We start from the raw sequence: 86,657 nt of genomic DNA, 5'->3' as shown, positions 1-86,657 counted from the left end.
TTAAAGCAAGACTTATCAATTCCAAATCCTTCAATTTTGGTGTTCGTCTTTGGTAGGGCAATAAATTTTCATTTGATATTTTTCGTAAAACTTCCAAAATTCTTTCGTAATTTGAACCTAAGTTGTTCATTGTAAATGGTTTTGTAGTTAATTCAATTTACTGATTTTAAATCAAATGAACAACTTTTCTCTTCTTTAATTCATAATGCACAACGGGTAATATGATTTAAAAACCCAAAATAAACATCCGCACCAAACCGCCTCAGCTGACAAAAAAACATAGTATTAAATACATCTATTCTTAAACAGCAGAAGTGAAATATCATAAAAACAACTTTCCTATATCAAAGCTTATTTGAATTAGTATTTGGAGAAAACAGATCATATTAAAACTACCTGTAAGTTTTAGACAGGTATAAATAAAAAAGCAGACAAAACTTACGTTTTTGTCTGCTTTTTTTATATTCTATTTTGTGGCTTTATTCTCTGTAATGCTCCAAAAAGTCAACCAACGTACGGATTCCGGTTCCCGTTCCTCCGTTGCCTTTATAGTCCCTTGGAGCGTCCATCCATGCCGGACCGGCAATATCTATATGCACATAAGGAGCTTTGGCAAAGTGTTCTAAAAATTTACCAGCAGTAATGGTTCCGGCAAAGCGTCCGCCAATGTTTTTCATATCTGCCACACTGGATTTCAGCAAGTCTTTATAATCATCCCAAAACGGCAGCTGTGCTAAACGCTCGTGTACTTTATATCCCGAAACAACAAGTTCTTTAATAACTTCTTCGCTATTTCCCATAATGCAAGAGGCAATATCTCCTGCCGCTACCAAAGCTGCTCCCGTTAAGGTAGCTGCATCAATAATAACCTCAGGTTCATATTGATTGGCATACGCAATGGCATCTGCCAGAATCATACGTCCTTCTGCATCTGTATTGAGCACCTCAACCGTTGTTCCGTCATACATCGTAATAATATCTCCCGGGGTATAAGCATCCCCGCCCGGACGGTTGTCCGTTGCCGGAATCAAACCGATAATATGCACGTTTATCTGATTAAGTGCCGCCGCATAAATCGTTCCTGCCATACAAGCAGCACCGCCCATATCGCTTTTCATCGCATCCATCGAGCCTTGTGTCGGTTTTAAGCTCAATCCTCCGGTATCGTAAACGACTCCTTTTCCTACCAGCACAACCGGTTTTTTATTGATCGGGTTTTGGGGTTTATATTCCATAATGGTAAAAGTAGGCTGCTCTACAGAACCTCTGTTTACAGCCAGTAGTCCTCCCATTTTTAAATCTTCAATTTCTTTGCGTTCCAATACTTTAACAGAAAAGCCTGCCTCTTTGCCTAATTTTTCTATTTCACGAGCCAGCCGGGTAGCATTTAAAAAATTAACCGGCTCGTTAACCATCGTTCGCGCCCAGTAAACCGCTTTGATCGTATGGTTTAAATCCCCGATTTGTTTTGCTGTAAAATCTCCTTTAATAGCAATAGCTTCCAAAGCATATTTCATGTCTTCGGCTTCTTTAAAGTATTTTAAAAACTGATAGTTAGACAACATTATTCCTTCTGCCAGTGCCAGTGTAGCTTCTCCATCTCCTATAACCGTTAAATTATCAGCTTGCCTATCCAGCTGTTTGCGAATATTAAATCCTGCCAAGCGCATTTTTTCCAAGTCTGTATTTTCTTTTACAAAAAAGAAAAACTGATGGGCTGTCTTTACAAAATCTTCTTTCTTTTTACCCTCTTTAAACGAAATGACAAACTCGTTTAAAAACGCAGGTACTTCCGTACTGTGATTATTTTCTTCGCTTAAAACAAAAACTACATTGCTGCTTGCCTGAACGGCATCTATTAATTTTATCATACTTATCCTTTTAACAAAGCACAAAGATACAATTTTTAGATTCAACTAAAAAAAGCAGCTATTTTTCAAAAACAATGAGCAGCCACCAAATAATCGGAACGCTTTCGACCCAAAACAGCGTATAAAATTTAGTTCGTGAAGGCGAAGCGCAGCAGATAAAAAACAACGTTAATAAAACAATAACTAAATTGTTCCAGACCTGAATGGGTTGAAAGCCATCTTTAAAGAATTCAATAACGTAAAAGGGAAGCAACAGCACGGACAGCAACCATTTGGTTTTTACGATTCCCAAAGTCTGCGGAATTGTTTTCAGGTTGTCGTCATCGTATTGCAAATCGACAATCTCAAAAATGCCGATCAGCACAAAAACCAGTATAAAGCGCTGGAAAAACTTGACGCCTATATCCCAATTCAATGCCATATCAGCATTGACAACCGGAACCAACAGCGTAACTGTTGCCCAGCAAAAACATACAATATACACTTTGATGCCTGCCCAATTGCGCAAATTGGGAATTTTGCGGTGAATGGGAACCGCATATAAAACCGATAAAATCAACAAACCAAAAGTCACTAACTGTGCTTTTAAATTAAGCATCAAAAAGCTAATAATCCCAATACCCAATGCCAAAAAGCTGACCGTACAGATCCATTTCAACCTCAACGAGAGATTTTTTCGCTGGTGGTAGACGAGTGCTGCATATTTGATAAAATTATACGAAAACAGCGTTCCGGTAAATGCCATTGCTGAAACAACAGCATCAAAGGGCAGCTGACAAAAATAAAAAGTCATCTGAACCAACGCAAAAACGGCAAACGAAACGTGAATGCTTCCGTTCAGGTAAAAATCGACTACTTTGTTTTTTAACAAATCCATAGTTTTTTACAGAGATCTTTTCACAAGGATTAAATAGTTCTCAAAATTAGCAGTAATAAACGAAAAATATCAGAATATTAATTATTTTTGTAGGCTTAAACACAACAACTTTTTATTTATTGTTCGTAATGAAAACAAATGCATTTGCCTTAAGGCACGTTGGTCCGAGACCGGAAGATTTGGCTCATATGTTTAAAACAATCAAAGTGGACAACATTGATCAGCTGATAGACGAAACTTTTCCGGGGACTATCCGCTTAAAAAACGATTTAAATCTTGCTCCTGCTATGACTGAATATGAGTATTTAACTCATATCCAGACGCTGGGAAATAAAAATAAAATATTCCGCACATTTATCGGATTAGGATATCACGAAGCGGTTTGCCCTGCTCCAATCATCCGCAACGTATTTGAAAATCCGGGATGGTATACTGCCTACACGCCTTATCAGGCAGAAATTGCTCAAGGGCGTTTAGAAGCTTTGCTTAACTTCCAGACTACTGTTATTGAACTTACGGGAATGGAAATTGCCAATGCTTCCTTACTGGACGAAGGTACTGCTGCGGCAGAAGCCATGATTTTACTGTTTGACGTAAGAACAAGAGATCAAAAAAAGAGCAATACGGTTAAGTTTTTTGTTTCAGAAGAAATTTTACCTCAAACACTTTCTGTGTTGGAAACCCGTGCTGTTCCTTTCGGAATTGAATTAGTTGTTGGAGATCATCAGCAATTTGATTTTTCAGAAGAGTACTTCGGGGCTATTTTACAATATCCGGGCAAATACGGACAAGTGTACGATTACGCCGATTTTATTCATACGGCAAAATCAAAAGACATTAAAGTAGCTGTAGCTGCTGATATTTTATCTTTAGTTTCCTTAACTTCTCCAGGAGAAATGGGAGCTGATGTTGTTGTGGGTACTACACAGCGCTTTGGTATTCCGTTAGGTTTTGGAGGTCCTCACGCAGGATTTTTTGCTACCAAGGAAGAATACAAACGCAGTATGCCGGGACGTATCATAGGCGTTTCAAAAGATGCGGACGGCAACAGAGCTTTGCGCATGGCTTTGCAAACGCGCGAACAACACATTAAACGCGAAAAAGCAACGTCCAATATCTGTACGGCACAGGTTTTACTGGCAGTAATGGCAAGTTTTTACGCGGTATATCACGGTCCTGACGGCTTGAGATTTATTGCTAATCAGGTGCATGCTAAAGCCAATACTCTGGCAGAAAGTTTAGCAAAATTGGGAGTAGAGCAAATTAACTCTGCTTACTTTGATACCATTACGGTAAAAGCAGATGCCGCTAAAGTCAAACCAATTGCAGAAGCTAAGTTGGTAAACTTTTATTACGTTGATGCCAATACTATTTCTATTGCGTTAAACGAAACAGCAGAATTAAAAGACATCAATACAATTGTGGCAATTTTTGCAGAAGCTTTAGGCAAAGATGCTTTTGAAGTAACTGCTCTTAACGAAAGTACAATTAGCTATCCTGCAAAATTGCAGCGTACATCTAAATTTTTAGAACACGATGTTTTTAACAGCTATCATTCCGAAACAGAGCTGATGCGTTACATCAAACGTTTGGAAAGAAAAGATTTAGCTTTAAATCACTCTATGATTTCTTTGGGTTCTTGTACCATGAAGTTAAATGCTGCGGCTGAAATGCTTCCATTGAGCAACCCGCAGTGGAATAATATTCACCCGTTTGTTCCTGCTGATCAGGCACAGGGCTATCTGGAAATGCTGACTGATTTAGAGCACAAGTTAAATATTATTACAGGCTTTGCCGGTACAACATTACAGCCTAACTCGGGAGCGCAAGGAGAGTATGCGGGTTTGCTTGCAATCCGCGCTTATCACCACTCCAAAGGGGATTACCAGAGAGATATAGCGCTTATTCCTGCTTCTGCACACGGAACAAATCCTGCTTCTGCTGCTATGGCGGGCATGAAAGTAGTAGTGACTAAAACAACACCTGAAGGAAATATAGATGTTGAAGATTTAAGAGCTAAAGCAGAATTACATAAAGACAACCTTTCTTGTTTGATGGTTACTTATCCGTCCACTCACGGTGTGTATGAATCTGCTATTATGGAAATTACAAAAATAATTCACGATAACGGCGGACAGGTTTATATGGATGGTGCTAATATGAACGCACAGGTTGGATTTACTAATCCGGCAGCTATTGGAGCTGACGTTTGCCACTTAAACCTTCACAAAACATTTGCCATCCCTCACGGTGGCGGCGGACCGGGTGTGGGACCTATTTGTGTTGCAGAACACCTGGTTCAGTTTTTACCTTCTAACCCGCTGGTAAAAGTGGGCGGAGAAAATGCTATTACCTCTATTTCGTCTGCTCCTTATGGTTCGGCATTGGTTTGTCTGATTTCTTACGGATATATTGCTATGCTGGGAACAGAAGGCCTAAAAAATGTTACGCAATCTGCTATCCTCAACGCCAATTATATGAAAGCAAGATTAGAGGAGCACTACGCTATTCTTTATACCGGAGAAAACGGACGTGCAGCTCACGAAATGATCGTTGACGTTCGCGAATTTAAAGAAAAAGGAATTGAAGTAACGGATATTGCCAAGCGCTTAATCGACTATGGATTTCACGCACCAACCGTATCTTTTCCGGTTGCTGGAACACTGATGATTGAGCCGACTGAAAGTGAAAGTCTGCAAGAACTTGATCGTTTTTGTGATGCCATGATTTCTATCCGTCAGGAAATAGAAAATGCTTCTGCCGACAATCCGGTAAACGAACTTAAAAATGCTCCGCATACACTGGCACAATTAACAGCTGATAACTGGGATTTACCGTATTCCAGACAAAAAGCTGCATACCCGCTGGATTATGTTGCTGAAAACAAATTCTGGGCATCTGTACGTCGTGTAGATGACGCATACGGAGACAGAAACCTGGTTTGCTCTTGTGCACCTATCGAAGCTTATATAGAGAGTTAAAAATCTCTGTTTATTATAAAAAAAAGAGTGATTTTGTAAATCACTCTTTTTTTATTTTTTTGTATTGCCGGAATTCTCTCTCTTTTTGCTTCGTCCAAGCAGAAAAAAAAGAACCAATGCGATACTTAACAGAATGTAACAAACTGTACTGATATATTTCCATCTAAAAAAATCAAACAAATCTAATATCAACACAAAAGTTGTTACTGCTATCACTCCTTTGAGTATATTGCTTAACTTTTTGTTTGGAAACTCCATTGGCTTTAATCAATTGCATTTATCAGATAAATATATCAAAATATATGCCTAAAAATAAAAATAGAAGCTTAAAAAAAGGCAACACCTCAACAAACCTTTAAAAAGAATATCTTATGCCAAACTGAAGCAATCCTGTATAACCGATTCCAACTTCTGCAAATCCTTTAAAAGCTTTTCCGTATTCTACTCCAAACGGGATTACAATAAATGCTGTTTTGGTTTCTGTTGTTGTTTTTTCAATTTGATAATCTTCATCTTTCATTTTTTCTTTTCCTTTGACTATATTAAGTCCGACACCTGCTGAAGAGTACATATTCCATCTTGTTTTCCTGTTCCAATACCAGTCAACTCGCGGAATAAACGATATATGGGTATATTTTGTATTTCCTACATACTCCTTTGTACTCGCTCTGTATTGCTTTTCATTTTCGATTAATATTGCCACATCCATACCTATTTTTACTTTAGGATTAATCGCATACTTTCCATTTAGCACAAGTGTACCTGTAGAGCTGGTTTCTGTATAAGTGTTATAGCCAAGCACAGTGAACAGTGTACCAAAGGCATCACCAAAACCGCTTCCTATCTCAGGGACACTTAAAACTCCTCCTCCCAACGACACGTCCCATTTGATTTCTTTTTCCTGTGCTCTTATTGGAACACATATGATTAATAACATAACTAAAACGAGCTTTTTCATATTTATCCATTTACTGTTATAGCTAATATATTAATTTTTTCAGATAATTTTAATTAAGTACATTTACACTAAATTGTTTATTGTTAAACTCTATTTATGAAAAAAACACTTTTAATTATCGGTGGAATCTTAATTTTAGCAATCGTCTATCTTATGAATTTTGGAATTCAAATTGGCGATAATATCCGGATAGGCAAACAAAACGACTTTCATGAAGTCAAGCAAAAGTACGATTTAAACGGGTCCAAATTCAATACTGAGTACTTGGAAAACGACCAATTAGTTTTTGTGAATTTATGGGCTACATGGTGTAAACCCTGCATTGAAGAAATGCCGCTTTTAAACACCGTTAAACAAAAATACGCTTCCAAAAATATTCAATTCGTATCTTTGTCCATTGATACGGATTCTGTCAAACTTGTTCGTTTTTTAGAATCAAAAAAGTTTGAATTCCAAGACATTACTCTTGATAATTTGGAATACAAAACGGCTATTCTGAACTTTTTAGACAACAAACAGGCAGATTATAAAATTAATTCCTATGTGGTTCCTACAAGCTATTTAATTAAAGGCAAAAAAATAATCAGGACTTTTAAAGGCGGATTTGAAAACGAGAGTGATTTAACAAGCGTAATCGACGCCGTCCTATAACGCTGTTTTTAGATGTATCACAACGCAATAATCCGCTGAATTCCGATTTCTTTTAAAAAGGTCTCGTCATGTGAAACCACTAATAAGGTTCCTTTATATCCATTGATAGCTTTGGCAAGTATTTCCAGACTTTGGATATCGAGATTATTTGTTGGTTCGTCTAATATGATGAGATCCGGCGATTGAGCAGAAAGAGTCAAACAACACAGTGACAAACGCATTCGTTCTCCTCCGCTTAACTTTAGACACTTTTTATCCCACTCTTCTTTGCCGAACAGAAACCTGTTTAAATTCATTTTTACTTCATGTTCCTGTAAAGCCGAGGTATTAAAGTACTGAGCCTGTTCATAAACAGACCAGTTATTGTCAAGTAAGGAATAATCCTGATCAATATAAACCGATTTATTTTCTGCCGTAAAAACTTTTCCTTCCTGTGGTATAAGATGGCCCAGAATTATATTAATCAATGTTGTTTTGCCCGAACCATTTTTTCCTTGTACAGCTACTCGCTCTCCGCTTACCAGCTGAAAACTAAGCGGCTTTTTCCACAAGTATTTTTTGCTTTTGAAACTAATGTTGGTTTCAGTGGCAGTAAACAATATCTTTCCGGTGTGCAAGCGGGAATTATCAAATCCAAACTTCATAACATCCGTATCAAATTGTTCCGAACGAAGCGCGCGAAGTTCCTTTGCTATATGGTCCGTTTTCTCGGCATGAACACTTTTAATTTTTGAAGCGCTCATTTCTGCACTGTTTTTCCACGTGTTGGCAACAATTTTCGGCAGTCCTGCTTTTCCCAAGCTCTTTTTTGCCCTGTTATCCTGTTTTTGTTTGCGCTCCAGAGCTTCTCTCTCTTTTGACTGGGCTTTTTTTAAAGCTTTTTCTTTACTTTGAATATCCTGCATCAAAGCATTACTTTCTATTTGCTTTTGCCTGCAATAAAAATCATAATTCCCCCCATATACAGTAATCCCCAACGGATGCAGTTCGCAAACAGCATTTAACCCATTGAGCAATTTTCTATCATGGCTTACAACGATTAAAGTGGATTTTGTATGCCGGATAAAATCATAAAGGAGTGCTCTTCCCTGAACATCCAGATGATTGCTCGGTTCGTCTAAAAGGACCAAATCGGGCTGATGAATTAAAATGCCGGCTAAAAATACTTTTATTTTTTGTCCTCCGCTCAGCGTTTTTATCTTTTGCGATAAATCTATATCCTGCAACTGCCAGTATTGCAAAGCTTCAAAACAACGCTCTTCAATAGTCCAGTCATCATTAAGTTTGGCGTAGTTTTCTTCAGAAAGCGAACCCTGTAAAATCTGATGCAAAGCAAAAAGTTTTTCATCTATCCGAAGTGCCTGCGCCACAGACAAATGGTTATATTGTCCATAAATTTGGGGAATATAATAAGGTACAGCGTGGGTTTGTAAAATTCCGCCTGAAGATTGCAGTTCTCCGGCAATAAGTTTTAATAAGGTTGATTTTCCAACGCCATTATTGCCTATCAATGCTATTTTATCGCCCGCATTGACAGTAATATCAATATTTTTAAATAGTAGATCCTTGTTGGGATGAGTGTAAGATACATTTTGAACAGTAAGCATAACTTCTTTCTTTTTAAAATATAAACAAATAGCTTAACTCTTGCCGAGTCTCACTTCTTTTATAGTCTGAAAGAAATTATTTTTTACATTTCACTTCCTTTTTTTGATAAGTATGCTACAAATATATTACTTTTTCTTCAATAATTTATTCACTGCCGTCCGCACAAAAGGAATCCAGCCTGTTTTAAGTACCCAAATGACATTAAGCACGAGTATTAATCCAACTTTTACTATCAGGACTGATAAGGAATTTTCGGCATAAGGAATTTTTAATACAAGCAGCAGAACAAAAATCATAACCGCCAGTATTTTTAAGAAAGTAAAATCAAAAGGCAGTAATCTCATTTTGTAGTAAATATACAGGGTTTTGGCAATATTAAACAACGTTAAGGAAAACAAAGATGCCACTGCTACACCAAAAATCCCCAAATCGGTTTGAGTGAGCAAAATATAATTGAGCAGCACATTCAGTACCATTAAACTTAATATCGATACGAGATTAAATTTATAGTATTTGGAATATGAAATAATCTCACTGTTAAAGCTGGTTGACATATTGATTACCACATTTATTCCCAAAAGGTAAATAACGGGAAGTGAAGGCGCCAGCTTGTCAAATGTTGGCAAAAGCTGAAAAAAAGGTTCTATTCCCACCGCTACACAGGAAAACAGCAACATGCCGACAAAAAACAGATTTTTAGCAACTTCTTTATACTTTTCATTTAATGTTTTGAGCTGTGCACTTTTTATGAGATCAGAAATTACCGGAGCATACAGAGCAAATACACCCGTTGCCGGAATAGCCAAAGTAGAAGCAAGCGTAACGCCAATATTATAGGTTCCGTTAGCCTCAAAAGAAATAAAATGAGGAATCATTAAAGAGTCCACCCGAAAAGCGAAAAACGAGCCAAAACTGCCGGCAAACGCATAGAGACTATAGGTGTAGTACTTCTTTTTAGAGACTTCTGCAAACAAATCCTTATAGTTACCGTAAATAGAAAAAGGATAGTTTTTATAAATATAGCTGCCGATTACAGCGGCAATCACGTAATAAGCAAATATGTAATACCAAACTGCTTTATCTACTGCTGTATTTTGATATATCACCAACAAAAAAACAGCAGGCAACATCAATTTGGGAATTATCTTTTCAAAAAAAGTGGGAAAAGATATTTTGTGCAGATTAGTTGCTTGTCTTCTGAACAACTCAATATATGCCAAGGCTATTGCCAGCGGAAAAGACATCCATATATATTTTATCTGACTACTTGCATAAAAAAAATTGAGTAACAGCAACCCCATTAACACCCAAAAAGCTAACTTCACCAGAGAAATAAGACTAAAACTAAAAAGTTTTTTTTGAAGCCGAACAGTTAGCTGAGGATAAAAATTAATCAAGGCATGGGTACTTCCCAATACAATAATCGGATACAAAATTTGAGCACAGGCATCGACAAACCTTACAATTCCCAACAATTCCTTCTCTTGCGGATAAATCAAAACAGTCGAAATTACGCCAATCAGGACACCGAGGTAATTGATAACCGTAAAAAGGAAAGCTTGTTTGCTGGAAATACTTTTATTCATTGACCAAAACCATTAACCAAATACAAATATACTTGCTAATAAATAGTTAACTACATTTTTTTCTATTTTTGTCTTGTAAAAAGTATTGAAACTCTTTTTTAGCAAACAAAAAGTCCAAATCGATCTTGTACAATGAAATACGTTGTTGTTATCCCCGCTTATAACGAAGAAGCTTATATTGAAAAAACACTTACCAGTCTGGCATCTCAAACCAAACTTCCCGAAGAAGTAATTGTAGTCAATGATAATTCAACGGATTGTACAGAACAAATAGTTCAAAAGTTTGCAAGTAACCACAACTGGATTAAAGTTATAATCAAACAATCTGAAAACATTCATTTGCCCGGCAGCAAAGTAATAGAGGCTTTTAATTTTGGGTTTCAACAGATTTCTCCTGATTTGGAGTATGACCTCATCGTTAAACTGGACGCCGATTTAATTTTACCCGATAATTATTTTGAAGCTATAATAGCTGTTTTTATACAAGATCCGCAAGCAGGGATGGCAGGAGGCTTTGCTTATATCGAAAAAAACGGCAGATGGATTCTGGAAAATCTGACAGATAAGGATCATATCCGCGGAGCTTTCAAAGCCTATCGGAAAGTGTGTTTTGAACAAATCGGAGGTTTGCGATCTGCTATGGGATGGGACACAGCAGACGAACTTTTATGCCGATACTATAACTGGAAAGTTGTTACTATAGAAGATTTAAAAGTAAAGCACCTCAAACCTACCGGAGCTATTTATGACCAAAAAGCCAGATATAAACAGGGTGAAGCCTTTTACAGGCTGCATTATGGCTTTGTTATTACCTTAATAGCTGCTTTAAAACTCGCCTTTAAAAAAAAGAAGCCATTGCTTTGCATGGATTATTTAACCGGCTTTTTTAAAGCTAAAAAAGAAAGAAAACCTTTTTTAGTGAATAAAGAACAAGGACGCTACATCCGACATTACAGATGGAAAAAAATAATTTCCAAGCTGACTTAAGCGATTTTTTAACCTCATAAACTTAAAAACTCATTTGTTATTGGTAATTTAGCCAATATTTAATTCTTTATGATAAAATCAAGTTTAATACACATTGGCAGATACTTTCTTATGCTAAAAGAAGTTTTTAGCAGAATGACCAAGTGGAAAATAATGAAGCAGCTGATATTTAAAGAAATCGATGATTTAATTATTGGCTCCTTGGGAATTGTTTGCTTTTTATCATTTTTTGTGGGTGGTGTTGTAGCCATACAGACCGCACTTAACCTAACCAATCCCTTAATTCCGAAATACCTTATCGGATTTGCTACCAGACAATCTGTAATTCTGGAGTTTTCGCCTACCTTTATTTCTATCATTATGGCTGGTAAAATGGGGTCATTTATTACTTCCAGCATTGGAACAATGCGGGTAACGGAACAGATTGATGCGTTGGAGGTAATGGGTATCAACTCCTTAAACTATCTCGTTTTTCCCAAATTAATAGCGGTTTCGCTATATCCGTTTGTTATCGGAATCAGTATGTTTTTGGGTATTCTTGGCGGATGGTTTGGCGGAGTAATGGGTAATTTTGTAACTTCAGAACAGTTTATAGTCGGGCTGCAAGATACTTTTATTCCTTTTCACGTCGTATATGCCTTTATCAAAACAGCTATTTTCGGATTTTTGTTAGCTTCAATTCCTGCTTATTTTGGCTATTACATGAAAGGCGGAGCATTGGAAGTAGGAAAAGCAAGTACCACGGCTTTTGTTTGGACAAGTGTTGCTATCATTGTCAGCAATTATATATTAACCTCACTGCTATTAAGTAAATAAGTTATGATTGAAGTACAGGATATAGTTAAATCGTTTGATGGCACGCAAGTTTTAAAAGGCATCAGCACCGTTTTTGAAACGGGAAAAACCAACTTGATTATCGGGCAAAGCGGTTCGGGAAAAACGGTTTTTTTAAAGACGCTTTTAGGAATTCACAGACACGATAGCGGACGGATTTTGTTTGACGGAAGGGTATACTCTTCTTTGAGCAAGACGGAAAAAAGAGATTTACGTACCGAAATCGGCATGGTTTTTCAAGGTAGTGCTTTGTTTGACTCTATGACCGTAGAAGAAAATATAGCTTTTCCCCTGCGTATGTTTACCAATAAAAGCAATAAGGAAATTATGCTTCGGGTAAACGAAGTAATTGATCGCGTAAAACTCATTGACGCCAATAAAAAGAAACCCGCAGAAATATCGGGAGGAATGCAGAAACGAGTTGCTATTGCCAGAGCTATTGTCAATAATCCCAAATATTTGTTTTGCGATGAGCCAAACTCCGGCTTAGATCCTAAAACAGCTATTGTAATTGATAATCTGATTCAGGAAATCACACATGAATATGGTATTACAACCATTATTAACACGCACGACATGAACTCTGTTTTAGAAATAGGCGAACATATTATCTTTTTAAAAAACGGCGTGTTAGCCTGGTCAGGAAATCACAAAGAAATTATCCACACCGATAATGAAGATGTAGTAGACTTTGTATATTCATCTGATTTATTCAACATGGTTAGAGATGCCATCCGACATATGGACAAGAAAAAAACTAAAAAAGAACTTAAAAACAGAGAACAAGAATAATTAAAAAACTACCTTAATCAGGTAGTTTTTTGGTTTTAAGTATCATGTCTTCTACGCTTTTGCTTATTTTCTTAATATCCTGTTCTTTGCGTTTGGGATAAATAAGCAGCACATCTTCTCTGTCCACAATAATATAATCATTTAACCCGTCCACAACAACTGTTTTATTGCAATCATCGGTACGAATGATATTATTAGTTGCATTTTCTAAAAATACTTTTGCGTTTACAACAGCATTATCCAAATTATCTTTTGGCAGTTTTTCATATAATGCCCCCCAGGTTCCCAAATCATTCCAATCAAAAGTTGCAGGTAAAACATACACATTACCCGCTTTTTCCATGACAGCATAATCAATTGAAATATTTTCTGCCTTGTGATAATTTGCTTCGATAAAACTTGTTTCTTTTTCTGTATTCAACACGCTATATCCTCGTTCAAACAACTCCATCATTTCCGGTTGAAATTGCGAAAAAGCATCTAAAATTGTATTTACACTCCAAACAAATATTCCTGAATTCCACAAAAAATGACGACTCAGAATAAACTTTCGTGCAGTAACGTAATCCGGTTTTTCTCTAAACTGAACTACTTTTTTAATCGGTCTGGAATCTAATTTATTAAATTCTATATAGCCGTAGCCCGTGTTAGGAAAAGTAGGCAAAATCCCTAAAGTCATTAAAATACTGTCGTGCTCACACACATCAAAAGTACGCAGCAAATTAGCGACAAACTGTAATTCATCTTCTATCCAATGATCACTCGGAGCAACTACCATCACTGCATCGGGATTCATTTTTTTTATTTTTAAAGCAGCATACAAAATACACGGTGCTGTGTTGCGCATTGCAGGTTCCAAAATAATATTTTTCTCGTCTACAGACGGCAATTGTTCTACTACAATCTCTTTGTAATTCTGATGCGTTAAAATCAAAATATTTTCTTTGGGAATCAATTGAGACAGCCGCTTAAACGTTTTTTGAATTAACGTTTCTCCCGACCCCAACATATCGTGAAACTGTTTTGGAAACTCAGGCGTACTCACAGGCCAAAAACGAGACCCTACTCCGCCTGCCATTACAACAGCATAATAATTAGAATTCATATTTATTTATTTTTAAAAATATAATGTGTCAGCATTTCCACTTCAGCATTGGCTTTAAAGGTATAAATCCTGCCGGTTTCCACTTCTAAACACTCAAATCTTTTTACTCTTAGCGGTCCTCTTTTAAAAGTTTTTCCGTTATAGGTACGAAAATGGCTTCCTAAAGGAATCTCATATACAAAGCATACCTTACTATCTTTATCCTGTTCGTCGTATCGCTTCATTGCAATAGACAATCGCTCGTCCGTATCACTGCTTGCCGATGGATTTCGAAAATGATTTGCCAATAAAGGCAATAGCTGATTAGGAAAAATTTCCGATCTCAGAAAGGGAACCATTAACAGCTGAAATGTTCTTTTCCATTCTGTTCCGTGTGGCTTGATTTGTCCTCCATATTTTTGAAAAGCTACCAAATGCGCAATTTCGTGAATTAGCGTCATCAAAAAACGATATGGATTAAGGTTAGCATTTACCGTAATAACGTGTTTTCCATAAAGGTCTTTTTTATAATCTCCATGGCGGGTTACTCTTTCGTTCACGATTTTAAGGTGTACCTGATAATGCTTTATCAATTCAAAAACAGGTTCTAACGCATATTCGGGCAAATAAGGCTTTAATTTTTCGATCAAATCTGCATTTTTTAAGGAGTAGTGCTTGATGCCTGCAATACCTTTCCGTTAAAATATTTATTTCCATTTAAAGCAAAATCACCTATAAATTCTGCCATTTCCTCCGGTGTTATGGGTGCCTGATATCCCGGGAATGCTTCTTCCAACATTTCGGTTTGAACCGCTCCCAACGCAACCACGTTAAAAGAAATCCCGGCTTCTTTGTATTCTTCTGCAAGCAATTCGCTCAGGATGGTAACCGCGCCTTTACTTGAACTGTAGGCTGCTAAACCACCAAACTTCATGCTTCCTTGTACACCTCCCATACTACTGATTGTAATAACATGGCTATTTGTTCTCATAAAGGGTATACACAATTGAATTAAACGAGCTACACCAAAAACATTTACCTGATATACGTAATTGAAGTCTTTTTGTGTAATTTCCTCAAACGGCTTGTTTACAATCGCCCCGGCATTATTAATTAAGATATCTATTTGGTTCCATTGTTCTTTTACAAAACCGGTTATGTTCTGTAAATCCTGTTCTTTTGTAATATCGGCAGATAAACAGGTTATATTAGGGTGCTTTTGTAGCCCTTCCGCCGTTTTCCGGGATATTGCTAAAACCTGATTTCCCTGATCTGCTAAAAACTTAGCTGTTTCTAAACCAATCCCCCTACTGGTACCGGTTATAATTATATTTTTTTTCATTCTTATTTGATGCTTAACTCTTTCGTCGGTAAATTAACTAATTTACCTATAATGGGTATTAATTCATTTGTCAAATTTGTCATAAAACTGAGGTCAACCTTTTCAGCTTCGTCCTTAACGTGATGATAATATTCAAAATTTTGATAATCAAAAGAACTTATTGTATGGGAAGGGACTCTGAATATACGATAAAAAGGATAATTGTCTGAGCGTTTAAACAATTGATATTTATCAGAGTCTTCCCAGTTTCCGATTACATTTTTTACCGATAAATCCGTTATTTTATCTCCTATATTAGATAAATCATATCCTGTTAAGTAAGCCATGTATTCTCTTTTCATAGGAACACCCAACATTTCAAAGTTTAGCATTGCTACAAGATCTACCTCGTCAATTTTTAATTTTTTTGCTAAATGTTCTGATCCCAATAAGCCTTTTTCTTCACCTGTAAAAAAGACAATTAAAACTGTACGTTTATTTTTGTTTTGTAATTTAATATTTCTTGCCAATTCCAATAAAACGGCACTTCCGGATGCATTGTCATTCGCTCCGTTTGCAATGGTGTCTCCATCCACCGCCGGTCGGATTCCAATGTGGTCATAATGCGCACCCAGCACAATTACCTCTTTTTTTAAGTCATCAGCCGTACCCGGAATTACACCTACTATATTCCAGCTGTTTTTAATATTTTCGAGTGTATCGTTGTAGGATTTATAATAAGGTTTAATTGCGTAATCTTTCAATTTATTGCTTAAAAACTCTGCTGCCTGCCTGTTGCCCTCAGTTCCGGTAGCTCTGCCTTGTAAATTGTCAGAAGACAGGTAATTTATTGTTTGAGAAATATTCTCAATACTGGCTTTTGGTTTTTCTGTTTCTGCATTTTTGCAGACAGAAGAACAACTTAAAACTGCCAACGCAAACCAAACAAAAATTATTCTCATTACTCTGACTTTTAATCAAAAATACAAAAATATGAGCTTTGGTATTAATTTATTTCCTTCAATTATTCCCTCCATGATTTTAATAAAAAAAGCCCGTTTTTACTAAACGGGCTTTGATTGTATATTTTAAGGTTATGCTAACATGGCAACCGGATTTTCAATATAGCTTCTCAGCGTCTGCAAAAATTGAGCTCCTGTTGCTCCATCTACAGTTCTGTGGTCGCAAGCCAAAGTAACGGTCATTGTATTGCCTACTACAATTTGTCCGTTTTTGACAACCGGCTTTTCTTCAATTGCACCTACCGATAAAATCGCAGAGTTAGGCTGATTGATAATTGAAGTAAACGACTGGATTCCAAACATTCCTAAATTTGAAACGGTAAAAGTACTCCCTTCCATTTCTGCCGGCGTAAGCTTTTTGGATTTCGCTTTCCCCGCCAACTCTTTTACTTTTTCTCCGATCTGAGTGAGGGACATCTGATCTGTAAACGGCAATACCGGAACCACCAATCCTTCGTCTACGGCTACAGCTACTCCGACATTGATGTGATGATTGTAAATTGTTACCTCATCTTTCCACTGTGTATTTACCTGCGGATGTTTACGCAATGCCATAGCACAGGCTTTCACAACCATATCGTTAAACGACACTTTTGTATCGGGCAAATTATTAATTGTTTTACGAGACGCTATAGCATTTCCCATATCAATCTCAATCGTGAGATAATAATGTGGAGCTGTAAATTTAGATTCTGCTAAACGACGTGCAATTGTTTTACGCATTTGAGAGTTTTTCACCTCTTCAACACTTATTTCTCCTGCAGGAATAAATGGTTTAACGCTAACAGTTGTTTCGGAAGACGAGGTTGCCTGAGTACCTGTAGGTTTTGATGCTGGAACAAAATTCTCAATATCTCGTTTGATTATTCTTCCGTTTTCTCCTGTTCCTTTAACTTCAGCGATATTAATACCTTTTTCTTCTGCTATTTTCTTTGCTAAGGGCGAAACAAAAACTCTTCCTGAAGATGTAGTAGTAACAACGGTCTCTTCAGAAGACTTTTGGTCAGGGGTTTTTGATTGTGACTTAGTTTCAGTCGCAACAGTATCTTCTTTGGCAGTTTCTGTTTTTACTCCTTTTTTAATATTGTCGATTATTCCCGTAACATCTGTACCCTCTGGTCCTAAAATTGCCAAGACGCTGTCAACCGGAGCCGATTCCCCTTCTTGTACACCTATATACAACAATGTTCCTGCTTCAAAAGCTTCAAACTCCATCGTTGCTTTATCCGTCTCTATTTCTGCAAGAATATCACCTTCTGAAACTTTATCTCCTACTTTTTTTATCCAAGCGGCAACAGTTCCATCCGTCATTGTATCGCTTAAGCGCGGCATGGTTACTACCTTTACTCCTTCCGGAATTGCAGCAGGTTTTGATGAAGACTCTTTTTCTTCTTCAACAGATTGTTCTTTTTCCTGCTTTTCTTCTTCTTTTTTAGGTTCAGCCGATTGCGATTTTCCATCGATCAAAGCTGAAATATCTTCTCCTTCTTCTCCAATGATAGCAAGTAATGAGTCTACCGGAGCTGCTTCTCCTTCTTTCAATCCTATATATAACAATGTACCTGAATAAAATGATTCAAATTCCATTGTTGCTTTATCAGTTTCAATTTCTGCAAGGATGTCTCCTTCTGAAATTTTATCTCCTACTTTTTTTAACCAAGCTGCAACAACACCTTCAGTCATTGTGTCGCTTAAGCGTGGCATTGTAATTACTTCTGCCATATTGTTTTATTATAATCTATGAGGTAAAAAAGGATAATTGTCCTGTTCGTAAACTACGTCGTACATTACATTAATTTCCGGGAACGGAGATTCTTCTGCAAATTTCTCACATTCTGAAACTAAACTCTTAACTCTTGCATCAATTTCTTCAATCTCGGTATCCGTTGCGTAGCCTTTTTCTTTGATTACATCTAATACCTGAGTTATCGGATCTATTTTTCTGTATTCTTCTACTTCTTCTTTTGTTCTATAGTGCTGAGCATCTGACATAGAGTGCCCTCTGTATCGATACGTTTTCATTTCCAGAAGCGTTGGTCCGTCTCCACGGCGAGCTCTTTCAATAGCTTCATACATTGCTTCTGCTACTTTTACCGGATTCATTCCATCTACCGGACCACAAGGCATTTCATATCCCAATCCTAATTTCCAGATATCTGTATGGTTAGCCGTACGCTCAACAGAAGTTCCCATCGCATACCCATTGTTTTCAATGATAAAAACCACTGGTAATTTCCAGTTCATCGCCATGTTAAATGTTTCGTGCAACGATCCCTGACGAGCTGCTCCGTCTCCGAAATAACACATGGTTACTGCTTTTCTGTCAAAGTATTTATCTGCAAAGGCTAATCCTGCTCCTAAAGGTATTTGTCCTCCAACAATACCGTGTCCGCCATAAAAATTATGCTCTTTAGAAAAAATATGCATAGATCCTCCCAGTCCTTGAGAAGTTCCTGTTGCTTTCCCTAACAATTCTGCCATCACTTTTTTAGGATCAACTCCTAAACCAATAGGCTGAACATGGTTTCTGTATGCTGTTATCATTTTGTCTTTAGACAAATCCATTGCATGTAAAGCACCTGCTAAAACAGCTTCCTGCCCATTGTATAAATGGAGAAAACCTCTTACTTTTTGTTGGATATATAGAGCAGCCAGTTTGTCTTCAAACTTTCTCCAAAACAACATATCCTCATACCATTTCAGATAAACTTCTTTTGTAACTTCTTTCATACGACTTTACTTTTCATGAGCGGGATTTCCGCTTAAAATACAGTATTTCTAAATGTACCACAAAATGTGGAATAGCAAAAGTAGTACATCTACTTTAGATTGGAAAATTTATTTGAAGTATTTTGGGTTTCAATAACAGATGTTGTTCCATTTAACTTTGATGCGTATTTGAACCATATTTTTCACTGAGATACTCAATCGTTGTGTTTACCATTTCTTTAAGCACTTCCAAATCAATATCTGAAAGTTTTTTTACATAAATACAAGCTTTTCCCATTTTGAATTTACCTAGATTCTGCAACATTTTTTCTTGTCCTTCAGCTCCGGCATATACATACAAGGAAATAGCAGTCTTGCGAGGCGAAAACCCGATGAGCGGCCAATCTCCTTCTTGTCTGCTTCTGTCGGATTTATAGTGATAACTGCCGAACCCGATAATAGAAGCTCCCCACATTTTGGGTTTATAGCCTGTAAAGTCTTCCAGAAGTTTTAATAACTCCAGACTGTCTTTTTGCTTTTGTTCTGTATTTGCAAATGAACAAATAAACTCATAGACGTCTGCATCTGTAAGCTTTGTTTTTAATTCTGACATAATTGAATGGTTGTTATTTAAATTGTATCAACTACTAATTTAAAAGAAAAAATACAATACAATAAAATAATTTGTATTATAAAAAAGCCCAACACTTCTGTTGGGCTTTATATAAATTATTTTTAAACTTAAGCTTCTCCTTTAGGTCCAAAATTGATAGAGGATAAATTATGAGGGACTTCTCCTTCTTTAATTACTCCATTTGCCGCTTCAAAACGCTGAATATTTTCACTTAAAGCATTGAGAAGCCTTTTCGCATGCTGCGGAGTCAAAATAATTCTTGACTTCACTTTTGCCTTTGGAACTCCCGGCATAATATTGACAAAATCCACTACAAATTCTGTATTAGAATGGTTGATAATTGCCAGATTAGAATATGTCCCTTCTGCGGTTACTTCATCCAATTCAATATTGAAGTGTTTTTGGTCTTCTGCCATAATTAAAAGTTTAGTTCATTTTCGTTACTTACAAATTGCTCTTCTTCTGTCGACCCTACAAGGATGCTTTCGTATTCTCTCATTCCCGTACCTGCCGGAATTCTGTGTCCTACGATAACATTTTCTTTCAAGCCCAAAAGTCCGTCAACTTTACCTGCAACAGCAGCTTCGTTTAATACTTTTGTTGTTTCCTGGAAGGAAGCTGCAGAAATAAATGATTTTGTTTGCAATGAAGCTCTTGTAATTCCTTGAAGAACCGGTGTTCCTGTAGCAGGCATAACTTCGCGTGCTACTACCAGATTTTTATCTTCGCGTCTCAACAATGAATTTTCATCGCGCAACTCTCTCATCGATACTATTTGTCCTTCTTTCAAGTTTTCTGAATCTCCTGCGTGTTCAACAACTTTCATTCCAAACAATCTGTCATTTTCGTAAATGAAATCGCTTGCGTGTACCAATTGATCCTCTAAGAATAAAGTATCTCCCGGATCTTGAATTTGTACTTTTCGCATCATCTGGCGAATAACTACCTCAAAGTGTTTGTCATTGATTTTTACCCCTTGTAAACGGTATACTTCCTGAATTTCGTTTACCAGATATTGTTGTACAGCAGAAGGTCCCTGAATTCTTAAAATATCTTCCGGAGTGATAGCTCCATCTGACAAAGGCATTCCCGCTTTCACAAAGTCATTTTCCTGAACCAAAATCTGATTAGATAGTTTTACCAGATATTTTCTGATATCGCCTGTTTTTGATTCAATCACGATTTCTCTGTTACCGCGTTTAATTTTACCAAAAGAAACTACTCCGTCTATTTCAGAAACTACAGCCGGATTAGATGGATTACGAGCTTCTAACAACTCTGTAATACGAGGTAAACCTCCTGTAATATCCCCTGCTTTTGACGTATGACGAGGAATCTTAACTAATACTTTACCAGCCTTAATTTTCTCTCCGTCATTAACCATCAAGTGAGAACCAACCGGCAAGTTGTATGAACGAATCAATTCTCCGTCTTTACCATAAATAAGTAAAGTAGGAATTAATTTTTTATTTCTTGATTCAGTAATTACTTTCTCTTGGAAACCTGTCTGCTCGTCGATCTCAACCATGAACGTTTGTCCTTGTTCGATATCTTCGTAAGCAACTTTTCCTGTAAATTCAGATACAATAACACCATTATACGGATCCCATTTACAGATTGTGGTTCCCTCTTCAACTACATCCCCGTCTTTTACGTAAATAGTAGAACCATAAGGAATGTTATTGGTTGTCAATAAAATACCTGTATTCGGATCGTGCAATTTAGCTTCTGTTGAACGGGAAATAACAATATCAACAGCTTTTCCTTCGTTATCTTCTCCTTTTACAGTTTTTAAATCTTCTATTTCTAAACGCCCTTTAAATTTGGCGCTAATCGTTGAAATTTCCGAAATATTACCTGCGGTACCTCCTACGTGGAACGTTCTCAAAGTCAACTGTGTTCCGGGCTCTCCAATGGATTGAGCAGCAACAACACCCACAGCTTCTCCCTTTTGAACCATACCTGCAGTTGCTAAATTACGACCGTAACACTTAGCACAAATACCTGCTTTTGCTTCACAAGTTAACGGAGAACGCACTTCGATTACTTCAATAGGAGCTGCGTTAATTGCTTTGGCAGTTGATTCTAAAATTACTTCACCTGACTTAACAATCACTTCTGAATTTAATGGATTGATTACATCATTTAATGCAACACGTCCTAAAACTCTTTCTCCTAATGTTTCTATAACTTCTTCGTTCTTTTTAAGAGGTTTTACTTCTATTCCTCTCAGCGTACCACAGTCTACTTCATTAACGATTACGTCTTGAGCAACATCGTGAAGTCGACGAGTTAAATACCCTGCATCTGCTGTTTTTAATGCGGTATCGGCAAGACCTTTACGTGCACCGTGTGTAGAAATGAAGTACTCTAAAATTGAAAGTCCTTCTTTAAAGTTAGAAAGAATCGGGTTTTCGATAATTTCGCCACCACCTGCAGTTGATTTTTTAGGTTTAGCCATCAAACCGCGCATACCTGTTAACTGACGAATCTGTTCTTTAGATCCCCTTGCTCCGGAATCTAGCATCATATATACGGAGTTGAACCCTTGCTTATCTTCGCGGATATTCTTCATTGCCAATTCTGTCAACATTGCATTGGTAGAAGTCCAAACGTCGATTACCTGATTGTAACGCTCATTGTTTGTGATTAATCCCATGTTGTAGTTCATCGTAATGTGATCTACCTGTTGGTTAGCATCATCAATCAAATCCTGTTTGCGCTCAGGAATAATAATATCCCCTAAACTGAACGACAACCCTCCACGGAACGCATAACCGTATCCCATGTTTTTAATATCATCCAAGAAAGCTGCTGTTGTAGGAACATCAGTAATAGCTAAAATACGACCAATAATATCTCTTAGCGATTTCTTAGTCAATACTTCGTTGATGAATCCTGCAACTTCCGGAACAACTTCATTAAACAAAATTCTTCCTGCAGTTGTTTCTATGATCTGATAAGTCAGCTCACCGTTTTGATTGTAATCTTTTGTTCTAACTTTAACTCCTGCATTCAGATCAAGTTTCCCTTCATTTAAAGCAATGTGAACCTCTTCTACTGAGTAAAAAGTTAACCCTTCTCCTTTTACAGGTTCTTCCGGTGTTGATTTACGCAACTTCGTCATGTAATACAATCCAAGAACCATATCCTGAGACGGAACGGTAATAGGAGCACCGTTAGCAGGGTTTAAGATATTGTGAGAAGCCAGCATCAATAACTGAGCTTCCAAAATTGCTTCTGGTCCAAGTGGCAAGTGAACTGCCATCTGGTCACCATCGAAATCCGCGTTAAATGCCGTACACACTAATGGGTGTAACTGAATTGCTTTACCTTCGATCAATTTTGGTTGAAAAGCCTGAATACCTAAACGGTGAAGTGTAGGAGCACGGTTTAAAAGAACCGGGTGTCCTTTAATCACATTTTCTAAGATATCCCAAACTACAGGCTCTTTTTTGTCTATAATTTTCTTAGCAGATTTTACTGTTTTTACAATACCTCTTTCTATCAGCTTACGGATAACAAATGGTTTATAAAGCTCAGCTGCCATATCTTTTGGCAATCCACATTCGTATAATTTTAATTCTGGTCCGACAACAATTACTGAACGAGCTGAATAATCAACACGTTTCCCCAATAAGTTTTGACGGAAGCGTCCTTGTTTTCCTTTTAATGAATCTGAAAGAGATTTCAACGGGCGATTAGATTCCGTTTTAACTGCAGATGCTTTTCTTGTGTTGTCAAACAAAGAGTCAACAGCTTCTTGAAGCATACGTTTTTCGTTACGCAAAATTACCTCAGGAGCTTTGATTTCCATCAAGCGTTTCAGACGGTTATTTCTGATAATTACTCGACGGTATAAATCGTTCAAATCCGACGTAGCAAAACGACCTCCGTCCAATGGTACTAACGGGCGCAATTCAGGTGGAATAACCGGAATTACTTTCAAAATCATCCATTCAGGTCTGTTTTCGCGGTTTTGATTTGACTCACGGAAAGCTTCTACAACCTGAAGGCGTTTTAAGGCTTCTGTTTTTCTTTGCTTAGATGTTTCGTTATTGGCAGCGTGACGAAGAGTATATGATAACTCGTCTAAATCTGTAGTTGCCAATAGATCCATAATACATTCAGCCCCCATTTTGGCGATGAATTTATTTGGATCTGTATCGTCTAAAAACTGATTTTCCATCGGAAGAGAATCCAAAATATTCAAGTATTCTTCTTCTGTCAGGAAGTCTAAACGGTTCAAAGGTTCTCCTTCTGCATTTTTAGCATTTCCGGCTTGGATTACTACGTAACGCTCATAATAGATAATCATGTCTAATTTCTTAGACGGAAGACCTAAAATATATCCTATTTTATTAGGTAAGGAACGGAAATACCAGATGTGAGCAATAGGCACAACTAAATTGATATGCCCTACTCTGTCTCTACGTACTTTTTTCTCCGTAACCTCTACTCCACAGCGGTCACAAACAATCCCTTTGTACCGGATTCTTTTATACTTACCACAAGCACACTCATAATCTTTTACTGGACCAAAAATACGCTCACAGAAAAGACCATCACGTTCTGGTTTATGAGTACGATAGTTAATTGTTTCTGGTTTTAAAACTTCTCCTCTTGATTCAGCAAGAATCGCTTCTGGTGAAGCCAAACCTATTGAGATTTTATTAAACCTTTTTACGGTATTTTTCTCTTTATTTTTATTCATGGTAAACTTACTTGTTAAAGTGTATGATATAAGAGTAAACAGCAGATATTCTCCTGTTTACTCTATAATCTTAGTTTAATCTTCTAATCTGATATCTAATCCAAGACCTTTTAGTTCATGCATCAATACGTTGAATGATTCTGGAAGTCCCGGTTCTGGCATAGTTTCTCCTTTCACGATAGCTTCGTAAGTTTTCGCTCTACCAATAACGTCATCCGATTTCACTGTTAAAATTTCACGCAATGTACTTGAAGCACCGTATGCTTCCAATGCCCAAACCTCCATTTCTCCAAAGCGCTGACCTCCAAACTGAGCTTTACCTCCTAATGGTTGCTGCGTGATTAAAGAATATGGTCCGATTGAACGCGCGTGCATTTTATCATCTACCATGTGTCCTAATTTCAACATGTAGATAACTCCAACAGTAGCTCTTTGGTGGAATCTTTCTCCTGTTCCTCCATCGTACAAATAAGTGTGCCCGAATCTTGGAATACCCGCTTCATCAGTATATTGATTGATTTCCTCTAAATCAGCACCGTCAAAAATAGGAGTCGCAAACTTTTTGTCTAGTTTTTGTCCTGCCCATCCCAATACTGTTTCGTAGATCTGACCAATGTTCATACGTGAAGGTACCCCTAACGGATTCAACACAATATCAACTGGTGTTCCGTCTTCTAAGAAAGGCATGTCTTCGTCTCTTACAATACGAGCTACAATACCTTTGTTTCCGTGACGTCCTGCCATCTTATCTCCTACACGCAGTTTACGTTTTTTAGCAATGTAAACTTTTGCAAGCTTTAAGATTCCTGACGGAAGCTCGTCTCCAACTGTAATCATAAATTTCTCACGACGCAACACTCCTTGCAAGTCGTTTAGCTTAATCTTATAATTGTGGATTAAGTCGGTAATCATTCCGTTTGTTTCCTCGTCTGTAGTCCATTGTCCTTTGGTCAAATGAGCAAAGTCTTCTACTGCATAAAGCATTTTTTGAGTGAACTTTTTACCTTTTGGCAAAATTTCTTCACCTAAATCATTCAGTACACCTTGTGAAGTTTTACCATTAACGATATAGAATAATTTCTCTACCAGACGTTCTTTCAACTCGTTGAATTTCACCTCAAACTGAGTTTCTAACAATGCTAATTCTTCTTTGTCTTTAGAACGCTTACGCTTGTCTTTTACTGCTCTTGCGAACAATTTTTTATCCAGCACAACGCCTCTTAACGACGGTGAAGCTTTTAATGAAGCATCTTTAACATCTCCTGCTTTATCTCCAAAAATAGCACGTAAAAGTTTCTCTTCCGGAGTAGGATCAGACTCTCCTTTCGGAGTAATTTTACCAATCAGAATATCTCCTGGTTTTACGTCTGCTCCGATTCGGATCATACCGTTTTCATCTAAATCTTTGGTAGCTTCCTCACTTACATTCGGGATATCGTTAGTCAACTCTTCGTTTCCTAATTTCGTATCTCTTACTTCCAGTGTGTAGTCATCAATATGAATAGATGTAAAGATATCTTCGCGTACTACTTTTTCTGAAATTACGATAGCATCCTCAAAATTGTATCCTTTCCACGGCATAAAAGCTACTTTCAGGTTACGTCCAAGTGCCAACTCTCCATTTTGCGTAGCATATCCTTCACACAATACTTGTCCTCTTATTACTCTATCTCCTTTACGAACAATAGGCTTTAGGTTGATACAAGTACTTTGGTTTGTTTTTCTAAATTTAATCAAGCTATACGTCTTCTCATCCGTGTCAAAACTAACCAATCTTTCAACATCGGTTCGATCATATTTAATGATGATCTTTTGTGCATCAACATATTCTACTACTCCATCTCCTTCTGCATTAATTAATACGCGAGAATCTGAAGCTACCTGTCTTTCAAGTCCTGTTCCTACAATCGGAGATTCAGGTCTCAATAGTGGTACGGCCTGACGCATCATGTTTGATCCCATCAACGCACGGTTAGCATCATCGTGTTCCAAGAAAGGAATTAATGAAGCTGAAATAGATGCAATCTGATTTGGAGCCACGTCCGTATAGTGAACATCTTTTGGTTCTACTACCGGGAAATCCCCATCTTCTTTTACAACAACGCGCTCTTCTGTAATATTGCCGTCTTTATCAATCGGGATATTTGCTTGTGCAACCAACATTCCTTCTTCTTCTTCGGCACTTAAATAAACCGGAGCATTTACGATGTCTACTTTACCATCCACAACCGGGCGATAAGGCGTTTCAATGAATCCCATAGAATTCACTTTAGCATAAACAGCCAAAGAGGAAATCAAACCGATGTTTGGTCCTTCCGGTGTTTCAATAGGACATAAACGTCCATAATGCGTATAGTGAACGTCACGTACCTCAAAACCTGCTCTTTCTCTGGACAGCCCTCCTGGTCCTAATGCTGATAAACGGCGTTTGTGTGTTATCTCTGCCAATGGATTGGTTTGATCCATAAACTGAGATAGCTGATTTGTTCCAAAAAATGAATTAATTACTGACGATAACGTTTTAGCGTTAATCAAATCGATCGGCGTAAACACTTCGTTGTCACGTACATTCATACGCTCCCGAATAGTTCTTGCCATACGTGCCAAACCAACGCCAAACTGAGCTGATAACTGCTCACCTACTGTTTTTACACGACGGTTAGACAAGTGGTCAATATCATCAATCTCTGCTTTTGAGTTAATTAATTCAATCAAGTATTTAACAATAGTAATAATATCTTCTTTTGTCAATACCTGTTTGTCAATCGGGGTATCAAGATTAAGTTTTTTGTTCATTCTGTATCGACCCACTTCACCTAGATTGTAACGTTGGTCGGAGAAGAACAATTTGTCAATAATACCACGTGCAGTTTCCTCATCAGGCGGTTCTGCATTACGCAACTGACGATAGATGTGTTCTACAGCCTCTTTTTCAGAGTTTGTAGGATCTTTCTGTAATGTATTATGTATGATGGCATAGTCTGCCTGATTATTGTCCTCTTTATGTAGAAGAATCGTTTTGACGTTGGCATCGATGATTTCTTCGATATTATCTTTATCTAGGACTGTATCACGGTCTAAGATAATTTCATTTCTCTCAATCGACACAACTTCTCCCGTATCTTCATCTACGAAGTCTTCGTGCCACGTGTTAAGCACACGAGCGGCCAATCTTCGCCCTATATATTTTTTTAATCCTGTCTTTGATACTTTTACCTCTTCTGCCAGGTCGAAAATCTCTAGGATATCCTTGTCTCTTTCGAATCCTATGGCGCGGAATAAGGTTGTAACAGGTAACTTTTTCTTTCTATCGATATAGGCGTACATCACGCTGTTGATATCGGTAGCAAACTCAATCCATGATCCTTTAAAAGGAATTACCCTTGCCGAATATAACTTAGTTCCATTAGCATGGAAAGACTGTCCAAAGAATACACCAGGTGAACGATGTAACTGTGACACGACAACCCGCTCTGCTCCGTTGATTACAAAGGTACCGCTAGGGGTCATATACGGTATAGTTCCTAAATAGACATCTTGAACGATAGTTTCAAAATCTTCGTGTTCAGGGTCTGTACAGTACAGTTTCAAGCGTGCTTTTAACGGAACGCTATACGTTAATCCTCTGTCAATACACTCTTCTATAGAGTAACGAGGAGGGTCAACAAAGTAATCAAGGAATTCCAATACAAATTGATTTCTCGTATCTGTTATTGGGAAGTTTTCCATGAAGGTGTTATACAACCCTTCTTTACCTCTTTCATCTGACTTTGTTTCTAGTTGAAAAAAGTCTTTAAACGACTTAACCTGTATATCCAAAAAGTCCGGATAAGCAGGTATGTTTTTGGTTGAGGCAAAATTTAGTCTTTCAGTCTGATTTGCGATCATCAATGGACAAAAAATTTTGATTATGAATTTTTAAATATTTGCATACAAAAACTATTTATACGCAAAATGGTTTAGGTCTTTGGGAGCTTCTCCCAAGACCTAAACCTAGAATATTATTGAAAAAAAGCTTATTTAAGCTCAACAACAGCTCCTGCTTCTTCCAATGCTTTTTTAAGACCTTCAGCCTCATCTTTAGAAACACCTTCTTTAATGTTAGATGGAGCTCCGTCAACGATATCTTTAGATTCTTTAAGTCCAAGTCCTGTCAATTCTTTAACAGCTTTAACTACAGCTAATTTAGAAGCTCCTGCTTCTTTCAATACTACAGTGAACTCAGTTTGCTCTTCAGCTGCTGCTCCAGCATCTCCACCGCCTGCAACTACAACTGCTGCTGCTGCTGGTTCAATTCCGTATTCTTCTTTTAATATAGTTGCTAATTCGTTAACTTCTTTTACTGTTAAGCCAACCAATTGTTCTGCGAATTGTTTCAAATCTGCCATTTTTCTATCTTTTAATGATTTGTAAAAATATAATTTATTAATGTGCGTTCTTTATGGAACAAACCAAAAAGACTATTCTTCGTCTTTAAATTGGTTTTTAAGAGCCGAAATAACTCTTTGAGCTGGTGATTGAAGCAATCCGATGATTTCTCCAATAACCTCTTCTTTAGATTTAATAGCTACTAATGAATCTAACAGATTATCTCCGATATAGATTTCTTCGTTGATATAAGCTCCTTTAAATAGAGGTTTATCTGATTTCTTTCTAAATTCTTTGATAACTTTTGCTGGTCCGTTAGCTACTTCAGCAATAAATATTGCGCTATTTCCTTTTAAAACAGAAGGTAGCTCTTCGTAATTTTTATCAGAAGCTTCCATTGCTTTAGCAAGCAATGTATTTTTTACCACTTCTAACTTGATTCCTGCTTTATTGCAAGCCTTTCTCAAGTTTGATGTAACCTCTGCATTCAGTCCTGAAATATCAGCGATATAGAAGATATTTGAATCAGCTAATTTAGCCTTTAAGTCTTCAATCGCTACCGCTTTTTGTTCTCTAGTCATACTTAAAATTTTTTATTTACCAATTATACTGCTTTAGGGTCTAAAGCAATAGCAGGGCTCATAGTACTAGATATATGAATAGATTTGATATAAGTACCTTTAGCTGCAGTTGGTTTTAATTTGATTAAGGTTTGGATTAATTCAGATGCGTTCTCAGCAATTTTATCGGCATCAAAAGACGCTTTGCCAATAGCTGCATGAACAATACCTGTTTTATCAACTTTAAAATCGATTTTACCAGCTTTCACTTCTTGAACTGCTTTCGCTACATCCATAGTAACTGTACCTGTTTTAGGATTCGGCATCAAACCTCTTGGTCCTAATATACGTCCCAATGGTCCTAATTTACCCATAACAGCCGGCATAGTGATGATTACATCAACATCTGTCCAGCCATCTTTAATTTTTTGCAGGTAATCATCCAATCCAACATGATCCGCTCCGGCTGCTTTAGCTTCCGCTTCTTTATCCGGAGTAACCAATGCCAATACTCTTACGTCTTTTCCTGTTCCGTGCGGTAAAGTAACTACTCCACGCACCATTTGATTTGCTTTACGAGGATCAACACCCAAACGTACAGCAATATCTACAGATTCGTCAAATTTTGCAGAAGCAACTTCTTTTACTAATCCAGATGCATCTTTTAAAGAATACAATCTGTTTTTTTCAATTTTAGCAGCAGCTTCTTTTTGCTTTTTTGTTAATTTCGCCATTTCTTCTTTCTTTTACAATTAAAAAGGAGCTGTCCCCGTTACTGAAATTCCCATAGATCTTGCAGTTCCAGCAACCATTGTCATGGCTGACTCAACAGTAAATGCATTCAAATCAGGCATTTTGTCTTCTGCAATAGCACGCACTTGTTCCCAAGTTACGCTTGCTACTTTTTTTCTATTAGGCTCACCAGATCCAGATTTCACTTTCGCGGCCTCTAATAATTGAACAGCAGCAGGTGGCGTTTTAACAACAAAATCAAACGATTTGTCTTTGTACACAGTAATTTGTACTGGTAGAATTTTGCCTGGTTTATCTTGTGTTCTGGCATTAAACTGCTTACAGAACTCCATGATATTAACTCCAGCAGCCCCCAAAGCAGGTCCAACCGGTGGCGAAGGATTCGCAGCACCTCCCTTAACTTGTAGTTTAACTACTTTACTAATTTCTTTTGCCATTTTTAAAAAAATTTAGCACATCTCAATGGAAGCGAAGATGTGATATGTATGTAACATTATAATTTTTCAACTTGTGTAAAACTGAGTTCTAACGGCGTTTTTCTTCCAAAAATCTTAACCATTACCTCAAGTTTTCTCTTTTCTTCATTGATATTCTCAATAGTTGCATCAAAACCGTTAAAAGGTCCGTCAACAACCTTAACCGCTTCTCCTATTTCAAAAGGAATCATTCCTGAATCTGCTTTCACTGCCAACTCATCTACTTTACCAAGCATTCTGTTCACTTCAGATTCTCTTAACGGAACTGGATCGCCACCTCTTGTTTCTCCCAAAAAACCAATCACTCCTGTTATTGACTTTATTGCGTGAGGCACTTCTCCTGTCAAATTAGCCTCAATCATCACATAGCCCGGAAAATAAACCCGTTCTGTAGTTTTCTTTTTTCCGTCCTTTGTAATAGTTACTACTTTTTCAGTAGGAACTAACACTTGCGACAAATAGTCCGATAAACCTAAACGAGAAATTTCCGTTTCGATATAGCTCTTAACTTTATTTTCCTGTCCACTTACCGCACGAACCACATACCATTTTTTGACATTTGTATCAGCCATAACTTTTTTACTTTCTTATGATCTTATCCAACTATACACTTTACCTAAAACTTCACCAAATAATGAATCTACTCCCCAAGTAGCCAAAGCCAACACTATTGAAAATATAGATACGACAATAGTATATCTCTGCACCTCTGACCAAGGAGACCAGGAAACATTTGATTTAAGTTCTGTAAAAGCCTCTGATATGTAATTAAAAACTTTTGCCATGATTGTTTATTTATTTTGCACGGGTGGAGGGATTCGAACCCCCATCAACGGTTTTGGAGACCGCTATTCTACCCTTGAACTACACCCGTTTGTTAAAAAAGTCAGCAGCAAAACCGCTGACCTTCTAATTTATTTATAAATCTTAAAATTAATCTAAGATTTCAGTAACTTGTCCTGCACCTACAGTTCTACCTCCTTCACGGATAGCAAAACGAAGTCCTACAGACAATGCGATTGGGCTCAACAACTCAACAGTAATTGTTAAGTTATCCCCAGGCATTACCATCTCTACTCCTTCTGGTAAAGAAATTGTTCCTGTTACGTCAGTTGTACGCACGTAAAACTGCGGACGATAGTTATTGTGGAATGGAGTGTGACGTCCACCTTCTTCTTTTTTCAAGATATAAACTTCAGCTTTGAATTTAGCGTGTGGTTTAACAGATCCTGGCTTACAGATAACCATACCACGACGGATATCAGTTTTATCAATACCTCTCAACAATAAACCTACGTTATCTCCAGCTTCTCCACGGTCAAGGATTTTACGGAACATCTCAACCCCTGTAATTGTAGAAGTCAATTTATCAGCTCCCATACCAATGATTTCAACAGCATCTCCCGTATTAGCAACTCCAGTTTCGATACGTCCTGTAGCAACAGTTCCACGTCCTGTAATTGTAAATACATCTTCTACCGGCATCAAGAATGGTTTTTCGTTATCACGTACCGGCTCTTCAATCCAGTTATCAACTTCTTCCATCAATTGCAACAATGCATCAACCCATTTTTGCTCTCCGTTCAAAGCTCCTAAAGCAGAACCTTTAACAACTGGTCCGTTATCTCCGTCATAGTCATAGAAAGACAACAAGTCTCTTACTTCCATTTCTACTAACTCTAACAACTCCTCATCATCAACCAAGTCAACTTTATTCAAGAAAACAACAATTCTTGGAATACCAACCTGACGTCCTAACAAGATGTGCTCACGAGTTTGCGGCATTGGTCCATCAGTAGCAGCAACTACCAAGATAGCACCATCCATCTGAGCAGCACCAGTAACCATGTTTTTCACGTAATCCGCGTGACCTGGACAGTCAACGTGCGCATAGTGACGGTTAGCAGTTTGATACTCTACGTGAGAAGTATTAATTGTAATACCACGCTCTTTCTCTTCCGGAGCATTATCAATTGAATCAAATGAACGAGCTTGTGAGAATCCTGCATCAGCTAAAACTTTAGTAATAGCAGCAGTAGTAGTAGTTTTACCGTGGTCAACGTGTCCGATAGTACCGATGTTTAAGTGCGGTTTCGAACGATCAAAAGTTTCCTTTGCCATGATTTAATAATTTAATCTTAGTTATATAATTAGTGTTCAAATATAATAAAAAAACCTGAGCCAGCGACGGGATTTGAACCCGTGACCTCTTCCTTACCAAGGAAGCACTCTACCCCTGAGCTACGCCGGCTTATGTAATTTATTGTGGGGAGAGCAGGATTCGAACCTGCGAAGGTTTCCCAACGGATTTACAGTCCGTCCTCGTTGGCCGCTTGAGTATCTCCCCTCAAACTACGTTTGATTAACTTTTCTTTGAGCCGATAGAGGGACTCGAACCCACGACCTGCTGATTACAAATCAGCTGCTCTAGCCAGCTGAGCTACATCGGCAATTTACTCAATAGAAAAAGTCCGCTATTTCTAACGGACTGCAAATGTATATATTTTATTGATTAAAAAAAATATTTTATTCTTTTTTTTCATTAATGCGCTTTCACTTTCTCTTTGTGTTTCACAACTAAACGCTCTAGCGCATCGCCACCCACGTCCACACCTTCTTCAAATGTTTTACAAGTTTTTTTAACAATCAATTCATCTCCCGGCACCAATAGTTTCATTTCTGTACTCTTATTTTCTTTTTCATTTGTATTTTCAAGTTTTAAAAACACATCTACAGAAATTACTTTATCATAATACTTTCCTACTTTAGCCAAACGATCGTTTATAAAATCCACCAATTTTCGATCTACATTAAAATTTACGGCTTGAATGTTTACTTTCATAACTAACGATTTTAAAGGGTTAACTTCACTTCTTCATTCGAGGATGCGCTTTTTGGTATACTTTTTTAAGCTCTTTTAAATTAATTTGAGCATAAACCTGTGTAGAAGCCAAGCTGGCGTGCCCCATCAACTCTTTGATAGAATTGATATCCGCTCCATTTTCCAACAAATGGGTAGCAAATGAATGACGCAACATATGCGGGCTTTTCTTTTCCTTTGTTGTTGCATCACTAAAGTAATTATTTATTACTCGATAAACAAAATTTTCATCAACTTTATTCGCTTTATTATTTACTAAAAGATTTGTAGCTTTATACGTTGAATTAAAATATTCTTTTTTGATGATAAGATATTTTTTAATCTTATCTTCAAGCTCCTGAATCAAAGGCATAAGTCTTTCCTTACCCCCTTTTCCTCTTATTTTAATTACTTTCAAACCAAAATCCACATCGCTTTCTTTTATACCACACAATTCTGACCTCCGAAGCCCTAACCCGTACAACATTTCAACAATAAGCAAATCCCGATAAGATTCAAAACTCCCTTCCTTTTCCAGCAACTCTCTAACTTTATCTATCTCTTTAACTGAAAACGGAATCTGTATTTTTTTCTCCGTCTTTAATGACCGATGCATTTGAAGTGGACTCACCTCTATTTTTTTTATCTTTTGAAGAAAGGTATAATAGGTTTTCAGTGCGCTTATTTTTCTGTTGATAGAACGATTTATCATTCCTTCTTCCGACAGGCTGACAATCCACGCCCTTATCTCATCATACTGCACTTCAGATGGCTCAATCTGATATTGATTTAAAAAAAAATAAAAAGAGGAGATGTCATCCTTATAAGCACGCAGGGTATGGGCAGAATATTTTTTTTCCTTTTCCAGATACTCCAAAAACTTTTGTAAATCTTCTGTCATAATTATATACAAAAAAACCGTTGTAACAAAGTTAACACTTTAATTACAACGGTTATTTTTTTTATTCAAAACCTCTTAGATTTCAACTGAATCTTTCAAGTATTGAATGTATGCAGCTTTTTGCATTTTATCTCTTTTTGTCACAGACGGTTTTGTAAAATACTGACGAGATCTAAGCTGACGCAAAGTTCCTGTTCTGTCAAATTTTCTTTTATAGCGTTTTAACGCTCTATCTATATTTTCCCCGTCTTTAATCGGAATGATCAACATGTTTTCATACACCTCCTCTCATTAGTGGGTGCAAATGTAAAAATTAATTTTAAAATAAAAGTATTTTTGAGATTTTTTTTAAACAAAACGCTTATTACATAAACAAATTCAACAATCACATTTAAATCAACTATCCCAAGAAATTTATCCTCTATTCAACGAATATCGCAAATTTCAGAAAACAGGATAAACATAAAAGTAAAATCAGGGCTGTCAATTAATTTTTTTAGAGGTTAAAACCTTTTTCATAAACGCACCAAAAAGCAGTCCACCTCCCAATGAAATAATCAAAAAAATCAATCCCTTTATAGAAGTAACCTCCTCAATCGTTAGATTATTTGCTAACAGAGTATTAGATATGTACATTAAAATTCCGAAAAGCAATCCGCCCATAATCCAATTGTGTTTTTTTTGAATTTCAAACCCAGGTTTTTCTTCCTGATAATTTTCAAATCGTTTAGCCTGCTTTTTAAGCCAGTTTTGTTTTAATCGGTTTTTAAACGGATACCACAAGGGCGAAGTAACAGCTAAAATAACAAAAGAAGTAGCGTTAATTAAACAAGGAATAATCTGTCTGCAATTGTAACAGTATAAACCAAACCAATTTTGAAACCCTCGGTTTCCTCCCCATGTTTTATAATCGTGAAGCATTTTACAATGCGGACAAGGAACAAAATTGCGCTCAATAAAAGGCTTATCTGTATTTTTTTCTACTAAACCAATCTTTGCTATACGCATTCCCAGCACCAACTCATTAAATGCTAACCCCGGATTAATAATATAATGAAGGTAGATCCAGTTTTTCCACGTATAAACTTTGTATTTGTTTTTATCGTATTCCATCGTCAATCTCCTTTAGGGTTAAATATTTTTTTCGTGCCATTGTCAAATAGTACAACATAAAGATAAATGGAGGCAAAAGCAAAATTGCCATATAATAAAAATCCATTGTCCTTGCCAAAACAAAGTGTAATACCGCAATGATAAGCACTAAGTAAACTGAGTTTAGCAATTTGTTTAATTGGCTTCTTTGAGCAAAACTTTCAATTTTAAAATGCTTTACTTCTGCACTATCAACATTAGACAAGACTTCAGGACTGCTACACCAATCAATTTTAGCTTTTAGTATGCGTTGTCCTTCTTTCACTGTAAATTCTTTTGTTTCGCCATCTCCAATAACTCCAATCTGCTTTCCATCTACTAAAAGCTGAATACTTCTCATTTTATTGTTATACTCGCTTGATCGTTGGATTTTAATCTTTGCCATAAAGTTCTATTCTTTTCACAGCAAATATAGGAGATGACAAAAATTAAAAATAGTATAATTGGGACACCTTTGTTATTCACTCAAAAAATACCAGTATAAATCTTCGTTACCGATTTGCGTAATTTTAGGGAGTAATGTTTTTGGTGTTTCGCTTGTGATACTTTTAAAGTGTTTTATAAAATGGGATTGATCATAATACATGTTAAATAAAGCCACGTCGGTAAGATTAACTAATTCCTTATTTTGCAGTGCATAGTTTAAAGAATTGCGAAACATCACCATTTTTTTATAATCTTCTATAGATGAAAGCGTATGTTTTTTAAATAAGCGCAACAAAGTTTTTCTGTTTAACGAAGTTATTTTTTCTAACTCATCTGTTTTTATTGTTCCGTTAGAAAGTACGATTTCTTTAATTGCTTTATATAAAGCTCTTTCTTCAAACGGCCGAATAACAGACAATAAAGCTTCTTCTAAAATTTCAAGCTGTTTATCTATGGGGTGTTCTTTTGAAATACCTGACAAAATGGTTTCAAAACTGTGATCCAGTTTTATAGTTTGGAATCTTTGATTCATTAAAGCATCTAAAGATTCTAATATAAAATGATTGATGCCCAACGGATAAAAGACGATACCTATTTTATAAAAATCACCTTTTATTTCTACCTGCATTTTATGCTTTAAATTAACCGTATATAAAAGAGTAAGCTTCTCTTTTTCCTCAGAAGACATTACATCGGAACTAACGTTATTAATGTCTATAAAAACATCATTTCCCTTATAGATAGTGAGAGCATGGAGGTAATTAGGATAAAAATAAAACTTCTCTGTTTTTTTCGTGTCACCGGATGAATGAAAATAATAATACGCTACCAGTTTTTGCAATTGGGAATTCTGAGGTTTACGCGTTATCAAATAATTATATTGCTCCATACGGTGAAGAAAAAAGATATTTGCCTTCTGGCTATTTTAAAAGTTGACAGTTGTAATTTACAAAAAAGGAAAGACTTTCTTTTGTCTTTCCGTTTTCTTTGATCAAAAATTAATCTCTCAAAATATTTCTGGAAATAACCAGTTTTTGAATTTCTGTTGTTCCTTCGCCAATGGTACACAGCTTTGAATCTCTGTAAAATTTTTCCACCGGAAAATCTTTGGTATATCCATATCCTCCATGAATCTGTATAGCCTCTGTAGAAACTTTAACGCACACTTCCGAAGCGTACATTTTTGCCATTGCTCCTGCTTTGGTCATCGGCTTATTGTTGTTTTTTAAGAATGCTGCTTTGTGCAATAACAACTCTGAACATTCTATTTCAGTTGCCATGTCGGCAAGTTTGAATCCTATAGCCTGAAACTCCGATATTGGTTTTCCAAACTGTACGCGCTCTTTTGAATATTTTAGAGCGGCTTCGTAAGCTCCTTTTGCAATCCCCAGTGATAGTGCTCCAATAGAGATACGTCCTCCGTCCAGTACTTTCATCGCCTGAATAAAGCCTTCTCCTACTTCTCCTAATCGGTTAGCATCAGATACACGGCAATTGTCAAAAATAAGTTCTGCCGTTTCAGATGCACGCATTCCTAATTTATTCTCTTTTTTACCGCTTGAAAAGCCCGGAGTTCCTTTCTCAATTACAAACGCCGTCATTCCGCGAGAATCTCCTTTTTCTCCTGTTCTGACAATCACTACGGCAACATTTCCGGAAATAGCATGCGTAATAAAATTTTTAGCACCATTAATAATCCAGTCATCACCATCTTTTACTGCTGTTGTTGCCATTCCACCTGCATCTGATCCGGTGTTGTGCTCTGTTAATCCCCAGGCTCCAATCCATTCTCCTGTTGCTAATTTAGGCAGCCATCTCTTCTTTTGCTCCTCATTTGCAAATGTTAAAATATGATTCGTGCAAAGTGAATTATGGGCAGCTACCGATAATCCGATAGAAGAATCTACTTTGGATATTTCTTCTACAATTGTAATATATTCATGATACCCAAGCCCTGATCCTCCGTATTCCTCCGGAACCAAAACCCCCATATAGCCCATTTCTCCTAATTTCTTAAACAAATCTACCGGGAAAATCTGCGCTTCATCCCACTCCATAATATGCGGACGGATGTGTTGTTCTGCAAAATCTCTGATAGATTGTGCGATCATTGCTTGAGTTTCATTGTATTCAAAATTCATAAGTGATAGTTTTAATTCGTAAATTCCAAATATAAACTAATTATATCTATCTTGTCAAGAGGGAATTTATCAATTTCTTTTAAATCATTTTTATTTTCAATATCTCCATTCATACTTCTGTATTTTACAATTTCTCTGGCGATATAATAATTCAGATAAGGCACTTCTTTTAACTCGTTTATAGAAGCTTCGTTTACATTTACCTTTTTTATGACAGGCAGCGTTCCTATTTCAAAATACTTTTCCAACTCATCTAATACCTCTTCTTCCAATCCATAGACAAAATGCAGCTGCTGTGTCGATACATATCCGCCGTATTTATTTCTATCTTTTATAATCCGTTCTGAAAACACCGGACCGATGCCTCTTACCTTTTGCAAATCTTCCGAAGTTGCCTGATTGATGTCCTGCTTTACTATCTGTTCTTGTTGTTCGCTCTTTTTCCAATTGCTTTTATGATTGGAATATGCTGGTTTGTTAAATTCCTTTTGTGTAACCCAATCAGGAAATTGGAAAAAAGGACTGTATTTTGCTATCCACTGGTCTGAAACCCGAGTTATAGCCTGAAATTCTCTGACTGAATTTACAAATTTGTTCTCCTTCCTGAAACGGTGCAATCGGTCAATTTCTTCAATTGTCATCTCCAGCATCTGTCCGCGATAATCGGTAATATAATTTGGATTAAACGGGTAAATTGTATCTTTTTTCTGGTTTGCAGCCAGATATAAACTATCGATGTACTTTTTCTTTTCCAAGTAGTCTGCATCAAAGTTTTGTGAATAATCTTTAGTCTGATAAGTTAATTTGGACGCGAAAAGCAGTATTACCTGAACAATCAAGATTATAACAAAAAGAGCTACAAATCCTCGTCGCTGCGATTTTGTATAATAATACCACGTATTTCTGTGTTTTCTGAACATGTCCTATCTGTTTTAACTTACAGCCGACACTTATCAGGAGCTAAAATTTTTAGCTCATTATCAACTGCTCTATCTACAAATCAAAAACCGAGGTTCTTTTTGCATAAATCAAATCTTTTAACTTAGCCAGAAATGCCAAGGTTAAATACAAAGCAAAAGCCAATCCCAGAGTAAAGAAAGACAAGTAAATAAAAAACAATCTAACGCTAGCTACTCTCATTCCCAAACGATCTGCTAACCGGGAAGAAACTCTAAAACCTCTTTGTTCGAAAAAATAGCGCAAATTGTTTATCATATTCTATCTGTTATGTTCTTGTACAAAGTTACACTTTTTATTTCTCCAAAAGTGTTTTTCCCACTGTGCACTTCAAACAGCGATTTCTGTCGCAATATTCTTTTTTCAGCTGAATGACTGCCTGACTGTCAAAAGCTGATTGTACTTTTAACCCAAGTTTTTTAAACAAATCCGCTATTGCATTTTTTTCTGTATTCAGTTCCATCGCCAACTCAACAATCTCATCAACAGCATCACTTTTTGCATTCTTACTCCTTTGATAAGCAAATTGCAGCGGAATAATTGTATTAATAGCTATCAGCTGTACAAACTCCGAACTGATTTTTTTTCTGCTTTTCCTTGTACTTTCTCTGTTTAATACATAATGCATATCCCAATATTCAGAAGTAGTCACCTCAAAAGATTTATAAAGGCGATAAGCATTCTTAGTTTGTAAAAATTCCAAAATATTATGGTGATTGCCATAATACCAAGCCGCCAGCTGAGCGAGCCTTACTGTTGGAAAATTGGAAGGGCGCAACTGAAAGTACTTCAATGGAATAGCTTTTTGCGCTGTTAAATTATATTTATACTTTAAAAACTCCCATTCTTTCTTAAGACTTTTGACATATTGGTCATCGCGATCATTAATAGGGTCTAAAATTCCGACAGTGCCGAACAAAATAGCTTCTATCTGCAACAGAGAAGAAGCCTGCTTAAACAAAAGATTGACCGGAACTTTCTTTGCCATTTCAAAAAAAGCTTCTCCGTTTGTGTTAAGTCCAAAGCCTTTTGCCAAAAAACAGAAGAACACTTGTTCCCAATTGTTAGTTGTTTCAGACAATAATTTTTCGACAGGTTTTATTTTACTTTCCAGCCTTTCAAAGAATAACCTTTCTTTCCATTGTAACCAAGCTATATCGGGAATATCTTTAATTTGTCGTTCGCAATTTAACCACAACTTGGGAAGAAATAAATTATGGCACTTTTGTACTAAATCAGAACTTACATAAGAAGCTACTTCTAAAGCAGGAATTTCTGAACCGTCTTTTCTAAAAACGGGGACATCATTTTCCCAAACGACATGCAAAATTACATTGTCATACCGGATATCCTTTTCATGCCCGTGTAAATACCAGTCCGAAGATTTTAGATGAATTTCCACATTCCCCACCCACACTTGACCACCAATCGAGATTTTTGCATTAAAAAAATCAGGTCCATCCTCTCCGGTAAAAAGTCCCTGAGAAATAACCTCAACGCTTTCCTTGTGATGCGTATAAAGCTTGTGGGTAGTAAATACCTGCTTTTGCCAAATATAATGTACAAACGATTCTCTCATTTCAATCTCCATAAGTCATTTATAGAGCATCAAAAAGCAGACCTTATTACGTAATGAATTAAAAATTTATGAAAAAGCACCTAAAAAATTTCTTAGCCGTTCAATATAAACGATGCTAAGCTTTTAGCCTAATTACAAACTAATTGGAATATCTAAACACTGTTAGCTAAAGAAATTCCAAACTAACCCAAAGCGAAATGCAAAATCTTTATACGGATAATTGGGCGCTGTATAATATTTGTAGCCGCTCATGCTTGAATTAAAGTGTTCTAATAAAATATAAATCCTTGCCGTGCGAACTTTCATATTAATAAAGAAATCAAAAACAGGATAATCTCCCACTTGTACTTTATCCTGAATAAAGAAATCTCCAATAACCGGATTGTAATCATTTGCATAATACTTTGTAAAATAACTGAACGTGATTCCTGTTTGGAATTTAAGGGCTTTATTAAAAAAAGCATCAGTATAATACAGTGTATTCCGCGTTACTAATTCAGGAACATTCAATATATGATCTGATTGATCTACTTTTTGATATAGAATGGTATTATCCAATCCAAATTTTCCAACTCTAATATCTTTGCTTGCCTGCAATCCCAAATAATTAATTGTACCGCTGTACTGTTTGGGTGTGATCAGCTGTTTGGTCGGGATATTAAAATCATTATACTCTTTGTGATCATTGGAAAAATAAAGCTTATCATCTAAAATAGAATAAGTACCGGACACCGTTACCCAAGGAGTATTCAGAGTAGCATCAAACTGATTGATTTTTTCATTTTTAAAATCGTTATACCAGTTGTAACTGACATAATCACTTTGATAGAGCTGGTAGCTTAAATCTCCCATCCTGTTCAATTTCTGATACCCGACATCCAATCCGATATCTTCAGAAAGCTGATAATTTAAATTAGCCTCTATATTACTGGTAGCGTCATTTCCCAAAGAATTAGACAATAACAAATTAGCTTTCCAGTGCTCATTCCTGTACGTATATTTTCCTCCGATTAAGGTAATATTCTTTTCTATGTGATCCGGAATAAAGAATTCTCCTATATGTGCTATACTCCGATAATAATATTTGTGTTTATAAAAATCAGCAAAAAACTCAAATCTCCCCAATAAATCTGACTGATAAGCAGCTCCTATGCGATTAAACATTTGATAATACCTTGTTTTATTGTCTATTGAACTCTGAAAAGAGCGTCCAAATCTGTCTTTATCACTATACTGACTATTGGTATCTAGTTGAGTGTATTCAAAAAACTTATCTTCATATACAAATTCGTGGGTTAATAAGATACCATTTTTAAATGAATTATTTAATTGATATTGGTGATTTACAAACAGGCGTTTTCCTTTTAACAAGGTTTCAATGTCCCTAAAATAAACATCTAATCGCTCGCGATTGTTATAGGGTTTTTCGCTGGACTCAAACAATTCTAAATCGCGGATTCCGCCATTTTCCTGATTTAAAATGTCCTGAGCGGCGAAATGGGTCCGCAACAGATATTTTTTATCAGAGGACTGATAACTTGCTCCAAGCCTAAAATTCCCTGAAGAAGATAGCTGATTGATGTATTTACCAAGTGAACGCAATCCCTTATAGGCTATAAAAAAATTTAAATTCGGACTGGTATTTAAAGTAATAAAAGCATCGAGGTTTTGTCCTTGCTTTATTACCGATCGATAATATAAATCAGTATAGGGTGTGGGTGCTGAATAATAATTAATATCTTCTGCTTGCAAATAAGCAAATTGTTTAGCCTGAAAGCCTATTCCGGGAAGAACATTATTTTTTTTATAATTATACTTTAATACATTAAAGGTTTGTCCTTCATTAGCAAAAGGCAGTAATCCAAAATTATCTTTTCGCAAATAGTTAAAAGTATAGTATTTTTTAATAGTCAAAGCTGTATCAACAGCAATAGTATCATTTTTAATAGATATGATTTTATAATCCTGAATAGGTGCTACAGAATCTTTTTGAACTTTTTCGCGCAAACTTCGGTTACTTTTATTTCCATTACGAGAATCCTGATTGCGCGAATCAAAATTTCTATTATCAAAATTATTGTTATTATCTCTGCTAAGCTGTGTATTATCCAGACGAACCGCTCCTCCACCTCTCAGTCGTGGCTGAATTTGTGCCTGCACTACTAAACTAAACAACAGAAGTAAAACACATATATACTTTTGCATAAAATCAAAATTTAAGCAAAGGTAATTTTTTTAATTGAAAATAAACATCGTAAAGAATATTGCCCTTAATATTCTTTGAAATTGAGAAACAAAAAAAACCACCTTCGGGTGGTTTTTTTATTGAAAATGTATAAATAATATATTAGTTATTATATACTGGATTATTAAGTATTTCTGCCTGAGGAACTTTAAATGTCAAACGAGGATCATCGTATGAGAAAGTAGTTCCTGGAAAAGTCAAATGATTAGAGCCATAAGTCATGTCTTTCTTGTTTCGTTTAAAAGCTGCATATACTTTTCCTTCGCCCCATAGCTCAATCCGAGTTTGAAGCATAATCTCATCCTTTAAAGCTTGACCACTCAATCCATCTAAATAAGAAATATCATCAATTCTATTTGCTAACATTTCTTTCAGAGAGGTAATAGCTTCTCCATCTTGCATCAGTCTTGCTGCAGCCTCAGCGTGTAACAAATACATTTCTTCTACTCTCATAAACACGTAGGCAGATTCTATTAGACGCTGTCCCTGCAATCTTTTTCCTGTAGCCGAATAGAACTTGTTAATTGGTAAATAAGCTCTTTCTCCAAAATCCATTGTATTCCCATTTACATCTGTAACAGGTTCATTAGAAAATTGCTCTTTTCGAATATCATCTGGACGAATAGATTCATACAACTCTTTAGACATCCCTTTAGTATCTCCAACTACAGCATAACTATATGTAAATACATCTACTTGTCCCCACCAAGACACCAAATCCAGATTATTATCGATTCCTAATTTTGCTCCCCATATCCAGTTAGGATTTTGCTCAACACTATTAAACCCTCCTAATAATTGCTCTTTAGTTGCTAAAGGATAAGCTGCCATAATATCTTGTGTCAAAGTTTGAACTTCAACTAACGCATCTTGTGTTCCTTTAGCACTAAGAACGTAAGCTAAAATCCCTTTAGTAACATAATAATCTAATTCTGTCGCTCTAGGAAGAATTGTACTATTAGCTCCTGCTGACTCAAACAAAGAAATAGCTTCTTTTAAATCTTTTTCCATCAATGCAAATACTTCCTGTGTTGGTTTTGCAGGGGTATTTGCTAAACTTGGAGTAATGTAAATTGGTAATATTTTTTCATTAGCATCATAACCTTGCGTATACAACATTACTAAATTGTAATACATATAAGCCCTTAATGCTTTAGCTTGTGCTACAACAATTTTTTCTTTATTATCTTCAGGAATAATCTCATTACCTCCAGAAGCATCAATAATATTATTAGCTCCTCTTACCATATAATAATAGAAGCGCCATGGTTTATAAACTGTATTACTCACATAATTTTGAGGATCTTGTAAATTTGCAAGGCGAGAATACCATCCATATATCCCTCTATTTAGATTCATATCTCCGGAAAGCATATCGGTATAAATATCGTATCCTTTTTGTCCAAAATCATCATGTCCATCTGTTCCTCCAGAACCATCTTTCACATTATAGGCATACAAACCATTCATTGTAGCTTCAGATAAATGCGGTGAAGTTTCTGATATTTTATCAATATCATCTTTAGAAATAAATCTAGTCGATGATGTATCTAAAAAATCTTTAGAACACGCTCCTAACAGCAAACCTGCTCCAAGAGCTATTATCATTATTTTTTTCATTTCTTTTCTCATTTTTCTAATTAAAATTTCACTCTTACACCTCCTGTAACGGTTGATAATGGAGTGTATTGATAATAATCTGATGTTCCAAACTCTTGTCCGGAAGGATTAAATCCTTTACGTTTTGTAAACAACCACAAATTATCACCTGACACAAAAAAGCTTAAATCTGCTAACCCAATTTGCTTTAAAAATTTAGCAGGTACATTATACCCTAAGCGAATATTGTTAATACTCAAATAATCTGCTTTAGTTAAAAATCTTGTTGACGTTCCATTTACATATACATCATTTGCACTCACTTCATTTGACAAACGAGGTATATCAGTAATATCTCCCGGTTTTTGCCATCTACCAGCCATATCTTTATGCCAATTATTTCCACCAATCGTACCATTACCCATCAGAGCTGCGTAGGTACCATCGTAAGCATATCCTCCTAAACTATACAGCATTTGAACACTCAATTCCCATCCTTTATACCCTGCACTTAAATTAATTCCTCCTCTTAATTTAGGAATAGCGGACTTCCCTACAAAAGATTGAGATGCCACAGCATAGTTATTTGTTGTTTCCTTTGTCAGCTTTCCTTCCATACCTGGATTCGCTGCTAAAAAATCATGCAAAGATGCCACCGTTTGTGTTTTATTATTTTCGTCTTGATAAGTATAAACATACCACAATCCCTCTCCTGTTTTTGAATCAACTCCTGCCCATTCTCTCATATAGAAATCTCCAATTGAATAGCCTACTGCTCTACCAAACATTCCTGAAACATCCAATGGTTTTTGCTGCCCTGTAGTTGGATCAATCGGCATTTTTGTTAATTTATTTTTAAGTGTTTCTCCATTTAAAGACAAATCAATATAAGCATCTTTCGTTTTTAACAAATGAGCTGTTACATCAAATTCGATCCCCTGATTGCGCAATCCTCCATCATTTACAGTCATTAAAGCATATCCAGCCGAAGGTCCAACTCTACGATCAAAAATTAAATCATCTGTGTTTTTTAAATAATAATCAACTGAAATATCTAAGAATCTACCCAAACTAAACTCTATTCCAGTCTGAAACATTTTTGATTTTTCCCATGTTAAATCAGCATTCCCTACTTTATCCTCATAGATTGCCAGTTTTCCATTGTAATTAGAAACTTCCCATAAAATTTCGCCCGGATGATAAGCTTCCTGTAACACTCCTCCTATAGTAACAAACGGAGTTTGATCTCCTGTTGTACCATAACTGGCTTTCAATTTTAAATGTGAAAATACATTTTGATCCATCATAAAATCTTCTTTAGACATTACCCAAGCTCCTCCTATAGAATAAAATGTCCCCCATTTATCTCTCTTAAACTTAGAAGCCCCATCACGTCTCACTGATCCAGACAAGAAATATTTACCTTCATAATCATAGTTCACTTGTCCAAAATAACTCTCTATTGAACTTTGATCCAACCATCCGTAGGAAGGAGATGTCAACCCTCCATTATTCAATTCAGTTCCGCTTGGATTTGCTAAATCATATTTACTTGCACTATTATACCTTCCTTCATAATAGTTGTTTTCATGTGCTGCCAAAACTTCTAAACCATGAGCTCCAAAAGACTTTTTGTAACGTAACATTTTTAGCCAGTTATATGTAAACAGTTCGGTTTTAATTTTATCAATAGACCCTCCCATAGATTCAGCAGAACCGAAATATCTATGATTTAAAATATCTCTTGTATTGTTATAATACTGTCCACCTATAGTAGTTTCAAAAGTCAATCCATCATAAATATCCACTGTAAAAGATGCGTTCACATTAATTTCATCTCTTGTTCTCCTATCTTTACCGTAATGTGCATCCGCAATTGAATTTGTTAATGCACCAAACCCTCTATCTTCTCCATAATCGTATTCATAACCCCCATAGTGCGATTCTGGAATTTTATTACCTTTTGCATCTCTACTAAATAAAGGATAGATAGAAGGTATATTGTCAACAAACCAGAAAACACTTCCTGAATCTTCGGACTGACCTGCATTGTTACTTTGAGAATGCGAATAACCAATATTCATTTTCGCTTCCAACCAATCTTTGGGTTTATGTTGTAAGTTTAAACGGGCACTCACACGTTCATAATCAGAATTAATAGAATAACCCTCATCTTTTAAATACCCTAAAGAAGTGAAATAAGATGTTTTTTCAGAAGAACCTCCCATCTTTAGGTTTGCTTCAATACGTCTGGAAGATTGAAAAGCATAATCCTCCCAGTTTTCAGGATTGTATAATCTTTGTACTCCAGGACGAACCTTCCCAGTAGCAGGATCGATTAATTCTGCTCCATCAGCTACTTTCCACATATTATATTTTGAAGCTATCCCATAATCTCCATCAAATAACAATTCATTTGCGAAATCTATTGATTCATTATCATTTAATTCATATCCAAACTTTCCATAATTTCTCATCGCTTCCCAAGAATATTCTATATATTCTTCAGGAGATGTAATTACATTATATCGAGGAAGATTTCTCCAGTTTATTCCGGTTTTTGCATCTACTTCAATAAATGATTCCTGTCCTTTTCCTGTTTTAGTATTAATAATTACTACTCCATTAGCTCCTCTAGAACCATAAATAGCCGTTGCTGTCGCATCTTTTAACACAGACATGCTTTCGATGTCTGCAGGATTAATCGAGCTTACATTACCAAAAAACGGAGTGCCATCCACAATATATAGAGGGCTTCTGTTTCCATTAACAGAACCAAACCCACGAATACGAACCTTAGGTTCAGAACCCGGTTGACCTGTTTCTGTAATAATTCTTACCCCAGCCGCTTCTCCCGCAAGAGCTTGAACCGCATTAGAAACGTTTTTCTTTTCAATTTCTTTTGCAGCTACCTGTGTAGCTGATCCAGTAAAAGACTCTTTAGTAGCTGTACCATACCCTACAACGATTACTTCATCAAGGAAATTATCCTCTACAGTCATATTCGCATTGTACGTAGTAGACGCACCCACAGTGTGTCTCACATCATTCATTCCAATAAAAGAGAAAACAACGACGTCGCCGGTATTTACTCTAATGGAATACTTACCATCTAAATCCGTTTGTGTTCCTTCCTGTGTTCCCTGAATCACAACGGTTACTCCCGGAAGCGGCATACCATCTTCAGATACTACTCCGCTTAGAGTTTTTTCTTGTGCTATTGCCACTTGTATACAAAGGGCAAAAAGGCACGTAAAAATCCAATTAAACTTTGACTTCATTATAAAATATTGATTAGTTAGTATAACAAATCTAACAAATTTTTATTATTATTTTAATATTTGTTAATTTATTTTTTCGTATTAAAATAATAAATAATAACTATATTTTTAAAGTAATATCAAAACATATTGTAGTTATTTTATTAATTAAACATATTTAATTAATAATAAATACTAAAAAATAAATATTAAATCAATTTAAAAACAAAATATTTAACTATGAAACCAAGGAAATATTCGGCTAAAAACCAAGAATACACAGCTATCTATTTATATTCTAAACAGAAATTCTTTTAGTACATCTACAGTCTGATGTACTAAAATACAGAAATACACATTTATTATCCTATTAACTAAATTAAACACCTCTAAATAAATGTATTTAAATCAAAAAGCTGCAACAATTTAAATTGTTGCAGCTTTTTGATACTTTAAACCCAATAAGAGTTATTCTTTTAGTGCGCTATTAAAATCGTATTCTTTCGCCGGAGTTACCCAAGTCCAGTTATTATTAGCATTTGGCGTTTTATCAATTGCTAATAATTCCGGATAGTTTCCTCCGTCTTTACCTGTTTTTCGGATAATAGGCAATCCCCATCTCTTCATATCAAACCAGTCAAATCCTTCACCCCAAAGCTCTATACCCCTGTATTTAACTATCTCTTTAAACAGTTCGTCTCCCGTTTTACTGCATACATACTCAGTATCACGACCAGATCCTTGTGTTAACTCTTCCAACAACTGTGCAGCTTCTCCGTCCTGTCCTAAAAAGTGTTTAGCTTCAGCTTCTATTAAATACATTTCTGATGATCGGAAATGATTCAAATGACCAACGCCCGGCATATCATTTGCTTTAATCTTAAACTGCATATATGCCGCAACAACAGCGTTACTCTGCAAGCCAGGAAAAGCAGCTCTCGCAGCCTTATCCATTTCGGAGCCTGATTCCGTTTCTCCTGAATTTAACACATATTGCCCTTCATATCCCTCCGGATTAAGGAATAACTCTTTCCTGATATCGGTATTCGGAATTGTTTCGTATAGTTCTTTACTCATGCGCTTAGGATAAACTCGTACCGACGAAGCTGATGAATTATATGCAATGTAAGCTTGATATGAGAAAAAATACAGCTGCTCATCCGAAGCACCAAAACTCCCCCAAATCCATTCTGATGTTGGATTAGCAAAACCATTTTTATATTCTTGGTTATTCATCAAAGGATATCCTTCTCTTGCTAAAGCAGCGTATTTAGCAGCAGTTTCATAATCTTTCTTAACAATTGCCGCTCTGGCATAAATAGCCTGTGCTACATTTTTATCAATCTGATGGTTTGCACTTCTCTTATATCCGCTTTTTTCAAATAAGCTGATAGATAAATCCAAATCCTGATATACTTGCTTATATATTTCATTTAATGAAACCATCGGCTGATTAGGATCCTCGACAGACGAAGTTCTCAGCACTAAACACTTTTGAGAACCATTGCCGGAGGCATCCCATCTGTAACCATAAATCTGCGATAACATCGTATAGCTATATGCTCGATATGCAAGCGCTTGTGCCTTCAAATATTCTTTGGTTGCCGCCGGACCTTCCGCCTCGTCTACTTTATCTATAATTACATTGGCATTATTAATAAGCATATAATAGTAATGCCACGGATAGTAATTGTAAATTACATCTGATTTTTCAAAATACTCTCCGTTAATTAATGGTCCCCATCCTGGTAGGTTTACCCTAAAATTATTTCCCGGATATTCCCCATAGTACATTTTTATAGTACCTTCTCCATTAAAACCCTGAGTTTCCAAATGTTGGGTAACCATAATTTTCGCCAATCCGTTAACAGCCATCTCTACTCCTTCGGTCGTTTCAAAAACAGTAGATGGAGAAGTTTCATCTGTTGGATAGGTGTCTAAATAATCTTTGCTACAAGCTCCTAAAGCCAAAACTGCAGCTAAAGCAATATGTTTTATAAATCTAATTTTCATGTCTATCAGATTTTAAATTAAAAAGTTAAATTCATACCAAAAGTAAATGTTCTTGGCGTTACATAAGCGTGGTCTAAACGTCCGTCAAATGCCTGTTGCGGATTCATTCCTTTTAGTTTAGTAAAAGTTGCCAGATTTTCTACTCCTAAATTAAGCCTTAATGCTCCAACACCTAATTTATCCAGCATTTCTCTAGGCATTTCATAGCTCAGTGTAATGTTTTTAATAACGAGATAAGATGCATCTTGTAACCATCTTGTAGAGCTTCCTGCAGAAGTATTAGTATTTCTTGTAAAATCTACTACAGGAATCCCATTAGGATCAATACGGTTAAAAGAAGCTTCTGTCATACCTTCCGGCACGCCTTCCCAAGCATTTAGAATATCCTTGTGAATAGCACTCGGGTTAGCACTTACTGACATTAGATCTGCATAACTGTAGTCATAAACTTTTCCGCCAATGCTATAGGTAAACAATCCCGATAGTGAAAAGTTTTTATACGATAAAGCTGTAGAGAAACTTCCGTTTACTTTTGGAAGCGGACTCCCGGAAAAATCTTTTCTGGCGTAAGTTGTATTAGTTGTATACTGCTTTCCGTTTATTTCCACAAAGTACTCTTCCGGCACTTCAGGAGTTGGATTATTAGCCGTTCCTTTTCCCGGAGCCAGATAATTTTCTGTATTCATTTCGTACAAAGCATTTCCTGTCATTTGATCTACGCCTGCATATTGATATAAATAAAATTCATAAATACTTTTTCCTTCTACCCTTTTGTACAATCCGTCCAAAATTCCATTTTCTCTATTTTCTTCCGGCAATTCTACAATTTTGTTTTTCATCCAAGTTGCATTAGCAGCTACATTCCATTTCCAATCGTCATTGCGGATAATATCAACATCAAAGCTCACCTCTATTCCTCTATTAGATATACTTCCAACATTGCTCGTAATCAAAGATCCTCCTACAGAAGGAGAGGTTGACCCGTTAGACAAAGGCAGATTTAAATCCATCAACAAGTTTTGAGAGCGCTTATCAAAATACTCTACCGATACATTGGCTCTGTTAAACAAACTTGCTTCAACAGCTGCCCCAAAAGAAGAAGAAGTTTCCCACTGCAAATCTTTATTTCCGTTTTGAGATTTGTAAATTGCAGCCGATCCGTCATTTTTATCAATTCTATACAGGTCTTGATACGCATACCATTGCGCCCCCTGATCATTTCCTACTTCTCCGTAAGAAGCTCTTAACTTTAAGTTGTCTATTACATTGGAATTGAAAAAATCTTCATTAGAAACAATCCAGCTACCTCCAACAGACCAGAAATTCCCCCATCTGTTGTCTTTATGGAATTTAGAAGAACCATCTCTTCGGAAAGAACCTTCTACAAAATATTTATTGTCATAGTTATATTTTAGTCTGGATAAATAACCTTCTGTTCTGTAGATATCCGTGTAATCGTACAAATCTGACATATCGTTGAAATTAATCATATCTCCCAATCCGGCAAAATTCTGATTTCCTTTCATCGCAAATAACGTACTGTATTCCGTGCTGTAGTTTTCATGTCCTACTAAAGCCTGAAGATTGTGTTTTCCAAAATCTCTTTCCCAGTTTAACAACTGTTGTGCTGTATAAGTCTTATATCTGTAAATATCTCTTCTAACGCGTCCGTTATTTCCTGACCCGTCTCCGATAATCGCATTTTCATACTGTCTTTTTTCGGAATTGCGAACATTTAAATCTCCTCGTAAAGTGAAAGTAAAGTCATCCCAAAATTTAATATCGGCAAATACCTGTCCACTCAACGTATTTCTGATCGTTTGCGTGCTGTTTAAATCATTTTCCCAAACCACATGTCTTCCAACATACTGATTTCGGCTCTTTTCGCCATTGTCGTAAATTTTCTCTCCGTTTTCATCATAAACAAAATCCCCAGTAGCAGGATCATGCATATATACCGGATAAATAGGTGCAATAGTACGAGCATACATAAACGGATTAAAATAATTTGCCGCTTCATTTCTACTCGCAGACAAACCATTTGATTCTTGATGAGAACCTGAAACATTTGTCCCCACTTTTAGCCAGTCGTTTACCTGATAATCAGCATTAACGCGTCCTGTAAAACGTTTAAAATCCGAGTTTTTAAAATACCCTTCATTATTTAGAAAGCCCGTAGAAAAGAAAGCTCCTCCTTTATCACTTACTATGCGTCCACTCAGATTTATATCCTGGAAATACCCTGTTCTTTCAATAGGCTTATACCAATCTAAATCACCTCTATATCCATCCAAAATCTGCGCATTAGGATTTAATTTTCCATTTACAAATAACTGATCGTTTGGTACATTGTAAATGTTGGTTTTTAGTATTTCGCTAATTAGAGTAGTATTTGCAAGCATATTAGCCTCTTCTAAGGAAACTTTACCGCCCATCAACCCGTTTCGATAGCCGGTCCACATTACATTCATAAAATCATCCGGACCTAAGCGATCATAGTCTTCAATACCTCTGGTATACAAACCTTGTTTAATATCTACATTAAACGCCCCTGTACCTTTTGATCCCTTTTTGGTAGTAATTAAAATTACTCCATTAGAAGCCCTATTTCCGTATAAAGTAGAAGATGAAGCGTCTTTTAAAACAGACATACTTTCAATATCCGCAGGGTTTATATCCGAAATATTTCCTGCATACGGAACGCCATCCACAACATACAAGGGAGCATTGGCATCTATTCCTTTTACAGCTTTTTGTCTTAATGAAGTAAACCCTCTGATACGAACCTCAGGTTCTGATCCCGGTTGTCCCGAAGTGTTGTTTACCTGAATACCGGCCGCTGACCCTTCAAGCGCACCAATCGCATTGGTAGTTGGCCTTTTTGCTATATCATCCGATTTTATCATTGATATAGCTCCTGTAATAGATTCTTTAGAAGCTGTTCCGTAAGCTACTACTACAACCTCATCTAAAATAGCCTCGTCTGAAGCCATTTTTACATTATAGACATTCGCAGCCCCTACAGTATATTGGACATCCTGCATTCCGATAAAAGAAAACACAACAATGTCTCCCTGATTTACCTTAATAGAATAATTTCCGTCTAAATCTGTCTGTGTTCCAATCTGCGTACCTTTAATAACTACTGTTACGCCCGGCAACGGAAAGTCTTCGTCTGAAACCACCCCTTTCAGGTTTTTTTCTTGGGCAAATGAAATTTGCACCCATAACACCAAAAAAAGTGCTAAAGTCCATCTAAACTTTGATCTCATTATTTAAATTGAATTAGTTAGTCCGCAAACTTAAAAAAGTAATCTTTAAATTAATTACATATATGCAATTATTAACATTGAAAACACTTCTAAATCAAAAAAATAAAGAATAAAAAAAGTTAAATAAGCAAAATAAAATAAAAATAATTAAATTTTAAGAACACTACTTAGTAGAAGCATAATTTTTAAATCCCAATATTTTATAACAGTAATACAGCCTCTCTTTTTGTTTAACATCAATATACCATTCTTTAAGAAAGTATTTTTAATGATAATAAAAATTTAACTTGCAGGAAACATAAAAAATTAATCATGAAAATCTAATTTTTGAAATTATTATTTTTTAATCCGTCTTAACAATTTTATTTTTGTACGACACAAATTACAAATATGCTCTCTAAAAAATTTTCCAATTATAATTTCGAAGCCGGAACAGATGAAGCCGGAAGAGGATGTATTGCCGGTCCGGTCACGGCAGCTGCCGTTATATTACCAGATGATTTTGAAAATGAGGAAATCAATGATTCCAAAAAAATTTCATCACAACTCCGGTACAAACTTCGCGAGCTTATAGAAGACAAAGCGCTTACATACAAAGTCACGCATATTTACGAAGACACCATAGAAAAAATTAATATTTTACACGCTTCCATACAAGGAATGCAGGAATCCGTTTTAGCTCTAAATCCGCAACCAGAATTTTTAATTGTAGACGGAAACAAGTTTACCCCAATTCCCGATATTCTTCATCAATGTATCGTAAAAGGCGATATGAAATATTTGAGTCTGGCAGCTGCCTCCATACTGGCAAAAACTTATCGGGATGATTACATGAATAAAATCCACGAAGAATTTCCAATGTATAACTGGAAGAAAAACAAAGGTTATCCTACAAAAGAACACCGTATTGCCATCACAAAATACGGTCCTTGCAAATATCATCGGAAAAAATTTAAATTACTGCCGGGTCAATTGGGTTTGGAACTTTAGAAAATATAATTCCACCACTTACAACGGCTATTATAGAAAATTAACTGCTAAGTAAAAGAAGAGGTTTTTTTGCAAAAAACCTCTTCTTTATTACTCCTTTTATTTTTAGTTTAAGAAAAAACCTTATCTACTGCTCCAATTGTAAAATCCAGATCATCATATGTAAGCGCATCAGTTATAAACCACGTTTCATAGGATGAAGGGGCAATGTACACGCCGTTGGCAAGTAATCCATGAAAAAACTTCTTAAAAGTTTCATTATTTCCGTATCCGGCAGTATCAAAATCTACTACTTCGCGTATATCAAAAAACACTGAAATCATTGATCCTATTTTGTTAATTGTAAACGGAACTTGCTTTTCTTCCAACACTTTCCGGATTCCTTTTTCAAGATAAGCCGTTTTTTCGTCAAGTCTTTTAAACAGATTCTTGTCTCTTTCAATTTCCTGTAACATCGTCAAACCTGCTGCCATAGCCAAAGGATTCCCAGACAACGTACCCGCTTGATAAACCGGACCAACAGGTGCCAGATAATCCATGATTTCTGCTCTTCCTGCAAAGGCACCAACCGGAAGTCCTCCACCTATCACTTTCCCAAATGTAACCAAATCTGCATTTACACCAAAAAGTTCTTGTGCTCCGCCCCTTGCCAAACGAAATCCCGTCATTACCTCATCAAAAATCAAAAGTGTTCCATGTTCATCACACAAACTGCGCAATCCTTGCAAAAATCCTTCTTGCGGAGGGATACAACCCATATTCCCCGCAACCGGTTCTATTATGATTGCCGCAACTTCACCTGGATTGGATTCTAAAATCATTTTTACATTTTCCAAATCGTTGTAGGTTGCCAGCAAGGTGTCTTTTGCCGTTCCTTGCGTAACTCCGGGACTGTTAGGCGACCCAAAAGTCACTGCACCGCTTCCTGCCTGTATTAGAAAAGAATCTGAATGTCCGTGATAACACCCTTTAAATTTAATTATTTTTTCTCTTTTTGTAAATCCTCTTGCCAGACGAACCGCACTCATACATGCTTCTGTTCCCGAATTTACAAAGCGGATTTTATCAACATTCGGCACCATAGAAACCGCTAATGCTGCAATTTGCGTTTCTATCTCCGTCGGCATTCCAAAAGAAGTTCCTAATTTCGCTTTTTCGACTACAGCATCAACTACCGGCTGATAAGCATGTCCTAAAATCATTGGACCCCACGAATTAATATAATCAATCAGACGATTGCCGTCTTCATCGTATAAATAAGCTCCTTTTGCCTCTTTTACATAGATAGGAGTTCCACCTACGGATTTAAAAGCTCGTACGGGCGAATTTACTCCTCCGGGAATTACCTTTTCAGCTTCTGCAAAAAGCTGGCTACTTCTCTGATACAACATACCGTTATCTTAATTTTAATTTTTGTCCGACAGATATAGCATTTCCTGATAAATTATTTAATTCCTGAACAGCAGAAATGGAAATATTATATCTTTTTGAAATAGAATAAAGCGTATCGCCTTTTTGTACAACGTGATAGTCGTCTTTTGAGGCAATTATTGCATTTGGGTTTTCTAATTTGTCATTAGCATCAATTTCTTTTATTGCTTTATTCAACTTATCTTTTCCTAAAACTTCTCTATCGTACTCGTAAAGAGAATACCGCTCAATCAATCCGATTAGTTTGTCTGCATATTTAGGATCTGTAGCATATCCTGCCTTTTTTAATCCCCTTGCCCAGCCTTTGTAATCGTCCTTGTCCAGCAAAAACAAACTGTTATATCTACTTCTGCTCGTCAAAAACAAAGAGTGATCTCTGTATGATTCTTCCGGATTATCATATTTTCTGAAGCATTCATCCGGCGCGTCATCGGTGTGTCGTACCGATGGTCCATCCCATTCTTTATGACATTTTATTCCAAAATGGTTGTTGGCATTTCGGCTTAGCGTTCCCTGTCCGGAACCGGATTCTAAAACGCCTTGTGCCAATGTAATACTTGCCGGGATTCCGTGTTCACGCATATTATATTGAGCTGTACTTCTGTATTTTACAATATAATCTCTGATCATATCCGTAGTTACAGACAATCTGGAAGTAGCTTCTAAAATTTCTGAATCTTTTTTCTTGCCAAGTTCAGTTTTTTTCAACTCTCCGTTTCTCAACTCTTGTCGGTAGCGCTCCTTAGAAACCAGCTCTCTCTCCTTAATTTTTTTACCTGTCAATGTACTTCTTTTAGAAGAACAGCCAACAATAGCCAAACAACACAATAAAAACAGAATATGCTTATACATAAAAAATTATTTCAGTTTTATACTATCATTCCAACCTTGCAACCCACCTGTGTGAATTGCTAAAATTTTACTTCCTTTTTTAAAAAATCCCTTTTGGATTAAATCTGTTATTCCATACATCATCTTTCCGGTATAAACCGGATCCAACCTAATTTGTGTTTGCGTTTGAAAATTATTAATAAAGTCCAAAAGCTCATTGTTATATTTGGCGTATCCTCCAAAATGATAATCCAAAATTAAATCCCAATTGGTTTTGTTTACAAATTTACGAATATCTTCGAATAAAAAATCTCCTTTTAAAGCAGGAAATCCCAAAACGCATTGATTTTCAAAAGAACGGTTAATTATCCCGGATATTGTTCCTCCGGTTCCTACCGGCACACAAATAAAATCAAACACGGCATCTTCCTCTTTTAATATTTCTTCTGTCCCCTTTATTGCCTCTCCATTAGTTCCTCCTTCCGGAATCAGGTAAAAATCTCCATACTTGTGGTTTAAAAAATCAATAAAAGCATCTTTTGTTTTATAACGATATTGCTCTCTGCTTACAAATTCAAATACCATTCCATCTTGTTGTGCTTTAAACAACGTAGGGTTTTTCATATAGTTATATAAAAGTTCCTCTCCTCTTATAACGCCAACGGTGGCTATGTCAAAAATTCTCCCTGCTGCTGCAGTTGCTGCAATGTGATTGGAATATGCTCCGCCAAAAGTCAGCAACTTTTCATACCCTTTTTCTTTTGCTTTTAAAATATTGTACTTCAGTTTTCTAAATTTATTTCCCGATACTTCTGCATGAAGCAAATCCTCGCGCTTAACGTATAGTTGAACATCGTTAGGAAAATCAATTCCCGATTTTTGATTAAAAACAAATTCGTTATCAAACATATAGCTATACAAATTTAAGAAAAGAAAAAGCTTTTCTCGTTTTTAAATAATCTGATTGTACTTCGTAAAGATAGGCTTCTCTTTCAAAACAAATATTTCTGTATGCCTGATAACTATCTTTATATTTTATGTATTTAAACAAAAACTCAACGTCATACCACAGATAAAAAACAACTATAAAAAGCTCTAACTGCTGTTTTAAATGGATTTTTTCGTGATTTATAAATACAGGCGTTTTATCCTTTTCATTTCGCACGAAAACAAACGGATACAGCGCAATTCCACTGAAATTTCGGGGAACGATATATCTGAATACAACTACCACTTTGCTCTCCTTGACTTACACCTTTTGATTGGTCTGTAAATTTTTAAGCATTCCTTAGTATTTTTCTTGCCTAAAAATGCTTATTTTTCAGACTTCATATAAAAATACAAAACTAAGTATTAGACTTTTATTTTCAGTCTAAAAAACACTTAAATAATTTAAATAAAATGACATTTCAAGAGCTTATAAAACAAGGAATTCCGAATGAGTTACCCCCTCAAAAAGAATATGATAAAACAATAAATCACGCACCGAAACGAAAAGAGATTTTATCGAAAGACGAGAAAAAACTCGCCTTAAAAAATGCTTTGCGCTACTTTGACCCTAAGCATCACACTGTTTTATTACCCGAATTTAAAGAAGAACTTGAAACATATGGCAGAATTTACATGTACAGATTCCGTCCAGATTACAAAATGTACGCCCGTCCGATTGAGGAATATCCGGGTAATTCACAACAAGCAAAATCAATTATGTTAATGATTCAGAATAATCTGGATTATGCGGTAGCACAACATCCGCACGAACTAATTACTTACGGCGGAAATGGAGCTGTTTTTCAAAACTGGGCACAATATCTATTAACGATGAAGTACCTTTCTGAAATGACAGATCAGCAAACACTGGTCATGTATTCCGGGCATCCGATGGGATTATTCCCTTCTCACGAAAATGCTCCCCGTGTAGTGGTTACCAATGGCATGATGATTCCTAATTATTCCAAGCCGGATGATTGGGAAAAATTCAATGCTATGGGCGTAACCCAATACGGACAAATGACAGCGGGAAGTTATATGTATATAGGTCCGCAGGGCATTGTTCACGGCACAACCATTACCGTTTTAAACGGCTGCCGTAAAATTGATGACAAAGGCACTCAAGGCAAGCTTTTTGTTACTGCCGGACTAGGCGGAATGAGTGGTGCGCAGCCCAAAGCAGGAAACATTGCAGGAGTTGTTTCTGTAACAGCCGAAGTTAATTCTGCAGCAACTTATAAACGACACGAACAAGGATGGGTAGATGAAGTAATTTCTGATCTTGACGAATTGGTTGCCCGCGTAAAGAAAGCAAAAGAAAACAAAGAAGTAGTATCAATTGCCTACGATGGAAATATTGTTGATGTATGGGAAAAATTTGATGCAGAAAACGTTTATATCGATTTAGGATCTGATCAGACTTCGCTCCACAATCCATGGGCAGGGGGCTATTACCCGGTTGGATTAAGCTTTGAGGAAGCCAATCAAATGATGGCAGAAAACCCCGGCAAATTTAAAGATCACGTACAAGAATCACTTCGCCGTCAGGCAGCTGCTATTAATAAACACACCGCCAAAGGAACATATTTCTTTGACTACGGGAATGCCTTTTTATTAGAAGCTTCGAGAGCTGGCGCAGATGTAATGGCAGATAATGGAATAGACTTTAAATATCCGAGCTATGTACAGGACATTATGGGTCCGATGTGCTTTGACTATGGTTTCGGACCTTTCCGATGGGTTTGTACTTCGGGAAAACCGGAAGATTTACAAAAAACAGATGAAATAGCCTGTGAGGTTTTGGAAGAAATGATGAAAAACTCTCCAAAAGAAATTCAACAGCAAATGGCTGATAATATTCAGTGGATAAAAGGAGCACAGCAAAATAAACTGGTTGTCGGATCACAAGCCCGTATCCTTTATGCCGATGCTGAAGGCAGAATTAAAATCGCAGAAGCTTTTAACAATGCTGTAAAAGCCGGAATAATAGGTCCGGTTGTATTAGGCAGAGATCACCATGATGTGTCCGGTACAGATTCTCCCTATCGCGAAACTTCAAATATTTATGACGGTTCAAAATTTACTGCGGATATGGCAATTCACAATGTAATCGGGGACAGTTTCCGGGGCGCAACCTGGGTATCTATACACAATGGCGGCGGTGTTGGCTGGGGCGAAGTAATTAATGGTGGTTTTGGCATGCTTCTTGACGGAACGGATGAAGCAGAAAAACGTTTAAAATCAATGCTATTCTGGGACGTAAATAACGGTATTGCCCGTCGTTCTTGGGCGAGAAATGAGGAAGCTGTTTTTGCTATAAAAAGAGCCATGGAAAGCGAGCCTTTGTTAAAAGTAACTTTGCCTTTTAGTGTAGATGAAAAATTGATGTAACAGTTTATTTTGCTGTTACGAAAACAATAAAATCATGTTGAAAAAATACCCTAGTAAAACTCTCAACCTGATAGATAAAAGATTGCAAACCAATAAAAAAGAATACTATGAAAATTACAAGATTTTTCTCAACAGCTGCCATATTACTCTTTTTGGTATCGTGCAGCAGTATACGAGTTACTTCTGATTACGACAAAGATGTCGATTTTAATCAATACAAAACTTTTGCCTTTTTTAAAGAAGGAATAGATCAGGTAAAACTAAATGACCTGGACAAAAAAAGAATTTTGAATGCTATTGATCAGGAATTGACTGCAAAGGGATTTGTGAAGACAGACCAAAACCCTGATTTTCTAATCAATATCTTCACTAAAGCACAGGAGCAGGTAAATATTACCAATAACAATTTCTTTTATTCTCCTTGGGGTTATGGCTGGGGATGGCATCCTTATTGGGGACCTTCCCGAACAATGGTGACCACATCAACCGAAGGAATGCTTTACATTGATATTTTAGATACTCAAAAAAAATCATTGGTATGGCAGGGAGTTGGAACGGGTTATCTCAGCAACAGTTCTAAAACAGAACAAAAAGAGAAAAAAATTCAGGAATTTGTTCAAAAAATATTAGCCAAATTTCCCGTAGAAAAATAGTTATAAAAGCCTGTGATTTTAAAATCACAGGCTTTTATAACTATTTTTTAAATCAATTTTTGCTATTTCTAAACTCATTACTAGAATAGAGAAATAAAAATAAACACAATCAAAATAGAAGAAAATAGCTCAACAACAAGCTTTAATTTTTTATTTATTTCAATTTAATTTTCCACATAAAGTCAACACTTATCAAATGTTCATATCCGAATTTTTGAGTAAGATTAGGACGATAATAGGTTGGTCTGTAAATAACGCCAATATGTAGCGATTTTCTCAATTGATAGTATGCTGAAAATGTATTTCCAAAAGCAATGTGTTTTATATATTCTGAATCTTTTTTTGGAACCTCAATATTTAATGAATTATCCCCATAATCAATAGAATATCCATTTTGTGAAAAAACCAAACCATATCCAAAAGTAAATCTTTTTAATCTATGATTGTTAGATAGGGATATATAGCTCGAAGAAAGCACTTCGTAATCCTGCTCTGTATCATAATCAAAAGGTACCGGAAAAGGAAGAAAAAAATCCATGGCAGTATACACGCTCAGGTTAAAAAATTGTTTTTGAGAATGGTAATAATCAACTCCCAAAGATATTCCCAAAAAGCCGGTATTGGTTTTCGTTGTTTCGCCTTTAGGTGTAAACTCAAAAGAATTTACTTCAGGTACTGAAACGTTCAAATACACAGAACCTTTTTCGGGTACTTCAAAAGCTTTCCTTTTCAAAGCAAGCGTATCTTTCTTTGTTGATTTCACTATATAAGAAGGATAAGCATAACTTTTATCCTTTGGCGGATCTTCATAATCAGGAGCTAAGAGTTTAGGCAATAAAACATAGTCTTTTGTCAAACCTTCATCATCAATAAAACGGATATTAAGCGGATCCTTGCTCCTTGATACATTTAGTGTTTTTTTATATTCATTTAAAATTGAAAAAGTCTTTTTAACGCGAACCGTATCCTGATTATATACAAGAATTCCTTGTTTTTTTGTGTAAACATCAATAGACTGTTTTGGTAAAAACCAATAATTTTGATTGGCACAAGAAGTAAAAAAGAATACTCCTAAAATTAAATGTACAAACTTTCTCATTCTGTTAATAAAAATATAAATATAGGATTTATAATTGAACAACATGAACTTACTATTCAACAATAAAAAAAATCACTAAAAACTCTGAGCTACAGCTTCTCTCTATATTTAATAGTGTATTTTAGATTTTGTTGTTAAATCAAAACTATTTGCTATTTCTTATTGAACCAGTTGAACCAGAAGTAACTTATATTCAATATGTATTATCTCTATTTCTATTTTTTAATTTTATAATTTAAACATTAAACCACAACAACACCATACTGACTTAATAGTTTGTCATCAATTCCTTACCTTTATACGGAATAAATAATATATTTACTCTTTGATAACACAAAACGTATGGACGTTAGAATTGAACCCAGTTGGAAAAAAATACTTCACGACGAATTTGAAAAACCTTACTTTGAACAGTTAGTACAGTTTGTAAAACAAGAATACGCTGCACAGACAATATATCCGCCTGCTTCAAAGATTTTTGCAGCTTTTGACAATACTCCATTTGACGAAGTTAAAGTAGTCATCATCGGACAAGATCCCTACCACGGATCTAATCAGGCAAATGGTCTTTGTTTTTCAGTTTCAGACGGAATTCCGCTTCCACCCAGCCTCCAAAACATTTACCGAGAAATCCAGCAGGACTTAAACATCACTTCTCCTCTATCCGGAAATCTGGAACGTTGGGCTAAACAAGGTGTTTTTTTACTAAACGACGTTTTAACCGTCCGACGAGCGACTCCAGCAAGTCACAAAGGCAAAGGATGGGAAATTTTTACTGACGCCGCTATTCAAAAAATCTCTGACGAAAAAGAACATGTTGTTTTTTTATTATGGGGAAGTTACGCTCAAAAAAAGGGAGCTATCATTGACAGCTCTAAACATTTAGTACTAAAAAGCGGACATCCGTCGCCCATGAGTGCTAATCGAGGATATTGGTTTGGTAATCGCCATTTTTCACAAACTAATGCTTATTTACAAAACCTGGGACTTACTCCAATTATCTGGTAAAATAAAAACAATTGATTATGAATAAAATACTACAAAGCATCCTATTGATATTTCCTGTTCTTGTATTCGGACAAGGCATGGAAATAAATGACACTCCGAAAGAATATATCAATCACATAGTCAATGTATGGGAGGTTGACAGCAATAATATTGTTTATATTTCCGACGAAACTTCGCTCCTTAAGCTTGCTGGTATTCTTCACAATTCCATTTTGTCATTTACGGAAGGAGAACTTTCTACAAGTGCGGAAATTTTGGATGGAAAAAGAGAAGTTGACAAAGACGCATGCGGTTTAGCCTTAAATAACCTGGATTTAAAAAATGTACAGAAACATTTAAAAAAAGGAAATGACTACACCCAAATTCATTTAAAAAGGCTAAACGATAATACAATTTTCAATCTCAGTAATAATCTTACCACTGTATTGCTCTATTCTAAAAAAATGGATTATTATATCAATGACTATTTCAAGATTATAAAAGAATTTTCACAACAGGGAGTTGATTACATTATCATTACTTTTGACGATGAAATAACAAGTCAAATTCCGGGAGCACTAAATAATGGTTAATACACTAATAGTTCTCTGCTATTTAAAGTAAATATAACAGCACACAGATTTTAAACATGTAATTGTTTATCAGATATAAATAATTATTTTTGTACACAACTAAATTTTTCAAAAAACTATGAAACCAGATTTATATCAGTCTCCTGATTACTATCAGTTAGATGATTTACTTACAGAAGAACACAAGTTAATCAGAGATTCTGCCAGAGCATGGGTAAAAAAAGAAGTATCTCCAATTATTGAAGAATACGCACAAAAAGCCGAATTTCCTAAACAATTAATTCCGGGATTGGCAGAAATAGGAGGTTTTGGTCCTTATATTCCCGCTGAATACGGAGGTGCAGGTTTAGACCAGATTTCTTATGGATTAATCATGCAGGAAATCGAGCGAGGTGATTCCGGCGTTCGTTCTACCTCATCTGTTCAATCTTCTCTGGTAATGTATCCTATCTGGAAATACGGAAACGAAGAGCAACGCAATAAATACCTTCCTAAATTAGCTACAGGCGAAATGATTGGGTGTTTTGGATTAACCGAACCTGATTTTGGTTCTAATCCGGGCGGGATGGTTACCAATTTTAAAGATATGGGAGATCACTATTTGCTAAACGGAGCAAAAATGTGGATTTCCAATGCACCATTTGCCGATATTGCTGTAGTTTGGGCTAAAAACGAAGAAGGCCGCATCCACGGGTTAATTGTAGAACGTGGTATGGCAGGCTTTTCAACACCTGAAACCCATAATAAATGGTCATTAAGAGCTTCTGCCACAGGCGAGTTAATTTTTGACAACGTAAAAGTTCCGAAAGAGAACTTATTGCCAAACAAATCCGGATTAGGAGCGCCGCTTGGATGTTTAGATTCTGCTCGTTACGGAATTGCATGGGGGGCAATTGGAGCTGCCATGGATTGCTATGATACAGCTCTGCGTTACTCCAAAGAACGCATCCAGTTTGATAAACCCATCGGTGCAACTCAATTACAGCAAAAGAAACTGGCTGAAATGATTACCGAAATCACCAAAGCACAACTCCTGACATGGAGATTGGGTGTTTTGCGCAATGAAAACAGAGCCACATCTGCTCAAATTTCTATGGCAAAACGCAACAATGTAGCCATGGCATTAGACATTGCTCGCGAAGCAAGGCAAATGCTGGGTGGAATGGGAATTACAGGAGAATATTCCATCATGCGACACATGATGAATCTTGAATCGGTAGTTACTTATGAAGGTACACACGATATTCACTTATTAATTACCGGTATGGATGTAACTGGTTTTTCAGCGTTTAAATAAAGTAAAATACACATAGAAACAAGCCGAAAGCTTTCCTGCATAAGGAAAGCTTTCGGCTTATAAATCCATTTTCTATTTGCATTTTTGAACGTGTTTTTTAGTAACTTTACCTAGTATTTATTCCCAATAATTGCTTATGTGGCGAAAAATTAGCCGATTTGTTTTTAAAATATTCCTGTGGTTTTTTGCCCTCAGTATATTTTTCGTTTTCTTGTTCAAATTTGTTCCTGTTCCCTACACACCTCTTATGTTTATCAGAGGTTACGAGCAAATAAGTTCCGATAAGCCTTTTACATTAAAGCACAAGTGGGTCCCCTTAGAAAAAATCAGCGTCAACCTGCAAAAAGCCGTTATAGCCAGTGAGGATGGTCATTTTGTAAAACACCGCGGATTTGACCTTGATGCTATTGAAAAAGCATACCAAAGCAATCAAAAACAAAAAAGAATCCGAGGTGGTAGTACAATATCTCAGCAAACCGCCAAAAATGTTTTTTTATGGCCGGGAAGAAGCTATTTCAGAAAAGGATTAGAAGCCTATTTTACTATACTCATCGAATTATTCTGGTCAAAAGAACGGATATTAGAAGTTTATCTCAACAGTATTGAAATGGGTGACGGAATTTACGGTGCTCAGGCAGCCGCGCAATATTGGTACAAAAAAGACGCTCAAAATCTCACCGCTTATGAGTCAGCGGGAATAGCTGTTATTCTTCCTAACCCCAGAAAATATAAAGCCGTAAACTCTTCTGCCTACATTAATGGGCGAAAACAGAAAATAACTTTTTACATTCATAATTTCGGGCCATTAGAGTTAACTAACCAGCAGAAAAAGAAAGATGTACAAAAAATTAAAAAGAATAAATAATCATTTTTTAACCTTATTTTTTCAGATTGGTAATATTTTTTTGTAATTTTGAATACAAATTCAAATTAAATTACTATGAAAAAATTAATGTTATCAATCGCTGCATGTGGGTTAATCTTTGCCACTTCTTGTAAAGACACTCAAAAAGAAAGCAGCACGGACATGGAGGTAGTTGAAGAAAATTTAGAGACTACAGGAGATAAACTTGAAGCCGATTTTAATCAAGCTTTTGAAGATGCTAAAGCACATGTAAATGAAGCTAAAGCTAAATTGGAAGAAGCTATTAAGAGTGGAGACAAAAAGGCTGAGGAAGAAGCACAGAAAGCTTTAGAGGCTGCTCAAAAAACTTGGGATGAAACTGCTACTAAGGCAAAAGAGCTTGGCGCAGATATCAAAGAAGGAACTGAAGAAGCTGTTGAAAACCTAAAAGAAAACGCTAATCAGAAAATTGAAGAAGCAAAGGTAAAAGCAGAAGAAGCTAAAGAAAATGCTAACAAAAAAATAGAGGAATCTAAAGAAGAAGCAAGCAAAAGTTTACAAAACGCAGCGGATCAGTTAAAAAAACAATCTTAAACAACACAAAAGACCTTTTATTAATAAAAGGTCTTTTTTATTTAGAATTTACACCGAATTTTCGTAACTTTATAAACAGTAATTACAATCACATTAAAAATTTTGTCTATGAAAACAAATATTGGAATTAAAAGTGGAGACTGCCAAAAAATAGTAGACATCCTATCAAAAGTATTGGCAGATGAGTTTGTATTGTATACCAAAACAAGAAAAGCTCACTATAACGTTGAAGGTCCTGACTTTCACTCTATGCATTTATTCTTTGAAAGTCAATATGAAGAATTAGAAGAAAGTGTAGATGATGTTGCTGAAAGAATTCGTCAGTTAGGGCATTATGCTCCTTCATCACTAAAAGAATACCTTGCACTAACCCAACTTTCTGAAAACAGAGATAACAAGTCAAATGACAGCCAATCATGGATAAAGGATTTGGTAAAAGATCACGAAGCCATTATCATTTATCTACGCGAAAATATAGATCCTATTGATGATTTACACGATCAGGGAACTGCTGATTTTCTGACCGGTCTTATGCAAAAGCACGAGGAAGCTGCCTGGATGCTAAGAGCTCATGTAAAATAGGTAATACAGTATTATAAACCCAAGTCCTGTTAAATTTTATTGACAGGACTTTTTTTGTTACTTTTACTTCCTCCACAAAAACAAACAACAAATGCCATGAAGAGAATACTCGCTTTAGGATTTATCTTATCTCTAACGTTTGCCTGCTCGCAGCCCAAAACAGAAAGTGATAAAGCAATTATTTTTCAGAAAAATCTAAACAAGGAGTTTGCAAACGAAAAATCATCTCCTTTACCAAAAGATGCAATCAAGTCATTTAAAGAGCTCGATTTCTTCCCCGTTAATGAACAGTACATCATAGAGGCTGAGCTAATTCCAACTCCGGATGAAAAGCCCTTTGAAATGCAAACTACTACTGCCAGAAAGCCTATTTACATAAAATACGGTGAAGTCCATTTTACACTCAATGGAAAAAAACAAAAGCTTGATGTTTTTCAGGATATCAGCATACGAGAAAAAGAAGAATTCAAAAAACATCTTTTTCTGCCTTTCACTGATTTAACTTCAGGATTGACTACTTACGGCGGAGGCAGGTATCTGGATTTGGAAATACCCTCGGACAATGTGCTTGTTTTAAATTTTAACATGGCTTATAATCCTTATTGCGTTTATAATCCTAAGTTTTCTTGTCCTATTCCTCCAGAGCAAAACTTTATAGATGCCGAAATTAACGCCGGAATCAAAGATTATAAATATGAATAAACGTATTTGAGCTATGCTTTTCTATAACCGTTCAAAAAAAACGCAGCCTTTTAGAAGCTGCGTTTTTTTATCAAATTTCATTCAGATTTATTTTTTGAGCTTGGTAACTCCCATATTGTAAAGCGTAAAAGCTTGCAAATCTACATTTTCCTGAATATTTTGTGCTACCGATTTTCCTGCACCATGCCCTGCATTTGTTTCGATGCGGATTAATACCGGATTGTTGCCTTTGTTGTATTCCTGAAGAGTAGCTGCAAATTTAAAACTGTGAGCCGGAACCACACGGTCATCATGATCTCCTGTTGTTACCATAGTAGCCGGATAACTGACTTCTTTTACATTGTGAAGTGGTGAATAACCTTTTAAGTATTCAAACATTTCTTTACTGTCTTCAGACGTACCATAGTCATACGCCCATCCTGCTCCTGCTGTAAACTTGTGATATCTCAGCATATCCAATACACCTACCGCAGGCAAAGCTACTTTCATAAGTTCCGGACGTTGCGTCATTGTTGCTCCTACTAATAATCCGCCGTTTGAACCTCCTTTGATGGCTAAATACTCCGAAGAAGTATATTTATTATCAATCAGATACTGGGCAGCTGCAATAAAATCGTCAAATACATTTTGCTTTTGCATTTTTGTACCGGCTACGTGCCATTCTTTACCGTACTCTCCTCCTCCTCTAAGATTAGGAACAGCATAAACTCCTCCATTTTCCAGCCATATTGCATTGGCAATGCTGAAAGAAGGCGTCAGGCTGATATTAAATCCTCCGTACGCATATAACATAGTTGGATTTTTTCCGTTTAAATCGATTCCTTTTTTGTAGGTAATAATCATAGGTACTTTTGTACCGTCTTTGGATGTATAAAATACTTGTTTGGATTCGTATTGTTCTGAATCAAACTTCACTTTTGGTTTTTCATATACAGAAGATTTTCCATCTTTTGTTTCAAAAGCATAAATTGTACCCGGTGTTATATAGTTTGTAAAAGAATAATACAAAACGTCTTCTGTTTTTTTACCGCTAAATCCTCCCACTGTACCTATTCCAGGAAGTTCAATTTCTCTTATTAATGCTCCTTTATAATCAAATTGCTTAACTACAGAAACAGCATCTTTTAAATAATTGGCAAATATATACCCACCACCGGTTGAAGGTGACAAAACATCCGTTGTTTCTGAAATAAAGTCTTTCCAATTCTCCGGAGCTGGAGCATCTGCATCAACAGTTACTACTTTTTGATTTGGTGCCTCTAAATCTGTAACAATGTATAGCTTATTTCCTTCACTGTCCAGAACAGTGTGATTGTTGTCGAAATTATTTACCACAGAAACAACAGGACTGTCTGATTTAGTTAAATCTTTGATGTACAACTCATTTCCGTAAGTAGAGTTGGCAGCGGTAATTATCAGATAGTGATTATCATCGGTTACACTTCCGCCAACATATCGTCTTTTTTCATTTTCTCCGAAGATGATCAGGTCATCTTTTTGGGAAGTTCCCAATTTGTGGTAATACAGTTTGTGTTGATCTGTTTTTGCAGATAATTCGCTTCCCTCAGGTTTATCGTAACTTGAATAATAGAAACCTTCATCCTTATACCACGATACTCCGCTGAATTTTACATCGACCAATGTATCTCCTACAATTTGTTTGGTTTCTGTGTCCAGCACAATTACTTTTCTCCAATCACTCCCTCCTTCGGAAATAGCATAAGCAGCCTTGCTTCCGTTTTCTGAAAAATCAATACTTCCTAAAGAGGTTGTTCCGTCTTTAGAGAATTTATTGGGGTCCAGAAAAACTTCTTCTTTTCCACTTTCATCTTTCCGGTAAAGGATAGATTGATTCTGAAGTCCGTCATTTTTAAAAAAATAAGTATACTTTCCTTCTTTAGAGGGGGCTCCTATTTTTTCATAATTCCAAGCTTCTTCCATTTGTTTTTTTAATTCCTCCCGAAAGGGTATTTGATCCAAATAATCAAATGTAACTTGGTTTTGTGCTTTAACCCACGCTGCTGTTTCTGCTGAGCGATCATCTTCTAACCAACGATATGGATCTGCTATTTCCTCTCCAAAATAGGTGTCTGTTACTTCTCCTTTTTTTGTTTCGGGATACTCTTGCTTTGCAGTTTCTTCATTACTTGTATTTTTACAGGAAATGACAATTGTTACAACCAAAAGTGTCATCAGTGATTTTCTCATAAATAATTAGAATAAAATTAGTTCTGAAACAAATATAGCCATAAACACTGAAAAAGCGTTAACTTAAAAAATAAAAAACAAGTAGATATTATTTTACAATATACCCCAAAACTTTATAAAGCTTTTGTATTTTTTTTTGAGGAATATTAATGGGTTCGTAGATAAGCTGCCCGTCCGGATAAGTTTTAGGATTAGAACTATATGCTATTATATTTTCTTTTTGTTTAGCTTTCTGTATCCGCTTTACAATTCTAAACTCGGATGTTTCTATACAGTAATTTTCACCCCAAACTATCTGCTCATAGTCTGTTATTTCCTTTAATGTCAAAATACATTTGTTGGGATATTCACACATGCTTTCTCCGCTATAGCGCATTGCTGCTGTTATTCCATAAAACCAATTGCCTGCATCTACCCACTGCACGGCATCTATATCAAGGGTTTCATAAACTCGGTGTTTTACAGGTACATCTTCAAATAGCGGAATCAAATGTTCTTTTTCATTATAAGATTCTCTATCCTCGTTGATAATTTGCGAATTTTCGCTTTTTAACATGTCTCCTTTTCCGGTTAGGAGCCATTCTGCCGACAATTCCGGATAACTGTTCAAAATTTTGGAAAGATAAACATCCGAAGCACTTGAATTGATATGAGATTTATCAACAAAACCTTTTTTTAAACCCGTAGTTTCCAAAAACTTTTTAGGCTCAATCTTTTGTTCTTCAATAAATTGAATTATTCTCGCTCTTGCTGTTTCCAAAATATTAGATGTTTAATTGTTTTATTCCAAAATATTGGAATATATTTGTCTTGACAATAAAACAAAAGTAATATAAAAAACGCGTGTAGTTATGAAAAGCGAACAAAAAATGAAAATCAAATACGGAGATTTCGTATTACTTGCAGATTTATTAGGAACAACAACAGATAATGCACGTATGAGGTACAGAAGAGGCAAAGAAGATGCTGTTAACGGGATTCGTGCAATTATAGAAAACAGAGAAAAACTACAAAAAAGATTTAAAAATCAGTCATAGTAATAACACAATATTTTAATTTTTAAAAACAAGATTTAATAGATATACAGCTAAAAAAACAAATATAATTTGTTGATTTTACTAATTATTAAAATTTAAAAATCAGTCAGTTATTGTAAGAATAAGATATTTTTAAATATACGCAGTCAAAATGTGACTTTTTGATAGAATATCTGTCTAATATATACTAACGGATGCCTTGTTTTAAAAACAAAACAAACCTGAGAAACAGGGAAAAAGATTCTTTTTTTGTGTCAAATAGCACAGGTAGGAATTTGAACATCTCATGAATTTAAACCAAACAAACATTTATAAATTATTAAAAACCTTACTATGTACAAAATCACCGATGAACTTCATGTAGATGGATTCAGCATAAACCCTTCTCATGTATTAATAGCAAGAAATCAAGGAAAAAGAGATTTTTATATCTACAATTATTTTGTAATTCACATTATTATGAAAGATACAGAAATCACTTTAGAAAACATTAATTACAAATTATCTAAGGGAAATATAGTGTTTATAAGTCCCGGACAAAATGTCGTTCTTGGTGCTGAATACGAACATGAAAACAGCGTTTACGTTATTGCTTTTAATGCGCCTTTTTATGAAAGATCGGTAAATGACGGGCTATTGCTTAATTCTGAAGTATTTTTTCATCACTCTTCGGAACCACTCATTATTACTTCATCAATACCAATAGAAGAGGTGAAAAAACTGGTTATTGACAGAATTATTTTATATGAAACTAAAAAAAACAAAGCTTTATATCTTTCAGTTGCTCATAACTGTATAGAAGGTCTTTTGTTGGATGGATTGTTTTATGTTAAAGAAGAAATGGTAAAAAAAGAGAATTTAAAAAAATTTACTTCACTTGATGTCATAAACAAATTCAGAATTTTACTGCAAAAAAATTATAAAAAAGAAAGGCAGGTTATTTTTTATGCCGAACAAATGCACATGACTCCGAGGCGGTTAACCGATATTACCGAAACAACACTCGGCAAATCCGCTAAGCAGGTAATCATAGAAAAAATAGTAAGTGAAAGTATCCGGCTTCTGAAACACTCTAGTTTTACTATATCAGAAACTGCCTATGAATTGGGTTTTAATGATGAAGGCAATTTCAGCACTTTTATTAAAACGCACACAGGAAAAACACCTTCTGAAATAAGAGAAATTTTAACAAGTATTTATTAAAACAACAATCTGAATATCACAATTCTAAATTTTAAAAAAACAAGTATTTTTCATGTTTTATCATATTTACATGAACATATGATAAAAATCATGCTTTTTAATGATTAGAATTAGCTATCTTTAGCTATAGAACAAAACAATATTCAGCTAAAGTATGAGGGTCAAGTTTTTAACAGCATTTTTTTTATTTAGTTTACTGATTTTAAAAGCATCTGCCCAAAACAGTGTTACGCTAAATATCAATTTACACCCTATACAAACGCTGGTCATAAATCCATCACAAGACGAAGTGACCCTTAATTATACGACAAAGGAGCACTACAAAAGCGGAGTTACTTCTGAACAGGCAGATCATTTAACCATATACAGCACCAGTGGTTTTCAAATAAGAGTAATCAGCAATGAACCTTTAGGAAAAAAGCTTCCTTCAAACAGCATTGCAATTATCCCTTCATCAGGGTCTAAACCTATTACGCAAAGCAGTATTGTATATTTAAAAAAAAACTTATCCGATCAGGAAGAGCCTATTATTACAAGTACAACAGGCGGTATAGACCGAAATTTTAATATTAGCTACAAAGGAGCCGGAGCAAATATGTATATTGATTATTCTGACGCTTCTGACACAGCTACAACTTATACTTACAATGTCATGTATACTATTGTTTCGCAATAATTTTTATTGATTATTATCCAAAAAAATATGATAAAGCTATTTTAGCTTCCACCGTTACATATCAATATTAGCCTCAGCAGAATTAATCAGAGCTTTATTTATCTCTACAAAAGACTATAAGGATATCACACATATACTATCTATTCTAACTAAGATAAAACTGAAAACCAGTTTAGCGTCTCTGGTCTTAAACAAAACAACAATTTTAAGGCGCTTTTTCACAAACAATAACTCTAATTCTCTCTTTAGGTTTGTTTTGCAAAAAATAAAGTAAAAACAAATCGGTAAAAAACAACAAATTTTAGGTCTTTTTTCAAAGATGGATTCGTAAAAACTACTTCTAAATTTGCGCGCTGATTACAAGTATAAATCAGTTGCATACCAAAAAACAAAATTAAAAAAATAAACCAATTTAACAAATGAAAAAAATAATCCTGGCATCTTTAATGATGCTATTCGGAATCGCTTCTCAAGCTCAAGAAACAGGCAACGTAACTTTAAACGTAAAACTACACCCTATTCAAACTTTGATCGTAAATCCAGCTCAGGATATAGTTGACTTAGAATATATGTCAAAAGACGATTATGAAGACGGAGTTACTTCGGAAGTTTTGGAAGACCATTTAGAAGTATTCAGTACAGGAGGATTTGCCGTAACGGTAAAATCAAGCAGTGCGCATTTAACTACAACAGCAGTAGGCGGTGCTCATGGTAATATTGAAGCCAATAGTATTCAAATCATACCATCGTCCGGAACGAACGCTATCACAAATGCGACTAACACCTCAATAGCTTTAAGCCAAAGCGAACAAACTATTGTATCATCTGTTTACGGAGCGGTAGACAAAACCATTAACATAGAATACAAAGGAGCTGACGCAAACGCTTATATCAATTATTATGTAGCGGGTCAAAATCCAACCGTTTATACAACGCAATTGACCTATACTATTGTAGCACAATAATCAATACGATAACGATTAGAGATAAAAAGTGTTGCAATACTGTAACACTTTTTTTGTAACTTATATAGGTAAAGACATAAGAGTATGCAAAAGTTTTTTTTCTTTCTAAGCTTTTTGACTGCAGTATTGACCGCAGCTGCACAAACAGGAGTTTCTGTTTCACCTCCTCGTCTGTATTATGAAACAGACCCGGGGCAAAGCAGCAGTCAAACCGTAAAAGTCACTAATGTAAGCAAAAGCAACACATTAGATTTAGCTGTAAGTCTGGGAGATTGGAAATACGACCAAAAAGGAGAAAATCTAATGTTTCCTTCAGATAGCTTAACAACTTCTTGTGCCGGTTGGGTAAATATTAAACAAAAAGATAATTATTTTTCTTTGAAACCGGGCGAAGCAAAAGAAATTGAAGTAACTCTGACCGCTCCTAACACATTAACTCCCGAAATTCCTGTACATACAGCGATGCTTTATGTTACTCAGATGAATCCGATAGACGATGTAGATAAACAAGGAGCAAACATTAAAGTATCTGTACGATCCGGCATAAAATTGTTTCACCGTACTTTGGAAGCAAAAAGCAAAAAGTTAGAAATACATAACCTTCTGTTTAACAAAGAGACAAAAAACATAAATCTTCATTTTGAAAATTTAGGAAATGTATGGGCAGATGGCATCATCTATCCCGAATTACTGAATACTCAAACAGGAAAAAAGACCACAATGGATCATATTATTTTTTATAGTATGCCCGGTGATTTCAGAGAAACCGACATTGTCTTGCCCGAAAATTTAGAATCAGGGAAATACATAGCAACAATCCTTATAGATTACGGAGATGATAACACCATAGAAATGGCAGAACTATCATTTACTTATGAATAAATTTTATTTATATATTCTTTCATTACTTTTTTCATGGACATTCAGTGCCCAGAATCTACATGTTGACAGCAATAATTATGCTTCAATAGATTCGTATAACGGAATTATTAAGCCAAACGCTTACAGAGTATGGTTAGACGGAAACGGCAGCCTGAACTTACCTACCTGGCGTATATCAGTTCGTGTTATCCAGCCCATAACTAACGGAAGTCAAATATTTCCGGCAGATAAGCTCAGCTTAATAGCTACCCCAACGTACGGACAATTTAATCGGGGAACAGCTCCTACAATTTCACAAATAGGCATGCCCTTACAAGCTATCCTGCAACAGAATCAGGAAGTTTTTTTAGTACCGCAATCACAAGCAGGTCTTTATAATACAGCACAAGGAAATCAGTACTACAACTTGTACATGCCTTTTGATTTAAAAGTAGAAGGAGGTTCCTACCTCTCAGCCTTTACTACCTGGTCAGAATTTAAAGTCCCTTTAGAGTTTAAATTCTATGATAACAATAATACTATCAAAGGAGCAATTAACGCTGTTTACCGTTTGCAAATTGCCACATTAAACGGAACACCTCCCGACCCAAAACCGCAATTGTCAATTACAATAGAAAGCAATGCTGTCAATGGGTTGCTGGAACTAAAAACAAAGAAAGATTATATACAAGGAACAAGCGTTGTTTACCCCAACGCATTAAAGGTAAACGCCAATACAGATTACCATGTAAAAGTAAAATCGCTGCAAGGTACTTTTATGTCTGGTCAAGGAAACACATTACCTTTAAACACAATACAGGTTTCCTTAACGCTCTCTTCCGGCAATTCTGCAGCCGTATTTCCTATATGGCTCGGCGCAAATTCGCAAAAAATTGCATCAGGAAGTTCAACACAGGGAACTATCGCATATTATAATATTAAATATGCCAGCAAACCCAATGATCCTAATTTTATCATATCGGAAAAGGATAATTACTATACTACATTACAGTATGAAATTACACCTCAATAACACAAAGCTTTATAATGCCTAATTTAATAGCCAGAAAAATATTTTTTATTTTTTTGACGATAGGCACCTGCTTCTCTTCCTATGCACAACAAATTGCTATGGAAATAAAAAAGGACACAATAACAAGCAAGCAAAACCTGATGGATCTTGTGGCTACACTTGTCAATACTTCCGATCACCCTTTTAACGGCTTTTTAAACATCAAAACTCCTGAAGGTTTTCAAAGTATTTCCGGTGAGCAGATAGACATTCATTTAGACTCAAAAGAAAAGAAATTTATTCCTGTAAAAATATTGTTTCGACAAATTGCACAAGCCGGAACTTCTCAAATCCAGATTGATTTACTGAATGACAAATTAAAAATAATTCAAACTGAAAGCATTGGACAAACCATAGAAGAAAACAATAATCTTCGGTTATCTACCTCAAATCCTATGCTTTTTATTAGTAATTCCAACGACTCTTTATCCGTTCAGGTAACTGTGAGCAATTTAGGAAATCGCAGACAGCATACTTCAATTATTTTCAGCATACCGGAACTCACAGGTGAAAAGAATTTTTTTGAAAAAAAAGGAACTGTGGCTATTCAACAAGATACCGTATTTAACTTTAAATTTCTTCCGCCTCAATCATTACTGCATCAACCACAATTTACAATAAATATTGCAGGTATGAGAGGAACAGAGAAGGAACTATTTGGCAATTTAGCCATAACGGTTCAAAATATTTCTTCAAACAAGCGTTTTCAAGACATGGAGGCAGCCCGTCAATCTCAATATTACCAAAGAAACAGCCTCACTGGCAGTTACAGAAAAATAGGCGCTAACAATACAGTTTATCAATTAATAGGCTCAGGCGATATTAATCTCCCCGCAGGATATTTATCAGTTAGCGGAAATATTTATCAATCAGACAATGCCAATGAACCGATAATAAGCAATACTTATTTAGATTATCACTTTGAGAATCATCAATTAAAAATAGGAAATATCAATCAACCTCTAGAAATGGCTCTTTTCGGGCGCGGAATAGAAATTGGAACTGCTGACAAATCAAAGTCCAAAAAAATTCAGATAGGATTTATAGATCAAAATTTTAATTTGATAGAAAAAAATTCATTTTTAAAATACGGTTACGGAGTTTATGCAACAGGAATTATAGGCGCCACCAATCCTTCCGGATATACTTCGGCAAGTTATATTTTTAAAGAAGACGCAATGGAACAAACCCTTCACCATTTAATCGGAATAGACAAAGCCTATTCCCTTAACAATGAATGGAGAGGAAATTTAAAGATTTACGGAGGAATGAGCCATTATAAAACAGTTAATAAAAATGAAGCTTCCTTTGCTTTGGAGACCCAATACAATGGAGAAATAAGCGGGGTGAAACTATCTGGTAACTATTTTTTAAGCACTGCCTATTTTCCCGGAAGTCGTCGGGGAATGATACAGATACAACAAAACTTTGTAAAAAATATTTCTAAAAAACACACCGTTTATTCCAGTATTTTCATGTCTGATTTTTCACCAGAATCACATACCTACACAACAAATATGGAGTCAACCAACTTCAGGTTTGATTCAGGAATCAATTTTGCCCGATTAAACAGCACAGCAATAAAATTAGGCTATCAGTATCAGACAGAATCAAGTAATAGTTTTGGATGGAATACAACAAAAAGCTCCGAAAATTTAGCTATGAGGGCGCATCGCTTGGTAGAAAATTTTAATTGGTTTAGCAAAAACAGCAAGCATTCTCTCAATTTGGCATTGGAAGAGGGTTTTGCAAAATTGCCAAATACAGATGGTTTAAAACCCCAGTTTAAATTTAGTACAGCTTACAGCTTTAAGTGGATGACTGCAAATGTTAGCTATCAATACGGAAGCTTTTTTCTGTCAGAATACATTTCTACTTCCAGAAACACAGAAGACTCTCGGACATTTCAGCGTTTAATATCATCGGTTTCTATAGATAAAAGATTGATGAACAATAAAATATTTATAAGTTCCGGTGCAGGCTATATTAATGATTTTACAACAGGTCAAACTCCTTCGGGTTTTATTAATCTTCGCTATCTTCCTACAGATAAATATCAGATCTACCTTAATTCGTCCTGGTATCGTTACAATATGCGAAATAACAACTTCTCTTCTTTTTCTTCTTCCAATAATATGTTTATCATAGAGGCAGGATTGACCATTAAATTTAAAGGACAGGCTCCATCTTCAGGTAAAAAAGGAACTTTAACGGCACAGGTCTACTACGACAAAAACGCCAATAATATATTTGATGAATACGATGAAATAGCTGCAGACTACCTTATTACGATTAACAATGCAACTTTTAAAACCGATAGCGAAGGAAAATTACTATATCGCTCTATTCCATTCGGTTCTTATAAGCTAAAGCCAACAGTCCAAAAAGGATGGTTTACAACAGGGATGGAATATACAGTAGACAGTTATAAGTCATTTGTAGAAATCCCACTTCATCAAAGCGGTACTGCATCTGGCAAAATTCAATATGAATTTGATTCAAAAACTGTATTAGATTTTGAGTCTAAAACAGGAGGCATCGTATTCAACATCTCTCAAAACGGAAAGTTTATCCAACGAATTTCAACTAATGATGAAGGAAAATTGATAGTATTTTTACCAACAGGAGCCTATCAAATTTCACTTGTAAAAAGTTCATTGCCTCCAAATACATTTTGTGAAGAAACCAGCCGTGATTTTACAATAGAACCGGGTAAAATCACACCTATTCAAAAATTCACAATCAAAGTCAAAGAAAAGACAATTAACATTAAACGGTTTGGCGAGTAATAGGCAACAAACAAATCAGAAGTTTAATTTCACTACCTCTCCACTAAAGCAAAAACAGGTACTCTTTAAATAGTCTGTCTTTCTAAAAGACATCTTAAAATTATTTCAGCAAAACTTAATTGCAAAGTCACAATTATTGATTAAAAAGGACAAAATCAATTCGGTTAATAATCACAAATTTTATGTATTTTTTTATAAGTAAACCAATAAAAAACCCTCCTAATTTCGTACACTGATCTTTTTACAGGTAATTAATTCTCTATCAAAAAGATAAAAAAACACAAACAAACGATTTTAAAGCTATGAAACACTCTAATTCATTCGATTTTTTCAACAAAGAAAAGATTTACCCTTGATATAATTCGTTTAGAATTTAACACATCCTGATGCTTTTAACCAAATAACACAAGAGTATATTTAACAAAATTTACCTTAACAATATTGCTACTAAAAAAATCAATTATTTAATAATTTTATTACTTTACTAATTATCAGATACCTATAAATTAATAAAATTGCACCATTTTATAGAATCCGTAAAAAAACACAAAATAAACGATATAACACACTTTTCATTAGCAATGTAAAAAATTAATTGATATAACTATTATTAACTACTAAAAAATAAATTTTATGTGACGAGAAAAGCCAGATCATTAAACTTTTTAAAACAATCACTTAATGAAGTAAAACAATATTTTATGGATTATAAAACTACGTTAATGCATTTTTTTACAATTTTAGGAAAATGGAAATCGGCTATGCTGATATTTCTATTTTCTTTTTTATTGTTATCGGCAAATGATACGCAGGGACAGACACTTAAAACAGATAGCAGTGTTCCGGTTCTTGATGTATGTGCCGAATCTCAGCAATTCGCGGTTAGAATTGCAAAAGGAAGTCAGGATTGCCCGAACGGGGAATTAAAAATAGAACTTCCGAGCGGATTTGAACTCGAAACTGGTTCAATCAACATAGATGGAACTCCGGCAACAATAACCGAGCAAACGGGATCGAAGGCAACAATGGATATAAACATTCCATCCGGACCATCTTCCCAGGAAATAGAAATAACCTTTAAAGCAAAAGCTTTGTGCAGCATAATAGGCTCTCCAACAGGAGATCCTTTAGTAGCTTACACATTAAGTGGCTGTACAAACGGAGTTCAAACCGGAACAAGCGACGCTATCAATATCCGCTATGCGGTTTTGCGGGTTGATATTACTCCCAATCCTATTACAGGAAATATAGGTAACGAACCTGAACGAACTATTACCATTAAAAATCAGGGTAATGGAGAAATATTTCAATTTTCTTTAGACCGTACCTTGGGCAACGGCCTTTCGCATGTTTCATACAACTATACAAGCTTAACAACTGCAGGGTGGGTAATTGATGACTCTAATCCGGATCAGCTTATATTTTCAGGTATGAGCCTGAAAAGTGGAGAAAGCATTACTTTTAAAGAAAAAGTAAAAATAGAAGATTGCTCTCTTACACCTACCGATTATGAAGTATACTATGGCTGTGCAACAAAATGCACTGCTTCGGCAGTTAACGGGACGGCAACTCACATTATCAATTTAGCAGTAACAGGTGCGCCAAGCTTATCAGTAACTCCTTCATCTCCGGTAATAAACTGTTTTAACAATTTTGGAGCTAATACGTGGATAGTTAAAAATAATGGAAGTACTGCTACTGATGTTATAGATTTTGAAATCAGCACGCAGGATTTAGGCGGAAAAATTGACCCCGGTTCTATTACTGTGAATAATATACCGGCAACAATTATTGATTCTTCCAATCCTCAAAAAGTAAGAATACGGATTCCTGCCTTAACAGGAGGTGAAATAGCAATTATTGATTTTAAACAATATTATCCTGCACCAAATTATTCATCGGCAGACTGTACTTTAGCGCCAACGCAATTCAGCAACGGACACAATGCATTTAATGCATCTTTTGATTATACAAACTCTTGTGCACCTGTTAATAGCGGAGGGACTGTTAGCGAAGAAATTTCCTACAATTATACAGGAATGCATGTTGGTGAAGTAGATATTATTGAAGGTACTCCTCTTATGGCAGAGTACATGTTCACCAATTTCAATATTCCTTTTAAAGGATTAAATAATGGTGATCAATTTGTAATTACAGTAGAATTATCCGATGACCTTTCCACTACAGGCTTCAGTTTTGAAGGAGTTACAGCAGTAAACGTAGGGGGCAATAAATGGGAATTGACTTTTACTTATGGAACAGCTCCTTGGAGCACAGGTAGGGATTTAGACTTTTCATTCGAAAATTTAGAGTTTCCGATAACCTTAACTTGTCCATCGACAAATTTAGATGATTTATGGTACAATATAGGAGGTGAATTAAGAAAAGCCGATGGTGCAGGAACATGTTCTCCTGTTGTCTTTAAATGTAATGAAACCAAACTTAAAGGGTTTTGCCCTACCGGTCCTTGCGATGATGGTTTAGTAAACGGTCCTGCAGGTGTTAAAAGAGTTTCCTTAGGACATGCGGTAAACGGCAGCGGGGTTCCTACTGTTAGCACACCCTCAACAAATGCATATGACAGAGCTTTTATCACAGGGGACATTTTAGAAATTTATCAGACTTCTACTGCTCGCGTTACAAACGGTCCGTTTAACACAGTGCGTTTGGTAGTTGAAAAAGAGGCAAGCACTAATGCTGCCTTAAGAACAACTTCCGGAAAAGTTATTATAAATGGAACTACAGTTACTTCAAATGCTACTGTAACCCAAACATCCTCTGCTTATATATTGGAATACACATTGCCAGCTCCGTTAACAGATGGCGATGAAGTTCGTCTTTCAATAGAAGTAAAAGCAGGTACTTCAAGCATAGGATTAAAGCGATTCCCGACAAAATCATATTTAATAGACACTACCACAAACGAAGGTTTATTATGTGGGAGAACCTATACAGCAACAGGTTTGTACGTAACCCATGGCTTTGGCTTTTCGGGAGGAACAAAGAATTTTGTTAATTGTGAAGAAAACACAAACACAGCAACATTTTCAGCAAACATTTTAGGGTTTAAAAAACAAGATGCTATTTTCAGAAATGAATACCGCAAATTATTTGTCCCAACAAATGCTATACTGAAAGTACCACATTATATTACACTGACAGGCGTTACTGTAACTGTAGTCAACCAACCTTGGATAGCAAATCTAACAACAACTATTGCTGTACTACCTGCAGTTAATAATGACGAATATCTCTTAGATTTGTCCGCTGCTTTAAAAACAATAACAGCAAGTTCTTTAGGGGCAGGCAACGGCATTGATTACTTGGACGAAGGTTTTGAATTAAAAATCACGCCAATTGTAACTCTTTCTGAATGTGAACCAACAACTAATGCGACAAATCAGGTTATAGAAGTTACGCTAAACGGCCATAAGGTAGATGGTGAAGGCTTATTAACACCGTATAGCAATACACAAAATCTCACTTATAACACGGGAATTGGCTCCCTTACAGTAACACCCGCAGGCAACAGCCTTTTGGGAACACTAAGTCCTGACGGAACAGAAGTTTCATGGGTTGTAAGAGTTCAAAGCAACGGAGCCAGAAACTTTAACAGTGTATGGTTTGCTAAGAAAAGCGGCGATTTAATTATCAAATCAATACAGCAAGTTGATAATTATAATGGTGCTAACCCTCAATCTGCTTTAGTTGCAAATGGCGCAAATATTTATCAGTTAGGTGATTTTGCATCTGGTACAGCAAAATATTACTTAATAAAAGCAGATGTTATTAACTGCGAAGTACGCTCTTTAAACCTGACATCGGGATACAGCTGCACAACGGCAAGCTATCCTGCTTCGATTAATGACGGTTGTAAGTTAAGTGATTTAGAATTAACCCATAAAACGATTCAAAATATATTACAAACAGAAGTTGTTGATCAGTTTAACGGAGTAAATACAAAACCCGATTTATGCAATGAAATATGGTATAGCGTACAATTACACAATGCAGGAGATTCTCAACTAGACAATCTAAAAATCAGCATTCCTTTAAATACTGCTCCGGGATTAGCTTACAACAATAAATTTGAATACAGCAATGTATTTTCCGCAGCAGGCGGAACCGCATCCTCATGGGTAATTGGCAATGTAGCTGATGCTGTAGTAAATGGCGATATTTTAGAAATCAAATTGCCAAACAGTATTAAGCTTAATACCTTAGAGAGAGTTAAGATAAAGGTTTACTACAAAGTAAATAATTGTGATTTTAGAAGTGGTGCAAAACACACTGCTACACCATCTGCTACAAATACATGCGGAACTCAGGTAACAAATGAAAATATCACAACTGCAACAACCAAACGCATTATTATTGATGGAGGATCCGATTCTTTCCCTGAACTAAGAGAAGAAGGAACAACAAATGTTGTGTTAGACCCGGTTTTAACTACCGGAGGAATTTTAAGAGCAATTTACAATGCCGAAATCAAAAATTCAGGAACCCCTGAAGTAATTGATCCTGTCACCGACCAATATCAAGTGGCACTGAAATTACCTGTAGACTGGGAAATTGTAGGAGATCCGGCAGCTTATTTGTTACCAACAGACAAAGTACAGTATATCGCTCTTGACCCAGTTCGTGGATATCTATATCAGGTAACATCTAATATAAACGTTGGCGAAACATTAAAGTTCAATAATGTTCCTCTAAAATATAAGGGATCAAATATAACAGCTTTAAATTGTCAATACAATTTTGGGGATATCAAAGTAACAGTTTTCCAAAATATTGATGTATTACCTTGCGCACCTAATCCGGATTGTTCGGCTACCGGTATTGATCAGGTATTATATGAAAATATTATATCTATGGAACTGCCTATAGATACTCTTTTAACAATTGATCCGGAATATCAATATCCGGAAATTTGTAATCCTTTGATTAATGGCGGAATACCTACTCTTGCAGATATCCCTTTTGAAGGAACAACTACAGTATATCATTTAGATTGGTACGAAAACATTCAGGAAGCCACTTCCGATTTACCGGCAAATCGTTTACCTTTAAATACACCATTAGTAGATGGAAGAACCTATTATGTCATCAACCGATTTATTGTAGATGGGGTATGTAAAAGTAACATCGGCAAAATAAAGGTAACCTTCAAGGAAAATAACCTTCAGGGTACAGTAGAAACGATTTGTTCGCCAGACAACCAAACGTATCGCGTACGTGTAACTTTAAACGGAACAACTCCTTATTCTGTAACAGGAACAGGAATAACGAGTCCGATAACGTTTAACAGCAACATTTGGACATCTGATCCAATTACAGCAAGTACACCTTACGGAGCAGGGACACCATATGATTTTACATTTACAGATGCTAAGAACTGTACACCATTAAATGTGACAGGTGCAGCCCCAATGTGTTGTACATTAGAAATCGAATGCCCTAATGATATAGAAATTATTTGCGGAACAAATACCGATCCTTCCGCAACGGGAATACCTAATGTTTTAACGTCTTGTGGAAATACTACTTTTGTTTATACCGATTCAGCAATTTCAGCTTGTACAAACGGAACAAAATCATTTACAAGAACTTTTAAAGTGACAGATGCTCAGGGGAATGTTGAAACCTGTGATCAAATAATTACGATTAGAGATAACGTAAAACCAGTATTTAATGAAGCCTTACCGCAAAATGCAAGCTATTCTTGCGCTTCACAAGTACCTGCTGCAGTTTCTTTAACAGCAACAGATAACTGCGGTAATGCAGAAGTAACATTCAATGAATCCAAAATAGATGGAACTTGTGATAACAATTTCACATTAACCAGAACATGGACAGCAACGGATGACTGCGGAAACACAACAATACACACGCAAATCATCACGGTTAATGATGACGTTAATCCTGTTTTTATAGGCACATTGCCTGCCGCAACAGTAAGCGTTTCTTGTGCTTCTGAATTACCTGAAGCAGCTACGCTAACAGCAACTGACAACTGTGGAACTGCAGTGGTAGATTTTGACGAAACCATAACATCTGGAGCATGCGATAATAATTTTACCGTAACCAGAACATGGACAGCAACGGATGATTGTGGAAACACGACAACCTACCAGCAAATCATTACTGTAAACGACAATATCGCACCTACAATTACTACAAAAGCTCAAAACGCAACAGTACAATGCGATGGATTTGGGAACACTGATGCTTTAAACAACTGGTTAGCAAATAATGCAGGAGCTATCGCTACAGATAATTGCGGAACAGTAAACTGGTCAAATGATCATGACAATGACAACTTTGTAACTGCCTGCGGAAATGCCGGAAGCGTAGAAGTAACTTTTACTGCAACTGACGCTTGTGGAAATACTGCAACCACAACAGCTGTCTTTACAATAGAAGACACGGAAAAACCAGTATTTACCAGCGACTTGCCTACAGATGTAACCGTATCCTGCCCGGCAGAAATACCGGCAGCAGATAATTTGACAGCAACAGACAACTGTACCAAATCAGATATTACAATTACGGTAACAGATGTAAAATCCAATGTAAGCCCTGTTTGTGCGAATAACTATACGGTTACCCGTACTTATACAGCAAAAGATGCTTGCGGAAATGTGGCAACGCATACACAAATCATTAAGGTAGAAGACAAAACCAAACCGGTATTTGTAGAAGATTTACCGCAAAACATAACTTATTCTTGCGATGCAGAAGTACCAACAGCTCCAACGTTAACAGCAAATGATAACTGCGAAACAGCTACAGTGGATTTCAAAGAAACAAGAGTAGACGGATCATGTGCCAACAGTTATGTACTTACCAGAACATGGACAGCTACAGACGAATGCGGAAATACAACTACGCATACGCAAATAATTACCGTAGCTGATACCACAGCACCTGTGATTGCATTACCTGCATCTACAACAATGACAGTAGAATGTGATGGAACAGGGAACACAACAGAATTTGATGCGTGGATTGCAAATAACGGAGGAGCAACAGCAACCGATAATTGCGGAACAGTAAGCTGGAGCCATAGAATTGAAGATACAAACGATCATTGCCAAGGTTCACGTAGTATCATAGTTGATTTTACAGCTACTGACAGTTGTGGCAATAGTGCTACTTTCCAAGGCACATTCGTAATTGAAGATAATACAGCACCGGTTATTGATACAGTAAATTTAGCTGACTTAAATATTGATTGTAGTAGTACAAGTCAGGACGAGTTAAACGCTTGGTTAAATAACCACGGAGGAGCAACCGCAACCGATCTTTGTGGCAACATAACATGGTCACATGATTATCAGGGAGCAGCTTTGACGTGTGGAAGAACCACTACGGTAACTTTCAAAGCAACCGATTCTTGCGGTAATGCATCAACAGTAACAGCAGATATTATATTCACCGATAACGAAGCACCAGTATTTAACGGAGCGCTACCACAAAACGCAAGCTATTCTTGCGCTTCACAAGTACCTGCTGCAGTTTCTTTAACAGCAACGGATAACTGCGGAAATGCAGCAGTAACATTCACTGAATCCCAAGTAGATGGAACTTGTGATAACAATTTCACACTAACCAGAACATGGACAGCAACGGATGATTGTGGAAATACAACAATACACACGCAAACCATCACGGTTAATGATGACGTTAATCCTGCTTTTGTGGGCACATTGCCTGCCGCAACAGTAAGCGTTTCTTGTGCTTCTGAAGTACCGGAAGCAGCTACACTAACAGCTACAGATAACTGTGGAAATGCAACGGTAGCTTTTGACGAAACCATAACATCTGGAGCATGCGATAATAATTTTACCGTAACCAGAACATGGACAGCAACAGATGATTGTGGAAACACGACAACCTACCAACAAATAATTACTGTAAACGACAATATCGCACCTACAATTACTACAAAAGCTCAAAACGCAACAGTACAATGCGATGGATTTGGGAACACTGATGCTTTAAACAGCTGGTTAGCAAATAATGCAGGAGCTATCGCTACAGATAATTGCGGAACAGTAAACTGGTCAAATGATCATGACAATGACAACTTTGTAACTGCCTGCGGAAATGCCGGAAGCGTAGAAGTAACTTTTACTGCAACTGACGCTTGTGGAAATACTGCAACCACAACAGCTGTCTTTACAATAGAAGACACGGAAAAACCAGTATTTACCAGCGACTTGCCTACAGATGTAACCGTATCCTGCCCGGCAGAAATACCGGCAGCAGATAATTTGACAGCAACAGACAACTGTACCAAATCAGATATTACAATTACAGTAACAGATGTAAAATCCAATGTAAGCCCTGTTTGTGCGAATAACTATACGGTTACCCGTACTTATACAGCAAAAGACGCTTGCGGAAATGTGGCAACGCATACACAAATCATTAAGGTAGAAGACAAAACCAAACCGATATTTGTAGAAGATTTACCGCAAAACATAACTTATTCTTGCGATGCAGAAGTACCAACAGCTCCAACGTTAACAGCAAATGATAACTGCGGAACAGCTACAGTGGATTTCAAAGAAACAAGAGTAGACGGATCATGTGCCAACAGTTATGTACTTACCAGAACATGGACAGCTACAGACGAATGCGGAAATACAACTACGCATACGCAAAC

General features: G+C 36.0%; 67 protein-coding genes, 4 tRNA genes and 1 pseudogene. 23 read left to right on the top strand and 49 right to left on the bottom strand.

Going from position 1 to position 86,657, the window contains the following annotated elements:
* The 3 genes and pseudogenes from C8P70_RS14295 to C8P70_RS01515 form a co-directional block, all read right to left on the bottom strand.
* Window positions 1–130 (bottom strand): annotated as a pseudogene (locus C8P70_RS14295) (IS982 family transposase); the annotation flags it as partial.
* A 349-nt stretch (window positions 131–479) separates the two neighbouring features.
* A complete protein-coding gene (locus C8P70_RS01520; RefSeq protein ID WP_133711588.1) occupies window positions 480–1,871 on the bottom strand; it encodes a leucyl aminopeptidase family protein in 1,392 nt (463 codons plus the stop codon).
* A gap of 58 nt (window positions 1,872–1,929) precedes the next feature.
* Window positions 1,930–2,748, bottom strand: coding sequence for a UbiA prenyltransferase family protein (locus C8P70_RS01515; RefSeq protein WP_133711587.1), 819 nt, complete (start codon window positions 2,746–2,748; stop codon window positions 1,930–1,932).
* Between the two features lie 128 nt (window positions 2,749–2,876).
* On the opposite strand from C8P70_RS01515, the gene gcvP reads away from it, so the two are divergent.
* Window positions 2,877–5,729 carry an aminomethyl-transferring glycine dehydrogenase gene (gene gcvP / locus C8P70_RS01510; RefSeq protein WP_133711586.1) on the top strand — a complete coding sequence of 951 codons (2,853 nt, stop codon included), beginning with the start codon at window positions 2,877–2,879 and terminating at the stop codon, window positions 5,727–5,729.
* Between the two features lie 355 nt (window positions 5,730–6,084).
* Here the strand turns inward: gcvP and C8P70_RS01505 are convergent, their stop codons facing one another.
* Complete coding sequence (locus C8P70_RS01505) at window positions 6,085–6,687, bottom strand: hypothetical protein (RefSeq protein WP_133711585.1); 603 nt, start codon at window positions 6,685–6,687, stop codon at window positions 6,085–6,087.
* Between the two features lie 96 nt (window positions 6,688–6,783).
* Between C8P70_RS01505 and C8P70_RS01500 the strand changes: the two genes are divergently transcribed.
* A complete protein-coding gene (locus tag C8P70_RS01500) occupies window positions 6,784–7,338 on the top strand; it encodes a TlpA family protein disulfide reductase (RefSeq protein WP_133711584.1) in 555 nt (184 codons plus the stop codon).
* A gap of 17 nt (window positions 7,339–7,355) precedes the next feature.
* Here C8P70_RS01500 and abc-f read toward each other — a convergent pair whose 3' ends face one another.
* Together abc-f and C8P70_RS01490 are read right to left on the bottom strand one after the other, a co-directional pair.
* On the bottom strand, window positions 7,356–8,945 hold the full coding sequence (gene abc-f, locus C8P70_RS01495; protein WP_133711583.1) for a ribosomal protection-like ABC-F family protein: 1,590 nt from the start codon (window positions 8,943–8,945) through the stop codon (window positions 7,356–7,358).
* A 126-nt stretch (window positions 8,946–9,071) separates the two neighbouring features.
* On the bottom strand, window positions 9,072–10,532 hold the full coding sequence (locus C8P70_RS01490) for a lipopolysaccharide biosynthesis protein (protein ID WP_133711582.1): 1,461 nt from the start codon (window positions 10,530–10,532) through the stop codon (window positions 9,072–9,074).
* Window positions 10,533–10,664: 132 nt separating this feature from the next.
* Between C8P70_RS01490 and C8P70_RS01485 the strand changes: the two genes are divergently transcribed.
* From C8P70_RS01485 to C8P70_RS01475, 3 genes are all read left to right on the top strand, one after another.
* Window positions 10,665–11,519: a glycosyltransferase gene (locus tag C8P70_RS01485; protein WP_133711581.1), complete on the top strand. Its 855-nt coding sequence runs from the start codon at window positions 10,665–10,667 to the stop codon at window positions 11,517–11,519.
* A 69-nt stretch (window positions 11,520–11,588) separates the two neighbouring features.
* The gene (locus C8P70_RS01480; RefSeq protein ID WP_133711580.1) at window positions 11,589–12,335 is read left to right on the top strand and encodes an MlaE family ABC transporter permease; all 747 of its coding nucleotides are present in this window, start codon (window positions 11,589–11,591) and stop codon (window positions 12,333–12,335) included.
* A gap of 3 nt (window positions 12,336–12,338) precedes the next feature.
* On the top strand, window positions 12,339–13,145 hold the full coding sequence (locus C8P70_RS01475; protein WP_133711579.1) for an ABC transporter ATP-binding protein: 807 nt from the start codon (window positions 12,339–12,341) through the stop codon (window positions 13,143–13,145).
* A gap of 13 nt (window positions 13,146–13,158) precedes the next feature.
* Here C8P70_RS01475 and C8P70_RS01470 read toward each other — a convergent pair whose 3' ends face one another.
* The 36 genes from C8P70_RS01470 to C8P70_RS01295 all read right to left on the bottom strand — a co-directional run bounded on the left by C8P70_RS01470 (window position 13,159) and on the right by C8P70_RS01295 (window position 53,191).
* Window positions 13,159–14,250, bottom strand: a complete 1,092-nt coding sequence (locus C8P70_RS01470; protein ID WP_133711578.1) for a mannose-1-phosphate guanylyltransferase — start codon at window positions 14,248–14,250, stop codon at window positions 13,159–13,161.
* Between the two features lie 2 nt (window positions 14,251–14,252).
* Complete coding sequence (locus C8P70_RS01465; RefSeq protein ID WP_133711577.1) at window positions 14,253–14,879, bottom strand: SprT-like domain-containing protein; 627 nt, start codon at window positions 14,877–14,879, stop codon at window positions 14,253–14,255.
* A gap of 11 nt (window positions 14,880–14,890) precedes the next feature.
* Complete coding sequence (locus C8P70_RS01460) at window positions 14,891–15,571, bottom strand: SDR family NAD(P)-dependent oxidoreductase (RefSeq protein WP_133711576.1); 681 nt, start codon at window positions 15,569–15,571, stop codon at window positions 14,891–14,893.
* Window positions 15,572–15,573: 2 nt separating this feature from the next.
* The gene (locus C8P70_RS01455) at window positions 15,574–16,512 is read right to left on the bottom strand and encodes a M20/M25/M40 family metallo-hydrolase (RefSeq protein WP_133711575.1); all 939 of its coding nucleotides are present in this window, start codon (window positions 16,510–16,512) and stop codon (window positions 15,574–15,576) included.
* Window positions 16,513–16,644: 132 nt separating this feature from the next.
* Entirely contained in the window at window positions 16,645–18,294 is a 1,650-nt protein-coding gene (locus C8P70_RS01450) for a pyruvate dehydrogenase complex dihydrolipoamide acetyltransferase (protein WP_133711574.1), read from the bottom strand.
* Between the two features lie 9 nt (window positions 18,295–18,303).
* On the bottom strand, window positions 18,304–19,302 hold the full coding sequence (pdhA, locus tag C8P70_RS01445; protein ID WP_133711573.1) for a pyruvate dehydrogenase (acetyl-transferring) E1 component subunit alpha: 999 nt from the start codon (window positions 19,300–19,302) through the stop codon (window positions 18,304–18,306).
* Between the two features lie 151 nt (window positions 19,303–19,453).
* Window positions 19,454–19,894: a DUF1801 domain-containing protein gene (locus C8P70_RS01440; RefSeq protein ID WP_133711572.1), complete on the bottom strand. Its 441-nt coding sequence runs from the start codon at window positions 19,892–19,894 to the stop codon at window positions 19,454–19,456.
* 128 nt (window positions 19,895–20,022) lie between these two features.
* Complete coding sequence (locus C8P70_RS01435; RefSeq protein WP_133711571.1) at window positions 20,023–20,331, bottom strand: DUF3467 domain-containing protein; 309 nt, start codon at window positions 20,329–20,331, stop codon at window positions 20,023–20,025.
* Window positions 20,332–20,333: 2 nt separating this feature from the next.
* Entirely contained in the window at window positions 20,334–24,629 is a 4,296-nt protein-coding gene (gene rpoC, locus C8P70_RS01430; protein ID WP_133711570.1) for a DNA-directed RNA polymerase subunit beta', read from the bottom strand.
* Window positions 24,630–24,704: 75 nt separating this feature from the next.
* The gene (gene rpoB, locus C8P70_RS01425) at window positions 24,705–28,517 is read right to left on the bottom strand and encodes a DNA-directed RNA polymerase subunit beta (protein ID WP_133711569.1); all 3,813 of its coding nucleotides are present in this window, start codon (window positions 28,515–28,517) and stop codon (window positions 24,705–24,707) included.
* A 128-nt stretch (window positions 28,518–28,645) separates the two neighbouring features.
* A complete protein-coding gene (rplL, locus tag C8P70_RS01420) occupies window positions 28,646–29,017 on the bottom strand; it encodes a 50S ribosomal protein L7/L12 (RefSeq protein WP_133711568.1) in 372 nt (123 codons plus the stop codon).
* A 72-nt stretch (window positions 29,018–29,089) separates the two neighbouring features.
* Window positions 29,090–29,578 (bottom strand): 50S ribosomal protein L10, encoded by a 489-nt coding sequence (rplJ, locus tag C8P70_RS01415; RefSeq protein ID WP_133711567.1) that lies wholly within the window; start codon window positions 29,576–29,578, stop codon window positions 29,090–29,092.
* 23 nt (window positions 29,579–29,601) lie between these two features.
* Window positions 29,602–30,291: a 50S ribosomal protein L1 gene (gene rplA / locus C8P70_RS01410; RefSeq protein WP_133711566.1), complete on the bottom strand. Its 690-nt coding sequence runs from the start codon at window positions 30,289–30,291 to the stop codon at window positions 29,602–29,604.
* An 18-nt stretch (window positions 30,292–30,309) separates the two neighbouring features.
* On the bottom strand, window positions 30,310–30,747 hold the full coding sequence (gene rplK / locus C8P70_RS01405) for a 50S ribosomal protein L11 (protein ID WP_133711565.1): 438 nt from the start codon (window positions 30,745–30,747) through the stop codon (window positions 30,310–30,312).
* A gap of 56 nt (window positions 30,748–30,803) precedes the next feature.
* Window positions 30,804–31,358, bottom strand: a complete 555-nt coding sequence (gene nusG / locus C8P70_RS01400; RefSeq protein WP_133711564.1) for a transcription termination/antitermination protein NusG — start codon at window positions 31,356–31,358, stop codon at window positions 30,804–30,806.
* Window positions 31,359–31,373: 15 nt separating this feature from the next.
* Complete coding sequence (gene secE / locus C8P70_RS01395; protein WP_133711563.1) at window positions 31,374–31,571, bottom strand: preprotein translocase subunit SecE; 198 nt, start codon at window positions 31,569–31,571, stop codon at window positions 31,374–31,376.
* An 18-nt stretch (window positions 31,572–31,589) separates the two neighbouring features.
* A tRNA-Trp gene (locus tag C8P70_RS01390) sits at window positions 31,590–31,660 on the bottom strand.
* A 59-nt stretch (window positions 31,661–31,719) separates the two neighbouring features.
* Window positions 31,720–32,907, bottom strand: a complete 1,188-nt coding sequence (gene tuf / locus C8P70_RS01385) for an elongation factor Tu (protein WP_133711562.1) — start codon at window positions 32,905–32,907, stop codon at window positions 31,720–31,722.
* Between the two features lie 58 nt (window positions 32,908–32,965).
* Window positions 32,966–33,037 (bottom strand) — tRNA-Thr (locus tag C8P70_RS01380).
* 15 nt (window positions 33,038–33,052) lie between these two features.
* A tRNA-Tyr gene (locus tag C8P70_RS01375) sits at window positions 33,053–33,133 on the bottom strand.
* A 29-nt stretch (window positions 33,134–33,162) separates the two neighbouring features.
* A tRNA-Thr gene (locus C8P70_RS01370) sits at window positions 33,163–33,236 on the bottom strand.
* Window positions 33,237–33,328: 92 nt separating this feature from the next.
* Window positions 33,329–33,628: a ribosome hibernation-promoting factor, HPF/YfiA family gene (gene hpf, locus C8P70_RS01365; RefSeq protein ID WP_133711561.1), complete on the bottom strand. Its 300-nt coding sequence runs from the start codon at window positions 33,626–33,628 to the stop codon at window positions 33,329–33,331.
* 25 nt (window positions 33,629–33,653) lie between these two features.
* Window positions 33,654–34,547, bottom strand: a complete 894-nt coding sequence (locus C8P70_RS01360) for a tyrosine-type recombinase/integrase (protein ID WP_133711560.1) — start codon at window positions 34,545–34,547, stop codon at window positions 33,654–33,656.
* A gap of 75 nt (window positions 34,548–34,622) precedes the next feature.
* On the bottom strand, window positions 34,623–34,817 hold the full coding sequence (rpsU, locus tag C8P70_RS01355; protein ID WP_133711559.1) for a 30S ribosomal protein S21: 195 nt from the start codon (window positions 34,815–34,817) through the stop codon (window positions 34,623–34,625).
* A 213-nt stretch (window positions 34,818–35,030) separates the two neighbouring features.
* Window positions 35,031–35,660 (bottom strand): hypothetical protein, encoded by a 630-nt coding sequence (locus tag C8P70_RS01350; RefSeq protein ID WP_133711558.1) that lies wholly within the window; start codon window positions 35,658–35,660, stop codon window positions 35,031–35,033.
* Complete coding sequence (locus tag C8P70_RS01345) at window positions 35,647–36,084, bottom strand: hypothetical protein (RefSeq protein ID WP_133711557.1); 438 nt, start codon at window positions 36,082–36,084, stop codon at window positions 35,647–35,649. Before C8P70_RS01345 ends, C8P70_RS01350 begins: the two co-directional genes overlap by 14 nt.
* Before the next feature lie 72 nt (window positions 36,085–36,156).
* A complete protein-coding gene (locus C8P70_RS01340) occupies window positions 36,157–37,014 on the bottom strand; it encodes a helix-turn-helix domain-containing protein (RefSeq protein ID WP_133711556.1) in 858 nt (285 codons plus the stop codon).
* A gap of 109 nt (window positions 37,015–37,123) precedes the next feature.
* Window positions 37,124–38,266: an acyl-CoA dehydrogenase family protein gene (locus C8P70_RS01335; RefSeq protein ID WP_133711555.1), complete on the bottom strand. Its 1,143-nt coding sequence runs from the start codon at window positions 38,264–38,266 to the stop codon at window positions 37,124–37,126.
* An 11-nt stretch (window positions 38,267–38,277) separates the two neighbouring features.
* Window positions 38,278–39,186 (bottom strand): ComEA family DNA-binding protein, encoded by a 909-nt coding sequence (locus C8P70_RS01330; RefSeq protein WP_133711554.1) that lies wholly within the window; start codon window positions 39,184–39,186, stop codon window positions 38,278–38,280.
* A 73-nt stretch (window positions 39,187–39,259) separates the two neighbouring features.
* The gene (locus C8P70_RS01325; RefSeq protein WP_133711553.1) at window positions 39,260–39,481 is read right to left on the bottom strand and encodes a PspC domain-containing protein; all 222 of its coding nucleotides are present in this window, start codon (window positions 39,479–39,481) and stop codon (window positions 39,260–39,262) included.
* Window positions 39,482–39,518: 37 nt separating this feature from the next.
* Entirely contained in the window at window positions 39,519–40,814 is a 1,296-nt protein-coding gene (locus C8P70_RS01320; RefSeq protein WP_133711552.1) for a DUF2851 family protein, read from the bottom strand.
* Window positions 40,815–40,964: 150 nt separating this feature from the next.
* Complete coding sequence (locus C8P70_RS01315) at window positions 40,965–43,007, bottom strand: putative porin (RefSeq protein ID WP_133711551.1); 2,043 nt, start codon at window positions 43,005–43,007, stop codon at window positions 40,965–40,967.
* Between the two features lie 142 nt (window positions 43,008–43,149).
* Window positions 43,150–44,667, bottom strand: coding sequence for a RagB/SusD family nutrient uptake outer membrane protein (locus C8P70_RS01310; RefSeq protein WP_133711550.1), 1,518 nt, complete (start codon window positions 44,665–44,667; stop codon window positions 43,150–43,152).
* A 20-nt stretch (window positions 44,668–44,687) separates the two neighbouring features.
* Entirely contained in the window at window positions 44,688–47,927 is a 3,240-nt protein-coding gene (locus tag C8P70_RS01305) for a SusC/RagA family TonB-linked outer membrane protein (protein WP_133711549.1), read from the bottom strand.
* 447 nt (window positions 47,928–48,374) lie between these two features.
* Window positions 48,375–49,919 carry a RagB/SusD family nutrient uptake outer membrane protein gene (locus tag C8P70_RS01300; protein ID WP_133711548.1) on the bottom strand — a complete coding sequence of 515 codons (1,545 nt, stop codon included), beginning with the start codon at window positions 49,917–49,919 and terminating at the stop codon, window positions 48,375–48,377.
* Window positions 49,920–49,936: 17 nt separating this feature from the next.
* The gene (locus tag C8P70_RS01295; RefSeq protein WP_133711547.1) at window positions 49,937–53,191 is read right to left on the bottom strand and encodes a SusC/RagA family TonB-linked outer membrane protein; all 3,255 of its coding nucleotides are present in this window, start codon (window positions 53,189–53,191) and stop codon (window positions 49,937–49,939) included.
* Between the two features lie 390 nt (window positions 53,192–53,581).
* On the opposite strand from C8P70_RS01295, the gene C8P70_RS01290 reads away from it, so the two are divergent.
* Window positions 53,582–54,181 (top strand): ribonuclease HII, encoded by a 600-nt coding sequence (locus C8P70_RS01290; protein WP_133711546.1) that lies wholly within the window; start codon window positions 53,582–53,584, stop codon window positions 54,179–54,181.
* A 110-nt stretch (window positions 54,182–54,291) separates the two neighbouring features.
* On the opposite strand, the gene hemL is transcribed toward C8P70_RS01290, so the two are convergent.
* The 4 genes from hemL to C8P70_RS01270 are packed head-to-tail and all read right to left on the bottom strand — an operon-like array spanning window position 54,292 to window position 57,677.
* Window positions 54,292–55,572, bottom strand: coding sequence for a glutamate-1-semialdehyde 2,1-aminomutase (gene hemL / locus C8P70_RS01285; protein WP_133711545.1), 1,281 nt, complete (start codon window positions 55,570–55,572; stop codon window positions 54,292–54,294).
* 4 nt (window positions 55,573–55,576) lie between these two features.
* Entirely contained in the window at window positions 55,577–56,464 is an 888-nt protein-coding gene (locus tag C8P70_RS01280) for a glucosaminidase domain-containing protein (RefSeq protein ID WP_133711544.1), read from the bottom strand.
* Between the two features lie 6 nt (window positions 56,465–56,470).
* A complete protein-coding gene (locus tag C8P70_RS01275) occupies window positions 56,471–57,352 on the bottom strand; it encodes a 1-aminocyclopropane-1-carboxylate deaminase/D-cysteine desulfhydrase (protein ID WP_133711543.1) in 882 nt (293 codons plus the stop codon).
* A 4-nt stretch (window positions 57,353–57,356) separates the two neighbouring features.
* Complete coding sequence (locus C8P70_RS01270; RefSeq protein ID WP_133711542.1) at window positions 57,357–57,677, bottom strand: hypothetical protein; 321 nt, start codon at window positions 57,675–57,677, stop codon at window positions 57,357–57,359.
* Between the two features lie 167 nt (window positions 57,678–57,844).
* Here C8P70_RS01270 and C8P70_RS01265 point away from each other — a divergent pair, with 167 nt between their 5' ends.
* A complete protein-coding gene (locus tag C8P70_RS01265; protein ID WP_133711541.1) occupies window positions 57,845–59,824 on the top strand; it encodes a urocanate hydratase in 1,980 nt (659 codons plus the stop codon).
* A gap of 107 nt (window positions 59,825–59,931) precedes the next feature.
* On the top strand, window positions 59,932–60,477 hold the full coding sequence (locus C8P70_RS01260; RefSeq protein WP_133711540.1) for a DUF4136 domain-containing protein: 546 nt from the start codon (window positions 59,932–59,934) through the stop codon (window positions 60,475–60,477).
* Window positions 60,478–60,631: 154 nt separating this feature from the next.
* On the opposite strand, the gene C8P70_RS01255 is transcribed toward C8P70_RS01260, so the two are convergent.
* Entirely contained in the window at window positions 60,632–61,576 is a 945-nt protein-coding gene (locus C8P70_RS01255) for a hypothetical protein (RefSeq protein ID WP_133711539.1), read from the bottom strand.
* Window positions 61,577–61,918: 342 nt separating this feature from the next.
* On the opposite strand from C8P70_RS01255, the gene ung reads away from it, so the two are divergent.
* The 7 genes from ung to C8P70_RS01220 all read left to right on the top strand — a co-directional run bounded on the left by ung (window position 61,919) and on the right by C8P70_RS01220 (window position 67,175).
* A complete protein-coding gene (gene ung, locus C8P70_RS01250) occupies window positions 61,919–62,584 on the top strand; it encodes a uracil-DNA glycosylase (RefSeq protein WP_133711538.1) in 666 nt (221 codons plus the stop codon).
* A 17-nt stretch (window positions 62,585–62,601) separates the two neighbouring features.
* Window positions 62,602–63,156 (top strand): hypothetical protein, encoded by a 555-nt coding sequence (locus C8P70_RS01245; RefSeq protein WP_133711537.1) that lies wholly within the window; start codon window positions 62,602–62,604, stop codon window positions 63,154–63,156.
* Window positions 63,157–63,274: 118 nt separating this feature from the next.
* Window positions 63,275–64,453: an acyl-CoA dehydrogenase family protein gene (locus C8P70_RS01240; protein ID WP_133711536.1), complete on the top strand. Its 1,179-nt coding sequence runs from the start codon at window positions 63,275–63,277 to the stop codon at window positions 64,451–64,453.
* Window positions 64,454–64,589: 136 nt separating this feature from the next.
* Window positions 64,590–65,318, top strand: a complete 729-nt coding sequence (gene mtgA / locus C8P70_RS01235; protein ID WP_133711535.1) for a monofunctional biosynthetic peptidoglycan transglycosylase — start codon at window positions 64,590–64,592, stop codon at window positions 65,316–65,318.
* A 75-nt stretch (window positions 65,319–65,393) separates the two neighbouring features.
* Complete coding sequence (locus C8P70_RS01230) at window positions 65,394–65,891, top strand: hypothetical protein (RefSeq protein WP_133711534.1); 498 nt, start codon at window positions 65,394–65,396, stop codon at window positions 65,889–65,891.
* Window positions 65,892–65,999: 108 nt separating this feature from the next.
* Window positions 66,000–66,473, top strand: a complete 474-nt coding sequence (locus C8P70_RS01225) for a Dps family protein (RefSeq protein WP_133711533.1) — start codon at window positions 66,000–66,002, stop codon at window positions 66,471–66,473.
* A gap of 96 nt (window positions 66,474–66,569) precedes the next feature.
* Window positions 66,570–67,175, top strand: coding sequence for a DUF1684 domain-containing protein (locus C8P70_RS01220; RefSeq protein ID WP_133711532.1), 606 nt, complete (start codon window positions 66,570–66,572; stop codon window positions 67,173–67,175).
* A gap of 87 nt (window positions 67,176–67,262) precedes the next feature.
* Here C8P70_RS01220 and C8P70_RS01215 read toward each other — a convergent pair whose 3' ends face one another.
* Together C8P70_RS01215 and C8P70_RS13935 are read right to left on the bottom strand one after the other, a co-directional pair.
* Window positions 67,263–69,368 (bottom strand): prolyl oligopeptidase family serine peptidase, encoded by a 2,106-nt coding sequence (locus C8P70_RS01215; protein ID WP_208293371.1) that lies wholly within the window; start codon window positions 69,366–69,368, stop codon window positions 67,263–67,265.
* Window positions 69,369–69,471: 103 nt separating this feature from the next.
* The gene (locus C8P70_RS13935) at window positions 69,472–70,143 is read right to left on the bottom strand and encodes a hypothetical protein (protein ID WP_133711530.1); all 672 of its coding nucleotides are present in this window, start codon (window positions 70,141–70,143) and stop codon (window positions 69,472–69,474) included.
* A 91-nt stretch (window positions 70,144–70,234) separates the two neighbouring features.
* Here C8P70_RS13935 and C8P70_RS01205 point away from each other — a divergent pair, with 91 nt between their 5' ends.
* The 8 genes from C8P70_RS01205 to C8P70_RS13750 all read left to right on the top strand — a co-directional run.
* Window positions 70,235–70,420, top strand: coding sequence for a hypothetical protein (locus C8P70_RS01205; RefSeq protein ID WP_133711529.1), 186 nt, complete (start codon window positions 70,235–70,237; stop codon window positions 70,418–70,420).
* Window positions 70,421–70,753: 333 nt separating this feature from the next.
* On the top strand, window positions 70,754–71,623 hold the full coding sequence (locus C8P70_RS01200; protein ID WP_133711528.1) for a helix-turn-helix domain-containing protein: 870 nt from the start codon (window positions 70,754–70,756) through the stop codon (window positions 71,621–71,623).
* Between the two features lie 154 nt (window positions 71,624–71,777).
* Window positions 71,778–72,299, top strand: a complete 522-nt coding sequence (locus C8P70_RS01195) for a hypothetical protein (RefSeq protein WP_133711527.1) — start codon at window positions 71,778–71,780, stop codon at window positions 72,297–72,299.
* Between the two features lie 419 nt (window positions 72,300–72,718).
* Complete coding sequence (locus C8P70_RS01190; protein ID WP_133711526.1) at window positions 72,719–73,264, top strand: hypothetical protein; 546 nt, start codon at window positions 72,719–72,721, stop codon at window positions 73,262–73,264.
* Window positions 73,265–73,348: 84 nt separating this feature from the next.
* Complete coding sequence (locus C8P70_RS01185; protein ID WP_133711525.1) at window positions 73,349–74,146, top strand: fimbrial biogenesis chaperone; 798 nt, start codon at window positions 73,349–73,351, stop codon at window positions 74,144–74,146.
* A complete protein-coding gene (locus C8P70_RS01180; protein WP_133711524.1) occupies window positions 74,139–75,158 on the top strand; it encodes a hypothetical protein in 1,020 nt (339 codons plus the stop codon). Before C8P70_RS01185 ends, C8P70_RS01180 begins: the two co-directional genes overlap by 8 nt.
* 98 nt (window positions 75,159–75,256) lie before the next feature.
* Window positions 75,257–77,986 carry a COG1470 family protein gene (locus C8P70_RS01175; RefSeq protein WP_133711523.1) on the top strand — a complete coding sequence of 910 codons (2,730 nt, stop codon included), beginning with the start codon at window positions 75,257–75,259 and terminating at the stop codon, window positions 77,984–77,986.
* A 701-nt stretch (window positions 77,987–78,687) separates the two neighbouring features.
* A partial coding sequence (locus tag C8P70_RS13750; protein WP_166666157.1) for an HYR-like domain-containing protein occupies window positions 78,688–86,657 on the top strand: 7,970 nt, incomplete at its 3' end.

The organism is Myroides indicus (assembly GCF_004364575.1).
Taxonomy (GTDB): Bacteria; Bacteroidota; Bacteroidia; order Flavobacteriales; family Flavobacteriaceae; genus Flavobacterium; species Flavobacterium indicum_A.
The sequence above is the reverse complement of the archived record's forward strand: the minus strand, read 5'-3'. Positions and strand labels throughout refer to the sequence as shown.

What these genes read in the sequence shown, in the direction of transcription:
- C8P70_RS01260 (WP_133711540.1), top strand. Translation starts at nt 59,932, where the DNA reads ATGAAAATTACAAGATTTTTCTCAACAGCTGCCATATTACTCTTTTTG.
- C8P70_RS01255 (WP_133711539.1), bottom strand. Translation starts at nt 61,576, where the DNA reads ATGAGAAAGTTTGTACATTTAATTTTAGGAGTATTCTTTTTTACTTCT.
- C8P70_RS01340 (WP_133711556.1), bottom strand. Translation starts at nt 37,014, where the DNA reads ATGGAGCAATATAATTATTTGATAACGCGTAAACCTCAGAATTCCCAA.
- C8P70_RS01450 (WP_133711574.1), bottom strand. Translation starts at nt 18,294, where the DNA reads ATGGCAGAAGTAATTACAATGCCACGCTTAAGCGACACAATGACTGAA.
- rpsU (WP_133711559.1), bottom strand. Translation starts at nt 34,817, where the DNA reads ATGTTGATCATTCCGATTAAAGACGGGGAAAATATAGATAGAGCGTTA.
- C8P70_RS01455 (WP_133711575.1), bottom strand. Translation starts at nt 16,512, where the DNA reads ATGAGAATAATTTTTGTTTGGTTTGCGTTGGCAGTTTTAAGTTGTTCT.
- C8P70_RS01350 (WP_133711558.1), bottom strand. Translation starts at nt 35,660, where the DNA reads ATGGAATACGATAAAAACAAATACAAAGTTTATACGTGGAAAAACTGG.
- C8P70_RS01435 (WP_133711571.1), bottom strand. Translation starts at nt 20,331, where the DNA reads ATGGCAGAAGACCAAAAACACTTCAATATTGAATTGGATGAAGTAACC.
- secE (WP_133711563.1), bottom strand. Translation starts at nt 31,571, where the DNA reads ATGGCAAAAGTTTTTAATTACATATCAGAGGCTTTTACAGAACTTAAA.
- C8P70_RS01515 (WP_133711587.1), bottom strand. Translation starts at nt 2,748, where the DNA reads ATGGATTTGTTAAAAAACAAAGTAGTCGATTTTTACCTGAACGGAAGC.
- C8P70_RS01335 (WP_133711555.1), bottom strand. Translation starts at nt 38,266, where the DNA reads ATGAATTTTGAATACAATGAAACTCAAGCAATGATCGCACAATCTATC.
- C8P70_RS01205 (WP_133711529.1), top strand. Translation starts at nt 70,235, where the DNA reads ATGAAAAGCGAACAAAAAATGAAAATCAAATACGGAGATTTCGTATTA.
- C8P70_RS01300 (WP_133711548.1), bottom strand. Translation starts at nt 49,919, where the DNA reads ATGAAAATTAGATTTATAAAACATATTGCTTTAGCTGCAGTTTTGGCT.
- C8P70_RS01275 (WP_133711543.1), bottom strand. Translation starts at nt 57,352, where the DNA reads ATGTTTGATAACGAATTTGTTTTTAATCAAAAATCGGGAATTGATTTT.
- C8P70_RS01265 (WP_133711541.1), top strand. Translation starts at nt 57,845, where the DNA reads ATGACATTTCAAGAGCTTATAAAACAAGGAATTCCGAATGAGTTACCC.
- C8P70_RS01215 (WP_208293371.1), bottom strand. Translation starts at nt 69,368, where the DNA reads ATGACACTTTTGGTTGTAACAATTGTCATTTCCTGTAAAAATACAAGT.
- C8P70_RS01330 (WP_133711554.1), bottom strand. Translation starts at nt 39,186, where the DNA reads ATGTTCAGAAAACACAGAAATACGTGGTATTATTATACAAAATCGCAG.
- C8P70_RS01310 (WP_133711550.1), bottom strand. Translation starts at nt 44,667, where the DNA reads ATGAAAAAAATAATGATAATAGCTCTTGGAGCAGGTTTGCTGTTAGGA.
- hemL (WP_133711545.1), bottom strand. Translation starts at nt 55,572, where the DNA reads ATGTTGTATCAGAGAAGTAGCCAGCTTTTTGCAGAAGCTGAAAAGGTA.
- C8P70_RS01320 (WP_133711552.1), bottom strand. Translation starts at nt 40,814, where the DNA reads ATGGAGATTGAAATGAGAGAATCGTTTGTACATTATATTTGGCAAAAG.
- C8P70_RS01240 (WP_133711536.1), top strand. Translation starts at nt 63,275, where the DNA reads ATGAAACCAGATTTATATCAGTCTCCTGATTACTATCAGTTAGATGAT.
- C8P70_RS01470 (WP_133711578.1), bottom strand. Translation starts at nt 14,250, where the DNA reads ATGAATTCTAATTATTATGCTGTTGTAATGGCAGGCGGAGTAGGGTCT.
- hpf (WP_133711561.1), bottom strand. Translation starts at nt 33,628, where the DNA reads ATGAAAGTAAACATTCAAGCCGTAAATTTTAATGTAGATCGAAAATTG.
- C8P70_RS01225 (WP_133711533.1), top strand. Translation starts at nt 66,000, where the DNA reads ATGAAAACAAATATTGGAATTAAAAGTGGAGACTGCCAAAAAATAGTA.
- C8P70_RS01460 (WP_133711576.1), bottom strand. Translation starts at nt 15,571, where the DNA reads ATGAAAAAAAATATAATTATAACCGGTACCAGTAGGGGGATTGGTTTA.
- C8P70_RS01175 (WP_133711523.1), top strand. Translation starts at nt 75,257, where the DNA reads ATGGAAATAAAAAAGGACACAATAACAAGCAAGCAAAACCTGATGGAT.
- gcvP (WP_133711586.1), top strand. Translation starts at nt 2,877, where the DNA reads ATGAAAACAAATGCATTTGCCTTAAGGCACGTTGGTCCGAGACCGGAA.
- C8P70_RS01440 (WP_133711572.1), bottom strand. Translation starts at nt 19,894, where the DNA reads ATGTCAGAATTAAAAACAAAGCTTACAGATGCAGACGTCTATGAGTTT.
- C8P70_RS01280 (WP_133711544.1), bottom strand. Translation starts at nt 56,464, where the DNA reads ATGTATAAGCATATTCTGTTTTTATTGTGTTGTTTGGCTATTGTTGGC.
- C8P70_RS01230 (WP_133711534.1), top strand. Translation starts at nt 65,394, where the DNA reads ATGAAAAAATTAATGTTATCAATCGCTGCATGTGGGTTAATCTTTGCC.
- C8P70_RS01200 (WP_133711528.1), top strand. Translation starts at nt 70,754, where the DNA reads ATGTACAAAATCACCGATGAACTTCATGTAGATGGATTCAGCATAAAC.
- C8P70_RS01185 (WP_133711525.1), top strand. Translation starts at nt 73,349, where the DNA reads ATGCAAAAGTTTTTTTTCTTTCTAAGCTTTTTGACTGCAGTATTGACC.
- C8P70_RS01305 (WP_133711549.1), bottom strand. Translation starts at nt 47,927, where the DNA reads ATGAAGTCAAAGTTTAATTGGATTTTTACGTGCCTTTTTGCCCTTTGT.
- C8P70_RS01345 (WP_133711557.1), bottom strand. Translation starts at nt 36,084, where the DNA reads ATGGCAAAGATTAAAATCCAACGATCAAGCGAGTATAACAATAAAATG.
- rplK (WP_133711565.1), bottom strand. Translation starts at nt 30,747, where the DNA reads ATGGCAAAAGAAATTAGTAAAGTAGTTAAACTACAAGTTAAGGGAGGT.
- rpoB (WP_133711569.1), bottom strand. Translation starts at nt 28,517, where the DNA reads ATGATCGCAAATCAGACTGAAAGACTAAATTTTGCCTCAACCAAAAAC.
- tuf (WP_133711562.1), bottom strand. Translation starts at nt 32,907, where the DNA reads ATGGCAAAGGAAACTTTTGATCGTTCGAAACCGCACTTAAACATCGGT.
- rplL (WP_133711568.1), bottom strand. Translation starts at nt 29,017, where the DNA reads ATGGCAGATTTGAAACAATTCGCAGAACAATTGGTTGGCTTAACAGTA.
- C8P70_RS01480 (WP_133711580.1), top strand. Translation starts at nt 11,589, where the DNA reads ATGATAAAATCAAGTTTAATACACATTGGCAGATACTTTCTTATGCTA.
- C8P70_RS01180 (WP_133711524.1), top strand. Translation starts at nt 74,139, where the DNA reads ATGAATAAATTTTATTTATATATTCTTTCATTACTTTTTTCATGGACA.
- C8P70_RS01500 (WP_133711584.1), top strand. Translation starts at nt 6,784, where the DNA reads ATGAAAAAAACACTTTTAATTATCGGTGGAATCTTAATTTTAGCAATC.
- rpoC (WP_133711570.1), bottom strand. Translation starts at nt 24,629, where the DNA reads ATGAATAAAAATAAAGAGAAAAATACCGTAAAAAGGTTTAATAAAATC.
- C8P70_RS01325 (WP_133711553.1), bottom strand. Translation starts at nt 39,481, where the DNA reads ATGATAAACAATTTGCGCTATTTTTTCGAACAAAGAGGTTTTAGAGTT.
- rplA (WP_133711566.1), bottom strand. Translation starts at nt 30,291, where the DNA reads ATGGCGAAATTAACAAAAAAGCAAAAAGAAGCTGCTGCTAAAATTGAA.
- abc-f (WP_133711583.1), bottom strand. Translation starts at nt 8,945, where the DNA reads ATGCTTACTGTTCAAAATGTATCTTACACTCATCCCAACAAGGATCTA.
- C8P70_RS01220 (WP_133711532.1), top strand. Translation starts at nt 66,570, where the DNA reads ATGAAGAGAATACTCGCTTTAGGATTTATCTTATCTCTAACGTTTGCC.
- C8P70_RS01360 (WP_133711560.1), bottom strand. Translation starts at nt 34,547, where the DNA reads ATGACAGAAGATTTACAAAAGTTTTTGGAGTATCTGGAAAAGGAAAAA.
- pdhA (WP_133711573.1), bottom strand. Translation starts at nt 19,302, where the DNA reads ATGAAAGAAGTTACAAAAGAAGTTTATCTGAAATGGTATGAGGATATG.
- C8P70_RS01190 (WP_133711526.1), top strand. Translation starts at nt 72,719, where the DNA reads ATGAAAAAAATAATCCTGGCATCTTTAATGATGCTATTCGGAATCGCT.
- mtgA (WP_133711535.1), top strand. Translation starts at nt 64,590, where the DNA reads ATGTGGCGAAAAATTAGCCGATTTGTTTTTAAAATATTCCTGTGGTTT.
- rplJ (WP_133711567.1), bottom strand. Translation starts at nt 29,578, where the DNA reads ATGACTAGAGAACAAAAAGCGGTAGCGATTGAAGACTTAAAGGCTAAA.
- C8P70_RS01315 (WP_133711551.1), bottom strand. Translation starts at nt 43,007, where the DNA reads ATGCAAAAGTATATATGTGTTTTACTTCTGTTGTTTAGTTTAGTAGTG.
- C8P70_RS01245 (WP_133711537.1), top strand. Translation starts at nt 62,602, where the DNA reads ATGAATAAAATACTACAAAGCATCCTATTGATATTTCCTGTTCTTGTA.
- C8P70_RS01490 (WP_133711582.1), bottom strand. Translation starts at nt 10,532, where the DNA reads ATGAATAAAAGTATTTCCAGCAAACAAGCTTTCCTTTTTACGGTTATC.
- C8P70_RS01295 (WP_133711547.1), bottom strand. Translation starts at nt 53,191, where the DNA reads ATGAGATCAAAGTTTAGATGGACTTTAGCACTTTTTTTGGTGTTATGG.
- C8P70_RS01290 (WP_133711546.1), top strand. Translation starts at nt 53,582, where the DNA reads ATGCTCTCTAAAAAATTTTCCAATTATAATTTCGAAGCCGGAACAGAT.
- C8P70_RS01475 (WP_133711579.1), top strand. Translation starts at nt 12,339, where the DNA reads ATGATTGAAGTACAGGATATAGTTAAATCGTTTGATGGCACGCAAGTT.
- C8P70_RS01505 (WP_133711585.1), bottom strand. Translation starts at nt 6,687, where the DNA reads ATGAAAAAGCTCGTTTTAGTTATGTTATTAATCATATGTGTTCCAATA.
- C8P70_RS01520 (WP_133711588.1), bottom strand. Translation starts at nt 1,871, where the DNA reads ATGATAAAATTAATAGATGCCGTTCAGGCAAGCAGCAATGTAGTTTTT.
- C8P70_RS01195 (WP_133711527.1), top strand. Translation starts at nt 71,778, where the DNA reads ATGAGGGTCAAGTTTTTAACAGCATTTTTTTTATTTAGTTTACTGATT.
- nusG (WP_133711564.1), bottom strand. Translation starts at nt 31,358, where the DNA reads ATGGCTGATACAAATGTCAAAAAATGGTATGTGGTTCGTGCGGTAAGT.
- C8P70_RS01485 (WP_133711581.1), top strand. Translation starts at nt 10,665, where the DNA reads ATGAAATACGTTGTTGTTATCCCCGCTTATAACGAAGAAGCTTATATT.
- ung (WP_133711538.1), top strand. Translation starts at nt 61,919, where the DNA reads ATGGACGTTAGAATTGAACCCAGTTGGAAAAAAATACTTCACGACGAA.